Raw genomic sequence first — 115,343 nt, forward strand, 5'->3', positions numbered from 1 at the left:
TTTCGGCGCGAAGGTTGAGGAATTGCCCGAACTGCGGGCCCACTACAACCCGCACGCCCTGTACGAAACGGTGCCGGGCCTCAAGCGCGCCCTCGACGCGTTTGACTCCACCCTCGACGACAACCACAGTGGCCTGTTCCACGACCTGCGGTCGTCCCTGCTCGACGGTGGCGGTTGGGAAACCCCTGACCTCTACTACGTCTTGGGTGACTTCGATGATTACCGCACCACCAAAGACAAGATGGCGCAGGACTACTTCAACGATCGTCTCCACTGGGCACGCATGTGCTGGGTGAACATCTGCGAATCCGGCCGGTTCTCCTCGGACCGCACCATCTCCGACTACGCGCGTGAGGTATGGAAGCTGGACCCCACCAAGATCTAACACCTTGGCCTTATAACCCGCGCTGTTGCTGCATAACCGCACGCAACGGCGCGGGTTTTGCCATACGGACACAGAACGCAACAAGCGCGCCCGGCGAGGAATGATCCCCGCTAAGCGCGCGCGTCCTTGGGCCACGAGGCCAGCAAGCTACGTTGCCGTGGGCTTCTTCGTGGTCTTCGTCGTAGACTTCTTCGTGGGCTTTGTCGCAGCGGTGGCAGGGGTTTCCGCCGCCGTTGGCCGCTTGTTCAGGTGTGCATCTTCGCCCAGGAGGTGCACGTGAATCATGTTGGTGTTGCCAGACACTCCGGGCGGAGTACCTGCAACCACCACCATCATGTCGTCGCGGTGGTATTCGTCCATGTTGAGCAGGGCTTTATCCACCTCGCGCATCATCGAGTCAGTGTTGTCCACCTGGGGGCACAGGAAGGTTTCCGCACCCCAGGACAGTGCCAGCTGCGAGCGCACCGCCGGGTTCGGGGTGAACACCAACAACGGTAGGTAGGAGTGCAGGCGCGCCAAACGGCGTGCGGTATCGCCAGAGGTGGTGAATGCCACGAGGGCACGCGCATGCAGGCGTTCCGCGATGTCGCGCGCGGAGTAGGAGATCACACCACGCTTGGTGCGGGGGATGTGATTCAGCGGCGGTACTTCGCCTTGGGTTTCGGCGAATTGGACGATGCGGGACATGGTGCGCACCACGTTGATGGGGTCGCGCCCCACGGAGGTTTCACCGGAAAGCATGACGGCATCCGCGCCGTCGAGAACCGCGTTGGCAACGTCGGAGGCCTCGGCGCGCGTAGGCCGAGAATTTTCGATCATGGAGTCCAGCATCTGCGTGGCCACAATCACGGGCTTGGCGTTTTCGCGCGCAATCTGGATGGCCCGCTTTTGCACAAGCGGCACCTCCTCGAGCGGCACCTCAACGCCCAAGTCGCCGCGGGCGATCATCACGGCATCGAAGGCCAAGATGATGGCCTCGAGCGCTTCCACTGCCTCTGGTTTTTCCAGTTTGGCAATGACGGGTACGCGGCGACCCTCCTCGTCCATAATTTTGTGGACGAGCTCAATGTCCGACGCCGCGCGCACGAAAGAAAGTGCGATGAAATCAACGCCGAGTTTCAGGGCGAAGCGCAAGTCACGAATGTCTTTTTCAGACAACGCGGGCACGGAAATATCCATGCCCGGCAACGACACGCCCTTGTTGTTGGACACGGGGCCGCCTTCGACGACCTCACAGATCACGTCGTTGCCTTCCACACCGACGCAGACGAGGCCGACCTTGCCATCATCGACCAACAGCCGGTCGCCGGGTTTGGCGTCCTTGGCTAGGTTTTTGTAGGTGGTGGACACTCGGTCGTGAGTGCCTTGTACATCGTCAACGGTAATGCGAACAGTTTCGCCGTTCTCCCAGACGGTTGCGCCATTAATAAAGCGCCCTAAGCGAATCTTCGGTCCCTGCAAGTCTGCGAGGACACCCACTGCGCGACCAACTTTGTCTGTCGCTTCGCGAACCCACTTGTAGTTTTGCTCATGGTCGGAGTAGTCGCCATGCGAGAAATTCAATCGGGCCACGTCCATGCCTGCTGCAACGAGGTTCCGAATCCCATCCTCGCTGGCCACGGCCGGCCCCAGAGTACACACAATCTTGGTTCTTCTTTCCACGACCCCCACCCTAGTCCTTTCTCAGCTGGTAAAGCCACACGGACATACGAAACCACCGGGCACAACGATGTTGGTGACTCCAACCACAACACCCGTTATGCAGGCAGATTCAAAAACAACCGGGCAAAACGCGCTGTTGTACTCGGCGCCCGATGTATCTGGTCACACCTTGGTTTCCCGCGGGCCTTTCATCAGGAAAAACGCCACAAACCCGCCGATCAACAACACCGCCGACGAGATGGTATTGATGCGCAAACCGAGGACCATGGTCGCGGCGTCGGTACGCATAAACTCAATGAAGAAGCGCCCCAAGGCATAGCTAGCAACATACAAGGCGAACACACGTCCGCGCCCGAGTTTGAACTGCCGATCCGCCCACACCAAAAACAGGCACACCGCGACATTCCACAGCAGCTCGTACAAAAAGGTCGGGTGCACCGTCGCCATGACCTCACCGGTGGAAACCCCCGTGAGTGGCGCGAAGTTACCGCTTTGATCAACGCGGTAATAAATTTCCAGCGCCCACGGGACGTCCGTTTCGCGCCCATAGAGCTCCTGATTGAACCAGTTCCCCAGGCGACCGATACCTTGTGCGAGGACGATGCCGGGGGCGGCGGCGTCTGCGAGCGGGGCGAGTTTCAGGCCTTTGCGCCGCATGAGCACGGCAACGGCGGCCACCCCGAGCGCCACCGCACCCATGATGCCCAACCCACCGTTCGTAATCTTGAGCGCATCTACGGGGTTGCAGGTGGAGCAAAAGTACTTGTCGTAGTCCGTGGCCACGTGGTACAGCCGCCCGCCGATAATACCCGCAGGCACGGCGACCATCGCCGCATCCAACACCACGTCTGCGTCCCCGCCGCGCGCCACGTATCGACGCCGCGTCAACCACACCGCCACAAAAATCCCCGCGATAATGCATAGCGCATACGCTCGAATCGGTATGGGTCCCAGGTACCAAACCCCTTGCGGCGGCGAAGGAATTGCGGCCAATAGATCAACCATCATTGTTGAAAGTCTACTAGCGTGACGCCGGACACGATGGATGCTGCCCCGCTGCCACAAGCTTGCGACACACATCCACCGGATCCGAAGAGGTGACAAGATTCTCCCCGATCACCACCGCGTCCGCCCCAACCCCCGCATAACTCATCAAATCCAACGGTGTGCGCACCCCAGACAACGCCACGCGCACAATCCCGCGCGGCAGCCCGGGCGCGATCTCCGCGAACGCCTGTCGATTCACCTTGAGCGTTGTAATATCACGCGCATTTACCCCGATGACCCGCCCGCCGGCAGCCAAGGCGCGGGTAGCCTCCTCCGGGGTGCGCACCTCCAGCAACGCCACCATCCCGAGGGATTCCACCCGGTCCAGCAGCGCCTCTAAGCGGGACTGCTCCAACGCCATCACCAATAGCGGCACCATATCAGCGCCGTAAACGCGAGCCTCGTGGATTTGGTAGGGGTCCACGATGAAATCGCGGCACATCACGGGCACGCTCACCGCGGCGCGAACTTTACGCAAATCCTCGAGCGAACCGTGAAATCTTCGCCGCTCTGTTTGGCAGCCGATCATCCGCGCACCACCCGATTCGAACTTTTGCGCGAGTACTTCAGGGGCGTCAATTTCGGCGATAATGCCCTTCGGCGGCATGGCGCGTTTAATCTCGGCGATCACGCCACAGCCAGTTGCGTGCAGCGCCGCCAGCGCATCCCGCGGCGGCTCCGCATCAAAGGAACGCGCCTTAATATCAGAGAACGGGACGCGAAGTTTGCGGGCCGCTACATCCTCGGCTACGCCCGCAATGATCCGGTCAAATACCGACGTCATGGCGATCCCTTTCTTCCTGCATCCCAGGCTAGTGGGGCAACCTATCACACCGGAAATCACGCAGCTAAACGCTAAAACTTACACGCTAGGTTTTTTCGAATCCGCGGCCGGGCCATCCGGATCCGTAGGATCAATATCCGCGTCGAGGGCATCCCACAGCACGCGGCCGGAATCGGGCGCTTCGGCCATATCTTGAGCCAGGGTTTCCTGCCGGCTACTTGCGCGTTCGTAGGCGCGGGAACGCACGGTGTCCGCCCCGGGGCGCATGGCCAGCAGCACCCCACCGAACAATGCGACAGCGCACGCGCAAAACGCCAATGCGGGCCCGAGCGTGTGCACTTCCGCGCCGCTGACATCCGCCCACGAAGCGATCAGCACCGGGGATTGCGCGCGCTCGGTGGCCGCGCCGGAGGTGAGTATGTTTTTCGCGCGCGCAAGGTCCGGTTCACCCGCGAGCAACGCCAATGGCTGCCAGCTCGCCGCGATTGCAGCTGCCGCGCCGACGATGCCGATGATTCGGCGCGCGGTGCGGCGCAGCACGAGGCCAGCCACCATGGCGGCGAGCAACACAAGCGCCAACGCGGTAAGTTCCGTGGACCAGACTGCGCCGACGAGTTCGTGGGTACTCTCACCAGACTTATCATCGAACACATTGACGGTTAGCCACGGGAGTCTGGACACGCCCCACAGGGCGGCCCCACCCACACCGAGCAACACGGCGGCGATTCGCATTACGCAAGCTCCAATTGCCTGTCGTCGAAACAACTACGGGTTCCAGTGTGGCATGCCGCACCCGTTTGCTGAACCTCGAGCAACACCGTGTCCCCGTCGCAATCCAAGCTTGCCGCAACCACGTGTTGCACATGCCCAGAGGTCAGGCCCTTAATCCAATACTCGGCCCGGGAGCGTGAATAATACGTGCCGCGGCGAGTGGCCAAGGTGAACGCCAGGGCGTGGGCGTCCATCCACGCCATCATCAGCACCTCTCGGCTTTCGGCGGCCTGCACGATGGCGGGCACCAAGCCAGCATCGTTAAAACGCACTTTCGCCGCAACCTCGGGGGCGAGTTCGTAGTCGGCGGGATTGTCACTCACCGGTCCGCACCTCAAACCCAGCCGCAGCAAGCGCCTGCTTGCATTCCGCAATAGTCACTTCCTGAAAGTGGAATATCGACGCCGCGAGCACCGCATCCGCACCCGCTGCCACAGCCGGTGGGAAATGCTCAGCGTTCCCCGCCCCGCCGGAAGCAATGATCGGAATGTTCACCGCAGCTCGGACCTTTTCCACCAGCTCGATATCAAATCCCTGTTTGGTTCCATCCCCATCCATGGAATTGAGCAAAATCTCGCCCACGCCAAGCTCTTCGCCGCGGCGCGCCCAAGCCACGGCGTCGACACCCGCGCCGCGGGAACCACCATGCGTGGTCACCTCGAAACCGCTCGGCATCCCCGGCGCGCGGCGGGCATCCACGCTCAACACCACGCACTGCGCGCCAAAGCGCTGCGAAAGCTCACCCAACAATTCAGGCCGAGCCAACGCGGAGGTGTTCACGCTGATCTTATCCGCGCCGGCGCGCAGCAACTCGTCCGCGTCCTCCACGCTACGCACGCCGCCGCCCACGGTGAGCGGGATAAACACCGCCTCCGCAGTACGCCGCACCACCTCCAGCATGGTGCCCCGTCCGGCTTTGGAGGCACTCACATCGAGGAACGTCAGCTCATCGGCGCCCTCGGCGTCATAGCGCGCAGCGAGTTCCACCGGGTCGCCGGCGTCGCGCAGGTTTTCAAAATTCACGCCTTTGACCACACGGCCATTGTCCACGTCCAGGCACGGGATCACACGCACTGCCACAGCCACGGCCAACACGCTCCTTACACTTCGCTAGGTTTCCAACGCTCTGATCGTACCCAGGATGGATTCATGCACCGCACGCGTACCCGCCACCAGCCCCAAGGACCCAGGTTGCCACCGGTTGCCCTGCAAATCGGTCACGCACCCGCCGGCCGCCTCAATGGCCAACACCCCCGCCGCGTTATCCCACACAAACGGGCTAAACGTCACAGCGCCTGCGAAGATACCCAATGCGGTAAACGCCAAATCCACGCCCACCGAGCCGGTCACCCGCAGCCGCGGATAGCATTCCGCAACCTTGGCCAACAGGTCGTGGCGTAGCAACGTCGGAAACGCCGAATTCACCGGGGAAACGATGGAACCGAAGGCGATGGGCGCCACCAACGGGCGCTGTTCCGCAAGCTGCGGCTGCGGGCGCCCATTGAGCATCAACGGCGACCCCTCAAACGCACACAAGCGTTTGCCCAGCAGCGGCATCGAAATCACCGACACCACCGGCCTGCCCGCCAACAACAGCGCCACCAAAATGGCGCACATCGGGCTACCCGCGGAATAGTTCGACGTCCCATCGATCGGGTCCACCACCCACACCGCGTCCGCATAAAGGTCCCCGCCGGCCTCTTCCCCGAACACGGGAATCCCGGTGTGCAGGGTGAGCAATTGGCGCAAGAGTTGTTCGATCTCAATGTCGGCCAGGGTGGCAAAATCGCCGCCGGGTTTTGTCACCTCCGGCGCGGCCCCGATCCGCGCCACGAAAACACGTTCGGCCTCGTCGACGACGGCCTCCGCAATAGCAAGTAGTTCGCGCGCGTCCATATGCCTACTGGCCTACTGCGGCGAGCGCTTCCGCCAGCGTAAACCGACCCTCATACAACGCCTTGCCAATGATGACGGAATCAATGCCCTCATCAACGTAGTGCGACAAGTCCACCACATCCTGCAACGTGGCGATGCCGCCGGACGCCACGATCGGCGCGTCCGTCGCCGCCGCCACGTCCCGCAACAAATCGATGTTCGGCCCGGCAAGGGTGCCGTCCTTGGACACATCGGTCACTACAAACCTTGAACAGCCTTGCGCATCGAGCCGTTCCAATACTTCCCACAGGTCACCGCCATCGGAAACCCAACCGTTGCCGCGGGTGCGCCACTGCCCATCAATGAGCCGAACGTCCAACCCCACTGCCACGCGATCGCCATAACGTTCAATGGCGCTTCGGCACCACTCGGGGTGCTCGAGCGCGGCGGTGCCGATATTGACGCGACGCGCGCCAGTGGCCAGTGCCCGTGCCAAGGACGCGTCATCCCGGATGCCGCCGGTGAGTTCCACATTGATGTCCAACCGGCCGATCACCTCCGCCATAAGCTCGTGATTAGACCCGCGGTTAAACGCGGCGTCCAAGTCCACGAAGTGTAACCATTCGGCGCCTTGCTCCTGCCAATTCAACGCCGCCTGCACCGGCGTACCGTACACGGTTTCGCTTCCGGCTTCGCCTTGGTGAAGGCGAACCGCCTGACCATCAACAACATCAACGGCGGGGAGAAGTGTGAGACTCATGGCGCTCAAGTGTAGTCGCTAAAAGCTCGCCAACCAGTTCCGCAGCAGCTTTTGCCCCGTTTCGGAGGACTTTTCCGGGTGAAACTGCGTAGCCCACAGCGGCCCGTTTTCCACAGCAGCCACAAAGTCACACCCGTGCGTAGCCCACGTCACCAACGGTGGGGTGGTCAGGCCATCGTCATCGAACTCCCAATCGCGCACCCCGTAGGAATGCACGAAATAGAACCGTTCCGCCGGGCTGATGCCCGCGAACATTTGCGAGCCCTCGGGCGCGCGAACCGTATTCCAACCCATGTGCGGCAGCACCGGCGCACTCAAACGCGTGACCACTCCCGGCCATTCGCCACAGCCGGCGGTATCGTGACCGTGCTCCACGCCATGCTCGAACAAAATTTGCATACCCACACAAATGCCAAGGACGGGCCGACCGCCGGCGAGCCGCTCCCCGATCATGCGGGCGCCTTGCACGCGCTCGAGGCCCGCCATGCATGCGGCAAACGCACCCACGCCGGGCACCAGCAAACCGTCGGCTGCGAGAACTTCGCGGGGATCGTGCGTCACCTTCACCCGCGCGCCTGCATGTTCTACCGCACGGGCGGCTGAGCGGATGTTACCGGAACCGTAATCAAGCACGGCGACTCTTGTTGGCATGGTGAAGATTCTAGCGCGTCCTAGCCCCGCATACCCCTTCGAAGAAGCGCAAACCCAAACTCGGCCACGGCCGCCACACACGCGCACGCCACGATCATCGCACCGGCAGCGAACGCACCGGTGTAGGCCAGCCGGGCCGCCACCATCCCCAGCACCAGTGAGCCAGCCCCTGTGCCCGCATCAAAAGACATGTTCCACAGCGCACTCGCCTCGGAAATGCGCTCTTGCGGCAAGCGGGCGAACATCATCAACAGTGCCTCGTTTTGCACAACCCCGAAACCGGCGCCGAAGCAGCCCACGGCAACCACCACCAACCAGCCTGGCCCTGCGGCATTGAGCGCCACGCACAACAATGCGAGGCCCACGCAGCTGGCAAGCAACCCAACAAGCAACAGCGAACCGGTGCGGTTGCGCCGGTCTGCGATCACGCCCGCAGCAAACCGCGACACCATTTGCGCGCCACCAAGCACCGCGAACGTGACGCCGGTGAGCACGGGCGCGGGACCTCCAAGATCACCGGTGATAGCGGCGGGTAGGAACGCGGAAATCACGCCGAAGCCCATGGCGGTCGCGCCGATTGCGGCCGCCGGAACCACCACGACAACCGAATACACCTTCGTCGCTGTGTTTGTGTGGGACGGGACGACGGCCGCGCGGCGGCGCGGGATGGCAAGGCACATCACGGCTGCGATCAGCGCCACCGCCGCGCCCAGCACGTACACCAACGTCGCGCCGAAATGCTCAAAAAGGAACAGGCCCGCGGGCAGTCCGATGAGGTTGGCAAAGCCGATAACCAATCCCAGCGACCCGCTTGCCCGCCCCAGCTGGTGGCGCGGCACCAGCTCCGCCACCAGCGCCGATTCCGCGACGGTGAGCGCGCCGAAGCCAATGCCACGCAGTGCGCAGAGCGCCAGCACGGCCACCGCGGCGTCGGTAATCGCGTACCCTACGGCAGGCAACCCGAGCATCATCGCGGCGAACACCATCACCGGGGTGTAGCCGAAGCGCCGTAATGCCCACGGGGTAACAATCTGGGTGGCCACGGTCACCGCCATAAACACGCCCGTCGTCGCGCCCGCCAACGTATTCGAACCCCCGGCGGTCAGGATGGCCAGCGGCACCACAGGCAGCAGCAACCCCCAACTGCCAAACGCGGCGGCCACCGCGACGAGCGTGGGCACAAACCCCGGCGCCCGCCACAGGCTCGGCGCGGGCACATTCGCAACGGTCAAGCTACATCGCGCCCAACAACCACAACAGCGCCGTCGCAGCGGCAAGGGCAGCCAACAAGGCCAGGATAAAAGTGAGCACACGCTGCCCGGCCTGGTAGGCGGACCAGGTGCCGCCGACCAACAGCCCGGCAACCGCAAACAGCAGGTAAATCAGCCAGGAATATTCCATCTAGAGCGTTCCCTTGGTCGATGGCACACCCGTGGCGCGCGGGTCCGGCTCGGTAGCGGCGCGCAGTGCCCGCGCCACCGCTTTAAACTCCGCCTCGGTGATGTGGTGCGGGTCGCGACCGTAGTGGCAGCGCACGTGCAACGCGATGCGCGCATTCGCCGCCAGCGTTTCAAAAAAGTGTTCGTTAATCACGGTGGCGTAGTGTCCGCCAATGACCGCGCTCAACATCTGCGGCGGCTCCCCGGTCACCACAAAGTAGGGCCGCCCGGAGACGTCCACGATGGCCTCGCACAGCGCCTCGTCCATAGGCAGCTGGCAGGAACCGAAGCGCCGAATGCCACGCTTGTCTGCCAGCGCCTGGTAGATCGCCTGCCCCAGCACGATCGCGGTGTCTTCCACGGTGTGGTGCGCATCGATGTGAGTATCTCCCGTGGCATGCACCGTCAGGTCGAAGGACCCGTGCGCGCCAAAGGCGGTGAGCATGTGATCAAAAAACGGTACCCCGGTGTCGATGTCCGTCACCCCGGTGCCGTCGAGGTTGATTTCCACGGTGATGTCGGACTCGCTAGTTTTGCGGCTGCTGCGCCCCACGCGGTTCATCGGACTTCCTTTGCTGCGTTGAGAAACGCGTCGTTTTCCTCGGGTGTGCCTATAGTAACCCGCAGGTAGCCTGGGACGCCGACGTCGCGCACCAACACCCCGTGATCGAGGAACCGCTGCCAAGCTGCGGCCGCGGCGTCAAAGTGCCCAAACATGACGAAGTTAGCCTCGCTATCGGCCACGTGATAGCCCAACGCCTCCAGCGCTGACACCACTCGACGGCGCTCCGCAACCAGCGTGGCAACGGTGGCCAAGGTGTCCTTTCGATGCCGCAGCGCCACAATGGCCGCCGCCTGCGACAGTGTTGAAAGGTGGTACGGCAGACGCACCAGCAGCACCGCTTCGACGAACGCGGGATCTGCCACAAAGTAGCCCAACCGCCCGCCGGCGAAATCGAACGCTTTGCTCATGGTGCGCGACACCACCAGCTTGGTGGGGTATTCGGCAAGCAGGGTAGTTGCGGAAGGCGCGGCGGAAAACTCCGCGTAGGCCTCGTCGACGATGACAATGCCGGGCGCGGCGTCGAGAATCTGGCGCAGTTCGGACGTCGAGGTGACCGTGCCGGTGGGGTTGTTCGGCGTGGTCACGAACACCACGTCCGGCGTGCGTTCGGCAATGGTTTCGAGCGCGGCGTCCATGGGAATGGTGAAATCCGGGCGGCGGTCGCACGAGAAAAATTCGGTGTGGGTACCGGAGCACAGAATTGGATGCATGGAATAGCTTGGTTGGAACCCAAGCGCCGTGCGGCCCGGCCCGCCGAATGCCTGCAACAATTGCTGCAAAATTTCGTTCGAACCGTTGGCGGCCCAAACGTGGTCCTTGGTCACGGCCACGCCGGTCTGGTCGGTCACATAGTCCGCCAGCGCCTCGCGCAACGCTACCGCGTCCCGCTCCGGATAGCGGTTCAATCCGGCGGCAACGCCCGCGATCTCATCGACCAAATCTGCGATCAACGCCGGGGATGGCGAATACGGATTCTCGTTGGTGTTCAGCCGCACCGACACGTCCAATTGGGGCGCGCCGTAGGCTTGTTTGGCGCGCAGCTCAGCGCGCAACGGTAGGTCTGCCAAAGTGATGCTCATGGTATTCGGTTACGCCTCCAGAGTTTCGAACCGCGCGCGGATCGCCTCGCCGTGGGCGGGCAAATCCTCGGCGTCGGCGAGGGTGACTACGGTCGCGGCCAGCTCTTTCAGCGCGGCTTCGTCGTACTCGATCAGGTGCACGCTGCGGACAAACGTGTGGGTGGAAAGCCCCGAACTGTAGCGCGCGGAACCCGAGGTGGGCAGCACGTGATTCGACCCTGCCGAATAGTCCCCCAACGGCACCGGCGCGAACGTTCCTACGAAAATGGCGCCGGCGTTGCGGATGCGCTCCGCAACCTCCCGCGGATTGTGCGTATGAATTTCCAAATGCTCCGCGGCGTATTCGTCCACGACGCGGATTCCGGCGTCCATACCATCGACGAGCACGATGCCGGACTGCGGGCCGTTGAGCGCCTGCTTCACCCGCTCCGCATTGCGCGTAACCCCATACCGCGCCGCCACTTCCCGCTCCACGGCTTCCGCCAATTCGGGCGAATCCGTCACCAGCACGCTGGCCGCCATCACGTCGTGTTCCGCCTGGCTGATCAGGTCATAGGCGATGTGGATGGGGTTTGCACTGTCGTCGGCGAGGATGGCGATCTCGGTGGGGCCCGCCTCGGCGTCGATACCCACCACGCTCCGGCAAATCCGCTTCGCGGCGGTCACGTAAATATTGCCGGGGCCGGTAATCATGTCCACCGGCGCGAGCTGCTCGGCGTGCGCCTCGTCCCCGTAGGCGAGCAGCGCAACGGCCTGGGCCCCACCGACCGCCCACACTTCCGTCACGCCCAACAACGCGCACGCCGCAAGAATCGTCGGATGCGGCCAGCCGCCGAAATCGGCCTGCGGAGGCGAGGCAACCACGAGACTTTCCACGCCTGCTTCCTGGGCGGGCACCACATTCATAATCACACTCGAGGGGTACACGGCGTTACCGCCAGGCACGTACAACCCCACTCGCTGCACCGGCAGAAACTTCTCCGTCACGTATCCCCCGGGCGCGAGTTCCGTGGTGTGGGTATGCGGCCGCTGTGCCGCGTGCACGATCCGCACGCGGCGAATGCTCTCTTCAAGGGCTGCCCGTACGTTCGAATCCAGGTTTGTCAGCGCGGCGGCGAGCACCTCGGCGGGCACGCGCACGGACGCGGGCCGCACGTGATCGAATTGCTCCCCGTATTCGAGCGCGGCCTCCGCGCCATTGGCCACCACGGCCTGCACCACGGGTTGGACTATCGGAACAACCGCATCAACATCGGTGCCGCCGCGCGGGAGGGCGCGGCGCAACTCACCAACGGATGGGGTTCGACCACGTAGGTCAACAACGCTCAACATTTTCGACATGGGCTTGACGCTCCCTACCACTCACGCATGCTTTCCGGGCTGAAGTTAGCCACCAGGTTCCTCATTGTAGGCAGTGCGGATGCGCAAACAACAGTTGCATCCTCCAGCGACCGAACGGAAACCGCCGGGCGCGACGGTAGCAGTGTTGCGAACACGCCGGGCGGGGTGGGATCCCCCCAGTCCCCCGCCGGTTTGAGCCTAGAATAAGCGCATGAAAATACCCACGCTGTTCGATGTCACGCTCGTCGCCCGCAGCAACGATGTAGACCCGATTCGGGGCAAAGACTACATCGCGTTCGCGTGGGAGGACTTCTTTACCGTCTTCTATTTTTCGGAGGAAACGGTCGGCCATTTGCTCATCCAGTCGGTGATGTACAACCGGCTGGATTTTTCGCAATTGCACGCCGCGACGCAGGCGGCCTCCACATGGAACCTCGCGCACGTGGACCTCACCGCCACCGCGAAGATTCACGACGCCGCTGCCTCCACCGAACTCGGGTTCCGCACCGCATTCCCCGTGGCTACGGGCACTACGCAACATCAGCTGACGGCCACGATTGGGCATGCCTGCGACATCGCGCACGAGGCGTCAACATTCTTTATCGAGCAATTCCCTAGCCTGAAATGCCAGCTGACTCTGAGCGAAAAAACGGCCCTAGCGCAGCAATACGCGGCGAAACTCGCGGCCAAGGCACCCACATTGCCGGAACACCCGCGGCGGCTGGCGGAAGAGGCGCGCTTTATGCAACGGCTGATGAGCACGGACGATGAACTCCTAGAGGGCATTTCTATGGTGACGCTGCCCCGGATTCGTACGATGCTCACGGAGTTGGGTTCCACAGAATTGGATATCGCCGTGGATGCCAACAATCTGATGATGAGCTTTTGCAACGTCATGTTTAACGTTTCCGTCGCCCCCGGGCCGGCGCTGATCCTGCGCGGGCATTGGGTGCCCACCTCGGAAGTCGGCCAAGATTTCGCCCGGGTGTTTACGCTCTGCAACGAGTGGAACCAGTCTTCCCGCACGACCACCGCGTATTGTTCGGAAACAAACTCGACCTTGCCGTTGGTCAACGTCGAATACACGGTTGCCATGACGCGGGGGCTTTCGGAGGCACAACTGGCCCAAGCGCTGCGCGTGGGGCTGAGCAATATTCTCACCGCCGTGGAGCATCTCAGCACGACCGGGGACGGCGCCAGCGTTGTTACCTGGGCGAATTGATCCACCGCCCGCGCACACGTTTCCGTAAAAGTTTCCTAAAGCTTCGTGAGGACACCCATGCACATTCCATCCATCACCGATATCGCGGACTATATTTACGCCACGGACACCCTGCCGCGCGTGGAAGAAGACCACATTGTGATCTCCAACCAACACTATTGCACCGTGATTTTCTTCGCCCACGAAACGGTGGATCACTTGGTGGTGCATTCAGTGCTGCGCAACCACCTGCCCGCCGCGGATTTTGCGGTGGTGGCACAGGCGGTGAGCTGGTCGAACTCGAAGTTTGTGGGGCTGACCACGCTGCTGGAACCGCAGGATGATTCCTCGCTGGCCATCGCGTTTCGTACCTCCATGCCGATTGCCGCGGGTGTGGCAACACAGCAGCTGGATACGTTTTTGGAAACCTCGCTGCACACCACGCATTCGGCGGTGGAGCATTGCATGTTTCAATTCCCCACCCTGGGCCGCGCGCACGAAGACGAAACCGCACTCGAACAGGACGCCGAATACGCGCAGGGCATTGGGGAGAAAATCACCCCAAACCCGTACGCTTTGACCACCTGGGAGACCGAGTCACGGCAGCTGGAATACCTGCTGGTCCTGGACCCGGAGCTTTCGCAAGTAACCCCGCGCCGCATCGAGGCGATTTTGCGGCGCTATGGGCCATGCGATTTGCACTATCAACTGCACGAGTCGCATCTGCTTGCCAAGATTGGCGGGCTGTATATGTCGTTTCGTATCACCCGCGACCAAGATCCGGAGCCGAACCCGCAGGCGCTGGTGATTGAAGCGAAGTGGATTCCGGACCTGCACCCGGATGAGCATTTCATCCCGATTGTGGCGTTGTGCAGTGTGTGGAACCAGTCCGCCTCCACGACGAAGGCGTCGTGCACGATCGAAGCCGAGGAGCGCATCCACATCAACGCGTACTACAGCATTGCGTTGCGCTATGGCTTGGGTGAGGCGCAGCTCATGAACACCCTGCGCGTGGGCATTAGCAACACGCTCGCGGCTATCGAACACATCAGCACTGAGGCGACGGGGAGTTCGGCGGTGCACTGGCCGCTGTGAGGTCGCCGCATCGGCGCGGTTGGCTCTCTAGAATACGGGTATGGAGATTCCATCACTTGTCGACGTCGCGATGGCCACCGCCGAGCTTGGGCTCGGCCACTCCGTCCACGACGACCGCATCACGTTCCCGTGGCCGGATCATCGCAGCATCGCTTACATCGGTGTGGAAAGCGCGGAGCATCTGGTGGTGCTGTCGATCATGCGCAACCGCTTGGAATTTTCGCAGATCAAGGAGGCCGCCCGGCTGATCACCATGTGGAACGAAAAGCGCATCGGCCCAGCCGCCTTTCTGGAAATTACCGACGATGCGGCCGTGGTACTCAAGTTCCGCAGCTCCCTCCCCATTGAGGCAGGAGTCACGCCGGAGCAGCTGAAGGCGTTTATCACCACGGCGTCGGAAACCGCGGTGTTGGCGGTGCAGTATTTCCTTACGGCGTTCCCCGCGCTTGCCTACACCGGTTCCGAAGTGGAACTGGTACGCGAAGACGAGCGCGCACGGGCGGAGAAACTTCCCGGCAAGGATTCGCCCAAGCCGGACAAAGCCACCGGATTCACCAAACAACACATCACCCCTCAGGACGTTATGGATGCGGACAACCAAACCCCCTACCCCGTCACCCTCGAACGCATCCGCGACGCATTGGAGCATCTGGGCACGCCACGCAACGACCTCGACGAACAACGCCTCATTACCGCGTTCAACGATGTGATCTGCACCTTTTTCATCGACAATGGGCCGACGCTGTTGGTGCGGGCGTATTGGCTGCCCGGGATGGACCCCGAAAAAGACTTCATGCGCCTATTTTTGGTGTGCAATGAGTGGAACGAACGCGGGATCGCATCCAAAGCCTTTTGCCACACCGACGACGACGGCCTGCAAGTACATGTGGAATACACCACCACCATCGCGCGCGGCCTGACGGACGCGCAGTTGATTCACACCGTGGCGGTGTCTGTGCAATCATTGCTCAGCGCGGTGGACATTATCAGTACGAACGCCACCGGAACCTCCGCGGTGGACTGGCCGGAATAACCAACCCCGCCGGTGGGCGCGGTGCGTCACGCTTCGGCGGCAGCGCGCTCCGTGTGTGCGCTGACCATGGCGGACCAATAGGCCATCGCCGCCATGACCGGCCCCAGTGCGAGTGCTGCGGCCCCCGGGTTGTGTCCCACCCCGGCGACCAGGGCACACGCCCCTCCGATCGCACACACAATCGCCGCCGTGGCGCCCGCCGCCCCGATGCCTAACCGGCGGGCAGCCTGCGCACCCAGGGTGGTACCCATGATTGCGTTCGCGGCGACAATCAGGGCGAACGCGGCGAATTCTGGGCTAGCGCCCAATGGTGGGAGTATGCGCACCACCACGCCAGTGATCACTCCGGCGAGCAAGGTGATCAGGAGCATTCCGGCGGCGGTTCCAACTGGTCTTGCAATCATCGTTGACCAAGATACGCCGAATCGACGGTGCCGTGTCGGGAGCAACGCGCATCCCAGCCGTCGGGACGCACCTGCACCACCATGCGGCGGCCGCAGAGCTGGCAGTACCTTGGGGCTTCCAGGCCGGCGCGGGCAGAGGGCGAGAGTTTTATTTCCGCGCCGTCCGCAATGCGTTGGCCGGTGTTGGGGTGGTATACGGGCGGCTCGTCTGTGAGCAACGCCACCAAAAGTTCGTCGCTTTCCATTACACCGTTGCGTTGAGTGCTTTGATGGGCAGGCGCAGCTTGCCGATCATGTCCAAATCTTGTTCCTGCGGGCGGCCCAGCGTGGTCAGGTAGTTGCCCACGATGATGGCGTTGATGCCACCGAGCAGGCCTTGCTCCGAACCCAGATCGCCGAGGGTGAGTTCGCGGCCGCCGGCGAAGCGAAGGATGGTTTTCGGAAGCGCGAGGCGGAACGCGCCGATGGCGCGCAGGGCGTCGGCAGTGTCCATGACTTCATAGTCGGCGAACGGGGTGCCGGGGCGCGGGTCGAGGAAGTTCATGGGCACTTCGTCCGGCTCCAGCGCCGCCAAATCCGCCGCAAATTCGGCCCGCTGTTCGAGAGTTTCGCCCATGCCCAGGATGCCGCCGGAGCACACTTCCATCCCGGCTTCCTTCACCATGCGCAACGTTTCCCTGCGGGTGTCCCACGTGTGGGTGGTTACCACGTTTGGGAAGAATGAACGTGCGGTTTCCAGGTTGTGGTTATAGCGGTGGATACCGGCCTTGGCCAGCCTGTCCACCTGCTCCTGCGTCAAAATGCCTATCGACGCCGCGACCTGAATATCCACCTCAGCCTGAATCGCCGCGACGGCTTTCTCCATCTGCGACATCAGGTTCTCATCAGGGCCTTTCACGGCTGCCACGATGCAGAACTCGGTGGCGCCGGACTTCGCGGTTTGCTTCGCGGCTTCGACGAGGCCGGGGATGTCCAGCCAGGCGGCGCGAACCGGGGATTCAAACAGGCCGGATTGGGAGCAGAAGTGACAGTCTTCGGGGCAGCCACCCGTCTTTAAGGAAATAATGCCTTCAACTTCTACTTCCTCGCCGCACCACTTCAGGCGGACTTCGTGGGCGAGCGTAAGCAGTTCTTGCAGGCGGTCGTCCCCAAGTTGCAGCACCTGGAGCGTTTCCTGCTGATCTAGGCCGATGCCCTTGCCCAGTACCTTTTCGCGGGCAATCTCAAGAATGTCTGTAGCCTCGGGGCGAGTCATGTGCGCGCGGCCTCCTTCGAATGGGGATTGTGGTGTGAGCCACGCATGACGATACCCCGCACTGTGAACATCGTTCAAGTCGCGGGGTAGGCCAAAACCCTAGTTACACATCTTCCACGTACCATCTTCGCGCAGCATACGCATGGTGAAGGTCTCTTGCTTGCCTTCGGCGGTAGACGTCACCGTCGCCGAGGCGGTATCACCATCAACCTTAATGTCCGACACGGAGTTCACCGTAGGACGCTGGTGCGGCGGAATCTCCGCATCCGGAATTTGGTTGAGGTCCTGCGGCCCCAATCCGCCCTGCGCTTCCAACGCACGCCGACACGTATTATCAATCATGTAACCGAAGAATTGGCGGGTAGTCGAAGGGTTCGCCATTCCGTTCACCATCGCCTGAATAGCCGCCGCATCCTCCGGGCTCGCGGGCGAACCGCCTTCAATCGGAGCGTGCTGCGGGATCTCCACATTCGTCGGGGGCGCCTCCGCTGGCTTGTCTTCTGGTTTCGGTTCCTCGCTCGGGGAATTCGAAGACTCCTCCGATGAAGTTTCAGACTTACTCACGGACGATGAAGACTTCGCAGCGGTCGAACTCTTCGAGCTCGACGCAGTGGTACTGGGGTTTTCTTCGCCGCCAAACAAACCACATCCCGTCAGCACTAATGGCAGCACCAGCGCTGAGGCCGCAACCGCCTGCCGGGTTCGAGTGAAAGATTGAACGGACAATTGGACTCCTGACTACGGGTTTTCCGGTTCAAGTACGACTAGCCTACCAAACGCGCGGCCAGCCACAATGCTGGCAACGCGGCGATTCTGGCAGTCTTCCCCCATAAAACTTGGGATATGACTACGATTAAAGCTTGTGCAGTTGACAAAAGACTCGATCATTAACGCCTCCATCGAAATTTTGGATGAATACGGCCTCGCCGACATGACCATGCGTCGAGTTGCCAAGCGTTTATCAGTCGCACCTGGCGCATTATATTGGCATATTCCGAACAAGCAAGCGCTAATCGCGGCGATTGCGAATCGAATTATTGAGCCCGCCGCGTTTCACAGCACCGACGATGGTACCCACGATTGGCGCACCGCGGTGGCCACCACGTGCCGCTCGCTGCGGGGCGCCATGCAAGCGCACCGCGACGGCGCGGAGGTTGTGATCGCCGCGCTCAGCAGCGACTCCGCCCTCCGCCTGCAACTCGAACAATTGATTGGCCAGGCGTTGGGGACGGCCCCGCTGGCGGACCAGGAACGTCATGACGGTGCACTTACCCTGTTGTATTTTGTCACCGGCGCCACGCTCAGCGAACAAACTGCCACGCAATTAGCGGAGGCCACGGGCACGGCTGTCGATGCCCCCGCGGACCGCACCCGGGTGTTTAATTGCGGCATCGACCTGATCTTGGCAGGGCTTGAGGCAAAAGGCAGTTAAGATATGGGACCATGAGTCCCTCATCCAACGAAACGACCTATCAAGTCTGGCCGGGTAACGCCTACCCGTTGGGCTCCACCTATGACGGTGCGGGCACCAACTTTGCCCTGTTCTCCGATATCGCTGAAAAGGTAGAACTGTGCCTGATCGATGAAGAGGACAATGAGACCCGCATCCCGTTAGAGGAAGTTGATGCGCACATTTGGCACTGTTATTTGCCGGGTGTGCAGCCGGGCCAGCGGTACGGCTACCGCGTGTATGGCCCCTACGACCCCGCTAACGGGCACCGCTGCGACCCAAACAAGTTGTTGGTTGACCCGTATGCGAAGGCCTTCGACGGCAGTTTCGACGGCCACCGCTCGCTGTTTAGCTACGATATTTCGGACCCCAGCGACTTAAGCAAGCGCAATACCGAGGATAGCTTGCACCACACCATGAAATCCGTGGTGATTAACCCATTTTTTGATTGGGCTTCCGACCGCGCGCCGAAGATCCCCTACCACGAAACGGTGATCTATGAGGCCCACGTCAAAGGCATGACCATGACGCATCCGGATGTGCCCGAGAAGTTGCGAGGCACCTATGCCGGATTGGCGCACCCTTCGATCATTGCCTATTTGAAGGATTTGGGCATTACCGCCATCGAGCTGATGCCGGTGCACCAGTTTTTGCAGGATGATCGCCTGCGCGAGCTCGGGTTGCGCAATTATTGGGGCTACAACACGTTTGGGTTTTTTGCGCCGCACCAGGATTACGCTTCCTCCACCAAGCCGGGCGGCGCGGTGTCGGAGTTTAAGGGCATGGTGCGCGCCTTCCACGAGGCGGGCATTGAGGTGATCCTGGACGTGGTGTACAACCACACCGCCGAGGGCAACCATATGGGCCCCACTATCGCGTTCCGCGGTATTGATAACGCCGCCTACTACCGCCTCGTTGACGGCGACAAGCGGCACTACATGGATTACACGGGCACCGGCAACTCCCTCAATGTGCGCCACCCGCACTCGCTGCAATTGATTTTGGATTCCCTGCGCTATTGGGTCACCGAAATGCACGTCGATGGTTTCCGCTTCGACCTGGCCTCCACCTTGGCGCGTGAGCTGCACGACGTCGACCGCCTGTCCGCATTTTTCGACCTTGTTCAACAAGACCCCGTCGTCAGCCAGGTCAAGCTCATCGCTGAGCCTTGGGACATCGGCGAGGGCGGCTACCAGGTGGGCAATTTCCCACCGCAGTGGACGGAGTGGAACGGCAAATACCGTGATACGGTGCGCGACTTCTGGCGCGGCGAGCACTCCACCCTGGGGGAATTTGCCTCCCGGTTGACGGGTTCTTCGGACCTGTACGCCAACAACGGGCGACGGCCCACGGCGTCGATTAACTTCGTTACCGCGCACGACGGCTTCACCCTCAACGACCTCGTGAGCTACAACCACAAGCACAACATGGCCAACGGCGAGGACAATCGGGACGGGGAAAGCCACAACCGGTCGTGGAACTGCGGCGTGGAGGGCGTCACCACCGACCCCGCAATCCTGCAATTGCGCGCGCAGCAACGCCGAAACTTCCTCACCACGCTGCTCCTTTCGCAGGGCACGCCAATGATCGCCCATGGGGACGAGATGGGCCGCACCCAGGGCGGGAATAATAACGTCTATTGCCAGGATTCGGAACTGAGCTGGATCGACTGGGCGCAGGTGAAAGATAACGCCACGCTGCACGGGTTTACAAAGCGCCTGCTGCGAATTCGCGCAAACCACCCGGTGTTCCGTCGGCGCCGGTTCTTCTCCGGCGGCCCGCTCGGCGACGACGACCTCACCCAGCGTGACATTGCCTGGTTGGTGCCGTCGGGCAAGATGATGACCCAAGGTGACTGGGATTTCCGCTTCGGCAAATCATTGATGGTGTACATCAACGGTAACGCCATCACCGAGCCAGACGAGCGCGGGCAGCGCATTACCGATGATTCGTTCATTATGTGCTTCAACGCCTACCACGAGAGCATTGAATTTACCCTCCCCGATGCCCGGTTTGGCCGCCGCTGGAAACTCATCGTGGACACCACGGAAGAAACCGGCTACCCCCTCGCCGAGGAAATCATCGCCGCAGGTGGCACCCTGGAGGTGCCGGCCCGTTCGACGATGCTGCTCAAGCAGCTGGAGCCCCCCGCTCAGGACGAGAAAACCGCGGCGATCAAAGCAAGCAAGGACGAATACAACGACCCTGCTGACCGCTATAAGTAATCCCGCAGCACGTCGCCGAACGCGTCGCGTACGCGGCGCACGGCGGGGTCAATGGGGTTCGGCGCCTCGCTCGGGCGCAGCGGGCGGCGTTCCGCACGGACCTCGCGCTTGCCGCTGACGTCCACCACAAGCTCCTCGTCCGCCACGGCAACGGGCGTGGTATCAGGCAGGCCGATGGCATCCACGGCGTCAATAAGCTTGCGCAATTCGCCGATGGTCAATTCGTTGGCTGAAAATGAAATCTTCATAATCACCACTATAAGGAAAGGACCGCTGGTGATCCTCGCTCACGGCGCCACCATTACTGTTTCCCCAGCTGAGGTGTACATTAGCCACACGCCACTGCACGCCGCTTTGTACGGGCCGGGGGCGCGGATACCGCTTGCGCACGTCACGGGAATCACCGTTGTTGCAGAACCCACCGACACTGAATGCGGCCGCGTGCTTCTCGACGGCGCGAACGTCCATGTCACCTTCTCCCCCAACCACCAGCAACACCAGCAGCACTTCCTCAACGCGCTGGCTTCCGCACAACAGGGCGACGCCCCACCCGTCATACCCGCGTTTGATTTCGTCGCCCTCGACGTGGAAACCGCAAATGAAGATTGGGGCTCCATCTGCCAAGTAGGCCTCGTGCGCGTCACCGACGGCAACGTGCACGAATCCCGTTCGTGGTTGTGCCAGCCGCCCGCCGGGATACACCACTTCGACCAATTCAACATTGACATCCACGGCATTACTGCCGACGACGTGGCAACCGCGCCGAGCTTTGGCGAACTCCTCCCCGAAATCACCAAGTTTATTGGCGAACTCCCGGTGCTTGCCCACAACGCACAATTTGACATCTCCGCTCTCCAGCGCGCCTGCACCGCCAGCGAAATCGACGCACCGGAGCTCCACTTCGGCTGCACATTATCACTGGCTAGGCACAGTTCCATCCATTTCCCCGGCCACCGGCTGCCGGTGGTTGCGGAAACGCTCGGCGTGCCGCAAAACCACCACCACGACGCCGAAGACGATGCCCTCACCTGCGCTGGCATCGCCATCGAATTGGCCAAACGTGGGGGCTTCCAGGGCGGCGTGGCGGATTTCTTCACCCAACAAGGATTCACCACCGGCCGACTCCACGACGGGCGAGTGTACCCCGTCCTGCGAACGATCTCCGCCGCGGCAGCCAAGCCCAAAGCGAAACCCCGCAACCGTGGGGCTGCATGGTCGAAAGCAGCCACCCCGGAAGTGATCCCCACCCCAAACACGGACGCCGATCCCAGTGGCGTGCTGTACGGCCAAAACGTCACACTCTCCGGGGATTTCGAACCCTATGACAAAGGAATGCTCTGGGAACGCATGGCCGAACTGGGTGCAACCATCGGGAAAAACGTGACGAAGAAAACCACCGTCCTCGTGTGCGGCCCGTGGGCGACAGTCACCTCGAAGCAAAAACGCGCCGAAGAGCTCATCAGCAAAGGCCAAGACATTCAAATGTGGACAGCCGAGCAACTCTACACCGCACTCGGCCTCGACGAACAACCCCCGTTTTAGGGCGCTGCTGCGGTGACGTTGGGAACCCCGCTGGACGTCCGCGGCGTCGAAAAGGAAAAAGGGGTTCCCGAATGCACAGTACGCACCACGTTCGGCTCCAAGTCCGGCGGGCCGAGCCAGCGCTCACGGTGGACAGCATGGCGTTTCCCACCAGCCACGCCTCCGTCGCGCTTTCCAACGACCTCCGCGCCGTGTTCTGCGCGGGCGGCAGATTACTCAGTTACGCCGAGGTCCATGAGCTTGGGCTGTCCAGCACTGAGCTGTGGGATCTCGCCGCGGAACATACCATCCAAGCGCAAGTCCAGATTCGAACGCATCCGCTAGGTGGCATTGAGGTGGCGGCCGCGCCTGGCTCAGCCGTGGATTGGTTAGCGCACCCCCACTCCTATTGGCTACTGCACCACCACCTCACCCGCATCCTCGGCGGCGTCATCGTCTATTTCGCACCCACCCAAAGCACGCTGCTGGCGGCGCCGTGGATGCCCGCCCAGCTGCCGAAAATACAAGCCTGGGCGGCGCAAGCCTACGCCGCGGCAGGCGCAGACGCACTCCTGAAACGCGCGGTGATGTATCAACGCGGCTACCCTGCGTCACTGACCAAACAGTTCGCTACCGCTCACTAATGTGGAGGGCATGAACACCTTCGACCAGGCTATCGCCCGGCTGGATGCGCGCTACCACGAATTCGTAGCCAAACACCCGGCAGCCGCAGCGGATTTCCGCGAGGCAGTGGAAGATCTCCTCGTAGACTCCGGCGTCACCTACGATCGCGTGACCACGCGCGTCAAAGAGTGGCGCTCGTTGCACGCGAAAGCGCAAAAACGAAGCCCCGAGGGCACCCCCTCCTACCCCGACCCGTGGCATGATATTCACGACATTATCGGGGTGCGTGTGACCACCTACCATTCCACCGAAATTCCGGCGGTGGTTTCAGTGCTGCAGGACAGCTTTCACGTCATCAGATCGGTAGATAAGGCGGCGGAAACCCGCATCTCGGGTGGGTTCGGATACGGTTCCCATCATGTGGTGATCAAAGTTCCGGAAAACCACCAAGAGCTTGCCGACTATCGCGGAATGGTGTTCGAAGTGCAGGTGCGCACAGTATTGCAACATGCCTGGGCGGAGTTTGAGCACGATATCCGGTACAAGAACCCCGGTGGATCGATGGATCCCAGAATCGACCGTGCGTTCACCCTGGCGGCCGGACTTATCGAACTCGCCGATCAACAGTTCGACCAAATTGCGGCGATTCAAGGGGCCCCGCCAACCGCCCAAGCCGACGATGTTGCCCTCTCCGCGGAAACCCTCCCTGGGGTGCTCTCGGTACTCATTGGCAACCGCTTCGCTCGGTCCAAATCAGAGTCCTACCGCTGGCTCGAAGAAATCTTAGCCGCCAACGGGATTACCACCGTGGCGCAGCTCAAACAGCTCTTAAACGACGTTGATGTCAGCAAAATTGAACACGCCATGCGCTACCGCTTTAAGCCTGGTCACGTGCGAATTATCGATGACGCCCTGCTCCGGAAATTTGGTAACGAACACATTAAAAGAACCACCAAAGGACGGCGCGGTGCGGCGCGAGCCACGAGGCTTCGAGATAGGCTGCAAACTATGCACCTAAACGAGCGGTAGCAGTATACTTAACAACGTTCCCGGTTCTTTCATTGAGGAGTCCATTGATGGGTTTAACCCCGCTTTCACTCGATTTCATCCACGTATGGGCGCTCAGCAGCGCAGACTTTTTCCGATCCTTCGGAATCAACTTCCCGCCACCCCACTGGGGAACGTTCGGATCTCGCTAATTCAACCCCGATCCCACCGGCCTTGTTGCGAAGCACTTAGCGCTTCCGCAGGCCGGTTTTCTTTCCCCCGCTACCCCCGCCCCGCAACCTCCCACACGCAGCTGCCTATTCCCTCCCGCGAAGGCGGTCGATGGCACGCCGATCTCGTTTGGTTGGCCTCCCGGCTCCGCGGTCGCGGCGCGGCATGGAGGCTAGGATTTCTTTCGGCGGTGGCGGCGGCGAATGGTCCACGTAACATGTGCGCGCAACAGCCGCACCGACGCGTTTTCGAATTGGTTCGACTACTTCTACGTCGTATTGCCGGTGGTTGACCCAAATCTGTATACGATCGCCGGGTACTACGGGCTGGGCGGGTTTCACGGACGCACCGCGCAATTTGATGTGCCCGGCTTTACACGCGTCCGCCGCCTGGGTGCGGGTTTTGGCAAACCGGACGGCCCAAACCCATGCGTCGATACGAACGCTACTCACGAGCTACCTTCCGTTGCGGCCTAGTCCTTGTAGTTGATGATTCGCTGTACCCGCTGGTAGGAGACAAACCCACCGGCGGCTGCAATGATCAACCCGAGGATGAGAAAGAACGAAGTTTGGAATAGCACGGTCAGGGCTAGGCCGCCAACAACTCCGCCTGCTACGGCTACCACGCCGTTGCGGGCGTGGCGTCGAACCGCCTGCTTCCGCATTTCGATTGGGTTTTGGGGATAGCGCTGCATTGTCATAGCAACTCATTCTAGTCAGCTTTTTCTACCCACCGTTGGCCGGCCTTGGCTACCGGCACACTGCGCTGCATAAGCGAGGAAACGGTGGCGGCCACCGCGTCGTAATCGCCTGGATTTGCGGCGATGGTGACGGTAACGCGGGCGCCATAGGTGACTTCCGCGACGTCGAAACCTCGGTTGCGGAGTTCGGCTTCCAGCCGCCCAGCGACGTCGTGATCAAACTCGATGCTGTAGAGTTCGCGGAGTTCACGGCGCACGGAAACCACTTCGTCGAGGCAACCACTCACCGCATCCGAGTAGGCGCGAACCAAACCGCCGGTGCCGAGTTTTACGCCGCCAAAATAGCGCACGACCACCGCAGCGATGTCCAGCATGCCGCAGCCGCGCAGCACGTCGAGCATGGGTTGCCCGGCAGTGCCGGAGGGCTCCCCATCGTCACTCGAGCGTTCGACAGGATTGGCGCCGTCGACGTGGTAGATAAACGCGCTGCAATGATGCCGCGCGTCGGGGAACTGGCTTTTGATTTCGGCGATAAAAGCCCGCGCTTCTTCGGCGTTTTGTACGCGCCGAATATAGGTCAGGAACCGCGAGCGTTTGACCTCGAATTCGTGGGAAAACGTGCGTGCTGGAGCGGGCAGGCGGTACATAACCTTTAGCTTATGCTAGAGCGCATGCAAAACTTTTCTGTGTGGGCCCCGAACGCGTCCACCGTTGAGCTTGTTGTCGATGACATTACGCACCCGATGACCCCTGGCGAGGTGTGGACCAGCGACGTTACCCCTCTCCCCGGCATGCGCTACGGTTTTCGGGTGGACGGGCAAGTGGTGCCGGATCCGCGCGCTACCAGCCAGCCGGACGGGGTACACGGGTTAAGCGAGGTCACCGACGCCTCCTTTGATTGGCAGCACCCCTGGACGGGCCAGCAACGCAGCCTGATATACGAGTTGCATGTGGGAAGCTTTGGCGGTGACTTCTACGGGGTTATCGAAAAACTGCCTTATTTGCAGGAACTTGGCGTGGGTGCGATCGAACTTATGCCCGTGCAGCCCTTTGCCGGTACGCGGAACTGGGGTTACGACGGTGTGTTCTGGCACGCCGTCCACGCCCACTACGGCGGCCCCCGCGGACTCAAAACGCTTATCGACGCCGCACACGGCCACGGCATCGCCGTCTACCTCGACGTGGTATACAACCACTTCGGCCCCGAAGGCAACTATCTGAACCTGTTCGGCCCGTACACGGTGGCCAGCCCAACCGGTTGGGGCGACGCGGTAAACATGACCAACCCGCACGTGCGTGCGTACATCTTGGATGCGGTACGCCGTTGGTTCACCGAATTTCGGGTCGATGGCCTGCGGTTGGACGCCACCCACGCGTACACCGACGAATCCTTGCTCGACGACATCGCTGCAATAGCACGGGAAGTCAGCGCAGACACCGGGGTGAAACGTACGCTCATCGCCGAAGATTTGCGCGACGACCCCACCATCACCACCTCCCGCGGCATGGATTTGCAGTGGAACGATAGTATCCATCACAGCCTGCACGCAATAGTCAGCGGGGAACGCCACGCCTACTACCGGGACTTTGGCACGATTGCGCACCTTGTGGATGCGATTAATCATCGTTACCCCAGCGTGGTGTACACCACCACGCACGATCAGGTGGGCAATCGGCCGCGCGGGGACCGCCCCAGCCAAAACCTCAGCGCCGCGCAACAGCTGCTCAAAGCGGCCATTATTGCCGCAATCCCAGAACCCACCATGCTGTTTATGGGCGAGGAGTATGGCGCCCAAACGCCCTTCCCGTTTTTCTGCTCCCACTCCGACGCGGCATTGGTACGGGGCACGATCAACGGCCGGCGGGAGCAATTCAGACGCATGGGCTTGGACGATTCCCCACTGGACCCCAGCCTGCCGGAAACCTTTGACCGCGCACGCCTGGATTTCGTGGGCGACGAGGACATTAGCGCAGGTTATAGGGAGATATTAGCGCTCGGTGCGCACGCCACCGCGCCTATCGACGCCGTGGGCGGACCCGGATGGCTGGCCATCCAAGGCGCCCTGCCGCTGGTGGCAAACCTGTCTGAGCGTCCGGTGACTGTCCCATACACCGGCGACGTACGATATAGCCCCGGCACCCCGGTGGTAGGCGCTCACGGGATCACCCTCGAGCCATGGGGATTCGCCTTTTTGAACGAAATGACTCGGGCCGCCGGTTAGGCACGCACCTCGGCGATATCGCGCGGTAACACCCGCGCAACGAGCAGCGCCACACCGATCGCAGTCACGGTGGCCACGGCGGAGGATGCGGTGACACCGGAACGGAACGCGGCGTCGGCAAGCACGATGATGTCGGCGTCCCCAGTGGCGTGGGCCACCGCCAGAGAATCGGCAACCTCTTCGGGCACGCCCGCGCCGTACACCGCCATCACGATCGCCCCGAGAATCGCCGTGCCGAATGCGCCGCCCAGCTCGTAACCCGTCTCCGAAATCGACGCCGCCGCACCCACGCGGTCCGGTGGCGCCGCGGCAAGGATGTAATCGTTGGTCACGGGATCGATCATGCCCGTGCCGAAACAAAACACCGCAAACCCGAGCGTCAACCAGGCGCCGGAATATTCGAACGCTCCGTACGCGTCCAAGCCGAGCACGCAACTTGCGGCAGCGGCAATACAAAACGCCACAATGAGCAAACCCCGCGCGGAATATCGCGCCATGAACCGGCCGGTGACCAACGCCGCAATCATGGACGCCAACAACCCCGGCACCATGAGCAAACCCGCCGTAATCGGCGAATACCCCAGCACTACCTGCAGGTACTGGCTCAAATAGAACAGCACGCCAATGTAGAGGAACATGGCAATGCCATTGACCACCACCACGGTGGCGTAGGTGGGACGCGACAACAACTCGACATCAATCACTGGGTGCGGGCAGCGGCGCAAATGCCGCCACCACAAGGCGCCGACCACCACCGCCAACACTGCAATGGCAACCGCACCAACGCTCACCCCCTCCACGGGTATCACCTTCACCGCATACACCAGCGAAAACAGCGCCACGATGCTGAGCACGGCGCCGCGGATATCAAAGGGTTTCGGGTTGGCTGCGCGGGACGGCGGCAATACCCGCGAGCCGGCAATCACAATGATGGCCACCAAGGGAACGTTGATGAAAAATACGGAGCCCCAGGTGAAAAACCGCAGCAACAACCCGCCAATCAGTGGACCCGCGGCGGCGGCCATAGAGTACACGGCAACCCAAATGGAGATCGCCCGCGCCCGTTCCGCGGGATTCTGAAACATCGCACTAATCAACGAAAGCGTGGACGGCATCAGGGTGGCGCCGGCCGCGCCCTGTAACGCGCGCCCCGCAATCAACATTTCTGGGCTCGTGGCGCAGCCAGCGGCCACCGACGCAACGCCGAAGCACACGGCACCCACCAGCAACACCTTGCGGCGACCGACGCGGTCCCCAAGTGTTCCCATGGTGATCAGCAACGCGGCCAGTACGAACGCATATACGTCCACAATCCACAGGGTTTGCGTGGCGGATGGCTGCAGCGCAGCAGTGATCGACGGAATGGCGAAATTCAGCACGGTCGTATCTACCGCAAGCACCGCGATCGTCACGCACAGAACCGACAGCCCCCACCAGCGATTCGGATATGATTCCATTACACCAAAAACTCGTATTCTGGGGTCCCGGGTTTCAGCTGCTGCGTATGAATCCGGGATTCCCTCATGCGTTCCAACAATGGTTCAAGGTCGCTCGCGGTACGCAGCTGCAAGCCCACCAACGCGGTACCGGTCTCCCGGTTATTGCGCTTTAAATACTCGAACCGGGTGATGTCATCGTGTGGGCCCAGCACCTCCGACACAAAGGCCTTCAGTTGACCAGGCTCCTGCGGAAAATCCACGAGGAAATAATGCTTCAGGCCGCGGTGCACCAGCGAACGCTCCACGATTTCGGCGTAGCGGAGCACGTCATTGTTCCCGCCGGAAATAATGCACACCACAACCTCATCCGACCGCAATTTCAAATCTTTGAGCGCGGCCACGGACAACGCGCCGGCTGGTTCCGCAACAATGCCTTCCGATTGGTACAAGCCGAGCATTTCAGTGCACACCGCGCCCTCGCTCACATTCAGCATGTGCAAGCGGGAACGGTTTGCGTCCACGATGCGATAGTTCACTTCGCCGATGCGTTTCACGGCGGCGCCGTCGATAAACGGATCGATGCTGTCCAAGGTTACCGGGCCATCGTTATCCAACGCTGCCTGCATCGAGGCCGCCGAGGTCGGCTCCACACCCACCACCGCGGTGTGCGGTGCCATGTCCGCGAGGTAGCTCAACACACCCGCGATCAGGCCCCCGCCGCCGACTGGAACTACCACCACATCGGCGTTTTTGCCCAAAGTAGACAATTGCGCCAAAATCTCAGCGGCAACGGTTCCCTGGCCCACGACGGTGTCGCGGGCGTCGAACGGTTCCACCACGGTTGCGCCAGTGCGCGCGGCGTCCACACGGGCGGCGGCGGACGCCTCATCAAAGCTGTTACCGGTAACCACAACATCCACAAATTCGCGCCCATGCACGCGGATGCGATCGAGCTTTTGTTTCGGCGTCTGATTCGGAACGTAGATTCGCCCCTTGATGCCGAGCGCGCGGCACACGTACGCAACGCCCTGGGCGTGATTGCCGGCGGAAGCCGCAACGATGCCCGCCGCCCGCTGCTCATCGGTCAATTGGGCAACATTATTGTAGGCGCCCCGGATCTTATACGAACGTACGTCCTGCAAATCCTCGCGCTTGAGGTATACCTGTGCGCCCGTCTCCTCAGACAAGCGCGGGCAATATTGCAGCGGGGTTGGTGCGATCACGGAGGAAATTCGCGCCTGGGCCATCTGAATGTCTGCAGCACGTACTGGCTCCAGATCGTTCGACAAGGCGGGAACGGCAACAGCGTGATCAGTCATGAAAGCACATTGTAGCCTCCGATGGATCGGCAAGCATATCGCGGGGACGCCGCGCCCCGCACCCCATTCGCACAAACAAACAATCGCGCATGGGGCATTTTTTGGGTCCCCACACCCGAAGGTGGGTAAGGATTTCCAAACCAAGAACCTTAAAGGAAATACTTAGTGTTAACTTACGTTTCTGGAAGGTTTTCTCGTGACCGCATCGTACGAATACAACAGCGACGGCATCCCCGACGACAACTCCAACAAATCACTCAAAATCGTCGGCTTCGGCTGCGGCGCACTCACCTTGGTGCTGTTACTCGCGGCGGGATGCATCGCCGTCGCAGGCGGATCCTCACAGGACACCATTCGCACCACCACCCACACCGTGATGAGCACGGTGACCAAAGCGACGACTCGCACTGTGACAAGTACGGTGACCACCACCCCGCCGGAACCGACCAGCTCGGAACCCAGCTCACTGAGCGACACGACCGGCAGCGCAACCTACACCGACGGGCCGGCCAGCGTAGACAACAACACCGACGTCTCCGGGGACAACGACACCCAAATGCGCGGGTTTCTCGCACCGGCACCCGCCCCGGTGGTAGCGCCGGAACCCGCACCAGCCCCCAGCGCGTACTACCAAAATTGCAGCGACGCGAAAGCTGCCGGCGCCGCACCTCTGTACCGCGGCAGCCCCGGCTACCGACCTGGCCTTGATGGGGACAACGACGGCGTAGCCTGCGAACGCTAAAGCTCCGGCAGTGGATCGTTCGCCGCTGGGTACGACGACTGCGCACCATACCCGGTGACCGTGTAGGCGGCGACGCGGCAGGCATGGAACGCCGCATCCCGCAACGAGCTCCCCTCCGCAAGCCGCGCCACGAGCGCCCCGGTAAACGCATCGCCCGCGCCCGTGGTATCCACTGGGGTCACCGGCGGCGTGGGCACATGCTCCACCCCATCCTCCGTTGCCACCATTGCCCCCTGTGGCCCAAGGGTGATGACTACGCTGCGGAACCCGGCGTCGAGAAGCTCTTGCGCCATTCGCTCCGGCTGCGACACAATATCCGGCACACCTGCGGAAGGGCAGCCCAAATACTCCAGTAGCCGCGCGGCCTCATGCTCGTTCGCAAGCAGAGGATCCGCGCGAAACAGCAATTCCCGCGCCACCGGAATCACCGGCGCCAAATTCACCACCACCCGGCCCACCGAGTGCCGCACGGCCGCCTCGAACCCCGACGCCGGAATCTCGCCCTGCAACAATACGATCTCCGCATTCCGCACAATGTCCGCATGGAGGTTGACGTAACTCTCCGTCACCCAACTATTCGCACCCGGCAACACCACCGTCGTGTTTTCCCCGTCCTCGGCCACCGTAATCACCGCCAGCCCAGTCGCATCCCCCCGTTTTTCGACGCCCGTCATCACCACGCCCGCATCCACCATCAGCGCCGTAGCATTAAAGGCATACGCATCATTGCCAATGGCACCAACAAATGCCACGCCAGCACCCTGCAACGCGGCGGCCACCGCTTGATTCGCCCCCTTACCCCCAGGGGAAATCGTGCCACCCGTGCCTAGCACAGTTTCGCCTGGGTGCGGATGCCGTTTCACCCACATGCTTAAATCGGCGCGAATCGAACCAACAACAGTAATGCGCGGAATCATGTCAACCCTTAAACGCTTCGAATGGAACGCAGAGTGCGTTAATGGACCTTGAAAACAAAACTTGGTTACCTTCCACAGGTACATTGTTTTCGCAAACTTTGCTGACATAACAATGTTTGCAGACCTTATAATTATTTGCTGTTTCGCGATTGTGTACGATTTTTCAGTCAACGCTTTTGTGGCGATATTTTTGGCCGATATTCAGTGCGAACGCTGGGGAATAATGCGTGTTGGCCCGCCCCCGCAGCTTCGAACAAATTTGCGCCTCCGGGGTTGGGGGTGCGACGAAACACCACCCGCAAAACCCCGCGGAAAACGCCCCCACACACCCAAGCGTGTCGCCACACGACTATCGCTATCAGCGTTGCGGCTCTGCACGTGGGACACCCCAGGGGCCGCACCGCGATTCACACGGTAAATATTGTATTGGTGATTCGAGAGCACTTCAAGCTGCACCAACGCGTTGCGGACGACAAGTTTTACCCCCCGGAAAGGAGACCACAACATTAAGAAAAAGGGCCACGCATGATACGCGGCCCTCCATCCCCCAAATCCTGGCACCTTCCTAAAAGGATCGCCGTTCAGCGGCTATTTAAAGTCGACTTTCACCACATACATTCCCTGGATCAATTCGAAGAAGTTAAACCCGGCGCGATAGCCAAATGGCAAGAATTCCCGCTTATCAGGATCAAGGTAGTTGGTGAAGTTGAATTCGATGTCTACATCGGCGACGCGGTCGCTCCAGAATCGAATTTCATAGGGATCGTCAACTTTGAAGGGCATGGGTTCATCTTTGAGCGCGCGGCGTTGGACCTGCCCACCCGCTTGAACCTGGGGAGATTCGCTGTCGTAGCACAATCGGGAGCCGGGGAAGCGTTTCCCCATCTCATCAATAAGCTTTTCGACATCGCTCACCTCAAGGTAGTGGAATTTACCCGACGCCACTGCGATGAGGCCCTTGGATGCATCAACATGATCCATCCAGGCGTGGTCTGTGATGGCGTACGGAAGATCCACCCCGTCATCCGAACACCAGTTCTTTCGGAGCTCTAATACGTCGGCGTCGTCGAGGTTGTAAACGGTGCAATCGTAACCCTGCAGATCTCGACCAAGTTGGCTAAAACCACTGCCCATGTTCACCACCGCAGCGCCGGGATACTCCGCCAAATATCGCTTGGCTTCCACCACCGCCATGAGGTGACGCAGCCCCAACACCATGGCCGGAAACCCATCCATCTCCGCTACGGCAACCCCGCCTTGTTCGGCCGCTTCAGTGACTTCAACTGCCCACGGGTCGGAGAAACATTCAGGCCATTTCTGTGCCGCCGCTGCGCGGCCAAACAGCGGGAAAAACAAGGTCTGCTGGACTTCGGTTACGCTCATGCAGACTAGTTTATCCTCGCCCTAGCACCCACGCTGCAAGTGGTACAGATGTGACGCAAGCTAACCTAAGATGGCTGCCCCCATGGTGGCTTTCAGGTCGCCCATCAGGTTCGGCCCACGCGAAACGCGCAGGTGTTCGCCCAGGATCATCACCGTAGAATTCTCACCATCCACGAGGTTCAAATACACATCCGATTCGCCAGGATTCGCCTGTAAGACGCCCTTGAGCTTGGAAATGTTGGCCATGGAACATTGATCGGTGCGCAGTGTGAGCCGGACGGGAAGACCAGAACCCCCACCAATCCCTAATTCAGGGGCTTTAAGATCATCACAAAAGACGCTCATGCGGTCTTCTCGGATGGAAATATGCGCCTTGGCCAAGATGATGTTGTCCTCCACAATGAGGCTGGACACCATGGCGTACACCTTGTTAAACACGAGCAATTCCACACTCGCGCCGTTGTGATCCTCGACAGTAACAATCGCCCACGGCGAGCCGTCCTTTTTGGAAAAGCGGCGATCCACCGCAGAGATAATCCCACCGATGACTACTTCAGCGCCGTGCTTGAGTTCGCCGGAGAGGATTGTGGTCAGTTCGGTATCGGTTTGGGCTTCAAGCGCTTCACCGTAGCCATCCAACGGATGGCCGGACACGTACAAGCCCAGCATCTCGCGCTCCAGTGCGAGTTCGTGCTTGCGCTCCCATTGCTCATCCGGCACCTGAACCGCAAAAATATTCGAAACGCCGCTGGCTTCGCCGCCGAACCCGGCAAACAGGTCAAACTGCCCTTTATCTGCGGCTTTCTTGGTCGCGGTGATGGAGTCGACGGCGTCTTCATGAATAAGCATTAACCCCCGCCGCGGGTGCCCTAACGAGTCAAACGCGCCCGCCTTAATCAAAGACTCGGTGACGCGCTTGTTGCATGGAAGGGTGTCGATCTTGTCCAAATAATCCGAGAAATCTTCAAACGGCCCCTTGCGCTGACGGGTCTGCACGATGGACTCCACCACGTCTTCACCCACGTTGCGAACCGCACCCAAACCAAAGCGAATATCCTCCCCCACAGACTGGAAGTTTAAGGCGGATTCGTTCACATCCGGCGACAACACTTTAATGCCAAGGTGCCGGCAATCCGCCAGGTAGATCGCGGATTTGTCTTTCCTATCGGCTACCGAGGTGAGCAGGGCGGCCATATATTCCGCGGTGTAATTTGCCTTCAAGTAGCCAGTCCAGAATGACACCAGCCCATAGCCCGCCGCATGCGACTTGTTGAACGCGTAAGACGCGAACGGCTCGATGGTGTCCCACAGCGCGCGGATCGCGGCGTCGGAAAACCCGTTTTCCTTCATGCCAGCCTCGAAGGTGACGAACTCTTTTGCCAACACCTCGGGCTTCTTTTTGCCCATGGCTTTCCGGAATCCATCGGCCTGACCAGCGGTGTAGTTAGCAACCTTTTGCGAGATACGCATGATCTGCTCTTGGTACACAATCAACCCGTAGGTATCCGCCAGAATCTCCTGCAGCGGCTCCTCCAACTCCGGGTGAATCGGCGTGATCGGCTCCCGGCCGTTTTTCCGGTCCGCGTACGCCCAGTGCGCACCCATGCCCATCGGCCCAGGACGGTACAGCGCGAGCGCGGCCACGATGTCGTCGAACCCGGTCGGTTCCATACGTTTGAGCAACTCGCGCATGCCGCCGGAGTCGAGCTGGAACACGCCTAGGGTGTCGCCGCGCGCCAACAGCTTATAGGTGGCCTCGTCCTCGGTGGTGAGGGTGTCTAGGTCGATGGTCTCACCACGGTTGCTTTGAATGTTGCGGATACAATCCCCAATAACGGTGAGGTTGCGCAACCCCAAAAAGTCCATTTTCAGCAGGCCGATAGCCTCGCACGCGGGGTACGGCCAGCCGGTAATCAGCGCCCCGTCCGCCGCGCGCTTCCACATGGGAATGCAATCCAGGAGCGGCACGCTCGACATAATCACCGCACAGGCGTGCACGCCTGCCTGCCGCACCACACCCTCGAGGCCGCGCGCGGTCTCGTAAATTTTCTTCACATCCGGGTCGGACTCAATGAGCCCCCGCACTTCGCCAGCCTCGCCATAGCGTTCGTGCTTCGGGTCCATGATGCCCGCAAGCGGGATGTCTTTCGCCATGATCGCGGGCGGCAGCGCCTTGGTGATGCGATCGGCAATCTGGTAGCCGGGTTGCCCGAACAGGGCGCGGGCGGAGTCCTTCAACGCCTGCTTCGTTTTCACCGTGCCGAAGGTAATTACCTGGGCGACCTTATCCTCGCCCCACTTGTCGGCGGCGTAGCGGATCATTTCGCCACGGCGCCGATCGTCGAAGTCAATATCAATATCTGGTGCGCTGGGGCGCTCCGGGTTCAAAAACCTCTCAAACAGCAGGTCGTGCTGAATGGGATCAATATTGGTAATGGTCAGCGCGTACGCCACCAGCGCGCCCGCCGCCGAACCACGACCCGGCCCCACGAGTATGCCCACAGACCGAGCGTATTTGATCAGATCCGCAACGATGAGGAAGTAGGAGGGGTAGCCTTTCATCGCAATGACTTCGATCTCGTAATTCGCGCGGTCGATATACGCCTGCGGCACCTGCGCACCCTGGAAACGCTCCTTGAGCCCCTCCATCACCTGGTGTTTCAACCAGGACTCCGGGGTGTGCCCGCTCGGCACGCTGGCAATGGGCATGCGGTCGTGCGGATGCGGCTCCCACAGCCGGGAATAATCCTCCACGCGCTCCGCGATCAACAGGGTGTTATCGCACGCGCCTGGCACCATGTTGTCCCAGGTTGAGCGCATTTCCGCCGCCGTTTTAATAAAGTATCCGTCGCCGTCGAATTTGAACCGATCCGGGTCCTGCATCGTCTTGCCGGTTTGCACGCACAACATCACCTCATGGGCGTGGGCCTGGTCTTGCAACACGTAGTGGCAGTCGTTGGTCACCAGCGGCGGCAAACCCAACTTGCGGCCGATTTCCAGCAACTCGGTGCGCACCCGGTTTTCAATATCCAAACCGTGGTCCATTAACTCAAGGAAGTAGTTTTCCTTGCCGTAAATGTCCTGCCACATCGCCGCGGCCTCCAGCGCTTCATTGAACTGGCCCAACCGCAGACGGGTTTGCACGTCCCCTGACGGGCACCCGGTGGTGGCGATGATGCCGGTGGCGTTTTCGGCGATGAGTTCCGCGTCCATGCGCGGCCACTTGCCCAGCTGCCCCTCATAGGAAGCCATCGAAGACAAATAGAACAAATTTTGTAATCCGGTCGCCGTTTCGGCGATCATCGTTTGGTGCAGGTAGGCGCCGGAAGCCGAGACGTCGTCACCCTTTTGGTGCGGTTCCCCCCAGCGCACGCGGTTTTTGTTAAACCGGGACTCGGGTGCCAGGTACGCCTCGATGCCGATGATCGGTTTAATGCCCTCGTCCACCATCTTGCGGTAGAAAGCGTCAGCGCCGAACATATTGCCGTGATCGGTGATGCCTACCGCTGGCATCCCCTGGCGTTTCACTTCGGCCGCGAGCATGTCCACCTTCGCCATGCCGTCGAGCATTGAGTATTCGGTGTGATTGTGGAGGTGCACGAAGGAGGAATTACTCATAGGTACGCATTGTACGGCACCCGTAAACCCGGCTATTGGAAAACATTTTCACCAGCGGTTGGGCAGCCGGTTCAGCCGCCGGCACGCGAACCCCGCCCCCGGCGCGTGCGGTGCGACTACGGTGGCAGGTACGCAACCCCACACGGAGGAAGGTAACTCCCATGACCGCACCGACTTCACTCAACGGCCGCACCGCGCTTGTCACCGGCGGTTCCAGCGGCATCGGCCTCGGTATTGCGCGCGCCTTAGCCACTGCTGGCGCCAATGTCGTTGTCGCCGCGCTTGACGACGCCCACCTCGCCGCCCTCACCGAGTTCGTCACCGTCCCCTGCGACGTCACCAAGCTGGAGGATTGCCGCAACGCCGTCGCCCGCGCAGTCGACGCCTTCGGCAACGTGGACATTGTTGCCGCCAACGCCGGCGCGTACCCGCGCGCCAACATCGAGGATATCGACGCCGCGACCCTCGGCGAACTCACCGAACTCAACGTCGGCGGCACCGCCAACATCGTGGTCGCCGCACTGCCGTACCTGAAGCGCTCCCGCGCGGGCCGCATCGTGGTGACCAGCTCCATCACCGGCAATATCACTGGGTTCCCACAGTGGGCACACTATGGCGCCACCAAGGCCGCCCAAATGGGATACGTCCGCACCGCCGCAATCGAACTCGCACGCGACGGCATTACGTGTAACGCCGTGCTGCCCGGCAATATCCTCACCCCGTCCCTGCTTGCGCTCGGCGAAGACTACGTCAACCAAATGGCACAATCCATCCCCGGCGGCAAACTTGGCACCACCGAAGACGTGGGCAATGTGGTGGCATTCCTGGCGAGCGACGCCGCGCGCTACATTTCCGGCCAGGGCATCGTCGTCGACGGCGGGCAAGTCCTCCCCGAATCCCCACCCGCACTGATGAACTAGGTACTTGCCCTGCTCGGCGAGTACTGTACATGCCCATGGCATACGCAGTACTCGCCTACGTGTTCTGGGGATTTTTTGCGGCGTTCTTTCCCCTGCTGCGCCCGGCAACTCCACTGGAAATCTTGTCGCACCGCATCCTGTGGACCGCCGTCATCATGGTCATAGTCCTCTACGCCACCGGCACACTGCGCGAACTACGGTCCGCCACTCGGCGCACGTGGCTCACCATCTTCATGGCCGCGACCGTCATTGCCATCAACTGGCTCACCTACGTGGTGGCCGTCAACGGCGGCAATGTCGCGGAGGCCGCCCTCGGGTACTTCATCAACCCGCTCGTCAACGTAGTCATGGGCATGGTGTTCCTCGGCGAACGCCTGCGCCCGCTGCAAAAACTCTCCGTCGGAATCGCGGCAAGCGCCGTCGCCTTACTCACCTTCGCCGGCGGGCAACCGCCGATACTCGGCTTGATCCTCGCGTTCAGCTTCGCCTCCTACGGGCTGATCAAAAAGCGCGTCACTATGAGCGCCACCGCCTCCCTCACCGCAGAAACCCTCGTCCTATTGCCCATCGCCGCTGGCTTTCTCGGCTGGTTGGAACTCCGCGGCGACGCCAGCTTCACGGAACACGGCTGGCCCCACGCGGCACTCCTCATATCCTGCGGCATCGTCACCGCCATCCCCCTGCTGTGCTTTGGCAAAGGTGCGAAACTCGTTCCCCTCTCCACCCTCGGCATGCTGCAATACATGACGCCGACGGTGCAGATGCTCTGGGCGGTGTTCATCGTCCACGAGCACCTCACGCCGATCCGTTGGGGCGGGTTCGTAATCATCTGGATCTCCGTGAGCATCTACCTCATCGACCTCGTACTCCACCGCACCGGTAGCCGCGCCCGCCGGGCTAAAACCGCGCCCTGAAACCAACGTTAGGAACCAGCAGGTTATCCCACCCGCACTGGGCGGATGCCGAACCTGCCCCAAGCGGCGTCAGGCGGCAATACTTCAATAGCGAAAACGCGTTTGTCGGCGGCGACCTTGCGGAGGACGTCCCCAGGAGCGTAGACGATCACACCAGGGATCGGGTCGTGCCCAAGGATGTCAGCGCGGCTCACACCAGCCACCGGCTCTGGCAGTGGCACCACCACGGTTTCGGTCATGCGCGCATTCACTCGCGGAATTGGTTCAAGCACTACTGAGGCCTCCCCCGCGTTTAACGGCTCCACGAAGGTAATGAGCGCGAACGCAGGCTCATTGGCCTCCTCAAGGGTGATGCGGGCGCGCGCTTGGTAGTCTTGCGGTGTTTCGGACTCCATGCCAACAACATCGCCGTTGATGTTGGTGGGTTTGGAAACCCGATCGGAGTGCCCCAACACGAAGACCAGGACAATCAGCACGGCGGTGGACACGCCGGCAAGAAGAACTCGGGGTTGCATTTAGCCCTCGCGCACCACATCAAGAGCGTGCTGCAAATCCGCCGGATACGGGGAAGTTATTTCCATATACCGGCCGTCTGCGGGGTGGTGGAATCCGAGCGTGACGGCGTGCAACCATTGCCGCACCAAGCCGAGGCGTTCGGAAAGCTGCGGGTCCGCCCCGTACATGGGATCGCCACAACACGGGTGGTGCAGGGCCGAAAAGTGCACACGGATTTGGTGGGTACGACCCGTTTCCAAATGCACCTCCAACAGCGAAGCTTCGCGGAACGCTTCCAAGGTTTCGTAATGGGTGACGGAGTGTTTGCCGTCGCTGGTCACGGCGAACCGCCACCCCGCCGACGGGTGCCGGCCAATCGGCGCCTCAATGGTTCCGGTAAACGGATCCAAGTGCCCCTGCACCAATGCGTGGTACGTCTTTTTCACGGTGCGGTCCCGGAACGCGCGTTTCAGCACGGTGTAGGCACGCTCCGAAGCAGCCACAACCATGACACCGGAGGTTCCCACGTCGAGGCGCTGCACAATGCCTTTGCGCTCGGGCGGGCCCGAGGTAGAAATGCGGAAACCGGCAGCAGCCAACCCGCCAACCACGGTTGGCCCCTCCCACCCCACCGTGGGGTGAGCCGCCACCCCAACCGGCTTGTCCACCACGATGACATCATCATCGGAGTAGAGAATGTCCATGCCCTCCACCAATTCCGCTTTGGGCAGGAGCGGTTCTTTCGGAGCAGGCAGGGTGACGTCGAGCCACGTGCCCGCCGCCAATCGCGCGGATTTTCCAACGACGGCGCCGTCGATCTCCACATCTCCGGCGGCGGCGAGTTCCGCGGCGGCGGTGCGGGAAATGCCCAAGAGTTTGGAAAGCGCGGCGTCGACACGCATGCCGTCGAGTCCCTCCGGCACCGGCATCTGCCGGGACTCCCGCATCACACACGCACCTTTCGTTCTTCCATCATCACACCAATAAGGTAAACCACAACGCCGACCGTAATCGCGCTATCCGCAACATTAAATACCGCAAAACTGCCCACGGAAACAAAATCCACCACGTGGCCAACGAACACCCCGGGTTCGCGAAACAAACGGTCGATAAGGTTGCCCAGCGCGCCGCCCGCGAGCATGCCCAACCCCACCGCCTGCACCGGATGAAACACCCGCCGCGCGTACACGCTCACGCCCACCACAAACGCGGCTTGGATCAGGGTAAACAACCAAGGCACACTCTGCCCCATGGAAAACGCCGCGCCGGGGTTGAACACCAACAAAAAGCGAAACCAATCCCCAATGAGCGGTTTTGCCACGCCGGGAGTCAGCGTCGAAAGCACCCAAACCTTCGACAACTGATCAAGCGCGGCAACCAGCGGAATGATAGCGAAAACAAGCCTTGCTTTGTGCGTCACGAAATCCATCATTCCTTATCCGACGAGTGTTTTCCCATTCCGAGCTTCGGTAGGTTAGATCACGTGCAAGCTCGAACTCGTATCCTCGCCGCAATCAGCACGGCGCTGCTGCTCGCCTCCTGCAGCCAAGAGGCGCCCAGCGACCAACCCGTCGCCGTCCAAGCAGACGCCGTGAAAGTATCCCTCCTCGATGCTGGCGATGGGAACAAACAAGCACTACGGTTCAAACCGACCACAACGCCGCAGCAAACCACCCTGCTCATCGACGACGGCTTCCACCAAACCACCTCCACCGGGGACGACACCCCCGAAGAAACCCACACCATGAAACTCCCCGTCACCGCCGAAGCAAGCGCCGGAAACGACGCGGACGGCGACTCCGGGGATTCAGAAACAGCAGACGATACTGCGGCGAACCGAAGCGTCAAGGTCACCGTAGGCACCCCCACCTACTCCGACACCACCCTCAATAAGGAACTCGCCACCGCCAAAGGATTCGCCGTGAGTTGGGCCGGCGACGACACCGGCCGCATCAACTCGCTGACATTTTCCGCGCCTGACAACGCCACGGACACTGCGCGCGCCGCCACCGAGCGATTCCTCCAGCACGTGATTAACCTGCCCATCGTGTTCCCGGGCGACGACGTAGGTAAAGGCGCGAAGTGGAAGGTGGAAAGCCGCGTAAGCGGGGCATCAACGCTGCTGCAAACCACGACCTACACCGCAAAAAGCATCACTCACGACGCCGTTGAACTCGACGTCCAAGTAGAACAACGGCCGGCCGTAAGCAAACTCTCAATCACCGGCCCCGATGGGCAGCCCACCGGGGACCTTCAAGTGCTGAACTCCACCACAAACTCCAAAGGAACCATTCGGGTGGACCTGAACAAACCGTTGCCGGAGGGAGACATACAATTCACCACCACCGTCCACTACGGCGGGGACAGCGATGTCACGGTCACCCAAATGGCAACAACCCGAATCCAATTCCAGTAACGGGCGTTGCACGGTGAAGGGTGGTGCGCTGCGAGTTGCCACAACCCAACACGGCACCGAACAGCTGTCCCATGAGGGGCCTACGGAACCGGCGGAACCTTACAGGTAGAGATACCGAAAATCCGATACAGGGGGCACCATCCCGTCAGGCCCGTGACCGCCATGATCCCAGATAGACCCCACATCGCCTTGGATAGGGTGCCTGTGGTTTCGCGGGCGACGGCGCCGGCGATTGCGGAAAGGGCTAACCGAAGGACACGGTCTAACGCACGCTCGTTTTTTCTCATGCGCACAAGCCTAGAAAGGCCCGCCACAGCGCAGCTCATAACGTGACTGAGCTAACACTCCAACGGGCCTATTGCGCAGCTTCTACGCTGACTCAGCGAAGCGTCAGCGTAATCACCTGCGTTACGGGTTTGGCGCCGGCGGCGCAGGTTCAGCCGGCGGTGCCGGTGCGGGCGCCTCAACCGGAGGTGCTTCGCCAGGAGGCGGTGCCGGAGCTGCCGGCGGCTCGCCAGCTGGCGGCGGCACGGGCGCGGGTACGTCACCCTGACACATTTGCGGCACTTGTTCCGGCGGAACTGTGTTGGTGATCAGGGTACAAGCCCAAGTCTTGGACAACTTCCACGTGTTTTCCTCGTAGATAAACTCCACATTGTCCGCAACCTGAGGTTCGCGGTCTGGGAGGGTGAAATTCACGGTGGCAAGTACGGAGTTCGGGGTGTAACCCGGCAATACTGGGGGTACAACCTGGAAATCTGCGCCAGATTCCTGCTTGGAACGCGTCATGGTTTCAAACAGTTCGGGCGCGGTTTCACCGCCTTCAACGGTTTTGATTTTTTCTTCCACGGAAGCGTTGGGGTCGGTGGCTACGGCGAGGACGGCGTTCAGATCTTCGGCCGTGGGTTGCGGCGCGCTCGCGGATGTTGCGGCGCTAGATGCCTGCGAGCTCGACGTTGCTGCCGAGGACGAACTGGAGGAATCACCCCCAAGGAAGGGTATGTTTCCGGGCAGTGACCCACATGCAGTGAGCATGAATGCAGCAGCGCCGACTGTCACGGCGGTGTAGATTTTCTTCACTGATTATTCTCCTCTTTGGTGTCGTTGGTTGGGCGGACACCACAATGCGAAACCATGGTACACGGGATGCGAATACCTTCACAGTAAGCTGTGCCTATGAGCAAAATCGTTGTCATTACTACAGGGGGAACTATTGCCTGCACCACAGGTGCTGATGGCGCGCTTATCCCTACTGTAAGCGGGGACACCCTCGTGCAACCACTTGTACCCCGCTTCCCAGGGGTACACATTGAAACTCGCGAGCTGACGCGCTTGGATTCCTCCAACATGACGTTCGCGGACATTGACGATATCGTCGTCGCCGTTCACGATGCGCTTGCAGATCCGGAAGTCACCGGCGTGGTAATCACCCACGGCACCGATTCCATGGAGGAAACCGCCATTGCGCTCGATTGCTTCCATACGGACCCTCGCCCGGTGGTGCTTACTGGCGCGCAACGTCCGTATGATCATCCGCTAAGTGACGGCGGTGAGAATCTCTTGCAGGCGCTAATCATTGCTAGCGACCCACTCGCGCGCGACATGGGTGTGTTGGTGGTGTTTGCGCACGCCGTGATCCCCGCCCGCGGTTGCGTGAAATGGCACACCACGGACACCTTGGCGTTTGCAACGAACGGGCCAGAGGAGCCTACTCGCCCGGAGCCCATGCTGCCGCACCCTTTGGCGGAGGTACGGGTGGACATTATTCACGCTTACCCTGGTGCCCCCCGCGCGCTTGTCGACGCCGCACTAGCCAACGGCGCCCAAGGGCTCGTCGTCGAGGGCATGGGCGCCGGCAATGTGGGCCGTGAGATAGCCGTGGCACTTGGGGAAGCTATGGAGCAAGGTATCCCGGTGGTGATTTCCACGCGGGTGCCCCGAGGCGATGTTCACGGCAGCTATGGTGGCACCGGTGGCGGCGCGACGCTCGCCGCTAAGGGCGCGGTCGGTTCCACATACCATCGTGCTGGTCAGGCGCGCGTACTGCTCGCCGTGGCCATTGCCACCGGCGCGCATCCGGCCACATTGTTCTGATCAGCCACCAGCCCGCGCGCCGCTGAACTCAGCAGCCGAGGGCACGGTTACTCAATGTTCTCAGCGAGCCAGTCGGCCCATTCCAAACTGTCCAACGGGTCGGCGGGCTGCAGCCTGGGATCATCAATGGCGAAGCTACGGGTGGTGCCAGTTTTCGTCGTGCGGGTTTCGAACCGGACGGATACCACGCCGTGCCCCGCGCCCTGCACCCAACCGTGGCCGAAGTCGGGGTGGTAGACGTCCTGGGTGGCAAACCACGTGGATGGCTCCTCCACCTCCACGTCAACCACGGGGGAAGCTTCGCTGCGGACGCCAACTTCCCAATCGTTGTCAACGTTGAGCACTGGCGCGAGATCTGGGAACAACAGGTCTTGGTACACCGGTTCCAGGTTTGAAAAGGAAACGCCGACCAACCGAATCGGACCGACTTCATCGGGGGAACGCAAGAGGGTTTTCGCGGCGTTGCGCAATACTGCGGCGTCGTCAGACGCGTACGGTAGCGACGTCGAACGGCTTTCCGTATGGAAGTCGGCCATCCGGAGTTTGACGGTGACGGTGCGTGCCCCGCGACCGTCGTGAGCCAGCCTGCGCAGCGCCCCATCTGCGGCGCGATCGATGGCACGTTCCACGGCGATTCGGGTGGTGAGGTCCGCAGGATACGTGTGCTCACTGGATACCTGCTTTGCCTCCGCACGCGGCGCCAGCGGGCGATCGTCACGACCCCGCGCCAACTCCCATAATGAGCGCCCGATCGAACCAAGCAGAAGTTCAACATCCTTGCTTGGGAGCGCCGCAAACTCGCGAATGGTTCGCACGCCTATTCGCTGGAGTTTTGCCTCAGCAACCGGGCCGATGCCCCACAACTTTCGCACTGGCAACGGCCCTAAGATGCGCTCCTGTTCAGCGGTCGGAATCACGCACACCCCATCGGGCTTGGCCATGCCCGAACCTATTTTCGCGTACTGTTTCCCCGAACCCGCGCCGATGGAACTGGGCAGCCCGGTGACTTCGCGGATCTCCGCCCGCAGCTCATTCGCCCACACTTTCACCTCGTCGGGTGAGGCGCCGATTAGCGCTGGCGGCTCTAAAAATGCTTCGTCGATGCCCAGCTGTTCCATATTCGTGGCACGGTCCCGCACGAGATCAAACACGCGCTTGGATGCGGCGCTGTACACCGCGAAGCGTGGCAGGACCACCACCGCACGAAAACCCACCATCATGCGCGCCCGCTGCATGGGCATGGCCGACTTCGCGCCAAACGCCCGCGCCTCATACGATGCGCCGGCCACCACGCCCCTGCCGGAAAAGCCGCCGACCAGCACTGGGCGCCCCCGCAGCGTCGGCCGGGTGAGCTGCTCCACGGAAGCGAAAAACGCATCCATGTCGATGTGGAGTACCCAACGCTGCATGCCCCTAGGATAATTCACCTCCTTGGGGCGGACCGCCGTTGCTGTGTTTCTTCACAAACGCTGATAACAATAATTTAACCCAATAGACACTTTTCTGCGAGAGTGTAACGCAACAGGAACGAGCCTGTACAGAAGCGAAAAAACGGTTTCGTTCAACCCCCTACGGAAGGGGGGTTAGGGGGTAGAAATGCTGAAATTACATAGTGTAAAACTTTAGCGAACCTGAGAGCTATCTTATAATCTAATGTGAGTTATAGCGAAACGTAATAAAATGCTTGACGCTTGGGAAAAGTTGCTTTCTACTAATCATATTCAGAGTACTTCCCTGTAATTTTCCTGAAGCCCGCTAGCTCGAGGTCAATATAACCTCCCTAACCAATCGTCGAAAGCTATGACCCTTACCGATTACAAAATAAAAAAGACGAGATCCGAATCCGGATCAGTCGCCGAGAGTCACGCAAAACCACGATGCATCATGGTCGGCATCGACATCGCCGCCGTTAGCTTATCCATTGCCATAAGCATCGCGTTAGGCAATTGGCACACACCGGCCAATCCAATAACTAGCTTTGGCATACAGGAGATAACCATTACCAGCCTTGTTGCCGGCACATGGATAACGGCGATTTGGTTGCGTGGAGGATATAGAACCTACGCCCAACAGCAATGTGCCGCGGGGTTCAAGATTGTGATTACGTCATCATTGTTCGTTGCGGGCGGATTTGCAATTGTAAGTGCTTTGTTCGGTATCGGATTTATCCACAATTACCTGCTTATATCGCTCAGCATTGGCATGAGTTTTATGGTCTGTGCTCGCGTGTTTGCGTCCGTGTATTTGCGGCGCTCCTGGCGCGAACAACCCTCCCGCGTCCTCTTCGTGGGCCGCACCCAAGACATCCTTGACGTGCTCGGAACCGACTTTAAGGTGCGCTTTCCTTACCACCAGGTGGCGGCAGTGTCCCTCATGGATCCCGAAAACGAGCGCCTACTTCACCACATTGAGGAATGCCACGTAGTGTCCTACGTGTCCAACGTGGACATTGCCCAGACGGCGAAACAATTTCAATGCAACACCGTTTGGGTGGCTTCCGTATCAGACTTTGGGCATAAAAAGCTTCGCCGCCTCGCGTGGAATCTCCGCTCCCTAAACACGCAACTGTACGTGGAGCCGATGATTGAAGATGTGGCGGAAACGCGACTGCACCCCATTCATATTGGCCCACGGACCGTATTGTCCATTGATCAACCACGTATCTACGCTGCCAACGGCTGGCCAAAGCGGGCATTTGACATCGTATGTTCGGTAGCCTGCTTATTACTTGCTTCCCCCGTGATGATAGTGACTGCCTTGGCAATTAAGCTCGAGGATGGCGGCCCGATCCTGTATAAAAGTGAACGCATCGGACGCAAAGGCCAACCCTACTACGTGTGGAAATTCCGCAGCATGTGTTTACACGCGGAAGATAAAATTCAGGAACTGATTGCACAGACTGGTGGTTCCTCGCTGCTCTTTAAAATGAAAGACGATCCGCGGGTCACCAAGGTGGGTAGATTTATTCGCAAATATAGTATCGATGAGCTGCCACAATTGTTCAACAGCCTGAACGGCACGATGAGCCTCGTCGGCCCTCGGCCACAGGTACAGCGCGAAGTCGACGAATACGACGCAGACATGTTTATGCGCCTCGAAGTACCTCCAGGCATTACCGGGCTATGGCAAGTCAGCGGGCGGAGTAACCTCAGCCCGCAACTCGCCCAAGCACTCGATTTGTATTACGTAGACAATTGGTCATTCGGACTGGACATGCGCATCCTGTTCGCCACCGTCAAGGCCGTACTGAAGCCGGAGGGCGCCTACTAATAGGCCACGCACAGAGAGAACGCCGGTGGGCGGGCAACCCCCGCCCACCGATGGTTATGGATTAGGTCGAACCCCAGGTACGTCCGAGGATTCCTTCAACTCTTCCAATGAAGATGTTGAGGTGAAGCTTCGTGTTATACCACTTACCTTGCACCAAGTATTTCGCTGCCCTCGCAAGCGGCCCGATCAGGGCCTGCACTTGCTGGGGCACGGGACACCATCGCCGCAACACACGACCGGTGCCGCGGGCATAGCGGCGATGCTTGGAAATAGGGAAGGATGAAAAATCACTCACCGCCGGAGCGACCACATACTCTGGGTCGTAGATGGCGGGCCCAATGGTCATGCAGCGAAAGATAAGGTCGGTGCCCTCGCCGGCCTGCCACGGGGTATACCCACCTGTGCCTAAGGTTTCGTCGAACAACCCTACTTGGCGCAGGGCGTCCGCGCGGTACATAGTGGCGGACTCCACGGTATGTGTCCAGGCGGTACGGTAGCCAATGGTGAAGCGCATTGGCGCGTGGTCGACGATCCGGGTGCTCCGGTAGCTTCCCGCAATCACGCTGGCGTCCCCAAATTCCTCGATCCGCCCAATTGGGGGGTCGACGATCACGGAGTCATCGTCCAGGGTGGCTATCCAATCCACCTCATCCAGGATCGCCTCGATTGCCCCGTTGCGGGCTGCGGAAACTCCTCGCGGCTCGCGGCGCTGCGTGCGCCGCAGGATCGGAAAGCGACCTTGGAATTGTTCGCACACTCGTGCAACTTCATCGTCGGTGGATTGGTCGTTGACGGCCACCGCGTGTGGCGGAAACTCCAACGACGCCAACGACTCCAAAATAATTGGCAAATTTTTGCGGATTCCTAGTGTGGCTATCACCACGCCATAGGTTTGCATCAACGGTTCCTTCCCTGCTTGCGCGCCGTGCCCCACACGAGCACACTGAGCCCAATAAACAGCAGCATGTAAGTGATGGTTTCCCCGACCAATGCACCCCACGCACCAAACAAGTATGCGCCGAGCGGGCCGATGATTATGCCCAGCACCACTACGATGATGCGCAGCCGCGTGGCCGCCCAGGTCACCCCCTGCGCCCGCAGGAAAATGGTGGGGATGGTGGAGCAGCTACCCGCTACTCGATGCGCAATCGTCGGCACGAGCACCGGGAGAATTGCGAGGAAATTTGCGCCGAATACCGCCACAGTGAGCCATGTCGGAGCGACCCAAATGCACACGCCGAACGCGATCACCACGAGGGACACAGTTGCAACCATCAGTACGAATACCCGCATGAGCGTTCGCCGATTTCCGAGGAGCTCTGGGGAGAGCTCCCGCAGCATGGTGCTTCGCATAAAGTTATTTATCAGCGCTGTAATGCCCATGATGGTCAGCGCTGTACGGAAGATGGAAATTTGTTCGCTATCGGTGACCAACGCCATCACCGCCAGCACGGACACGCCCGCGACCGCACCCAACGCCGCTTCCGCCACAAACGCCGAGCTGCGGGAGAAGTTTGCGCGCAACCACGACCACGTTTCCCGCATGTCGACGCCGCGGATACCCAACCGCAACACCAACACCCCGGCGCAGATCCCGCAGGCCAACCCCCATGCCAGCAAGAACACCACCGGCGAATTCGTGTACCTGCCGCAGACTATGAAGCTGAGGATGGTGAGGATAAACACGGTCGCATCGTTGCCAAGCAGCAACGAGCTGCGTTTCATGGAAATGACGCAATAGCGCAGCACGTCAAGCACGCACACAGGCAGGCAGACTGCCGCGGTGGCCAGCAGGATGCTGCGATATTCCGACCACGCTACGGCGGTGAGCAAACAGGCGACCGCGCCGAGCGCAGTGGCTAAGACCGCGGCACTCACAGTGGCATCAAACATCTTTTTGCTCACCTCACCGCGGGTGGAAAGCACCACGATGGTCTCGCCGCACAATGCGCGCACCAGACTGAGCACGATCTGACATAATGCCACACCAAACACAAAGTGGCCGTGCACGCTAAGCTCGAGGTACCGCGCGGTAAGGATCACAACAGCGAAGGTGGTGAGGCTGCTGAACACCTGCGCTGCGAGCCCTGCCGCCGCGTTACCCACAGAAAACACCCGGGTGATTCGATGCTTGATGCGGCGCGGGCGCGCGGCGGCGGGCGGCATGGTGGACTTGCGCATCAATGGTTCGCGCTTGCCCGTAGGATTTCGATCATGTCCTGCCACTTAGCGTCCAGCCGCGCGCAGCTGGCACGCACGTTGCTGCGGTACTCGGCGCGGGCTTGTTCATCATGCAGCAATGTCTCCACCTGGGCGAGCACCTGCTCGGGGTCGAACGAGTTGACGTTGTGCACCCAGGGGGACAATCCCACGTCCTCGAAGGCGGAAAAGCCTTTCCGCTCGTACGCCAGGTGAATCACATAGTGGCCAGCTTGCAGCGCCATCAATGCGGCGTGGAGGCGAACCGCAACCACCACACGTGCGGGGTATCGATCCCCCACCCGCAAATATTCTTCGGAGGTTATTTCCGCCCCGCGAGTCAGGGAGCGTTGCACCGCCACATCGTTGTTGCCGCCAACTGCGCTTTGGATGAAACCGACCACTGGGATGTTGCGCTGCTGCAACCGCGCATACAATTCGCGAACCCCGTGCGGCAGGGTTCCACGGACGGCTCGGGCAGTCAACACCACGGTATCGTCAACATCGTTGTCCAGGTACTTTGTGACGGCGCGGGTGAACTCCGGGGAGCTTAACGCAAGGTCTGGGAAGCGTATGCAGTTAGGAAGTTTGGTTTCCGCCATCGAACGGTCGTCGCGAAGCATGTAGCGGGTGATGCGGCGCACCAGGAAACGGAACAGCGGTAACGAGCCGCACCGGAACGGGCCGATACTCTGCGGCAGATACACACTCGGGGTGCGTGACAGCCCAGCCGCCAGGATCTGCGGGCCCATCACCAATAACGTCTTGGCCATCTCCACGGGGTGTCCAGCGCGCAAGCAACCCCCGCCGACGCCCACAATGAGGTCATAGGAGTTAGCGTTACGCAACACCCGCAAGTATTCGCGGGACCAGCCGCGCTTGCTGGGTTTGGCACAGTAGGTAGGTATGCCGAGGTAAGCGAAGCTTTCGGGATACGATGCCACCAATTCCAGCTGCACATCCTCGCCGAACGCTTCGCGCAACAACGCCACCGAACGGTCGACAAGTAGGCCGTCGCCGCGGTTTTCGGCGCTATAGGCGTGCAGCACCAACACTTTCATAGTCACGGCTTAGATCAACTCCTCGTATAAACGGTGATGTGCCGCCACGCTGTTCTCCCAGCTAAATTGCGCGGCCCATTGCATGCCTTGGGGTACGACGTCGCGCAACCACGCGTCGTCGAAAAACCATCGTTGGAGGGCATCCTCGATCGCGGCGGAATCCACGTCCATAATTTCGGCGGCAGGTCCAGCAACATCCCGCAACGACCCGCGTCGCGTGGCCAGCACCGGCGCACCCGCGGCCATGGCCTCCAGCACTGGGAAGCCGAATCCTTCATAGAGGCTGGGGAAGATAAACGCTCGACAATGCTGCAACAAATAGACGCGATCGCTGTCGGAGACGAAGCCGAGGCGGATCGTATTGGGGCTCGCTGCGATGCGTTGCTCGATGGGTTCCGCGTTCCAAGCAGCACGGCCGGCCACCACCAGTGGAATGCCGAGCCTGTCGACGGCTTCGACAAGCTCGCTGAGGTTTTTGCGGGGCTCCACGTTGCCCAAATACAACAGGTATTCGTCAGGCAATTTCGCCAACAATTCGTCACTGCCGGTCGCGGGTGAGGAAAACAGTTCGACGTCGATGCCGTGCGGAATCACGTGGATATCCGCCGGCGACAAACCGAACACCTCTTGGAGGGTTTCGCCACTGGATTCGGAGACGGTAATGAGCGCATCTGTGCAGCGGATCGCGGCGCGTACTCGAGTCCGCCAGGTCGCCTCCTGCACTGGGTTACGTACCCCTTGCGCCACCGCGCTCGCTACCCCATGAACCGTCACCAGCGACGGCCGCCGCACCGGAAGCAGCGGACCCGTGTCCGCACTATAGTGCACCAACTCCCCCGGCTTCCGGCGCGCAATCGCCGAACGCTGCTCCAGCAGCGCGGTGATTCCCGCGTTCGAATGGTACGGCAAGGTTTCCACCTGCCAACCGTAATCTTGCACGCCCTTGGCAATGGCGCGCGTGTAGGTCGTATTGCCACCAACGTTGCGCGTGAGAATGCGCCCTGGGTAAAAGACTTTTTTCATTGGTTCCTAGGTAAGTTCGTAATACTGTTTCATTGCGACGTGGTACCGGTGTCCCTGCGGAAGCTGATGATGGCGCTCCTGCTCCGCAGCCTCACGAGGCGAATCCTGCGGCGCACTCGCGTCACTGAGTTCGGTCGCCTGACCGGTCTGGAGGGTCCATGCGCGCCAGAGGTCGTATGCGAACCAGATCGCCAACAATCCCAAGGCCATCGGCACGACGCGACCCAAGGTGAGGTACGAAATTCGCGGCAATTCCAAAAACGCAAAACACAAAATCGGCACCGTGAGCAACGAAAGCAGGTGCCCGCGCCGCGCCTGGCGAAACAGCAGCGTGGTAATAAACGCCACCACGAAAAACACCAGCAACATCGTCACCAGGGAAAGCTCCCCGACCAGTGGAAACACGGTGCCGATATTGGTCAGCGATGGGTTCGCGGAGGTTTCCAGCTGCATCGCCCACCACTGGTCAAACGGGGTGCCATCCACGGTGTCCACGCCGAACGGTTCGCCCGGGAAATTGTAAAAGGAATAGAACGCCGTGTGCTGAATGTTTTTCTCATTTGCAATGCGCCCGTATAGGGCACCGTTATTGGTGGCGGTGGCGTAGTAGGACAGAAACCGGCTAAAAATATAGCCGAAGAATGTTTGATCGGTATCTTGGCGGACGAAGGCCCAAGAGCGGAAGTATTCGCCAAGCGCAAACAACCCGAAAATAAGCACCACCGACACCACGGGAAACAGGCGGATGGCGGCAGTTCGGGCGCGAGGCCACCGCACCCGCGCCGGCACCAGCGCGACCATGAGGATCACCGCTGGCACCACCACCTCCAAAAAGGCAATGCGTTCGGCATAGAACAAAAACCGCAGCAAGGACAGGGCAATCACCACGCCGACCAACAGCCGGGCGGGGCGACCGGCGAGCCGGGAACGGGCCACGCCCAGCACCGCGACAATGGTGCCGCACTGGGTAAACGTGGTGAGTCCGGCGGTGGGCTGCGCCTGCCGTTTCAGCTCACTGATCGCCCCAGGGTCGCCCTGCAACACATTCAGCACGGTGTCAAAGGAAAGGCCGTTGCGCGCCGCGAAGAAGATCCACAAGGCGTAGCCCACGACAGTAAGGGCAAAGAATCCGTACAGGAACATCGCCGCCAGACGGGTCTGCAAAAACCGCTGCGTGTACTCCAAAAAGTTGGTCTCCGCCACGGGCCGCATGCGCACCCGCCAAGCTATCAGCACACCGCACAGTGCGGCGACGATAATGCCCAGCACGATCGGCCCATCGGCGGGCATAACATGCTGGGCTGTTTTCCACCGCTCGTATTGGCGCGGGCCAACAAACATCACCACATACGCCACCACGCTCAAGCTCAGCAGCATCAGCACCGTGGGGTTTGCCCACCATGGGAACTGGATACGCGGCGGGGCCGGGTTCGCGCTTGCGGCAGGGGCGGGCGTCGATACGCGGGCTGCGTGGAACGGGTTGATCAAGGCGCAACCTTTCGACGCCGCGGCAAGCGAGCCGTAAGCACCACCACGGTAAAGCCCGCCATCATGCCAAGAATGGTGCCGGCAACCGGCCAGTCCGCGCCCACCCCGGCGTAGTAGGCGCTAATGCCCTCCGGTTGGGTCGACTGCACCGCTGTATCCAGGTACACGGAACCACGGTGCTGATCAAGGTATTGCTGCAACGCCCCAAAAGAATGCACCGCTACCAGGGACGTAACCTTTGGGTCACTGGAGGTCACCCGCACGTTGATGGTGCGGGCGGCGCGGGTGGCATTGCCGGTAATCTCGAACGAGTCGTCAGCAACACCGGAGACACCCACTAACAGACGGTGGAAATCCTCCGTGCGCATCGCGGCGCCCAAAAACACGGTATCGTCGCGGGTTTTACCCAGCGCAATGAGGCGCTGATGCTCATCCGGATCCTCGATGCGCGGGTTTGTGACCAGGATTTTCGTATCCACCACATAGGTGAGGTCGCGGGTGCTGGTGTACGCTTGGCCGGCCTCCCAGCCGGTCAGCGCGAACACGGGGATGCACATCCAGGCCACCAGCCGAAGCACGATCCGCTCCCGCCGCGAACCTCGAAAATTTTCGCGATACCATTGCTGGAATGCGGCGCCACGGGCGCGCGCCGCAACCAACCAAGGCCGGACCTTCGCGGGATCCAAAGCGCGACCCAACTGGCGGCGCAGGGTCTGCACGCGCTGCTTCGCTTCGGGCTTCGGCGACACCGGCGGCCCGGGCACCACCTCCGGCCCGGGCACAATGTGCGGCTCGCGCGACGGCTCGGTGTCGTTGGGGGCGTCGGAGTCTCGTTGCTGTTGCGCTACTGATTCGGTGGTATTCATGAGGCCATCGCAAGGTCGTAGGCGCGCAGCAGCGCCTGCTGCTGCTGCTCAAATGAGTGTGCTTCGATCACGGGGTCCCAGTACCAGGCCAATGGCTCGTTCGCATCCAGCTGGTCGAGCGCTTTCGCGGCGGCTTGGTCCGCGTCGTCGAAACGCGCGGGCAATGGGCACTCCCGCAGGGGGCCAATGTCGGCGACGATGGTGGGAACGCGGGCGGTAATCGCCTCCAGGATCACCATGGGGAACCCATCCCACAGTGAGGTGTACACCAGTACGGAAAGCTCGGAGATGCGCCGCTGCAATTCCTCCGCGCTTAACCACCCGGTGACATGCACGTTTGCCGCGCGCAATCGCTCCACCCAATGCGTGTCGCCATCGCCAATCCACTCGAATTCAACGTCGGCGCGCTGGCGTCGGATGCGACCCACAATGTTTAAAAACCGCTCGGGGTCCCGATAATCGTTGATGCGGCCGACCATTCCCACAACCTTGCGCGCGGACCCCTGCCACTGCCACGTTCGTGCCACATGGTCCGGCGGCAACGCGTTCGGCACGGTGACGTTTGGCACGCGGGCGTTCAGCTGCGCCAACAGTTCGGATTCGTGCACGGAGCACGCCGCAAACACCGACGTGCGTGCGGATAACAGCCGTTCCGCGGCGTGCAGAACAGTGCGTTTGGGCCGGGAAAAATCCGGCCTGCAATAGGAAATCGCGTGTGGGGTGTACACCACGGGCGTCTGCGAGCCGAGCAACCCGAGGCGGGCATACATCCCAGCAAACGAGGAGTGCGCGTGCACCACATCAGGCCGCAGCTGCCGCACGTGGCGGGCTATTGCGGCGACCGCGCCGGCGTGCCGGGTAGGCATTTCGATAAATTGCGCACACCCTGTGACGCCGCGGACGGCGAGCTTGGGTTCGCGCCTGGCGTTGCCTAACACGATATGCTCAAGCTGGGGCGTCGCCTTCACGTAGCCTTCCAGGGCGGTGAGAACGCCTCCGGTGAGGCATTCCGCCACGTGTAAAACCCGCATAGTTTCCTTTCACCTCACCGCCACGTGCAACGTTGCGGGCAATAGTACATAGCAGAACTAAATGAGGACATAAAGAAAATCTAATAGATGCTTATCCGAATGTGAAAACGCCACACGCGTAAATGCGCCACCAACCAATAATTGTGCAGCAGACAACTGATAGATTCACACCCGCGAACTTCCCCCGCGTGCGAGTTTCGACGCCCCGCCAAGCCCTAGCGACGCTGTTGCCGCAGCACCACCGCAGCAACCACCGCAGTAATGCCCAGCATTTCGGCGAAACTCAGCACCTGGCCAAGCACCACAGCACCAAGCAACGCCGCCGTGAGGGGCAGCAGGGCCAACAGCACCGCAAAATAGTCTGGGCTGGTGATGCGCAGGATCACTTGGTCGAGGCTGTACGGGATTACCGCACTGAGCAACCCGAGTCCGGCGGCGAGGGCGAGCAGCTGCCAGGTGGGCATACCTACCCCACCGTCCGCACCTGCGGGCCACAACAGGATCGCAAGAGGGATGGCAAGGACGGCAGCCCAACAAAAGCTCACCGCCAAACTATTCTTAGAACGAGTTTTTGCCACCCGCGCGCCCACGACAATATAAAGGGCCCACAGCGCGGCGGCTAACAATGCGAACACGACCCCTGCCGCACTGGCTGACCACTGTACCCCCGACAGCACCGACACGCCCCCGCCAGCGAGCAAGAGCGCACACCAATCCCGAATGCTGCGGCTCCCCCAAGCGGCGACAGCGATGGGCCCCAAAAACTCAATTGCCACCGCGGTGCCCAACGGCAGCGTGGCGATGGCTTGATAAAAGGACATGTTCATACCCAGCGTCACCACCCCGAACACGGCGGCGATTGCGCCGGGGCGGCCGAGAAATTCACCAGGGCGGGGGCGGCGCAACACGAGCAGCAACACACCGGCGGCGGCGATACGCAACCACGCCACCAGCGTCGGCGGAAGCACATCGAACAAACCGACGGCTAGTGCGGCGCCCGCATACATCGACAGCCCAGCGGCCACCATGAGCGCTGGTGCTGCACATCGTTCCCACATAGCACCCCAGTGTAAGGCCGCACCTGATGGCACCCCAAGCGGCCAACGCCACTAGGGCACTTCGAGATCGCCAACAAACAGCGTGACGAATTTTTTATCAAACACCACCGGGTAGCCCAAAAACCCGGCGGCGTGCGTGTGGCGCGCCAGCACGGCGGCCTTGAGTTGGCGCGGAGAGCCCGTGAAGTACATTTCTGTACCGGGTTCAGGCTCCACCTCGCGGCCCTCACAATAGCGCAACACCTCGCGATACGTGTTGGGACCGACGTGATCAAAATAGAACGTCGACTCGAACCCGCCAACGAAGCACTGCCGAGCCGAGTCAAAGACGAACACACCATCGGTAAACTCCTGGCCGGCGCGGGCGTCCAACTCCTCGATGGTGAGCGCATCGGGAATATCCAAGTCGAAATCCTCCCCCACGCGGGCCGTGCCACTCTGCCTGCCGTCGCACACATGCGCCTTGCCCAACAGCTGCGCATAGCCAAACACTTGGGCATCGCCCTCCACGGCGGCGAGACCGGACACCCAAGCGTGGCCGTACACGCGCGCCCGCCCGAGCACCTGGGCCTGACCAAACACGCGGGAGTTTTCAAAAACCTGCCCGTCTTCATGCACCCAACATTGACCGGCGAGCTGCGCATTGCCGAACACTTGGGATTGGCCAGACACCCAAGCCTGATCGGCAACCGTGGCGTTTTCAAAAACGCCTGCCATCCCGCCGACGCGCGCCTTGGCCTGCACGGAGGCACACCCGAACAAACGAGCGTGGTCGCCCACCCAGCTTTGCCCGAACACGCGGGCGTTTTCGAACACGCGGGCGTCGCCGGCGATCAGGCACGGCCCCGGCCCGGCACGCCACACCGTGGCATTGCCAAACACCTGAGCATTGTCGGTGACATCCCCGGACACCATGGCATTGCCGTAAATCTTGGCCTGCCCGGAAACTTTCGAGCGGTTGCGCACTTGAGCGTGTTCGTACACTTCGGCAGTGCCACACACCACGGCTTCGTCAGTGATCGAGGCCTCCCCGTACACCTTGGCGTCGTCGGCAACCCACGCGTCGTCGGCAAGGTTTTCGTGTTGCTCCACCCAGCCGCCAAGCACGCCCGGCAACACGCCGCAATGCCGCAGAAACTTCAGTGCGCGAATGCGGCGCAGCGTCCGCCCACGGTATTCACAAGTTTCGCCCGTCAATTCAAAGTGCGCCATGCAAGCTCCCCTTTTATCTGTCCGTGCCGTCCCCCAAACTACCCGCCCACGGCGGAACTGTGGCGCAACCGCTACCCCCAGCAACGCAAACACCCCGCCGCGCCTCACAACGCCTGCGGGGTGTAACGCCACGTACCGCTGGTGTTAGGTGAGCTTCTCCAGCGTCGCGGTAACCCCTTCAACGATATCGAAGCCACCGGCGGGCACATCGCTAATGCTTAGCGACGTCGCGAGCACCTCGCCAGCAATAAACTCCCGGTGCCGCTGCGCCCACTCGACCTTATCCGCGGGAACGGCGAGGGCGAGTTTGATCCGGTCAGAAACCTCAAAGCCGGACTGCTTGCGGGCGTCCTGCACGCCGCGGATCACGTCCGCCGCCCAACCTTCCGCCTCCAGCTGTTCGGTGACATTCCGGTCGAGCAACACGAGCCCGTCCACACCTTCGATCTGCGCGGTGCATTCCGGGTCCGCCACGACGAGGCGCTCCGTGAACTCCCCTTCGCGCAATTCGATTCCATCAGCGATGACGGTGTCGCCCACACGCTGATACTCACCGGCTTTCACCGCACGAATAACCCGCTGGACGTCCTTGCCCAAGCGCGGTCCGGCGGCGCGGGCGTTGACCACCACTTCAAAGTGGCCGATCGCATCCACATCGTCAGTGAGAACCACTTGTTTGACGTTCACCTCGTCTTGGATGATGCCCACAAACGGCTCCAGTCGCGCGGACGACGGCAGCGCCACCGTCAACTTCAGCAACGGCAGCCGATTGCGCAATTTGTTCGCCTTGCGTATCGACGACGCTGCGGAACAAACGCTGCGGACCTCATCCATCGTGCGCACTAGGTCATCATCGGCTGGGAAATCCTCCGCCTTGGGGAAATCCACCAGGTGAACCGAACGCCCGCCGGTAAGGCCACGCCAAATCACTTCGCTGACCATAGGCAATAGCGGCGCGGACACGCGCGTGAGGGTCTCCAGCACCGTGTACAAGGTGTCAAACGCCTCGGGGTGCTCCTCATCGCCAGCCCAGAACCGATCGCGGGAGCGGCGCACAAACCAATTGGTTAGCGCGTCGCAGAACCACCGCACCTCGTCGCACGCGCGGGCGATATCGGCGGCGTCGAGAGCCTGCTGGCAGGCGGCAACAAGGTTGTGCACCTTGGCCAGAATGTACCGGTCGAGCACGTTGGTGGATTCCGTGGACCAGGTCGCCGGGCGGGAGGAATACAGCTGCAGGAACGTGTAGGCGTTCCACATCGGCAGCAGCGCCTGACGCACACCTTCCCGAATGCCCTGCTCGGTGACGATGAGGTTGCCGCCACGCAAAATCGGGCTGGACATGAGGAACCAACGCATCGCATCCGAACCGTCGCGTTCGAACACATCATTGACATTCGGGTAGTTGCCCTTCGACTTGGACATCTTGAGCCCGTCGTCGCCGAGGACGATACCGTGTGCGACAACCTTCTTATAGGAAGGACAATCGAACAGCGCGGTGGCCAGCACGTGCATGGTGTAGAACCAGCCGCGGGATTGACCGGAGTACTCCACGATGAAGTCCGCCTGGTTGTGAGTGTCAAACCAGTCCTTGTTTGCAAACGGATAGTGCTTTTGCGCAAACGGCATAGAGCCCGATTCGAACCAGCAGTCCAGCACCTCCGGCACGCGCCGCATCATGGAATTGCCGGTCGGGTCGTCCGGATTGGGGCGCACCAGCTCATCAATGTACGGGCGATGCAAGGACGTCGGCCGCACACCGAAATCCCGCTCCAGCTCGTCGAGCGAGCCGTACACATCCACGCGCGGATACTCCTCCGAATCAGACACCCACACCGGAATCGGAGAACCCCAGTAGCGATTGCGGGAAATGTTCCAGTCGCGAGCACCTTCCAGCCACTTGCCAAACTGCCCGTCGCGCATATGCGCCGGCATCCACTCGATCTGCTCATGGTTGAGCTTCACCATGCGATCCCGGAACTTAGTCACGGCGACAAACCACGACGGCAACGCCATGTAGATCAGCGGCTCGCCGGAACGCCACGAGTGCGGGTAGGAGTGCTCAATGGTTTCATGGCGCAGCACCCGACCAGCCGCTTTGAGGTCACGGATGATGTGCTTGTTGGCGTCGAAGACGAGCATGCCTTCATAATCCGGCACCAAGGAGGTGAACTTCCCGTCCATGTCGACGGGGATGACCAGCTCGATGCCCTCGATCAGGCAGGTATTCATATCGTCTTCACCAAAGGCGGGAGCTTGATGGACGATACCGGTGCCGTCTTCGGTGGTGACGTAGTCGGCGGCGATGATCCGGAATGCATTCGCATGATCACGGAAGTAACCAAACACAGGTTCGTATTCGAGGCCGACCAGTTCGGCGCCGGTGTGCGTAGACAGCACCGTATACTCCCCGAGCTCCTTGGCGTAACCGCCGACGAGATTCTCGGCAAGCAGGAAGCGTTCGCCAACAAATTCGGATACGGCGCCGACGCCCGCCTCGACGAGAACGTACGAAACCTCAGGGTTGACGGCCAGCGCCAAGTTCGACGGCAGCGTCCACGGCGTGGTCGTCCACGCCAGTGCGTTGGCGCCCACAAACTCAGCCTTTCCGGCAATGATCGGCATGGTGACCGTCAACGCCGGATCTTGGCGCATCTTATAAGAATCATCGAGTCGGGTTTCCTGGTTCGACAGCGGCGTGTGCTCCGCCCACGAGTACGGCAACACCCGAAATCCCTGGTAAATCAGGCCTTTATTGTAGAGGGTTTGAAACGCCCACATGACAGATTCCATGAAACCCAAGTCCATGGTTTTGTAGCCGTTGTCGAAGTCGACCCAACGGGCTTGGCGGGTGACGTAGTTCTTCCACTCCTCGGTGTATTCGAGAACGGACTTGGCGCAGAACTCGTTGAACTTTTCCAAGCCCATGGCTTGGATTTGCCCTTTATCGGTGATGCCGAGCTGTTTTTCAGCTTCGAGTTCGGCGGGCAAACCGTGACAATCCCAACCGAACACACGAGCGACTTTCTTGCCGCGCATGGTCTGGTAACGGGGGATGATGTCTTTCACATAACCGGTAAGCAGATGGCCATAATGCGGCAGGCCGTTCGCGAACGGCGGACCGTCATAGAACACAAATTCTTCGGCACCATCGCGTGCATCAATGGACGCCTGGAAGGTTTTATCTTCCTCCCAGTACTCGAGGACACGCTGTTCCATGTCCGGAAAACGAGTGGAATTCCCCGTGAGATCGACGCGGGGATACACGCCGCCAACTGCCATTTGACTGTCTCCTTGCACAAAGTTTTCATAACTTGATGCTGGGACGCACCAACAGGGCGCGCGGTACCACCCGGCTTGAATGCATGACGCATTCCTCTTCGTTGAAGGGTCTGTCACGGTCCCACCCGTTCGGTTCTACTGAGCACACGCGCTAAACACATGCACCGTTCTTCCGAAAGCTCCCCGGTGATTGCCGGATCGTTGCGGTTGTGGTCTCTAGCTTAACGCCTCGAGCGAATGACATCCCAAACCCACAGGACAAGACCTATTCCTGCGACCACAATCAGGAGGTACGACCAGATGTCAGACTCGGCTTGGACTGCGATAACCAGCAGAACCAGCGCCACCAGTGCAACTAGCACTGCTGCTATAAGCACTCCGTTTTCCTTTCGCACGAAAAGGCCCCACAGCAATTGCTGGAGGGCCCAATCACTTCAGGCTAATTGTCGTCAGCACCGTGCGGGGCTGCGGTGCCTCGCGTGGACAACTCTTCAAGTTGGCTTTCAAGGTACGTCTTCAGGCGAGTACGGTACTCGCGTTCGAAGGTACGAAGTTCCGCGATGCGGCCTTCCAATGCGGACTGCTGCTTCTTCACGGTGGCCATAATCTCAGTGTGTTTACGCTCAGCATCTGCCTGCAAGGCATTTGCCTTATCCTCAGCCTGGCGAATCTGAAGTTCAGCTCGCTCAGTAGCCTCAAGGATCATTGCCGTAGAGTCTTGCTTTGCCTTCGCAAGCATCGCCTCGGACTTCTCAGTGGCCTCAGTGACCTTTGTTGAAGCTTCACTATTCGCGCGCGCGATCGTACGCTCAGAGGCAACATTGGCCTGCGCAACGGTACGCTCAGCTTCTGCACGTGCAGTCTCCAACATATTGTGGGATTCTGCTCGCGCGTCACTGGTAAGACGATCTGCCATTTCCTGCGCCAAGCCCAGGACGCGGGCGGCCTGCAGGTTGGTATCCGCAGAAGTCTCTTGAGGCTTGTGTTCCTCGACCCATTTCGCCTGTTTAGCTTCGTATTCGGCACGCAGTTCAGACTCGAGGTCGGCGCGAATGCGCTGGCGGATCGCGGCTTCGTCCACTTGGGGAACGGCGGCAATAGGGGCGGGGCCACCTCCCTGGGCGAGCTCTGCGCGGAGTTCGTCGACCTGCTGGCGCAGATCTTGGTTCTCTTCGTGAAGCTGGCCGAGGGTGTCTTCCACCAGATCGAGGAACTGGTCGACCTCGTCCTCGTTATAGCCACGCTTTCCAATCGGCGGCTTGCTGAAAGCCACGTTGTGCACTTCAGCTGGAGTCAGCAGCATGGACGGTTCCCTTCGCGTGTCGATTCAAAGCCCCGAAATAAGGGCCCTTTAGCTTCAGGGGGGACCCTAAAGCGCCTTGTTCAGATAGTCGCAAGTGTAACCCAATTGAAACCCTTGCGCACTGCATTACATAGCTCATTGTTCCCTGAATGCACGCGATTGACAACTGAAACCCGCAAAGATGGTGCACAAGATAGTGGCTGACACGCACGCTACTGACGTGATTTACCCCCAAAAAATCCCCCCGAATAATTTTAATAAGCGCTGCTCAGGAGGAGCTGAATCATTTGAAGGCCAAAAAACAGCACCAATACCGAAACGTCTAATGCGACGGAACCCATACGTACGGGTGGAATCACTCGGCGCAAGGCCTTCACCGGAGGGTCCGTAATCACGAAAATTGGTTCCGCTATCATCACAAACCAGCGCGGCGGCCGGAAGTTACGCGAGAAGGATTGGATCATCTCGATCAAAATGCGCGCTATCAGCAGGAAAATGAAGATCTCAATGATCAGCGACAGCGTTAAAACAAGGTAGTTCACGACACCGAGCCTAATGCAAAAAGAGGATCACCACGAACAGTGAGCTACGTGGTGACCCTGACGGAAAAAGGTACGAAAATTCTACCGGATTGCTCGTTCCAACTCGATGGTGCTTACCGAAGCACCCTCGGGGATAATCGCAAACACTCGACCATCCAACTGACGCATGGTGCCACGCAGCGCGAAACACAAACCGGAAGCAAAATCGACGATTCGGCGGGGAATGCCACTGGCAGCGCCGCTCATATCGAACACAACCGCGTCCCCATCACGGAACGGTTCGGCCACAGCAGTGCAATCATCAAACGTCTGTGTACGCACATACACGACATTCGGGGAGTAGGAGCGCGATACAGTTTCGCGGTAAGAGTAGGTTTCCGCAGGTTTGTACGCGGCGCCGCTGCGCGGATCCACCGCGTAATCATCCTCGTAATAAGTGTCCTCCGGCGGGGCATCGAGGCCGAAAAACTCCTTGAACTTCTGAAACTGCGACATAGCGTCGTTATCCTTTTCCGTTGTGCAACATTACGTTGTGCGACATTTGCTTGTCCTACGGTAAATCGCGCGACCCCAAGATGCCGGTTCCGACACGCACGATTGTCGAACCCGCGCAAACTGCTTGTTCTAAGTCTTGAGACATTCCGGCACTAAAATCCAGAGAATCTCCATAACAAGCACGTAATTTGCCTACCATGCGTTGTGCACATTCAAACGTTTGATCGCCTACCGGCAAAACGCACATAAGTCCGACTAGTTCCAAATATTCAGCCTCGGAAATCCATTCTGCAAGCGGCTCAACATCCGCCTCTACCGCCCCACCACGCTCGGGATTACCATCCATACTCATTTGCACCATGCACCTCAGCAGCCCCTCGCGTTTACCGGTTTCAAGCGCGAGACCAGCGCCTTTATTGAGCGCTTGGGCAAGCTTGAGCGAATCCACCGATTGCACAGTATGCGCCCAGCGCGCCACCGAGTTCGCCTTCTTGGTTTGCACTTGGCCGATCATATGAAAACTCATATCGGTGAGCAAGTTTGCTTTTTGCCGGGCCTCTTGATCCCGATTCTCCCCCACCTCCCGAATACCCAACTCGAACAACAGCTCGATATCTTCGATTGGGTGATACTTAGTTACGGGCAGCAGTTGAATGTCGCTCGCGTCCCTTCCCGCCGCCTTCGCCGCACGTGAAATTCGTCCCCAAATTTGTTGCAGATTCGCATGTAATTCGGCGCGGCGCGTATCGCGCAGCGTCATTGGAGCCACACCAAACCGGCCTGACGGCCCGTAACACCATCACGACGATACGAAAACATTGATTCCTCTTCTATTGTGCACCTTGGATCCGCGTCGATTGCGCGAACCCCCAAGCTAAGTAGCTGGCGCACAATCCCCGCTCGAACATCCAAGCCACACGTCCCGCGCTCGGTGACGGTGCGGGACCCGGGAAGCTTCGATTCCACATCATCGGCCATTGCTTGCGGCACTTCGTAATGGCGACCAGACGCGGCCGCTCCCAACAGCGCGTGAATATGGTGCGGGTTGGCACCCAACTCAGCCATCTGGGATATCGTTTTTGGCACGATCCCGTTACGCGCTCCGATTCTGCCAGCGTGCACGGCTGCAACCACACCAGCTTCAGTATCGGACAGCAGCACCGGCACACAATCCGCAGTGAGCACCGCGAGCGCCAAACCACGCTGCGTGGTCACCAGCGCATCGGTGGCCTCCACAGGGTGATCGACGGGACCAGTCACCACGCGGACGTTATTAGTATGCAGCTGTTCCATCCACACAATGTTTTCCTCCGGCAATCCCACCGCCCGAGCGAGCCGCGAGCGATTGGCGGCCACAGCTTGCGGGTCATCGCCCACGTGGTCGCCCAGATTGAAGGAATGGTATGGCGCACGGGAAACCCCGCCAGCTCGGGTGGTAAACACCTTGCGGACGGGGCGATGCTCTAAACGTTCCATTTACCGCAGGAAACTCGGGACGCCAAGGTCATCTTCATCGTTGTTGCGGGAATCATTACCGCCGGTAAACATGCCGCCGTGCTGCAGCCTGTTACGGGCCTCCCCAGCACGCGCCTCGTACGTACGCGGCGCCGGCGTGGGTTGGTGGCGCTCCTCCTCCACATCAGCGAACAGCGATTCCCGGGGCGCAGGCGTCGGGCTTTCCGGCTCGCGCTCCTTGGCCTTTTCGGCGCGCTTATTCAGGTGAGTCACGGTACCAGCATTCGTCGCCGGATCGAACCCAGCTGCGATCACGGTCACGCGGACTTCATCACCCAAGTTGTCGTCGATAATAGTGCCGAAAATCAGGTTAACGTCGTCGTCTGCCAATTCCTTCACGCAATGCGCAGCGTCATTGACTTCTTGCAGGCCCAGATCCGAACCGCCCGCAAAGGAAAGCAGCACGCCTTTCGCGCCGGCCATCGTGGATTCCAGCAGCGGGGAGTTCACGGCTTGCTCGGCGGCGTTGCGGGCGCGGTCGTCGCCACGTGCCGAACCGATGCCCATCAGCGCGGAACCCGCATCCTGCATCACGGAGCGCACGTCGGCGAAGTCTACGTTAATCACACCAGGGGTGGTGATCAGGTTGGTAATGCCTTGCACACCATCGTGGAGCACTTGGTCCGCGTTGCGGAACGCATCTACGAGCGACATATTCGGCTCGCCGAGCTGCATCAGCCGGTCATTGGGAATCACGATGAGCGTGTCACACACTTCGCGCAACGCTTCGATTCCCTCCTCGGCCTGCCGGGCGCGCCGATTGCCCTCAAAGCTAAACGGGCGGGTCACCACGCCCACGGTCAGGGCACCAAGCTTCTTGGCAATGTTTGCCACCACGGGAGCGGCGCCGGTGCCGGTGCCGCCGCCCTCACCTGCGGTAACGAACACCATGTCAGCACCGCGGAGCGTTTCTTCGATTTCACTCTTATGGTCTTCGGCGGACGCCCGGCCGACTTCCGGATTGGCGCCCGCGCCTAGCCCGCGAGTTGCCTCGCGTCCGATATCCAGTTTGACCTCGGCATCAGAAAACATCAGCGCTTGGGAGTCCGTATTGACGGCGATAAATTCGACGCCCTTCAACCCCTCTTCGATCATGCGGTTTACAGCGTTTGCGCCGCCACCGCCGACACCGACAACCTTAATCACGGCGAGGTAATTGTTCGGAGAGGTCATATGAGGTTGACTCGCCTTTCTTGTACGTTGATGAATGCTAGACATTCCTACAACCATGTAGGGACCTACTTATCATGAGTGAAAATAGCCAAAAATTGGCGGACATTTCGGGGCGTGTCGGTACATTAAACCTCTACTTTAAGGTTTCTGAACTGCGGAAACGCTACTTCATTGTCACTTGAATAGGGTCACTGACGTTCCAGCGTTGCCCTTCGCGCTGCAATGCAATGCGGGTGGCCACGGCCTTATCGCCATTGTTTTCGGGCGCGCCCCACTCCACCACACGGCCATCGTCGAACAAAACCACGACGTCATAGGGGTCTTTCACCTCAATCGCCTCGACTTGGCCGCGCACCTCCCCCAAGTTTTCCAAAATATCGCTCAGTTTTCCGAAGAGCTCCGGATCATCCTCATCCGTGCCCCGAATCTCCACGGAGCCGTCTGGCGGCGTATCGATCAAAAATGCGGTCCCACTGGTATCCACCAAGTGATCCCCGTCTTTGCGGTGCACGTACAACACGGCCTGACGTTCGGAGACATCCACCACGATGGTATCCGGCCACGACCGCGATACGGTCGCCTTGGCCACCCACGGCAGTTGAGCCACGTCGTTGGCAGCGCGGTGGGCATCCACGCTCGCTAGAATGTCGCCTTCACGAATGTTTGTGGCTTCTACAACCTCATCGACGCTCACTTTTGATTGCCCCTGCACCTGAAAATTCTGGACGGTAAACAATGGGGTAAAAAACACAGCAACAACCGCAGCGACAATTACAATCACTGCGGTCAGCGCGTAGATGAGTTTGCGGTTCACTGGAGTTGGTTCAAAATTTCTGTTCCGAGCTTGGTCACGCTTCCGGCCCCCATTGTAAGCACAAGGTCGCCAGGCTGAGCGATCTCCGCCACGCGCCCAGGCACGTCGGAAAACTCAGAAACATAGTGCGCTCCGATCACATCGGCGATGAGTCGGCCGTCCACCCCGGCCACGGGTTGCTCGCGGGCACCGTAAATGTCCATGACGATCACCTCGTCCGCCAGCGACAATGCCTCGGCGAACTCCTTGTGAAACTCTATCGTGCGGGAATACAGGTGCGGCTGGAAGATGGCGAGCACTCGGCCGCGCTGGGCGCCAGGCGCGGCGTCGGCAAGCTCCGAATCGAGTTTTTCGCACGCGGCTTTCAATACGGCCGCAACCTCGGTGGGGTGGTGCGCATAATCATCGAACACACGCACAGCGGCAAAGGCACCGGAGTCCACGCGGCCGAGGTACTCGAAGCGGCGACGCACCCCACCAAACTCGCGCAAGCCCGCGGCCAAATGCTCCAGGTTCGCGCCCATCAACCAACCAGCGAGCAGCGCGCCGGTAGCGTTCCGTGCCATGTGCTCACCAGGGATTTGAACGTCTACATCCACGCTGGTCTCGCCTACTTCAATGCGGAAGGAAGAGCCGCTGCTGGTGGCGCGGAGGTCGGTGATCTGGGCGTCGCACCCCGGGGTGGTGCCGTAGCTGCGCACCCGCAGCCCACGCTCGCGAGCACGCCGACCAAGCGCGGCGGCGTGCGGGTCATCCTCGCACACCACGAGGGTGCCACCGGGCACAATGCGGTCGGCGAAATCGTCGAATACCTGAAAGTACGCGTCCGCGGTACCGAAGAAATCCAGGTGATCCGGCTCGATGTTGGTCACCACAGCCACGCTCGGCTGGTACCGCAGCAGCGAGGCATCGGATTCGTCGGCCTCCGCGACGAAACACGCACCCGAACCATGGTGGGCGTTAGTGCCCGCGGTGGTCAATTCGCCACCAATGGCGAAGCTAGGATCCATCCCCGCCGCCTGCAGCGCTACCACCGCCATCGACGTGGTAGAGGTTTTGCCGTGGGTACCTGCGATCAGTACCTGCTGGTAGCCATCCATCAATTCTGCAAGCAGATCACTACGCCGCAGCAGCGGAATGCCGGCCTCGGCCGCACCCACGAGCTCGGGGTTGTCTTTCGGAATCGCCGCAAAGGAGGTGACCACGGCGGTCGGCTGCCCGCCCGCGATACGCAGGTTTTCCGCGCGGTGCCCCACCGCCACGTGCGCGCCAAGTTCCCGCAGTTCCGCCACCGCATGCGAGTCGGCGACATCGGAGCCGCTGACCGTGGCTCCCCGGGCGAGCAAGATGCGGGCCAACCCGGACATGCCGGCACCGCCAATACCAATAAGGTGGACTCGAGACAGATCAGTCATATTTCTTTAGCTTTTCTTCACGGTATGCAACATACGTTGCGCGATTTCTTCGGCGGCGTGGCCGAGGCCGCTGCGACGAGCAGCCTCGATCATGCTGTCATGAATTTCCTTATCCGCCAGGATGGCCTTCACCTGGGTGGCCAGCGTCTCCGGCGTGAGGTCGGAATCGTAGATCAAGGCCGCGCCACCAGCGGAAATCACCGGTGTAGCGTTCAGTGCCTGCTCCCCGTTGCCGTGCGGCAGCGGCACGTAAATGGCGGGAATGCCGGCGGCGGTCACCTCCGCCACGGTCATGGCGCCCGCCCGGCACACCACCAAATCGGCCACGGCGTACGCCAAGTCCATGGTGTCAATGTAGGGCACCGCAACATAACCCTCGCGGGCGGGCGGCGCCTCGTTTTTGCGCCCGTAGGCGTGCAAGACTTGGATGCCTGCGGCAGTGATGGCGTCCACGGCGCCGGCAAGCGCAATGTTCAGCGAACGCGCACCTTGGGAACCGCCAGTGACCAGCAAGGTTTGCTTGCTCGGGTCCAGCCCCCACTTGGCGTATCCCGCGGCCTTGGTTTCGTCGCTTTGTTCGCCCGACAGGCTGGCCCGGATTGGCACTCCGACGACGTCGCCGCGCATCCCGGAACCCTTGACCGCGTTGAGCCCAGTGCCGCCCAGCCACACGCCGAGCTTATTGGCCAGGCCCGCACGCGCGTTCGCCTCGTGGACGAAGTATGGGATGCCCAAGCTGCGGGCGGCAAGGTACGCCGGGGCAGAAACATACCCACCGAACCCGATGAGCGCGTCCGCCTGCTGCTTGCGCAAGATCGTGCGAGTCTGGCGCACGGCTTTGATCACCCGAAAAGGCAGCAGAAACAGGTCGAGGTTCAGGCTGCGGGGTACCGGCACCGGATCGATGAGGTTGAGTGTGTAGCCACGGTTGGGCACAAGGTCGGTTTCCAAGCCGCGCTCGGTGCCAAGCGCCGTCACGTCTGCCCCCTGTGCGCGTAGCGCATCCGCCACGGCAAGTGCCGGTTCGATGTGCCCTGCGGTACCGCCACCTGCCACAACGATGTTCACCACGGTTATTTTCTCCTTCGTCGGTTCGCTGGAATTCGCGGATTTGCTGGTTTCCTTGCAACGACGCTACCACCACGCGAAGTCACCGGACGGCCTAGTCGCGGGCGCTCCTGCGGCTTCGGGCGACGTGCATTTGGCACCATTGGTTCGGGCAAATGCAACAATCGATCCCAGAAAGATCGCCCGTAATTTTGCATGTTGGAAATCGCCTCGGGCTCGTGCCGCGCGCAATTCGCAAGCAGCCCCATTGCAAACAACGTAATAATTGCGGAGGTGCCGCCCGCGGAAATCATCGGCAATTGAATACCAGTCACCGGCACCACGCCAATAACGTATCCGATATTGATAAACGCCTGCGCAACCACGCCCGCGGTTAACGACGCCGCGAGTAACCGCTGAAACCTACTCCGGCTACGCTGTGCGGTGCGCAACCCAAACCATGCGAGAATGCCAAACAGGCAGATGACCATCGCCCCGCCCCACAGGCCGAGCTCTTCGCCGATAATGGCGAAGATAAAGTCGTTTTTAGCTTCCGGTAAGTAGAACCATTTGGCGCGCGACTGCCCCAACCCCACGCCGGTGAGACTGCCATCAGCCAACGACAAGAATCCTTGATACGACTGGAAAGCTTTGCCCTGGGTGTCTTGGAAAGACCCAAACAGCGCGTCAAAATACACGGTGAACCTGTCGGAACGGAACCCGCCGCGCATGCTCAGTAGGAGCAAGCCCATGCCCACCACTCCGACCGCGGCGACAATAAAGCGCGGGTGCACGCCGGCGAAAAACAGCACGAAACCCACCACGATAATGAACGCCAGCGCCATGCCCACGTCACCTTGGAGGAAGATCAGAAACACCATGCACAGCGCCACCATGAGGAACCGGGTATTGGGGGTGTCCCAGCCGCGTCCGGTTTTGACCCGGTCCGCCAGGTAGGCGGAACCCCACACCGCGATGGCCACCTTGGCAATCTCCGAGGGCTGGATACGCAACGGACCCAACGCAATCCAGGATTGGGAACCCACGGATTCCCGGCCCGTCCCAATGCCCGGGATCAACACGAGGATGAGCAGCAGAAACGCCAGTACCAGCAGTGCCCCCGCCCAGCGTTTCATGGCGGCAGGACGCATGCGCAACGCCGACCAATAGGCGAACACGCCTACCACCACCATGGCGGCTTGCTTGCCAGCGGCACCCCACGCGGTATCACCGTCGAGCACGGACCACGTCATAGAGCTCGAGGTGACCATGATCAACCCTAGGCCAGTGAGCGCCCCCACCACGATGGTGATTACAACATAGTCGGTGAGTGGGCGGGCGTTGACGTCGCGGGATATTTCTTGCACTCGTTCGGCAAGTTTGCTCATGTACCACTCCCAGCGGCAGCTTGGGCGAAGATGGTTCCGCGCTGGCTCATACCTGAGTACATGTCCAGCGATGCCGCAGCCGGGGCCAGCAGCACTACATCGCCCGGGGCGGCAATGCTCCGAGCAGCTGCCACGAGCTCTTCCATCGCCTGCACCGGGTCCGTCGAATCCGTGATAACCACCGGAATCTCCGGATTGATTGTACTCAATGTATCGGCGAGGATGCCGCGATCCACGCCGAGCAACAGCGCCGCTTTCAACCGGTGGGCGTGCTTACGCACCAGAGGCGCCACCTCCGCGCCCTTCAGCTGGCCGCCGGCAATCCAAATCACCGACTCATGCCCATCCAAGGCAGCATCCGCTGCGTGTGGATTCGTCGCCTTGGAATTATCTATATACGTCACCCCGCCGGAGCTAAACACCACCTGACCGCGGTGACCGGACACCTGGAACCCGGCTAACGCCGCAGCGATGGATTCCGGCGGGATGCCCTGGGATCGGGCCATCGCCGCCGCGGCCAGCGCGTCCAACACGCCCGCCGGGCCGGGCGGGGAAATACCCTCCACCGGCGCTAACAGGCCGCCGCCGAACGCGCGGTCCACCAGGTAGCCATCCACCACGCCGACCTGACCATCCGTAGGCTCACCAAGCGTGAACCCGATCATGCCCGCACCCGCGCGGGCGATCACTTCCGGATCATCCACGCCGACGATGCCGGTGCCGCCGCGCAAGGCTTTCATCTTCGCCTCCGCGTACGCGTCAAAACTGCCGTGCCAGTCAATATGGTCGTGCGCTAGGTTGAGTACGCACCCCACATCGGGGCGCAAGTGCTCCGACCAGTGCAATTGGAAGCTGGACAGCTCCGCCACCAGCACATCGATGCGCGGGGTGGCGGTCAGCGCATCCCCGATGGCAACGCCGATATTGCCTACCGCGGCAACCCGCTGCGGGCCGCGGCGCATCATTTCCGCCAGCATGGCCGTGGTGGTGGTTTTACCATTCGTTCCGGTAACCACCATCCAGGTCCGCGGCGGGCCAAACACGCCGTCTCGGTCCAACCGCCACGCCAGCTCCACGTCGCCGATGACCGGGATGTTGTGGCCCGCGGCGTCGAGAAGCAACGGGGTATCGGGGCGCCAACCTGGGGAAGTCACCACGCACGTGTAGTCCTCCCAGCGAACCTCAGCAGTGGAAACGTTGCCCGCGCCGGTGGCTTCGCTCACCCGAAAACGCGCGGTTTCATCATCGTCGACGACGGTAACCTGCACGCCCAAATCCACCAGCATGCGCGCAACCCCCGCACCCGACACACCAGCACCGGCAACAAGGACGTGGCCGTTGATAATCATTTACACTCCCGCAACATTGAGCCACTCGGTATAGAACAACGCCATGCCGCCGATGCACGCCATGGCCGTCATGAGCCAGAACCTAATCACCACAGTGGTTTCCGCCCAACCACCGTTTTCAAAGTGGTGGTGGAACGGCGCCATGCGGAAGAACCGAACCCCCCTCGTGCGGAACACCGCCACTTGGATCACCACTGACGCCGCCTCAATCACAAATAGCGCGCCGATGACCACCATGAGCAGCTCCGTGCGGGAAGCCACCGACAACCCCGCAACCAAACCGCCCAACGCCAGGGAACCGGTATCCCCCATGAAAATCTTCGCGGGCGCCGCGTTCCACCACAAAAAGCCCAGGCAACCGCCCAACCCTGCAGCCGCCAAAATAGCCACATCCAGCGGGTCGCGCACCGAATAACAACCCGCTTTCACCGCCAACTCACAGGAATTGCGGAACTGCCAAAACGTCACCATGGTGTAGGCACCCATCACCATCGCGGTCGCACCAGCGGCGAGCCCGTCCAGGCCATCGGTGAGGTTCACGGCATTCGACCAGGCACTGATCAAAAAGTAAATAAACAACAAGAACAACAGCATGCCGATAATGCTGCCGCCAAAGCTAATATCCAAAATATCTATGTCACGGATAAATGACAGGTGCGTGGAACCCGGGGTTAAGCCCTGCTCGTTGGCAAACCGCGTAATCATAAAACCAAACACCAGCGACACCGCCGCCTGCCCAATCAGTTTGGCCTTCTTATTCAGCCCCAGGTTGCGGCCCATGGCGAGCTTAATGTAGTCGTCGGCGAAGCCAAGCCCGCCGAGCACCAGCGTCAACCCCAGCACCAGCAACCCGGAAACGGTAAAACCGCCGTAGCCCATGAGCAGGCCCATCACCCCGGACACCAGGTACGCGACAAGGATGCCGGCCAGGATGGCGATACCGCCCATGGTGGGGGTGCCGCGTTTCCGCAGATGCGACTTCGGGCCGTCTTCCCGGATCTCCTGGCCAATCCCTTCCGAGCTAAACCACCGGATCAGCACCGGGGTGAAAAAGATTGCCACGAGGAAACTAATCGCGGCGCTAATGAGGATCTGAGTCACTGTTTGCTCACTTTTCGTTTGGGCATGCGTCGATCAGGCCTGCAGCTACCGTCCACAGGCGTTCAGCGTAGGATGCTTTGACGAGCACCGCATCCCCAGGCTGAAGTTCTACCGCAATTAAGTTAATAGCTGCATCTGAACTATCCGCCATCAGGGTGGGTACTCCGCGTTCTTCGGCGGCTTCCGCCAGCGCCCGCGCATTCACGCTCGTGCCAACGACCACCAGGGTGGAAATACCCAACTCCGCCACCACATCTGCGAGCCGGCGGTGCTCCTCCGCGGCGTCGTCACCCAACTCGCCCATTTGGCCGAGCACTGCGAAGCTACGTCCGCGCGCCGTGTGCGCCAGCGCCCGCAATCCGGCCTGCATGGAATCGGGGTTTGCGTTATATGAATCATTGATAATCACCACTCCGTCAGCGCGGGTTCGCACGTCCATACGATGCTCCGACGCCGCGCGATGTGCGCACAGCTTTTCGACGACCGCGTCTAGCTCAACGCCCGCTTCCAACGCCGCCGCCGCAGCCGCCAACGCGTTGGAAACCTGATGCAGCCCAAACACCCCCAAGGCGACCTCCCGCGCACCGGCGGGGGTATGCAGCACGAACGAAGCCCGCGTGAGTTCATCAACTCGGATATCCGTGGCGTAATACTCCACCTCGCGCTCGGTGGAAAACCGCACCACGCGGGCGCGGGTACGCTCCGCCATTGCCGCCACGGCTGGGTCGTCAGCATTGAGCACAGCCACGCCCGAGTTCGGCAATGCCGCCGGCAACTCGCCCTTCGCCTGGGCGATCACCTCGCGGGAGCCGAACTCACCAAGGTGAGCGGTGCCAACGTTGAGCACCACCCCGATGTGCGGCGGGGTGATCTCGGTGAGCTGCTGAATATGCCCCAGGCCGCGGGCGGACATTTCCGCGACCAAATACTCCGTCTCCGGGGTGCACCGCAGCGCCGTGTACGGCAGGCCTATCTCATTGTTAAAACTCCCGGGCGGGGCCACCGTGTGGGGCAGCAACGACGCCAAAAAATCCTTGGTGGAAGTCTTCCCAGCGGAACCCGTCACCCCCACCACCTGCACGTTGGTGCGCTCCACCACGTGGCGGGCAAGCAACGACAACGCCCGCAACAACGAGGCGGTGTCCCCCGTGGGGTCGTGGGCAAACGCCTCCGCGTTGGTCTCCGGGCGATCCACCTGGGGCACATAAATCGCAGGCGCATCAACTTCCCGTACCGCCAACACCACCACCGCGCCCTGGGCTACCGCCTGCGCGGCGAAATCGTGGCCGTCTACGCGCGCACCCGGCAGCGCCAAAAATACCGAGCCGGGGGTGATCTTGCGGGAATCGAATTCCACGCTGCCGGTAATCAGCGTCTCCGGGTCCACGTTGCGGCAGGTACCGCCCACCACTTCCGCAACTTCCCGCACCGTCATCGGGATCATCGACGCACCTCGCGCAACGCCTCGGCCAACGCAATGCGATCATCAAACGGGTGTGTCACGCCGTTGATAAGCTGCCCCGTTTCGTGCCCCTTGCCCGCGATCACGATCGCGTCACCGGGTTGCGCCCACGCCACGGCCGCGCGAATCGCCGCGGCTCTGTCCCCTATTTCCACAACCTCCGCGTCCGCCCCTCGCGTGCCTTCCAACACCGCGGCGCGAATGGCGGCCGGGTCCTCCGAACGCGGGTTATCGTCCGTGACCACCACAAACGCCGCGCCTTCCGCAGCGGCCTTCCCCATGAGTGGACGCTTACTGGCGTCTCGGTCCCCGCCCGCGCCGAGCACAATGCCCACCCGGTAGTCGGCGCGCAGGGTTTCCAAGATTGCCGCCACTGCCGCGGGTTTATGCGCATAGTCAACCACCGCGAGAAAGTCCTGCCCTTCGTCGATGACCTCCATGCGCCCCGGCACCCCAACGTCCACCAGGGTGTTCGCAAACTCCTGCGCGTCAATGCCCACCGTGTCCACGCATGTTACCGCCAGGGCCGCATTGAGCACATTAAACCGCCCGGGCAGCGACAACCGGATCTCGACGTCGCGTTGCCCCACCCGCACCGCGTATCGTTGCGGGCCCAGCACAGAAATCTTGCCAACCTCGATCCCCCCATAGGTGTCCAACAGCCGGCTACCCCACTCATCTTCCACCACCAGCACGTTGTGCGCCGCCATACCTGCGAAGAACTCCGCCTTGGCGGCAAAATACTCCGCCATGGTGTGGTGGAAATCAAGGTGGTCTTGAGAAAGATTTGTAAACGCCGCGACGTCGAACTTGGTCCCCTGAATCCGCCCCAGCGAAATCGCGTGGCTGGACACCTCCATCACCACGTGCGTGACGCCCTGCTGCTTCATTTCAGCAAACAATTCCTGCAGCTTCGGCGCCTCCGGGGTGGTCAACGAGGTTGGAACCCAGCGGCCGGCGATCCGTGTTCCTGTGGTTCCGATAAGGCCAACCGTGTACCCCATTGCCCGCAACCCGTGCTCCAGCATATGGGTGGTCGTCGTTTTACCTGAGGTGCCGGTCACCCCGATCACCACCATGTCATCGCTGGGGTGGCCGTACACCTCGGCGGCAAGCTTCCCCAGAATCGCACGCACATTCTCAACCACGAGGATGGGGCGGGTCTCATCTGCCAAGAGCTCCAACCCAGCCTCGTCCGTAAGAATCGCCGCCGCTTTCGAATCAGCGGCGAACGTCGCGCCATGGACTCTACTTCCTGGCACCGCAGCAAACATGCCTCCCGGTTCCAGCGTTTGGGCATTCAACCCGATCGCATCGATTGGTATCGTTGCGGGGTTTACCAGCCTCCCACCTGCGATCTCCGCAAGCGTAGTCAAGTCCATTTGGGGTATCTCCTTGGTCGCGAGTCTCGGCCGAACTATTCCAGACTACGGGGTTTGGAGGACGAACGGACCTTCCACAGGGGCAGAAAGGGGGATGTTGTCGCGGTTCAACAACCACGAAGCAATATCATGGAACAAAGGTGCGGCTGACTGACCACCTTCGCCGTGCACACCACGCTTCGGCTCATCCAGCATCAATGCAATAACATAGCGGGGATCATCCGCCGGAGCAATGCCCGCAAACGTGATCCAATACTTAGAATTGGAATAACAATTACATGCGGGATCAACTTTTTGTGCAGTACCGGTTTTACCCGATATTTGATACCCCTCGACGGCTGCGGCCGCGCCAGTTCCGAGTTGCACGCCCGCCGGATCATGCTGGGTGACCGAACGGAACATCTCCCGAACCGTCACCGCCGTCTGCGGGCTCATCACCCGCACCCGATCCGGCTCAGGTTGATCCACCGCGGAACCATCCGCATTGGTTACTTTCTTAATGATGCGCGGTTCAACCCGCTCCCCGTCGTTGGCCACCGCCTGATACACACCGGCCATTTGCAGCAACGTTAAGGACATTCCTTGCCCAATCGGCAGGTTGGCAAAGGTGCCGCCGGACCATTGGGAACGCGCCGGTAAGAGGCCCTCAGATTCGCTCGGCAATTCGATCCCGGTGCTTTGGCCGATGCCGTACTTGTCCAGCATTTCCGCGAACCGATCTTCGCCAACACGTTCCGCCATCATGAGTGTGCCCACGTTGGACGACTTCCCGAAAATGCCGGTGGTGGTGTAGCCATCGGTGCCGTGCTCCCACGCATCTTTCACGGTCACGCCGGACATATTGATGCTGCCAGGAACCTGCCACACCTCATCGGGCGTGGTCACCCCGTCTTCAATGGCCGCCGAGGCAGTAATCACCTTGGCCACCGACCCCGGCTCGAACGGGTGGGTTACTGCCGGATTATCAAAATTCTTGCCTTTTTCCAGCTGTCTGCTGATGTCCCCGGTGGGATCAATCGTGTTGTCATTGGCCATGGCCAACACCTCACCAGTAGTGGCGTCCAACACCACCGCCGACGCACCTTGCGCCAAGGAGTTCGATTGAGCTTGTTCTACTTGCTGCTGAACATAAGTTTGCAGGTCAAGATCTAGAGTCAGTTGCACATCCGCGCCATTCACCACCGACACTTGATCCCGCAGGGTTCCCGGAATCACCTGCCCATCCGTAGAAACATCCTCGGTGGAGCGGCCATCAATCCCGGCGAGAAGGTTATCGGAAGAGGCCTCGAAGCCGAACTGCCCCACCCCATCCATACTGATCTTTCCGATCACATTTTCGGCAATCGCACCGTTTGGATACTGCCGAATATCCTGGTGGTCCGCCGCCACGCCCGGCATTTCCGAGGCAATCTCGGCGGCCACATCTGGGTCCACGTTGCGCACCAACACCTCATAATTGGTGTCCGCCTTGAGCTTTTCCATAATCTCTTTCGCGGAAACTTTCTCTGAGGACGCCCCCGCCTTTTCAATCATCTCCGGAATGCGCTTGGAAATGTCTTTCAGCGTATCGTCCAACGGAGCGTAATCGTCGGGAAAGTTTTTGTGGCGTTCCTCAATCTCCTGACGCAATCGCTTCGGCGAAATTGTGAGCGACCGGGCTTGCATGGTGTAGGCCAAACGCTTACCGTCGCGGTCGGTGATCGTGCCGCGGCGCGCCGGGTCCTTATAGGTGCGGGCGCGCTGCTGCTCGGCAACTGCCGCCAACGCTGGCCCCCACACGAGTTGGACCCAAGCGAGGCGTCCGACCAGCAGCGTAACTGTCACCACCGCAATGATCTTCATCAACCGCAGCCGCCGCTGCCCGAGCTTTACGGGGTCGAGTTGACGGGTCACTGGGCGCCACCATCGTTACGTGGCGCGTATGGAGTCACCCCTGGAACCGTCGAAGGCCGCTGCTGATTGCTCTGCGGAATTGGGTTAAGGCTATCGCTCACGTCGCGGGTTTCATCCGGGTTCGAAGATGCGCGCGAAGGATTCACGCGCTTGCCGTTGACGTCGATAATTGGCTGCGTCTTGCTGGGGTCTGCGGGCCGCAGCTCCAATATGGTGCCATCTTGAGCCACTTCGAGCACGCCCGGCTGATCCGGCACGACCATGCCGAGATCAGCGGCGCGCCGCGCGATTTCTGCAGACGATCGGGCCGTTTCCACGTCGCGGTGCAGGGTCTCCAGCTCATTGTTCAGCTGGGTTTCCTGCGCGTGCAACTCCTGCAATCGGAACGTCTGTTCGGTGGAAACGCCGGATAGGCCGATGGTGGTGACAATGCCCCCACACAGGACCCCGGTAACCAGGACTAAGAACTTCACCACCTTCGGATCAGCTTTGTGCGTCGCTGGGACGCGACGGCCGCGCACCGAAACAACTTGCCGCGAGCCGGGAGTGTGCTGGAAGCGCCTCCGGGTGGGCGTGGTGGTACGTGGAAGTGCGGTGGGCTGAGGACGCACTGTGGTTAATTGAGTCATCGCTGCCTCCTTCTATTGCACTTCGAGTCGTTCAATTGCGCGCACCCGCACGGGTGCCGCCCTGGGGTTTTCTTCAACTTCCTGCGGTGAAGCCTGCTCTGCACCGCGCGTAAGAAGCCGAAACTTTGCGGCCGTGCCGGGAAGATCCACGGGCAGGCCCGGCGGCGTTTTGGAAGTAGTCAACTCCGCGAACTGCTTTTTCACGATCTTGTCCTCGAGCGACTGGTAGCTCATGAACACCGCTCGACCGCCCACGTTGAGCATGTCCGCGATCACGGGGATTACCGCGCTGACGGAATCCAACTCTTGATTCACTTCCACACGCAACGCTTGAAACGTACGTTTGGCCGGATGGCCACCGGTGCGGCGGGTGGCCGCCGGGATCGTGGCGTATAACAGCTCCACCAAGCGAGCCGAACTGGTAAACGGTTCTTTTTCGCGCTCTCGGAGCACCGCCGAGGCTATCTTCCCGGCAAACCGTTCCTCGCCATAGGTTTTCAGCACGCGCGCCAACTCCCCATGCGAATAGGTGTTCAGCACATCCGCGGCCGTGATGCCGCGGCTGCGATCCATGCGCATATCCAGCGGAGCGTCCACCTTGTACGCGAACCCGCGATCGATCTGATCCAATTGCATCGACGACACGCCAAGATCGAACAACGCGCCATCAATACCTTCGCGCGCGCATTCAAACGCCGCACCGGACCCGTGTGCGACGGCATCGGCCACGCCGTCGAAACGCGTGTGCACGCCAACGAAACGTTCGCCGAAACGAGCGAGGCGTTCGCGGGCGCCGGCCAACGCGTTCGCGTCGCGGTCCAAGCCAATCACAAACGCACCTGGGAAGACGTTGAGAAAATGCTCGCTGTGTCCGCCGGCGCCGAGCGTGCCGTCAATAATGACGGAGCCTTCGCCAATGCTCGGCGCGAGCAGCTCCGTCACACGGTCGCGGAGCACGGGAATGTGCCCGTAGTTATTTTCAACTGTTTCCATGAGGCTCATCCCCCTCTCGCGGTGCCGGAAATTACAGGAAAAGCAGGGCACGTATAGGGCCCTGTCCGCGGGATCTGGTATCGGGGAAGTACACCAGATCCCGCGGGCAGAGTCCATACACGCACTCTGCGGTGACCTACAATAAGCCACCCAAAACGTCGTCCTCAGCATCGGAGAAGGAATCTTCCGTCTCCGCCTGATATGCGGCCCAGGACTCGGCGTCCCAGATTTCCAGGAAATCCACTGAACCGATGACCACGCACTCTTTGGTGAGCCCAGCGTATGCGCGATGTGCGGCAGACAAGGTGATGCGACCATGACCATCCGGCCGTTGCTCATCCGCACTTGCCGCCAAGTTTCGAATAAACGCACGAGCCTTCGGGTTGGTACGCGAGACAGCCGCCGCCTTACGTGCACGCGCCGCGAACTCCTCGCGGGGATACACAGCAAGGGAGTGGTCCTGCCCCTTAGTCACCATCAGGCCGCCCGCAAGTTCCTCACGAAATTTCGCGGGGAGTGTAAGACGACCCTTATCGTCAAGCTTCGGAGTGTAGGTACCAAGGAACATCCGTGGCCTACCTTCCTCAACTCCAGTTGATACAACCTCACGGAGAGAATCTCCGTTGTGCCCCACACTACCCCACTTTGCCCCACTTTTGTCACCTCAAAACCCCCACCGCGCGCGGACAAAATCCATTGCCGCAGGTAAATAGGGGTGAATCAAAGTGGGGCGCCGGTGAAAATTATGGCGAAATTACCCCTCACATACGTCACACCAACCCCTTTAGACACTTTGTGCACCGCTTATTTATGTGGTGCGTAACCATATGTGGGGCAATGTGGGAGGATTGTGGTGGGGCAAAGTGGGGCACACAAATGGTCGATACGCGACCCGCACGCGATCAGTGAATGCGCCCCCGAAACGCAAGCATGCCAACAACCCCCGAATATTCAGCGCACCGCTCCCCCAGTTCGGCGCGCCAGCCAATTAGTTTCTAGGATCCTCGAAGCGGCGCCGGAAGTTTTCCTCCATGCGGGAACCCAACGCACCGGATTGCAATTTCACCGGTCGCGCCGCAACCTTCGGCCCGCCGCCCCCGCCGCGTAGCATCCACACGCCGGCACCAAACATGACAAGGAATCCAACCACGCTAAGCGCGGTGAACCATAGGTTTTGCTGGCTGAGCGCAACGCCGCCAACCAGCATGACCAAACCCACCACAGTGATGGCCAACCCGCGCAGCGTGAGCCCGGACTGTCCGCTTGGGCTGTGCCCGGCGACGACAGCGCCGAAGGCGGGATCTTCGGCGAGCAGGGATTGCTCTATTTCTCGAAGCATCCTCTGTTCCTGTTCAGAAAGGGACACGATTCCTCCACACGGTGTGCTGGGCTGCTTTACTCTAGGTTTAACGCCAAGCGTAGTCGTAAAGTTCCCGTGTTGTTGGCTTTGCTACGCTACCAGCGGCAACCCGCCTTCTATTTCTTCTATAAAGTACGATACTCGCCCGAGGAAATTCGCTACTTCGGCGGGGGTTTTGGTGATCGCTAGGCCGGCGGCGGCGCGGGCGCGAACGGGCGCCCAGGGGCGGAATTGGGCGGCTTGGGCGGCCCCTGCAGCGTCGATACGCTGGAGTTTGTCCCACGCTTTGCCGCGGCCGCGCGTGTCGACGCCGCGCGCCCCGGCCGCGCGCAAACACGCTTGGTATCCGTAATCGACCGCGAGCAATACATCCCCCGCACGGAGGTGATTGTGCGCCTGCTGGAGTAAGCCGTGGGCGCGGGACAAAAAATCCTCGGCCCGGCCCGGTGCGCGATGAAACGTAGCGGAAACTACGGTTGACATGGCGTTACTCCCTTCCATTCGAACAGGTATATGGGAGCGTAATAACCACATCGAACAACGTGGGAACAAATGTTCGACCCGCTTCGTCCTATGCTGGGTTGTGTGAGTGTTTCTTTGCGTCACTTGAGCACCCCCGAATTCGCCCGCCACGCGCCAGCGTTTGTGGACATCTACATTCAAGCCATGGGTTACCACCCCGGCATCCGCCACACGCGCATCAACGCTTGGCAGCACCTCACCCGCAACGCGGGCTTTACCGCCATTTGCGCCCTCGATGGCACGCGTCCAGTGGGCATCGCCTTCGGATACCTCGGCATGCAACACCACTGGTGGTACCAGCAAATCCAGCACGGGCTCATCCGCGCCGGCAAGTACGGCCCAGAATCGCAAAAAATCCTGCGCCACTATTTCGAAATCGCCGAGATCCACGTGCTGCCCAACAGGCAGGGGGAAGGCACCGGTCGAGCGCTCATCACCGCGCTAGCCCGGCACGCGGAATCCAACTACGCCTTGCTATCCACCCCCGAGGTGGAAAATGAAAACAATGCCGCCTTCCGCCTGTACCGCAGCCTGGGTTTTCGCGACGTTTTGCGAAACTTCCATTTCTCTGGCGACGACCGCCCCTTTGCGGTGCTGTGGGCGCCCCTACCGCTCGTCGACGAAACCACCCACAGAGAGGATTAACCTCCGGCTCAGCGGATCATATCCATATCCGCAGCGGGCGCCATGCCCAAATTGTGCAGGACCTCTTGGGTGGCGCGCACGAGATTCAGCGTCATGAAATGCAGATCGGGGGCGCCCTCCGCGATGAGCCGTTCCGCCATTTCGGTGGTCACCTCGATGCCCACCTCGCGGATTGCTTCCCGATTTGCTTCCTCGTCACCCGCAGCGGCGCGCTCAAAGCGACGTTCTAGTGCGGCCGGCAGCGCCGCGCCACTAAGCTCCATCTGCCTTCGCACAGACCGCAGGCTCGTGATGGGCATCAAACCAGGGATGATCGGCTTGCAGCCGTGCTCTGGATCCACCGCCAGCCGATCCCGCAAGCGCAGGTAGTGCTCGACGTCGAAAAACATTTGCGTGATGGAGTAATTCGCCCCGGCGCGAAGCTTTTCCAACGTGTAGTGGGTATCCTCCTCCAAGGATGCGGCGCGGTAGTGGCCCTCCGGAAACGACGCGATACCGATTTCGAAATGCTCACACTCCGGCAGGGATTGCACCAATTCGATGAGTTCACTGGCGTAGGTGAGCCCGCCCTTCGTAGGTACCCATTCGCCCAACGGGTCGCCGGGTGGGTCGCCGCGCAACGCCAGCAGATTCGAAAGCCCAAGTTGCGCGTATTCCCGCAGAATATCCACCAACTCCTCGCGTGTGTGCTCCACCAGCGTAAGGTGCACCAAGGTGGTCAACGGCTGGGTAGCCAACCGGCGGGCCACCCGCGCGGTGCGTTCCCGGGTGCTTCCGCCCGCGCCGTAGGTGACGGACACAAAGGAAGCGCCGAGGTCATGGAATGTTTTTGCGGCGTGCTTCAGGCGGGTTTCCGCGGCGTCGTCACGCGGGGGCATGAATTCAACGGAGAAGGGTACGCGGCCCGGGGTTGGGCGTTTCAGCGTGTCGGAAATGGCGAGCTGGTAGTTGGTTGCGGTCATGCCTGGGTATCTTATTCTCATATCATCCTTCCCCCAACGATGAGGACACAGCACAGTGATTGCACTCAGCGACATTCCAAGCCGAGTCGACGCAATGATCGAAGACTACCTCGCGGCAAGGAGCGCAGAAGTTTGCGAAATCAGCCCCGCCACACAGCAGGCGTTTGAGCTGCTCCAGCAATCGCTGCGCGGGGGCAAACGCATCCGCCCCATGTTCGCCTGGGTGGGGTTTACCAGCGCGCCCAGCGACGAAGACCCCGAGGCGGTATTGCGCGCGATAACCGCGCTGGAATTTATTCAGTCCTGCGCGATAATCCACGATGACATCATTGATTCTTCCGCCACGCGTCGCGGATACCCCACCGTGCACCGCGCCATCGCCGCACACCACCAAACGAACAATTGGTCGGGAAATTCGGAACACTTTGGAATCGCGGTTGCGATCCTTATCGGCGACCTCGCACTCAGCTGGGCGGACGATCTACTCAACGCTTCTGGGCTTTCCGCGGCGGCGCTGGCACGGGCGTGGGAACCGTGGCGAGCCATGCGCACCGAGGTGATAGCTGGGCAAATCCTCGATGTGAGCGCGGAAGCACGCGGCTCTGAATCCGTGGCGGAGGCGGAAAACATCAACCTATACAAGACGGCCGCCTACACCATCGCGAGGCCCCTCCACCTCGGCGCAGCCATTGCGAACGCACCTGCGAACTCTTTATTGCGCTACGGGCGGGATATTGGCGTAGCCTACCAGCTGCGCGACGATCTATTGGGCGTGTTCGGCGACCCCGCGGTGACCGGCAAACCCGCAGGAGATGACCTCCGGGAAGGCAAACGCACCGTGCTGCTCGCCACCGCGCTACAGCTTCTCGACGCCTCCGACCCGCCCGCCGCGGCCGAGTTGCGCGCCGGTATGGGCACCCCGAACGCGGCGGAGTTAGCGGGGTTGATCCGCCGCAGTGGGGCCGTCGAGGTGATGGAACAAAGAATCGCGGAGCTCACCGCTTCAGGGCTCGCACATTTGGACGACTCCTTGCCCGAAGACGTCACCCGCGCCCTGCACAGCATGGCGCAGAAAGCGACCTCACGCCATGCGTAACCCCATCTACCTCGGCACGGCGGCTTCGGTCGTGTTAGCGCTCGCATCCTACGGCGGCGGTGCGACCCGAAACCGCGGCGGAATCTTAGACGCGCTGGGATTGTCGTTTTTGTCCTTTGGCCACGGCGCGGGATTTTCCAACGTGACGTTTTGGTGTTCGATCATGCTGGTGGTGTTGGCGTGGGTGATGCTCGGCCGCCAGCAGCACCTCACCCGCACCGCGTTAATGTGGTGGATCCCGCCGCTCGTGTTTGCGGGCCCTATTCTGTCACGCGATGTGTATTCATACCTCATGCAGGGCGCGATGATGCGCGACGGTTTTGACCCCTACACCCAGGGCGCCGCCGTGAACCCGGGCCCCTATCTGCTAGAGGTCAGCCACGATTGGCGCAACACCACCACCCCCTATGGGCCACTGCACCTGTGGCTTGGGGAAGGTATCACCCGCCTGGTTGGGGAAAACGTCACGGCGGGGGTGTTTATGTACAAGCTGGTCTCGTTGGCGGGCTTCGCCATGATCGTGTGGGCGGTGCCTCGCATTGCGAAGTCACTCGGCGGCGACCCGGATTTGGCGCTCTGGCTGGGGGTGGCGAACCCGGTGATGACGCTGCACCTGATCGGCGGCATGCACAACGAATCCATCATGGTGGGCCTCGTATCCGTAGGCCTCGTGTGCGCGCTGCACAAGCGATTCGCCCTCGGCGTAATCCTGGTGTCGTTGTCGGTGTCGCTGAAGGCGACAGCGGTGTTCGCCCTGCCGTTTATGGTGTGGCTTGCTACTCGCTCGCTGCAACGGCCCGGACATACTCGGCCGCGACGCATGGTGAATTTCCTCGTCTCCGGCGCCTGGATGGCCACGCTGTCCGTGGCGGTGGTGGCGTTGGTGACCTATGCTTCCGGCTCGTCGTGGGGTTGGGTATCACAAATATCCGGCAATTCGAAGGTGATCAACCCGCTAGCGTTGCCGTCGCTCCTTGCGGGTTTGGTATCCCCCGCCGCTTCCCTGGTGAATGAGGATTTCTCCTACAACGCGTTTTTGTCAGTGGCGCGCAGCGTATCCCAGATCCTCATGTTGGTGGGCTTAGTCACGGTGTGGTGGCTGTTTCGCCGCACAGATCGGGACGCGATCATGGGCACCACCGCCGCGTACGCGGTGGCGGTGGTGTTTAACGCGGTAACCCTCCCCTGGTACTACACCAGCCTGATCAGCCTGCTGGGCACTTTTAGCCCCGACAAGCGTATCGTGCGCTGGGCCACGGGTTTGTCGGTGTTTATTGCGGTGTCGTTTACCGGCAGCGGCAACCATCAGCTGTACAACGTCGTGTGGATGGCGTTGGCGGGCACCGCCGCCTGGTATTCGGTCCGCTGGATCGAATTGGGCACCCTGCGCCGCGTGCCGCCGCAGGATGACAACGCTCAAGAAACCCAAGCTTCCCCGGAAGCCCCCAACGCCGCTACAGCGCCATCGCTTGCGCGCGACGCATAACTTCCCTGGCGAGGTGGCCGTGCAGGGCGTCGATAGGCCTGCCGGGGAGAGAATCGTCGGCGGTAAACAGGTAGCTTAAGATTTCCTCGTCGCTGAAACCCCCGTCTGAGAGCAACGCAATCACGCCGGGCACAAACTTTAACAACTCCCCACGCTGATTGAAATACGCTTGGGGCAACAGCTTAATGCCGTCGCGCAGGACGGGAATAATTTGGTGATCGTTGATCAGGTGGAACACGCGGGTCACCACAACCCCCATCTGCGCGGCAGCGTCAGGAATGGTCACCACGGGTTCGTCTGCGGGCAATACCTTGTGCATCGCGGGAATAGAACTCACACGTTCAATCTAGCCCGCTTGTCCGCCGGTGGCGAACCTGACATCACCTAGCTAGCATTCAGCAAGCGGAATCGGGCAAGATGGTGCGCATGGCAGGATTGCACGCTGGCGACGTCCTTGAGGGACGTTATCGTATTGAAACCCCCATCGCGCGGGGTGGTATGTCTACTGTGTATCGGTGTATTGACCTCCGGTTGGGACGCAGTGTCGCCGCCAAAGTCATGGACGAACGTTTTATCGACGATCCAGTGTTTCGGACCCGATTCCGCCGGGAAGCCCGCACCATGGCGATGCTTTCCCACCCTTGCCTAGTAAATGTATACGACGCCAGCAGCGATGGCGAGCACGTGTACCTGATCATGGAATTAATCACCGGCGGCACCTTGCGCGAACTCCTCGACGAGCAGGGCCCGATGCAACCTCACGCGGCGGCCGCGGTGATGCGCAGTGTTCTTACCGGCCTTTCAGTAGCCCATGAGGCTGGCATGGTGCACCGAGACATCAAGCCTGACAATGTCCTCATCAACGGCAACCATCAAGTGAAACTCGCCGATTTCGGCCTGGTGCGCGCGGGCGCCGCCTCACGGCACTCCACGGATCAGATTGTGGGCACCGTGTCCTACCTGTCGCCCGAACAAGTCACCGGCGGCGACACCGGCCCGCAAAGCGACGTGTACTCCGCCGGGTTGCTCCTGTTTGAACTTCTTACCGGCCGCACCCCGTTTTCTGGAGACACTCCAGTAGCGCACGCGTACCAGCGTTTGAACGAGGACGTACCGCCGCCATCGTCCAAGGTGCCCAGCATCCCGGCCGAGTTCGACGCCCTGCTGGCCCGCGCCACCGCCCGCAACCCGGAGGAACGGTTCGCGGACGCCGGAGAATTCTTGGCGGCAATGGAGCAGACGGTCAAAGCGCTGAACCTGCCCGATTTTGAGGTACCTATCCCCCATAATTCCGCCGCGCACCGGGCGAACGCAAAGGCTTCCCCGCCGACGGACCTGCTCACCTCAGCGATGGTTGCGGCCGGGGTGGGTAACTCCCTGGAAAACGCGGCCACCACCGTGATTCCCGCTGTCACGGGAGAGGAGGCGGAAACCGAGGTGGTGCCCAGTCCCATCCCGGGCCCGCTGCCGGGTACGTTCCCCGGCACGGTGCCGCCGCCGCTCAACGCCACCACCGCCTACGAGCGGGGGCGACCCAACACCCATTCCACGGGGGAAATCCCGGTGGTGCCGGAAAGCCCGCACCAGACCGCACAGGTTCCGGTGCCGTCGGCGCAGCCGGCCCCGCCCCAGAACCTACCGGCCCAGCAAGCACCGCAGCAGCCGGCGAAGCCTACCCCAACGCCGGTGGATAACCGCTCCAAGGTGAAGTTGGGCATCTGGTTGATCGTGATCGGCATCGTCACCGCCGCGGTAGTTGTGGGCGGTTGGTGGCTGGGTTCCGGCCGCTACGGGGAAATCCCGCCGGTCATCGGCATGGAGCGCACCGCCGCAGAAACGGCGTTGAAAGAGGCGGGGTTCACGCCGGTAGCCGAGGACGTGTATTCCGACGAAATCAGCCCCGGGCTCATCGCGGATACGAACCCGAAAACCGGCGAGCTTGCCAGCCGCGGCGGCAATGTTGCCTTGCTGGTTTCCTTGGGCCAGCCAAGTGTGCCGGGTTTACCGGAATCCTACAATGCCAGCGAGTACCGCAAATTGCTCGAGGAGCGCACGTTGGTGTGGAGCCAAGGGGAGGACGCGTATTCGGATGAGGTCCCAAAAGGCGGGGTGGTGAGCACGGATCCCGGGATTGGTACCACGGTGCCTACAGGTACCACCGTGACCGTGGCATTAAGTAAGGGGCCAGCACCCGTGCACGTGCCGGATGTGCGCGGCAAATCCCGCCAGGAGGCGATTCAAACGTTGGAGGGTGCGGGGTTGAAGGTTTCCGGCATTGAGGAAACGTACGACGCTGAGATCGGCCGCGGCAAGGTGGTATCCACCGCCCCGGAGGCCAACGCCCAGGTGGATCGCAATACCGAAGTGAAGTTGGTGTTATCCAACGCCATCGAGGTGCCGGACGTGACCGGTTTGACGGAAGCCGAGGCCCGCAAGAAGCTATCTGAGGTGGGTATTTCGGTGCGTTCTGTCACGGATGATTCCTCCGGCGGTGATAAGGGCACCAAGGTGGTGACCGGCACGGTGCCGGTGGCTGGGCGGTTCCTCGACCCGGAAAGCGCCGAGGTGGATCTCACCGTCACGCACCAGGTGCGGGTGCCGGTGGTGCTGGGCCGCACGGTCAAGGACGCGGTGTCGGCGCTGACCCGGGAGGGGTTTAAGGTCTCGGGTGTGTCGGACGCCGAGGATAATGACCGTGTGATTTCGCAATCCCCGTCCCCCAAGGCGCTCGCTGAGTATGGTGCAACGGTTACTCTCACCGCGTTTTAGTTGGTTGTTGCTGCTTGCCGCCGTGGTGGCGGTGAGTGTCAACGGGTCCGGCTGGCGGTATTTGGTGGATGTGGAGGTCTACCGCCAGGGCGCACGCGCGTTCTGGTCTTCCCCCGGCGGACTATACGAACATGGTTTCCCCACGGCTGTTGCGGAATTGCCGTTTACCTACCCGCCATTCGGCGCCTTGGTGTTGTTCCCGCTGGCGGTGCTGCCGCAGCGCACCGCGGAGGTTGCGATGACGGCAACCAGCGTGGCGTGCCTGTGGATATCGTTGCGCTTGGTGCTGCCGCGACGGCTTCCGCGCCACCTGATCCTCGCCGCCACCGCAATAGCGCTGCTGGCCGAACCCGTGACCAGCACCATTTCCTTCGGGCAGATTAACCTGCTGCTGATGTCGCTGGTGCTCGCGGATTTCGCGGGTCCGCGCCGCCTGCCCCGCGGTGTGCTCACGGGCATCGCTGCCGCCATCAAGCTCACACCCGCAGTGTTCGTGGTGTATTTTTTGGCGCGCCGCGATTACCGAGCCGCCGCCGCGCTTACCGCCACGTTTGGTGGCGCGACGGCGTTGGCGTGGGCCATGCGGCCTGCGGATTCCACGCAATATTTCACTGCCGCGCTGTGGAATACACACCGCATTGGCGAGCTCGGGCACGCAACGAACGTGTCGTTGATGGCGGTGCTGACGCGGGCGGGTTTGGAGACGTACTGGCCGTGGGTTGTTGCCGCCCTCGGCTGCGTCGTCTGTGTGTTCGCCTGGCGGACGCGTATCGACGCCGCGGCTTTCCTCGCCGTAGCCCTGTTCGGCGTGCTCGCCTCCCCCGTCAGTTGGTCCCACCACTGGGTGTGGTTGGTGCCCGCAGTGGCGCTCACCTGGCGGCTCGGGTGCAGGTGGTGGCCCTGCTGGGCGGTGGCCGCGATGACGGTGGGCCAGTTCCACAAATGGTTACCGTTTGGCGAGTGGTCGCAAATTGAAAGCCTCCTCGCCGCCCACTATGTGTTCGTGGGGGCGGGAGGCATGATCGCACTGTGGCGCCGCGGCCTAGTTGCGCAGCATTTCCGCCACCAGGAAGGCCAACTCTAGGGACTGTTGGGTGTTCAACCGCGGATCGCACGCGGATTCGTACCGGCCGGGCAGGTCAAGGTCGGTGATGTCCTCGGCGCCGCCGAGGCACTCCGTCACATCCTCGCCGGTCAATTCGATGTGAATGCCGCCCGGGTGGGTGCCCAGCTGGCGGTGCACCTCGAAAAAGCCCTGCACCTCATCGATCACCTTGTCAAAGTGTCGGGTCTTGTAGCCGTTGGATGCGGTGGTGGTGTTTCCGTGCATGGGGTCGCACTGCCAAATCACCTTGTGTCCGGATTCCTCCACGGCCTGCACAATGCCCGGCAGCACGCTGCGCACCTTATCGTGCCCCATGCGCGCCACCAGCGTCAGGCGGCCCGGCTCGAAATTCGGGTCGAGGCGGTTGGCGTACTCCACCGCCTCCTCTGGGGTCACGCTCGGGCCGATCTTCAACCCGATCGGGTTGGCGATCAGCGCCGCGAAATTCACGTGGAAATCCTCCATGCCGCGGGTGCGCTCGCCGACCCACACCTGGTGCGCCGAGAGGTTGTAGAGCTCGGTGTTGCCTTCATCATCATCCGCGAGGCGCAGCATGGCGCGCTCGTAATCCACCAGCAGCGCCTCATGCGAGCAGAAAATATCAGCGTGCCGCAGGTTGTGGTCCGCCACGCCGCAGGCCTGCATGAACGCCATGCCGCGCTCGATCTCCTGCGCCAACGCCTCATAACGAGCGCCGGCGCGAGACTTCGCCACAAACTCCCGGTTCCACTCATTCAATCGGTGCAGGTCCGCGGTCCCCGATGTGGTCAGGGCGCGCACCAAGTTCATCGCCGCGGAAGAGTTTGCGTAGGCGCGGATCATGCGCGCCGGATCGTGCCGGCGGGACTCTGCGGTAGCCTCCACGGCGTTGACAATATCGCCGCGGTAGTTCGGCAACCCGTGCTCATCCAAATCCTGCGAACGTGGTTTCGCATACTGGCCGGCGATGCGGGCCATCTTGACCACCGGGGTGGAGGCGCCATAGGTAAGCACCACCGCCATCTGCAACAACGTTTTAATGTTTGCGCGGATGTGCGGTTCCGTGTTGGACTCGAAGGTTTCCGCACAGTCACCGCCCTGCAACAAAAACGCACGGCCTAACGCTACCTCGGCGAGCTGCTTGCGCAACGCACGAATCTCGGGGGCCACAACGATTGGCGGCACCGACTCCAAAATCTTGCGGACGGTATTCGCCTGCTGCTGATCCCAGCTGGGTTGCTGGTGTGCGGGGCGCGAAATAACGTCATCGAAGCGCTCCTGAATGCCACCCGGCAACGGGGGCAGATCGGGGAGCTCAGCCACGGGAATATCTACAGTCCAACTCACGCACACCATTTAACCACGCGCATCACATCATTCCTAAACTGTGAGACGTGGCCATTTCATATGGTGGGAAAGCCCACGACAGCCGCTACTTGCGCGTAATGGCAACATTGCTGGGCGTCAACGGCAACGCCCGATAGCACACCTTAAACTTGGCTAAATTGTGCCGCGCATCCACCAACGCGTCGTGGTTATTCGAGGGCAACCGGGGCAACCGCGGCCTACCGGCAAGCTCCCAATACTGCTTAAGCTCCCGCGTAAACCGGGGGATTTTCCGAGGCAGCGCCACCATATCGCCCCACAATTGGGCAAGCACCACGTGGTCGTAAGCGCCGACCCACGCCCATAATTCCGGATCACCCGGGGCATCAAGCAAAAAGGCTAACACTTCCTCACGGATGGTCCGCGGGCTACGCCACGCCTTGTCCCGCGGCTCAGGCAGCTGATTAAGTACGTGCTCCCGCACCCACGGGTTCGCCTTCTCGGGATCAAACGCGTTGGATACGGCGTAATATTCTCGGCCGTCTTCACCAACAATGCCGATAGAAATAAGGTCGATCGTGGTGCCGTCTTCAATAAATTCTGTGTCATAAAAGAAGCGCATACTGCGAGTTCCTGTGCTTTTTCGTGCTAACAATGCCGCACTCAGCATAGTCGTTTCTGGGTATCGGCATTACACTTTCTAGGCGTGAACACACTGACAAGCGAACAGCGCTCCGAATTCGGGGACCACCGCGAACTCATCACCCGAGTGTTGGGGCACCCAGCGATCGTCGCCAGCGCGCTCTTGCTGGCCCTGTACGCGTTTTCGCTTCGGGTAGTGGATTTCGATGCAGTTGGTAGCGCGGATTTTTGGCGTTACCACATCGATATTGATGTCTATCGCGAAGGGGGAAAGGCATTCCTGCGGGGCGAAAACCTCTACACCCAGGACTACGCAGTGGGTGGGATCACCCTACCGTTTACCTACCCGCCGCTGTCCGCCATTTTGTTCGCCCCCTTGGCTGCCCTCCCCCTTTCTGCGGGGGCGGTGCTGTTTGACCTTGCCTCAGTGGTGACACTGTGGTGGTGCATCGCCATCGTGTTGCGCCACGCCGCGCCGAGCCTGCCCAGCCGTCTTGTTGCCCTCTTGCTCTTGCCGGGCGCACTGTTGCTGGAACCGATTACCGAGACCCTCGATTTCGTGCAGGTCAATATTTTCCTTATGGCGCTCGTCCTGGTGGACACGCTTACCAAAGAGCCTTGGTTGCCGCGCGGGGTGTGGATCGGTTTCGCCGCCGCCATTAAGCTCACGCCCGCCGTCTTTGGCCTGTATTTTCTGCTGCGGCGGGATTGGAAATCTGCCGGGGTGTGCGCGGCGTCGGGAATCGGTTTTACGGCGATCGCGTGGCTGGTCAGCCCCAGCAACTCCAGCCAGTATTGGTTTCACACGTTGAGCGACCCATCACGCATCGGCGGGTTGGGGTACGCCGGTAACCAGTCGCTGCGGGGGCTCTTGTTCCGCCTGTTTGGTGAACACACCGCCGAAAGCTTGTGGAAATTCGGCGTCGTTGCCATCCTCGCCCTGATCGCCTGGTCGATGTACCGTTCGCAGCCGGTGGTTGCCGTCACCCTCAACTCTCTCGTTGCGCTGTTGTGTTCGCCGGTATCGTGGTCGCACCACTGGGTGTGGATCGTGCCGGCGCTCATTCTGCTGGGCGTGGCCATGCGCCGCCATGTGCTCGCTGGCGTCGCATTCGTCCTGCTCGCAACCGCAGGTTTGTTCCCCCCGCATTGGATGTTGCCCCGCGACCACGACGTAGAGCAGGCGTGGAACCTCGCCCAACAACTGGTGGGCAGCTCCTACGTCCTGCTCTCGTTCGCCGTGGTGCTGGGGGTCATCGCCGCCAATTATCGACGCCGCCCCCAATCAGCACCGCCGTCCCCTACGCGGGACAGGTAACATTCACCTTCACCTTGACAACCTTGCCCTGGTTGGACTCCGGCGCCTCGGGGCCTTCCGTGTGGAAGGCGTCGGTTTCCACCATCCACTTGTTGCCGTCACGGGTGACGGTTGCACCCATTTCTTGCTGGTCCTCGGTTTCTAGGCGGGTTTGATCGACCACGATATCCAGGTTGTCCAGCACGGGGTTATCATCCGGATTGTTAATGTCGATGTCCAGCTCGTGCGGTTCACCCTTTTGCGACTCAATGTTGAGCTCTGGGCCTTCGTTCATATCATCCGCATCGGTTTCATCATCGTTGGAGTCACCGGGCGTACAGGTGATGTTCATGAAGTTCCCGGCCAGCGGGGAACCATCAACCTCCACGGTGACTTCACTGTCACCGGGTTGCGCCATCGCAGACGTAGCCGAGGACATTGCCGACGACGCGCCAGACGCCGCCTCAGAAGCAGCACTGCCGGCGGCACTCGTGGCGGACGACATGGACGCATTGGTGTCTCCGCCTGTGTTACACGCCGCCAACGCGAGCGTGGCCGCGGACAGTAGTACAGCAAATCGGACTGGTTTCATGGGGAGTCACTCCTTCGAGCAAGGGGTGTAGGTTGAAATCGAACAAATTACCGACGCCGCGTGGCAGTGCTCGTTACGAATGCACACGTGCAGTTTCGTAACCGCGCACTGCCCCACACCCTACACGGATCGCCCACCCCCAAGGCATGCTCTAAGGCTATTTTCAAAGAGCAAACACGTTGGAGTTTCCCCGTTATCCACGCCCCCACGCAACGGCGCGACAACCAGATAGGCAGTGCCAAACCCATCTCCCCTGGCGTGCACCAACCCCGGAAAAACCCCAAATTTTAACACCCCCTTCTTGGGGGATCTATGGAACGGATTCTTGCACGGTTCTCAGCGTTGTTGGTGGTCAACAGTGCGGCCGGGAGCCACCAATTCAGCGAACCGTGTGCGGCGCGGCTGGAACCACCGCACGCCGGCCAGCGTCGGCGGCACCACGCTCCACTTCGCCACCGGCAATTGACGCAACGCCTCAAACACCATTCCGCCAATCAAGGCAAACACCAAACACACACCAATCCACGTGGTGGGCGAATCCCACAGGTTGCCGGTGTCCTCAGCAAAAGCAATGTCCTCGTAGCGGTACTGGAAGTTAAACAACACCGTCAGGGCCAACGGATGCCCCAGATACAGCACGAGGGTGTGGCGGCCGAAAAACGCCAAGATGGAATTGATCACTGGCACCCGCGATAACACCACCGCCAGCGCAATCGCCGCGGGCAGCATGAGCAACCGAACCGTTAAACGCACCAAGATATCAATATCATTGGCGTCCAACAGGATCCCGCCGGGCAAGTTCCAACCCTCTACCGGGTATTCCAACCGCAACATCCACAGCGTGTTGAGCACGTGGCCCGCAGCATAGCTCAGCGCCGCAACGCCCAGCCCCCACAGGTACAGTGTGTGCTCCGCAAACCAGGCGATCAGGCTGCGCCCATGTGCACCAATGAAAAACACTGGGATAAACATGATCGCATTGGCCACGATCGGATCCCACTCCTCGGTAGCCACCAACAACACCACTGGGCTCAGCGACAACAACAGCGCCAACCACGGGCGCAACTTCCGCGTCGCCCACAATGCAAGGTTGCACAAAATCAGGCAGTACAAAAACCAATACGTATTGTTGCCGCCGGTGACAGCCTCCCAATAAAACCAACCATCGGGCATGGGTTTGTCCTGGTAGGCCGCGAACTCAGAGGCCTTCAGCCACTGCTCCACCGGTACCCAACATACGTACGGCACGATGAAATACCACAAGCGCCGGGTGCACAAATCCCGAAGCGTGGAGTGCAGCACCTTGGTGGAAAAGAACCCACTGACCAGAAAAAACAGCGGCAGGCGCAACGGCGCAAGCAATTCGTTGTATTGGGCGGGCAGCGTTTCCATCCCGTAGGGCACCGTCAAGCACGCGTGCAACAACATCACACCGAGGATGGACAACCCGCGGGCAGCATCAGGCCACGCAAGGCGTTCCGCCTTGCGCGAAGTGGAAGTTATAGGGGTGGCCGCTTGACCGCTCACGCCTTACCTCTCCTTGGGCACACAGGAAGCCCAAGTGAAGTTTGGGCCTTGAACAACCTTACTGGACGGTGAATAAGTTTGGTAGCCCCAGCAGCGTTGACGGCAGCGCACACGTCCCCCCACCTGGGGGTTAATGATGGCTTGGGGCCGTGCCCTCCGGATATCCATCACCAGCCGCCAACGACGCCTTCACATCCGCCGCATACGCGTCAACATAGGTCTGGCCCGACAGTTCAGCCAACGTGGCCACCACATGATCCGTGAGGGCGCGAGCCGCCTCGTAGGATTCCGGGTCGAGGCCCTGCGACGTTACGTACGCCAGGGCGTCGATAGGCGCGCCGACGCGAATCCGCACCTTGGCGGGACGCAGAATCCACGAACCAATCGGGTTCGCCTCCCGGCTACCAATCATGGCCACCGGCACCACGTTCACGCCCGCGCCAAGCGCCATCTGCGCCATGCCCGTCTTGCCTTTGAAAATCCGGCCATCCGGGGAACGCGTCCCCTCGGGGTAAATACCCAGCAAATCGCCGCGGCGCAGCACATTCATACCGGACTCGATCGCGGCGCGGGCGGCGTCCGCAGAACTACGATCAATGGGCACTTGCCCCACGCTGGTGAAAAACCACTTCTGGAACTTGCCCACCAAGGTGGTCCCGGTGAAGTACTCCTGCTTGGCCAGGAAGGTGATCTGGCGCGGGCACAGCAACGGCAAGTAAAACGAATCCATCACAGACTGATGGTTGGACGCCAAAATAGCGGGTCCGGTTTCGGGTATGTTTTCGAGCCCGTCGATTTCGGGTCGGTTATACACCCGGATAACTGGCCCTAGAAGAATGTTTTTAAAAGCCCAGTACCACTTGTTGTGCATTGTGTTTCACTTCCATTGAGCTGCCGTGCAGTTTGGTCAGGTGCAGTCACGTTAGCTGGCGGGCCAAGTCTGCTACGCCAATCATACCTGCGTCACTGCCTAGCTCCGCTGTACGCAGTCGCGCCAACGGCCGATGCCCCGAGCCCACGATACGCTGGCCGTACTGTTTGCGGGCAGCATCCAAATAGAGCACCGATTCGCACGCAACGCCGCCGCCAATCACAATCAACTCTGGATCCAAAATATCCGCCACGATGGCCAAGCCCTCCCCCAACCAGTGGGCGAAATCATCCACCGCCGCGAGCGCAGCGGCATCCCCGCGACGCGCCGCTTCCATAACCACATGCCCCGTCAACGCCTCTGGGCGGGCATGATAATCAATGCTCAGCCGGGAATCGTCGAACTTACCGCCGGCGATAATTTCGCGAGCGGTTGCCACCAGCGCCGTACCGGAGCAATATCGTTCCAGGCAGCCGCGCTTGCCACACGGGCAGGTCCGCCCCTCTGGCACTACCGTCAGGTGCCCAAACTCAGGTGCGGTGCCAAACGCGCCGCGATACAGCTTGCCGTCAATCATCAACGCCCCGCCGATGCCGGTCCCGATGGCAAACAACGCCCAAATATTTGCATTCCGGGCGGCGCCGAACCGGTATTCGCCCCACGCGGCGGCGTTTGCGTCGTGTTCAAGACGTACCGGCAACTGCAATTGGTGCTGCAAGCGCTGTTGCACCGGAGTATCGCGCCACGGTAAGTGCGGTGCGAATCTCACGGTCGTGCAATCAGGGTCAAGGAACGCGGCCACCGCCACACCGACCGCGGCGATATCGTGGCGAGTGGCCAGCTTTTCCACAATGTGTTTGATGCCGCGTTCGAGCGCATCGGTACTGCTTGGTGTGGGCACTTGTTCGAAATCGAGTACCGTCCCGCAGGCGTCCACCACCGCCCCGCGAAGGTTGGTGCCACCAATATCAAAGCCAACCGTCACCGGAGTGCACACTCGGGCCATGGGGCATGTTCACCTGCCGCTCATCTCAAAAATGCAAAAGACTATTCACGTATGAAACACGCCGCGTACAACTATTATTCCGCCGCGGGGGCAAGCACCTCGCGCAGCCGCTCCCCCAGCCGCTCCCACGACCAAAGATCCAGCACATGGGCGCGCCCCGCCCGACCCATGGCGGCGCGCCGTGATGGGTCGCGGAGCAACGCGATAATTTCGCGGGCCAACGCCGCCGAATCCCTGCCGGACACCACCACACCGGTGTCTGCGGTGACGGTCTCCGGCGCACCCCCAGAATCCCCCGCAATGACCGGGATTTCGCACCCCTGCGCCTCCAAGTACACGATGCCCAGGCCTTCCACGTCGAGCCCGCCGAATCTTGTGCGCGCTGGCATGGCGAACACGTCGGCGGATGCTAGGAGGTCGGTGCGGGCGGCGTCGGCAAGCATGCCGGTAAACAATACGTTCGGACCGGCCATGCGGCGTAGCGCGCGTTCATAGCGGCCGCCGCCAACAATGACGAGCTTGGCGTCGGGAACCTCCGCAAGCACGCGGGGCCAACAGCGAATCAGCGCGTCCTGCCCCTTGCGCGGCACCAACCGGGAGATGCAACACACCATGGGCTGCTCCGGCGCCACCCCCCACTGCTTTCGAATCTCCGCTCGGCGCAGCGTCGGTTGAAACACGTTTGCGTCCACGCCGGAGGGCAAATGCACCCATTCCACATCCCCGAACGCGGTTTCAATACGGCGGCGCGTGTAGTCCGAAATATAGGTCACCGCATCAGCGGAATTGCCAATACGCCGCAACGCCTGGCGTGCCCCCGGCAGCATCGCCCACCCCACCTCGTGCCCGTGTGTACTCGCCACTACGCGCCGCGCCCCCGCACGCTTCGCCGCCGCCCCCAGCAGCCCCAGCGGCGCGGCCGCCCCGAACCACACGGTTTCAACATTATGTTCGGCGATGAGTTCACACATGCGTCTCGACGTCGCGGGCGTTGGCAGCATCACCGCGTGCGGCCACCGCACCACCCGGTACGGCAACTGCGCATCGTAATCACGGGCGGCGTCGGCATCCTGGGTCGACGCAAACACCACCAAATCCTGTGGCGGCAATTGCGCCGCAAAATCACGCACATACGATTGAATCCCGCCTACGGTCGGCGGGAAATCGTTGGTCACCAGCAGCGTAGTAGCCACACTAGTAACGGCGCGCACCGTAGAACGGCATTGAATCCATGGGCACCACCTGCACCGGAATACCGTAATCAGACGCGTGCAACAGCATCCCATTCCCGGCGTAGATTCCCACATGCGTGGCGCCTGGGTAATAGCCAATCACGTCGCCCGGCTGCAGTTCCTCCCGGCTCACTGGCGTACCCCCAGCCATCTGCGCCTGAGACGTGCGCGGGACGGTCTTCCCCTGCTGCTGGTACGCCCAATAAATCAAACCGGAACAGTCAAACGCGTCTGGGCCAATCGCACCCCAACCATACGGGGAACCCACCTTCGTCATGGCGGCTTCCAGCGCACTCATGCCGGAAGGGTTCGAACCCTGAATACCCAACAGCGAATGCTCCACCGGACCGTTCTTAGAATTCCAGCGTTCCCGGTCCGCGGGGCTCAAAGCCTCCACGCGGCGCCGAATATCCGCCGTGCGATCATCCAAATCCTTGCGTTCCTGCTCGGCGCGACCCCGCTCCACCGCCAGCTGGCCCGCCTGGAACTCCGCCTGCGCCTCCGCCCGGGCCGCACGATCGTGCGATGCGGCAGCCGCGTCAGCCGCCGCCAACAGCCCCTCCAGCACCTGCTCCTGGTGGCGGGTCAGCGACGTCATATAGGCGGTGCGGTCAATCGCGCTCTGCGGATTCTGCGCCGAAATAACGCTCGTCACGGGGTCAATGTTGGCCCCGCGGTACTTCGACAGCGCCAGCCGATTCACCTCAACCTGGTTCGCATCCACCGCGGCGCGGGCGGACTCAGCCTCCCCGGAAGTGACGCGGACCTGCTCCCGAATCCCATCGATTTCCTGCTGCTTGGCCTCAATATCCAACTCCAGCTGCTTCACAGACTCATTCTTCGCCTCAATTTCGTGCGAAACCTTATCTAAGTCTTCGATGAGTCGATCCACCTCTGCCGGGTCCGCGGCCGCCACGGGCGCGAGCGGCGCACCGGCAATCGGCGCTACAGCGACGCCGAACACAGTGGCGCCAACCAACAGTGTGGACGTAATAACTCGGCGCAACTGAGAGTCAGACACGGAAATCTCAAACCAACTTTCCACATTTGGCACATGTACTACGGAGCCGAAGCGGCAACACTACGACTATAAACGCTGCGTAACACAAGTGAAAATAACCTACAAGAAATCTGAAACAAAAGTGAACAATGTGAATGTTGTGAGAAATGCAAAAACCCGCAGGAGCAACGTCGCTGCGGGATGCGGGAAACGCTAGTCGCTCTTAGTAGCGAACAGCGGAGTGGAACGGCATTTGATCCATGGGAACCTCAGAAAGCGGAACACCTTCAGTGGAGGCGTGGATCACGGTGCCGTGGCCGGTGTAGATGCCCACGTGCGAAGCGCCAGAGTAGAACGCAACGATGTCGCCGGGCTGCAGCTGGTCATAGGAGACCTGGTGGCCGCTCGCGGCCTGATCGTAGGAGGTGCGCGGAATCTGCTTACCCACCTGCTGGTAGGCCCACGAGGTCAGGCCGGAGCAGTCGAAAGCGTTCGGGCCCGCGGCACCCCATACGTACGGAGCGCCAATCTTGGAGGCTGCGGCGTCCACGATCGCCTGGCCGTTGTTCGCGGCGGGCAGACCCGGCAGAGCAAAGCCTGCGGGGGGTGCGGACTGGCCGTCCAGCGCGGGCACCCAGTCCTGGGCGCCGGGAACGTTTTGAACGCCAGGGATGTTCTCAATACCTGGGACATTGAAGGTGATTCCGGTGTTCGGGATGACAACGTCTGCAGCCTGTGCAGGTCCCGCGAAGGCTACGGTGGCGCCGACGGCGACAGCGGAGGCGGTTGCTGCGTTGCGAACAGTGTTCGAGTTACGGCGGCTGTGCTTACCCACGATAGAAAACTCCAAATTCTTCCTTTGTTGGCCGACCGGGTTAGCTGACGGGTTCGGAAGCGGAAGGCTCCCTATCCGGCTCCACGTCTCCGAATTGCGGAAACGCTCTTACACGGAACTCACCCCAGAAAAGGTGTTTGGTTCCCCGGCTCACATTCACCACCTCCACTTGCCGGAGGCTTTAAAGCAAATGCGATTAGGCATTGTTCGGTTATCCGTCGCTTACCCTTCGAGACCCGTCTGATCTCTCCCGGTTCGCAATGTCTCATTTAGGTTACGAAAGGGGGTTTGGTTTGTCCAACGTTCGCAAGTAAATCGCCCACTTCCCGTGTTCGTTACCGTCCCGTTATCAAATCCTGCGCCGCGCCTACCGCAACCCAGCAACGAGAATTACTGCCACTGAGCGTACACCACATCTGCGACACAGAAATAGGTTGTACGCTGCGAATTCATTCTCGATACCGTTACGGATACCGAGCCTAAAGCAATTCAGCTACCAATGCGTGGCGCGACACCCGATTGCTTGTTACAAATTAATTTTGTGACTTCGCTCACACCGCGCTTGCGCGCTACCAAAAGCTCCCCATTCGGCGATATACCAGTCGGCAAAATGTGCCCATCATGCAATTCACAACAGTAACATAAATAACTCAATTAACTGTGACACCTTACGCCACAGCATTTCGTAAGGGCGAAACTACAAACCACCTATCGACGCCGCGCGCCACACGTTCGTCGAGATGAGCACCGAGGCGCGTTGCCGAAACCCAAGGCCCATACTGGCCAGCGCGCAATCTAAGCGCGCACTCCTTATATATAAGGGATGCTCTTAGGAAAATTTCACTCTATGCATCAGGGGCGCCGTGCCCACAGGGGTAGCTCACACGCACCCCACACCGTCCGCCAAGCGTGGCGAAATAGCCCCACCTAAAACGCGCTCATCCGCGTCCGTCACCGCAGATACAGTATCCGATGCACAAAATAGCCCGCCCCACGGGTTTGGTCCGTGGGGCGGGCTGTAGAGCGCGTTGGAGATACTAGCTAGGCGCGGCCGTCTGCCTCATCTTTGGCACGGTTTGCAGCCTGCAGTTCTTCGAACATTTCCACTTCTTCCGCGTGGTTACGATGCTCGATATCGGCTGCCTTGGCGGCGATATCAGCATTGTCCGGCTTGAAGTAGGAGCCGCGACCGGGGGCACCGGCGAAACCAAGCTGGTTCATCTGCTTTGGCACGGGGGCGCCAGCGTATTCCAGCGGGATCGGGTGGCCGTGGTCGTCGACCGGACCCAGCGGCTGGTGCACTTCGATAAAGGCACCGTTCGGGAGCTGGTTGATCACACCGGTTTCGATACCGTGTTCCAGAACCTCGCGGTCGGAACGCTGGAGGCCGATGCAAATGCGGTAGGTGACAAAGTACGCCAGCGCGGGCAGCACGATCAAACCGATGCGGCCAATCCAGGTCATCGCGTTCAGCGAGATCTGGAAGTGGTAAGCAACGAGGTCGTTACCACCAGAGATGGTCAGCAGCGCGTAGAACACCAGCGCCATTACGCCGAGGGAAGTACGCACAGGGACGTCGCGCGGACGCTGCAACAGGTTGTGGTGGGCGTCGTCACCCGTCATCTTCGCTTCGATGAATGGGTACGCAAACAGCAGGCCCACAAGCACGCCGAGCATAATCGCAACCCAGAACACCGCGGGAATGGTGTAGTTGCCAAAATACAGCTCCCACGCAGGCATCACACGAGCGGCACCGTCCGTCCACAGCATGTAAATGTCGGGCTGCGAACCAGCGGAAACCTGTGCCGGGTTATACGGGCCGAGGTTCCAAATCGCGTTGATCTGGGTGGCGCCGGCCATCAGCGCGAGCAGGCCGAAGGTGATCAGACCGAACGCGACGGACTTCACGGCAAACACCGGCAGAATGCGCACGCCAACCACGTTGTTTTCCGTGCGGCCGGGGCCGGGGAATTGCGTGTGCTTCTGGTACCACACCAGCGCCAGGTGAGCGGCGATCAATGCGAGCAGAATACCCGGGATCAGCAGCACGTGGGCGATGTAGAAACGATCGAGCATGATTTCGGACGGGAAGTCGCCGCCGAAGATCAGCCAGTGCAGCCAGGTGCCAATGACCGGCAGGGAAATGACGATCGCGGACATGATGCGCAGGCCCACGCCGGAGAGCAGGTCGTCGGGCAGGGAGTAGCCCATGAAGCCTTCAGCAACGGAGAGCAGCAAGAGCACGCAGCCGATGATCCAGTTCGCCTCACGCGGGCGACGGAAGGCGCCGGTGAAGAAGATGCGCATCATGTGCACCATGATCGACACCGCAAACATCAGCGCCGCCCAGTGGTGCAGCTGGCGGATAAACAAGCCGCCGCGAACTTCGAAGGAGAGGTTCAGCGCCGTCTCATATGCACGGGACATTTCTACGCCGCGCAGGGGGCCGTAAGCGCCGTCATAAATGACCTTCGTGATGGAAGGGTCGAAAAACAGCGTGAGGTAAATGCCGGACAACAGCAGCACAATAAAGCTGTACAGTGCGATTTCGCCCAGCAGGAACGACCAGTGGGTCGGGAAGACCTTGTTGATCTGTTGGCGAACCATCGCGGACATGGTGTACCGCGAGTCCATATTGGTGCCCATTTGGGCTAGTTTGTTATTGCTCATGACTTACGCTCCCAGAAAGCCGGGCCGACAGGCTCGATGAAGTTGCCGGCTGCGACGAAGTAACCCTCGTCATCAACAGTAATAGGCAGCTGAGGAAGTGCACGGGCGGCGGGCCCGAACAGGGGCTTGCCGTAGTGCAGGGCATCGAACTGCGACTGGTGACACGGGCACAGGATGCGGTTCGTCTGAGCCTCGTACAGCGAGGTCGGGCAACCGATGTGGGTACAAATCTTCGAATACGCGTAGTAGTCACCGTAGTGGAAGTCTTCCTGGCCAGCACGCTCAACAGCGCGCTTCGCATCCTCGTGACGGAGACGAATCAGCATCACGGAGTTACGCGAACCGTGAATCGAGTGCATGTGCATCTCGTACACCTCGCGAGTCGGATCGTAGAGATCGCCGTCGTTGACGTCTTCCTCCGGCAGCGGGAACACAGTTTCCATGCCGCCAGCGGCGAGATCCTCGGGGCGCATACGCACCAGGCGGGTCACGCCCTGGGTGGTGTAGTGGCCATTGTGCTCCTCGGCGATCGCACCGGTATCACGGCCCAAGTACACCTTGGTGCCTTCCTCGGTGAGAGTCCAGCCGGTGGTCCACAAGGTGCCGTCACCCTGCACGTCAACACCGCCAGCCTTCGGACGCCACGGGTTTTTCACCATGCCGCCCAACGGGGCGATGATGGCCAAGCCAGCCAGCACGGCACCGGTGCCCATGAGGCCCTTGAGCAGGCCGCGGCGACCCAACGTGGAGGTTTCCCAAGAATCGTTGAGCAATGCCACCAGGGTGCGCTGGTCAACTTCCTCGGAGGGGCCATCGTGGCGGGTCTGCACCGAGATTTCCTCGGGGATGAACTTCTTCACATACAGCACCGCACCAAAGCCCATGCACAGGATGGACAAGCCCATCGTGATGCCGAGCAGCGGAGTGTAGAGGGTGTAGAACCACAGGCCTTCTTCGCCGAGGCCCTTGTACTCCCACGGCCAGAACAAGTACACGCCGAGGAAAGCCACGGCGAACACAATGCCCAGCAGGAAGCAAAGCACAACGCTGCGCTCCGCGCGCTTCTCGGCTGGATCGTTCGGGATTGGGAAGCGTTCTTTACGGTACGCGACCGTCACTTCATCGAGCTCGGTACCCAGGCGGGCCAGCTCTTCGTTGCTCATGGCGTTGAGCTCTTGAGACGTGTACTTCTTCATTTCGTTGTTACTCATGAGCGAGATCCAATCCACAATGCAGCGGCAACCAGCACGGAAATGCCGACGAGCCACATCAACAAGCCCTCAGTGACGGGGCCGATACCGCCAAGCCCGTAGCCACCCGGATTCGGGGTTTCCTTGGCGGACTTGATGTAGGCGATGATGTCCTTCTTTTCGTCAGCGGACAGCTGACGGTCAGAGAACTTCGGCATGTTCTGGGGGCCGGTGAGCATAGCCTGGTAGATCTCCTGCTCGTTTGCAGGGTCTAGGTAGGGGGCGTACTTACCGGAGGACAGTGCACCACCACGGCCGGTGAAGTTGTGGCAGGATGCACAGTTCAAACGGAACAGGTCAGCGCCGCGGGCAACGTCGGCAGGGTCGATGTTGCCGTTATAGTTCTGACCACGAAGCGATTCCATGGCAATGGAGCCGTCTTCGTTTTTCACAATGCCCGGGCCACCACCGTTGGCGTTGACGTACGCGGCAAGCGCGAGCGTCTGGTGCTCGGAGTAGCGCGGGGTTTTACGTGCAGCTTGGGCTTCGTTGCGAAGCATCGGCATACGACCAGAGTGGACCTGGAAGTACACTGCACCTTCACCGACACCAATCAGGGACGGGCCGCGGCCCTTAACGCCCTGCAGGTTCACGCCGTGGCAGGTGATGCACGCGACGTCGTAAAGGTCTTTGCCTTCTTGAATCAGCGCCTGGGTATCGGAGTTCGCAGTGGCCACCTGGGCGTCAGGCGTCAACGCGTCAGCCAGAAGGCCAGCACTGGTAAGACCGATAGTCAATGCCACTGCACCGGCGACGGTCCGGCGCACCTTACGGCGGCTCTTGACCTTCTTCGCCGATCTGACCGCAGCGGCGGCCATATCGGGTTTCTGGAGGTTGGTATCCATCATTTCCCTTATAACTCGTGTTCGGAAAGTGAAGGGCTATAGGCCGAGCCCTTGGATCTCATCGTTTCGGTGAGTCCGAGGTCCGTCGGCTGCTACGGCCTACTGAATGAAGTAAATGGTGATAAACAAACCGATCCAAACCACGTCGACGAAGTGCCAGTAGTACGACACCACCATCGCTGCGGTTGCTTGGGCCGGGGTGAACTTCGACTTGGCCACGCGCAACAAAACCACCACGAAACCAAGAACACCAGCCAGAACGTGAGCAGCGTGGAAGCCGGTGGTGATGTAGAAAACCGACCCGTAGATGCTGTTCTGGATGGTCAGGCCGTGCTGCACCAACTGGAAGTACTCCCACGCTTGACCCACGAGGAACACGAGACCCATAACGGTAGAAAGTGCATACCAGCGACGAAGTGCGAAGACGTCACCTCGTTCTGCGGCGAAAACGCCCCACTGCGCGGTAAACGACGATGAAACCAGAATCGCCGTAATCGCGAAGGCGTACGGAACATTCAGGTGGCCTGTACCTGCGTCCCACGACTCTCCCTGACCATTCGCACGTGACACGAAGTACATTGCGAACAGGCCAGCGAAGAACATCAATTCCTGCGACAAAAACACAATCGTGCCGACACTGACCATATTGGGTCGGTTCAGTGCCGCAACACGCTGCGTTGCCGCCGTATCTGTATTTCCAACTGCGCTCGTCACGTTAACTAGTATGACGCTTTCTTAGAGTTAAGTCACCTCATGCCCCCGAATTTCCGTGCGGGAAATTCGCTTATGCAGGCGATTTTCCTTGCCCACTAAGAATTTCCAAAAATTTTCTAACGGGCGGGAACTTTTTCCTAGCGCATCCGACGCACCGTTTACGCTGGTCAACCCCCCATGGTGCGGCGCTGGTGGGCCGCTTGATGTTTTCGCCATTAAAGCCTAAAACATTCCCCTGATTCGAGGGCCGCAATTCCTCAGGCGACAGGTGAGATGTATATCACAAATCTTGGAGGGAACTTTTCGTCCGCTACAACTTTCGGTTGACCCCCTACGGCCTGCGGAAACGCAACCGACGGAAAAGTTTGCCGAGTAACCGCCCCCACATGTGCCCTCACAAGGCAAGAAGCGCGAAACGACGACCGCGCAACGAGGCGCTCCGAATAGCTCCGCGCCGCGCCTCCCCCTTGGCCGCCAAGGGCTCAACCTTGCTATCGAAGAGCTCACACGCCCGGCCGATTTGTTCCAAATTTAACGATTTGACAAAAAGTGTGTCACGCCAATTAATCGCCAAAAAACCCTGCGGATGTATTCCGCAGGGTTTCTCAAATTGCGTTACAGGTAGCTAGTCAGGCAGCACCACGTAATAGCAGACAGGAGTTTAGTGCTTTTCCTTCGGCAAACCGTATTGCAGATTGAGCATCGTGCCCGACCAAATCAGAATGACAGCACCGAGAAGCAACAACCAATAGGACATAAAGGCGATCGCAAACCCCATCACCAAAATGGCCATGGACATCACGAACGGCCAAATGGAACTCGGGCTGAAGAAGCCCAGCATGCCAGCGCCGTCCTCAATCTCCGCTTCTTCCCAGTCGTGCGGCAGGATATCCATGCGGCGTTCGGTGAAGTGGAAATACCCGCCGAGCATCAACGTCAGGCCGGTGGCCAACACCAAACCGGTAGCGCCAGCCCACTCTAGGCCTTGGATGCTGCCGGAGTCGGCGATCTGCTTGGTTGCCAGGATGTACAGCACGGCCATCACGCCCAAGAACGCGGTCAAACCGTAGAAGATCTTTGCAGATGACTTCATTGTTTACGTCACTCCTCCTTTAAAAGCCCTCGTTGAGGTTCACGGTGTTTTCGTTGGCACCGCGGGTGTCGGTACGGCCGGGCAAGAAGGGGCTGGTGGAGGTAGCGTACGGCTTCTCACCAATGGCCTCCAGCGCCTCAGAGTTCTGCGCGTCTGGGTTCTTCATCCGGAAGTCCATGTACTCCTTGAACTTCTCCGGGGAAACCACACGCACCTCGAAGTTCATCATTGCGTGGTAGGTGCCGCACATTTCGGCGCAGCGCCCCACGAACGCACCCTCCTTCTCGATCTTTTCAATCTGGAACACGCGCTGCGACTTGTTCGCCTCCGGGTGCGGGAACGCGTCGCGCTTGAACAGGAACTCCGGCACCCAGAAGGAGTGCACCACGTCAGCCGCAGCAAGGTCGAACTCGATCGCAGTCTGCGACGGCAGCACCAGCACCGGAACCTCGTCCGTGGTACCTACGGTTTCGATCTTGTTGAAGTGCAAGAAGGAAACATCGGAGGTGGACTTGCCGTGAATCGGTCCAGCCGCAGCAGCGTGCCCGCCTTCCCCGTGGGAAGCGGTGCCTTCAGCGCCGCGAGTGGTGTCCGAGAATTCGGACGAAGCTTCAGCAGCCTTCTGGCGCTCTGCGTCCGTGCCCACATAGTCCGAGCCCGTCGGTGAAAGCTCCGACGAAACATTTGCATAACCGAACTTCCAGTTCCACTGGAATGCAGTGACGTCAACCTTGACCTTCGGATCCTTGTCCAAAGCGGTGACCTTGTCCTGGGTCTGCACAGTGAAGAAGAACAAGCCCATGACGATGATGATCGGAATGATCGTCAGCACAAGTTCCAACGGCACGTTGTACCCGGTCTGGCGGGGGAACTCATCCTTGCCTTCACGCTCCGCCTTCTTCGCCGAATAGGCGAAGAGCGACCAGAACATCAAGCCCCACATAATGATGCCGATGATCCATGCCGCAACCCAGGTCCAAACCCAGAAGTTGCCCATAGCAGTAGCCTCCGGCGTAATGCCTTCGGGCCAGCCCATGCGCAAGAAATGGCCTAACGAGCCGCCTGGTGCGGCGACATCGCAGCCAGTCAGCGTCAAGCTGCCTGCACCGATAACACCGGCAAGCAGGGCCTTTCGCCGAAAACCACGCTTGTTTCGCTGTTCCACGTGTGTCTGCCTTCCTGTCCACACAATCGCTTCAGAACGCAACGCGTCCTTTCCTAAACATTGAGGTTATCGCATAGAGGGCGGGTTTCCACTTCGATTCACCCATGAAAAAGGGCAGGCTAGGTGCGTTCCTGATAAAACAGTGAGGATTCTACTGCATGAAAGCCGCGCAAACCGAACATACGCCCTCAGTATGTAATCCAACTCACATTCGGTATCAAACGTTTGGGTACCCCCCAATGGGCGGGGCAAGGGGCCATTTAGCAGTGTTTTTAGCTCATCGGGCCACTTTCGGAACAACCTCACTCAACGATTACCCACCCGATCAGGGTTGTTCACTAGTTCCAATACGATCACGATTCACTAGCACGTTCGCACAGACCACGGCGTGACGTCTGCCGCTTCCCGTTTGCCTGAAGCGCCGCACCCCCGCATCCCACTGTGGTGTGACAAACCCGCTAGCGGTTAAGCTGTGTTGATGCGTGGCGGGTTTCGCGCCGGTTTCGCGCTTGTTTGTTGTTGGTTATTGAAGTCTCTTTAAAAGGAATTGTTGTATGTGCGGCCTCCTTGGCATGCTGACCAGTGAACAGAATGCTGCTGACTTTGTCCCGGCTATTGAGCGCGCGTTGCCGTGCATGCGGCACCGTGGCCCGGACGAGGACGGCACGTGGTCTGATGCTGATGTGGTGTTTGGTTTTAACCGGCTTTCCATTATCGATATTGCGCATTCGCACCAGCCGCTGCAATGGGGCCCCGCCGACGCTCCCGACCGTTACGCAATGACGTTTAACGGCGAGATTTACAACTACGTGGAATTGCGGGAAGAGCTGCAAGCACTCGGCTACACCTTCAATACGTCTGGCGACGGCGAACCAATCGTCGTGGGCTTCCATCACTGGGGCAAGGACGTGGTGAAGCATTTGCGCGGCATGTTTGCGTTCGCGATTTGGGATTCGCACGCTCGCGAGCTGTTTTTGGCCCGCGACCCCTTTGGCATTAAGCCGTTGTATTACGCGACGACCGCGGCAGGCACAGTGTTCGCTTCGGAGAAAAAGTCCATCTTGGAAATGGCTCCGGACATCAACTTGCCCCTCGACCTCGACTTCCGCGCCATCGAACATTACGTCGACCTTCAGTATGTGCCGGAGCCGGAATCGCTGCACAGCGCCATCCGTCGGCTGGAGTCGGGATGCTACGCCACGGTTGCGCCGGGCGGCGACCTGACCGCCGAACGCTACTTCAAACCCCAGTTCCCCGCCCAGCACGTACCTAAGGACAAGGAACAGGATCTTTTCGACCGGATCGCTCGCGCCCTCGAAGATTCCGTCGAAAAGCACATGCGCGCTGACGTGACCGTGGGCTCGTTCCTTTCCGGCGGCATTGACTCCACTGCGATCGCGGCCTTGGCCAAGCGCCACAACCCAAAGTTGCTTACCTTCACCACCGGATTCGAACGCGAAGGCTACTCCGAGGTTGACGTCGCCGCAGAATCCGCCGCCGCTATCGACGCCGAGCACATCGTCAAGGTGGTCTCCCCCGAGGAGTACGCCAACGCCATCCCGAAGATTATGTGGTACCTGGACGATCCAGTTGCGGATCCCTCCTTGGTCCCCTTGTACTTTGTGGCCGCAGAGGCCCGCAAGCACGTCAAGGTTGTACTTTCCGGCGAGGGCGCTGACGAGTTGTTCGGCGGCTACACCATCTATAAGGAGCCGTTGTCGTTGGCGCCGTTTGAAAAGGTTCCCTCCCCGTTGCGGAAGGGCATGCACCACTTGAGCCGCGTCCTCCCCGATGGCATGAAAGGTAAGTCGTTACTGGAACGCGGCTCGATGAGCATGGAGGAACGCTACTACGGCAACGCGCGCTCCTTTAACTGGGCGCAGCTCAAGCGCGTGCTTCCCGACGCCCGCCCGGAATGGGATCACAAGGACGTTACCGCCCCTATTTACGCGCAGTCCCGCCACATGGATCCGGTTGCCCGCATGCAACACCTCGACCTATTCACATGGATGCGCGGCGACATCCTGGTCAAGGCCGACAAGATCACCATGGCCAATTCTCTTGAGCTGCGTGTTCCATTCCTGGACCGCGAGGTGTTCGCTGTCGCCGAAACGATTCCTTACGATCTCAAAATCGCGCAAGGCACGACCAAGTACGCGCTCCGCCGCGCAATGGAGCAGATTGTTCCGGCCCATGTGCTCAACCGCCGCAAGTTGGGCTTCCCGGTGCCGATGCGACACTGGTTAGCCGGCGACGAGTTGTACGGCTGGGCCCAAGACACGATCAATGCGTCGCAGGCCGGCCACATCATTGACAAGCAGGCCGTCCTCGCCATGCTCAAAGAGCACCGCGACGGCGTGTCGGATCACTCGCGCCGCCTCTGGACCGTCCTCGCCTTCATGGTATGGCACGGTATTTTCGTCGAGCACCTCATCGAGCCCGACATCGAGGAACGGGACTACCCCGTCCACCTCTAATGCTCCCCCGGACCATCCGACGGGCCGAAGCAGCGGGAACCCGCCTTCGGCCCGCGGGGTCTAATTGAAGGAGTCGCCGCAGGCGCAGGATCCGCTGGCGTTGGGGTTGTCGATGGTAAAGCCTTGGGATTCGATGGTGTCCGCGAAATCAATGCGGGCACCGAGCAGGTAAGGCGCGCTCATTTTGTCTACCACCAAGCGCACGCCACCAATGGAATCTACTTTGTCGCCGTCGAGCTGGCGATCGTCGAAATACAGTTGGTAGCGCAGGCCGGCGCACCCACCGGGCTGCACGGCGATGCGCAGCGCAAGGTCGTCGCGGCCTTCTTGGTCAAGGAGAGCCTTGGCCTTTGCGGCGGCCGCGTCAGTAAGGATGACACCAGTGTTGGTTTCGGGGGCAGTCATGGATTGAAGTCTCCTTGTGTGTAATTCTATGCCGGCCCCCTAGGGTACTAGCATTAGCTGCTCATCGCACACCCGCCCAAGCTGCTCGTCGCACACCTGGCTCACTGCCCCGCATTCACGTGTTCGCCCAAAACCCTTGTAGCCTTAGAGGCGTTCGTTTTTGTTTTCCTCCCAAGGAGTGTTTCGTGGCTTCTGACACTCAGTCCGCAGATCAGCACCGTAAGGGTTATACGCCGAAAAAGGGACGTCCTACGCCGAAGCGGAATGAGGTTGAACGTGCGCGTGGCGTTCGCCGTACGCCCACGGCGCCGCCGGAGACGGCGAAGGAGGCGCGCGCGCGTCGAAAGGCATTGAAGCAGTCAATGTCCAAGGAGGAGTATAAGGCGCTCAAAAAGAAGGAGCGGGAGGAGCGTGCCGCCCGCAGCCGTGCGGTGCAGCAGGGCATTGACCGCGGCGATGAGCGTTACTTATTGGACCGGGATAAGGGCGAGGTGCGCGCGTTTGCTCGCGATTGGGTGGATGCCCGCCGGTTCTTGTCCAACGCGGTGATGCCAATGTCGTTGGTGTTGCTAGTTGGGTTGTTTATTGCCCAGTCGTACCCGGAGTCCAATACTGCGGTGTCGATGGTCGCAATGCTGGTGATGGGCACGTTTTTCATCGAGGGTTATATTCTCGGTTCGCGCGTAACCAAGGCCGCCAAGCAGCGTTTCCCGGATGCTGCGGATACTGGTTTTGCGTTGGGCTTTTACGCGTATTCGCGGGCGTCGCAGCCACGGAAGTTGCGGAGCCCGAAGCCGCGCGTGGAGATCGGCGCGGACGTTTAAGTGCGCACGCTGGTACTGGGTGGGGCCCGTTCTGGGAAGTCAGCGTTCGCGGAGTCGCTCATGCCTACGGGCGCGGTGACCTATGTGGCTACGGCGCGCCCGTGGCCCGGCGATGCGGATTTTGCGGCGCGGATTGCGGACCATGTGCGCCGCCGCCCCCCGGAATGGCGAACGGAGGATTACCGGGACGTAGTGGACGTGTTGGCGGATCCTCCGGCGGGCGCCGTGCTCGTGGATGACCTCGGCACGTGGCTCACACATGTTATCGATTCCGCAGACGCTTGGGAGCTTCCCCGTGGCACCTGCGGCCCACGTATCGACGCCCTGGTACGCGGCGTCGATACGTACACTGGCGGCGAGCTCGTGCTGGTCACCCCCGAAGTAGGTATGGGAGTTATCCCCGAACACCCCGCGGGGCGACTATTCCGTGATGAAATTGGCACATTGAATGAGCGGCTTGCCCATGTGTGCGACAAGGTGGTGCTTGTGATCGCAGGCATACCGCTCGTTGTAAAACCTCAACCCTAACAAGGAGTCATCCATGGTTCCCGCAGAACTTTTTGCCAAGGTCGACGCACCGAACTACGAAGTGCGCGAGCAAGCGGAGGCGCATCAGCTCACGCTGACCAAGCCCGCCGGCTCCCTTGGGCGTCTTGAACAGCTTGGGGTGTGGGTGAGCTCCTGCCAAGGCGTATGCCCGCCGCGAGCTATCCGCGACCCCCGCATCATTGTCTTCGCCGGCGACCACGGGGTGGCTGAGCGCGGTGTGTCCGCCTACCCCGCGGAAGTGTCCCTGCAGATGGCCGCCAACATCGACGCCGGCGGCGCGGCCATTAACGTGCTTGGTCGTGCGGCGGGGGCGTCGGTACGCGTGGTGGACATTTCGCTGAACCACGACGCGGACGGCGAATACCGGGTGCGTCGCGCCTCCGGCTGCATTGACCGTGAAGACGCCATGACCGAGGAAGAAGTCATCAAGGCAATCCAGGTCGGGCAGCGTATCGCCGATGAGGAGGTTGACGCTGGTGCGGACCTACTCATCGCCGGAGACCTCGGCATCGGAAACACCACCCCAGCCGCCGCCCTCATTGGCGCCATGACGAACTCCGAGCCCGTGGTGGTGGTTGGCCGCGGCACCGGCATCGACGACGAAGGTTGGAAGCGCAAGGTTGCCGTAGTGCGTGACGCGATGTTCCGGGTGCGCACCATGCACCACGATCCCATCGGTGTGCTGCGCAGCATTGCCTCCCCCGACCTTGCCGCAATGGCCGGTTTCCTCGCGCAGGCGGCCGTGCGCCGCACCCCCGTGATTCTCGACGGCGTAGTAGTAAGCTCCGCAGCGATCCTTGCCAATAAGCTCGCTCCCGGCGCCCGACAATGGTGGGTGGCAGGCCACCGCGGCGCAGAACCCGCCCACAAACTCGCCCTGCGCGCCCTGAAACTCGAACCGATCATCGACTTCAAGATGCGCCTCGGGGAAGGTTCCGGTGCGGCCGTGGCATTGCCCATCGTGAAAGCTGCGGTGGACATCATGATCGATATGGCCACCTTCGCTTCCGCCGGTGTCTCAGAAAAAACCGACGAGGAAGCCGCCGCAGCCGACGACGGTGACGGCACGGGCACCGCGGGTGCGGGCGCCTAGGCAACCACAATGTCCGGGAAAGCGGAGATCGTCTCCGGCGAGCACGGCCCCGCACTGCTGGAAGGTCCCGCAACGGCACTGTCGTGGCTGACGATTCTGCCCGTCGGGGGTGTAGCCACGGCGTTTGACCGCACCACTGGCCGGCGGGTGATGAATTCCCTGCCGATCGTTGGGCTGGTGCTCGCCGTACCGACCATGCTGCTGATTCTGGGACTTTCCGCCATTGGAACCCCCTCGATGTTGGTGGCGGTATTGTGCGTGGCGGGGTGGCAATGGGGAACCCGCATGCTGCACCTCGACGGCCTCGCCGATGTCGGGGACGCACTTGGTTCCCTCGCAGACCCCGCCGCCGCGCGGCTGATACTCGCCGATAAATACACCGGCGCCCTGGGCATGGGGGTCAGCATGCTCACCCTGCTTACGCAAGTCGCCGCGCTCACCGCCATCCTCGAGCGCGTCCCCGCCCCGGCGTCCGCGGCGGCTATTGGAGTGATACTAGTGGTATCCCGGATCGCGGGCATGATTCCCTGCCACCGCAAGTTTCACCCCTTGTCCGCACATGGCTTCGGCGCCATGATCATCGGTACGGTCTCCAGCCGCGCCATCGCAGCCTGGGCGATTCCCCTCGCAGCTGCCGTTGCCGCCCTCGGCGTCAGCTCCCCGACGGGGTGGCTCTTAGCCCTGCCAGCGCTGTGCGCGCTCGGCGCTGCCCTTGCCGCTGGAACCGGGCTGGCACGCCGCTTGCACAGTCGGTTCGAAGGGCTCAACGGCGATTGCGTTGGCGCCACCATCGAACTGACCGCCGCCGGCGCGGCAGTCATGTTCGTGATTGCCTTCCAGGCGACGCACACACTGCTGCTGTAACCCCAGCCGCGAACCGCGCGGCTAGATCAACCGGTGCATCCAGCCGTGGGTGTCCGGCAGCACCCCGCGCTGAATGCCGGTGAGGGTTTCCCGCAGCTGCATGGTGATCGGCCCGGGTTGGCCCCCATGAATGTTGAACTCGCCGTGGCTACTCTTGACTGAACCCACCGGCGTAATCACCGCCGCCGTGCCGCAGGCAAACGTTTCGCTCATAGCTGCTGAGGCGGCGGCTTCCTCCCACTCCGCGGTGGAAACGAGTGTCTCATCGGTGTCGTAACCGAGGTCTGCAGCGACTTGCAAGATGGAGTCGCGGGTGACCCCCGGCAACAGGGAGCCGGACAGCTTCGGGGTGACCACGCGGGCCTGAGCACCCGTGCCGTAGACGAAGAACAGGTTCATGCCGCCCATCTCCTCCACGTACTTGCGTTCGATGGCGTCCAGCCATACCACCTGATCGCACCCCTGTTCCGCCGCCTGCGCCTGCGCGAGTAACGACGCCGCGTAGTTCCCCGCAAACTTCGCTGCACCGGTCCCACCCGGGCACGCGCGCACATAGTCCTCCGACAGCCACACCGACACCGGCCTAATCCCACCGGAGAAGTACGCCCCCGCCGGCCCCGCAATCACCGCAAACACGTACTGGCTTGCAGGCCGCACCCCTAGGCACGACTCCGTAGCGATCATAAACGGGCGCACATACAGCGATTCCTCACCGCCAGCCGCGGGGATCCACTCGTGGTCCACTGCCACCAGTTGGCGGATCGCCTCAATGAAATCCGCCACCGGCAATTGCGGCATGGCCAACCGCTCTGCGGAACGCTGAAACCGCAGTGCGTTCTGCTCCGGCCGGAACGTTTGAATGCTGCCGTCCTCGTGCCGATACGCCTTCAACCCCTCGAACACGGCCTGACCGTAGTGCAGCACCGACGCCGCGGGGTCCAACTCAATCGGCTGGTACGGGACGATGCGGGCATCATGCCAGCCCTTCTCCACATTCCAATCGATGAGCACCATGTGATCGGTGTGGTATTTGCCAAACCCCGGATTGGCTAAAATTTCGGCCTTTCGCTCTGGGGTGGTCGGGTGATCCGTTTCGGAAACAGTAAAGGTCAATGCAGGCATACAGACACACTACACCCACCCGAAAGCAACCACGCGTGCGAAAACCTAGTCGCAATTCTGCGTCGGGTAGCTGGCGCACGAATCATTGTTGCGCGGCTAACTCGTCGTATCGTTAGGGTGGAAATGCCTGCGGCGTCACCAATGCTTGCTTGATCGGCTTTGCTGGCGCGGCGGCACTTTCCACCACAACAGCAACACCACATCGTCTTGGAGGATCCAGTTATCGTGGCCAAAGAGTTTACGCTTCCGGCATTCGGCATCGTTCCGGCCGTGTCCACATCGAAGAAGCTCCCGAAACGCACCGAAGCACTCCTAATTCCCGTGTTCGAGGGCGAAGATGAGGTTGTGCTCGCGGCCAGCGGGCTGTTTGACAAGAAAACCGAGTTGGAAGTTTTCCAAGCGCTCGTGGCGGTTGGAGCCACCGGTGCGGCTGAAGAAATCACCAAAGTCCCCGCCCCGAAGGCGACCGGGGTGGATGTTATCGTCGCGGTCGGTTTGGGGGATGCCGACGAAGTCACCGAAACAGCTGTGCGGCGGGCAGCGGGGGTTGCAGCCCGAAGCCTAACGGGAATCGAACGGGCCGCCACCACGTTGGGCGCATTCGGCGTGCAGGCTGCGGTGGAGGGCTTCGTGTTGGGCGCCTACACCTACCGGGGCTTACGCACCGAAAAGCTCACCCCACGCAAGACTCCGGTGGGCGAAGTTGTCTTTGTGAACGCAGACAAGACTGAGGTTGCGCAGGCGCTGATTTCCGCAGAAGCAGTGGCACTGGCTCGTGACCTTGTCAACACCGCATCCTCACACCTATACCCGGAAACCTACGCGGAGTTTGCGGCGACCTCGGCAAAGCGCGAGGGCATCAATGTCGAGGTGCTTGACCACGCCGCGCTTGCCAAAGCTGGCTTCGGCGGAATCCTCGCCGTGGGGGAAGGTTCGGCTCGGCCACCACGCCTTGTCCGGTTGACGTACCGTGCGAAGAAGGCTTCGAAGCATGTGGCGTTGGTGGGTAAGGGCGTCACCTTTGACACGGGCGGCATTTCCATCAAACCCGCCGCAAACATGGACCACATGATTATGGATATGGGCGGTTCGGCGGCGGTGCTGGCCGCGATCATCGCCGCCGCGCGCCTGAAACTGCCGGTCAATGTGACCGCGACAATCCCGTTAGCGGAGAACATGCCCGGCGGTGGTGCGTACCGGCCGGGTGACGTGATCACGCACTACGGGGGCACCACGTGCGAGATTATGAATACGGATGCGGAGGGCCGCCTTATCCTTGCCGACGCGATCGCACGCGCCTGCGAAGATGACCCGGATTACCTCATTGAGGCCGCTACGCTCACCGGCGCGCAGCTGGTGGCGTTGGGGACCCGCACCACCGGCGTAATGGGCAGCGATGAATTACGCGATCGCATTGCCGCGCTCGGCCGCGAGGTGGACGAGCCCACATGGGCGATGCCGATCC

The 115,343-nt window shown here is 60.8% G+C and carries 110 protein-coding genes and 1 riboswitch (2 of these 111 running past the window's edge); of the genes, 28 read left to right on the forward strand and 82 right to left on the reverse strand.

Annotated elements, in window-relative coordinates; translation table 11 throughout:
• A protein-coding gene (locus tag Q4D83_RS01070) for a glycogen/starch/alpha-glucan phosphorylase (RefSeq protein WP_303172205.1) crosses the window boundary here: on the forward strand, window positions 1-385 show its final stretch. Its footprint begins 1,988 nt before the window's first position; 385 of the gene's 2,373 nt are visible here — the last part of the coding sequence; the start codon falls outside the window, past its left edge; it ends in the stop codon at window positions 383-385.
• A gap of 147 nt (window positions 386-532) precedes the next feature.
• Here the strand turns inward: Q4D83_RS01070 and pyk are convergent, their stop codons facing one another.
• From pyk to hisD, 14 genes are all read right to left on the reverse strand, one after another.
• Entirely contained in the window at window positions 533-2,047 is a 1,515-nt protein-coding gene (gene pyk, locus Q4D83_RS01075) for a pyruvate kinase (protein ID WP_303172207.1), read from the reverse strand.
• Window positions 2,048-2,209: 162 nt separating this feature from the next.
• Complete coding sequence (lgt, locus tag Q4D83_RS01080; protein ID WP_303172210.1) at window positions 2,210-3,055, reverse strand: prolipoprotein diacylglyceryl transferase; 846 nt, start codon at window positions 3,053-3,055, stop codon at window positions 2,210-2,212.
• A 13-nt stretch (window positions 3,056-3,068) separates the two neighbouring features.
• Complete coding sequence (gene trpC / locus Q4D83_RS01085) at window positions 3,069-3,878, reverse strand: indole-3-glycerol phosphate synthase TrpC (protein WP_303172213.1); 810 nt, start codon at window positions 3,876-3,878, stop codon at window positions 3,069-3,071.
• Between the two features lie 78 nt (window positions 3,879-3,956).
• Complete coding sequence (locus Q4D83_RS01090; protein ID WP_303172215.1) at window positions 3,957-4,610, reverse strand: TIGR02234 family membrane protein; 654 nt, start codon at window positions 4,608-4,610, stop codon at window positions 3,957-3,959.
• A complete protein-coding gene (hisI, locus tag Q4D83_RS01095; RefSeq protein WP_303172216.1) occupies window positions 4,610-4,972 on the reverse strand; it encodes a phosphoribosyl-AMP cyclohydrolase in 363 nt (120 codons plus the stop codon). Before hisI ends, Q4D83_RS01090 begins: the two co-directional genes overlap by 1 nt.
• Complete coding sequence (hisF, locus tag Q4D83_RS01100; RefSeq protein WP_303172218.1) at window positions 4,965-5,735, reverse strand: imidazole glycerol phosphate synthase subunit HisF; 771 nt, start codon at window positions 5,733-5,735, stop codon at window positions 4,965-4,967. The genes hisI and hisF overlap by 8 nt, the downstream gene beginning before the upstream one ends.
• A gap of 24 nt (window positions 5,736-5,759) precedes the next feature.
• Window positions 5,760-6,545 (reverse strand): inositol monophosphatase family protein, encoded by a 786-nt coding sequence (locus Q4D83_RS01105; protein WP_303172219.1) that lies wholly within the window; start codon window positions 6,543-6,545, stop codon window positions 5,760-5,762.
• Window positions 6,546-6,549: 4 nt separating this feature from the next.
• Window positions 6,550-7,284, reverse strand: a complete 735-nt coding sequence (priA, locus tag Q4D83_RS01110; protein WP_303172221.1) for a bifunctional 1-(5-phosphoribosyl)-5-((5-phosphoribosylamino)methylideneamino)imidazole-4-carboxamide isomerase/phosphoribosylanthranilate isomerase PriA — start codon at window positions 7,282-7,284, stop codon at window positions 6,550-6,552.
• An 18-nt stretch (window positions 7,285-7,302) separates the two neighbouring features.
• Window positions 7,303-7,935 (reverse strand): imidazole glycerol phosphate synthase subunit HisH, encoded by a 633-nt coding sequence (hisH, locus tag Q4D83_RS01115; RefSeq protein ID WP_303172222.1) that lies wholly within the window; start codon window positions 7,933-7,935, stop codon window positions 7,303-7,305.
• Window positions 7,936-7,955: 20 nt separating this feature from the next.
• Window positions 7,956-9,167: an MFS transporter gene (locus Q4D83_RS01120; RefSeq protein WP_303172224.1), complete on the reverse strand. Its 1,212-nt coding sequence runs from the start codon at window positions 9,165-9,167 to the stop codon at window positions 7,956-7,958.
• Between the two features lies 1 nt (window position 9,168).
• Entirely contained in the window at window positions 9,169-9,336 is a 168-nt protein-coding gene (locus Q4D83_RS01125) for a hypothetical protein (protein ID WP_303172227.1), read from the reverse strand.
• On the reverse strand, window positions 9,337-9,936 hold the full coding sequence (gene hisB, locus Q4D83_RS01130; RefSeq protein WP_303172230.1) for an imidazoleglycerol-phosphate dehydratase HisB: 600 nt from the start codon (window positions 9,934-9,936) through the stop codon (window positions 9,337-9,339).
• Window positions 9,933-11,018, reverse strand: coding sequence for a histidinol-phosphate transaminase (locus Q4D83_RS01135; protein ID WP_303172233.1), 1,086 nt, complete (start codon window positions 11,016-11,018; stop codon window positions 9,933-9,935). Before Q4D83_RS01135 ends, hisB begins: the two co-directional genes overlap by 4 nt.
• Window positions 11,019-11,027: 9 nt before the next feature.
• Window positions 11,028-12,350 carry a histidinol dehydrogenase gene (hisD, locus tag Q4D83_RS01140; RefSeq protein ID WP_303172853.1) on the reverse strand — a complete coding sequence of 441 codons (1,323 nt, stop codon included), beginning with the start codon at window positions 12,348-12,350 and terminating at the stop codon, window positions 11,028-11,030.
• A gap of 220 nt (window positions 12,351-12,570) precedes the next feature.
• Here hisD and Q4D83_RS01145 point away from each other — a divergent pair, with 220 nt between their 5' ends.
• The 3 genes from Q4D83_RS01145 to Q4D83_RS01155 are packed head-to-tail and all read left to right on the forward strand — an operon-like array spanning window position 12,571 to window position 15,688.
• Window positions 12,571-13,581, forward strand: coding sequence for a YbjN domain-containing protein (locus Q4D83_RS01145; protein WP_303172235.1), 1,011 nt, complete (start codon window positions 12,571-12,573; stop codon window positions 13,579-13,581).
• Between the two features lie 57 nt (window positions 13,582-13,638).
• A complete protein-coding gene (locus Q4D83_RS01150; RefSeq protein ID WP_303172237.1) occupies window positions 13,639-14,655 on the forward strand; it encodes a hypothetical protein in 1,017 nt (338 codons plus the stop codon).
• Window positions 14,656-14,695: 40 nt separating this feature from the next.
• Complete coding sequence (locus Q4D83_RS01155) at window positions 14,696-15,688, forward strand: YbjN domain-containing protein (protein ID WP_303172239.1); 993 nt, start codon at window positions 14,696-14,698, stop codon at window positions 15,686-15,688.
• 26 nt (window positions 15,689-15,714) lie between these two features.
• Here the strand turns inward: Q4D83_RS01155 and Q4D83_RS01160 are convergent, their stop codons facing one another.
• The 4 genes from Q4D83_RS01160 to Q4D83_RS01175 all read right to left on the reverse strand — a co-directional run bounded on the left by Q4D83_RS01160 (window position 15,715) and on the right by Q4D83_RS01175 (window position 18,073).
• The gene (locus tag Q4D83_RS01160; RefSeq protein WP_303172240.1) at window positions 15,715-16,092 is read right to left on the reverse strand and encodes a hypothetical protein; all 378 of its coding nucleotides are present in this window, start codon (window positions 16,090-16,092) and stop codon (window positions 15,715-15,717) included.
• Window positions 16,089-16,337, reverse strand: coding sequence for a hypothetical protein (locus tag Q4D83_RS01165; RefSeq protein ID WP_303172242.1), 249 nt, complete (start codon window positions 16,335-16,337; stop codon window positions 16,089-16,091). The genes Q4D83_RS01160 and Q4D83_RS01165 overlap by 4 nt, the downstream gene beginning before the upstream one ends.
• On the reverse strand, window positions 16,337-17,347 hold the full coding sequence (gene bioB / locus Q4D83_RS01170) for a biotin synthase BioB (RefSeq protein ID WP_303172243.1): 1,011 nt from the start codon (window positions 17,345-17,347) through the stop codon (window positions 16,337-16,339). Before bioB ends, Q4D83_RS01165 begins: the two co-directional genes overlap by 1 nt.
• A gap of 99 nt (window positions 17,348-17,446) precedes the next feature.
• Complete coding sequence (locus tag Q4D83_RS01175) at window positions 17,447-18,073, reverse strand: hypothetical protein (protein ID WP_303172244.1); 627 nt, start codon at window positions 18,071-18,073, stop codon at window positions 17,447-17,449.
• 136 nt (window positions 18,074-18,209) lie between these two features.
• On the opposite strand from Q4D83_RS01175, the gene Q4D83_RS01180 reads away from it, so the two are divergent.
• Complete coding sequence (locus Q4D83_RS01180; protein WP_303172245.1) at window positions 18,210-18,779, forward strand: TetR/AcrR family transcriptional regulator C-terminal domain-containing protein; 570 nt, start codon at window positions 18,210-18,212, stop codon at window positions 18,777-18,779.
• A gap of 11 nt (window positions 18,780-18,790) precedes the next feature.
• On the forward strand, window positions 18,791-21,022 hold the full coding sequence (glgX, locus tag Q4D83_RS01185) for a glycogen debranching protein GlgX (RefSeq protein ID WP_303172247.1): 2,232 nt from the start codon (window positions 18,791-18,793) through the stop codon (window positions 21,020-21,022).
• Here the strand turns inward: glgX and Q4D83_RS01190 are convergent.
• A complete protein-coding gene (locus Q4D83_RS01190; protein WP_303172248.1) occupies window positions 21,013-21,270 on the reverse strand; it encodes a hypothetical protein in 258 nt (85 codons plus the stop codon). The genes glgX and Q4D83_RS01190 overlap by 10 nt on opposite strands.
• A 28-nt stretch (window positions 21,271-21,298) precedes the next feature.
• Here Q4D83_RS01190 and Q4D83_RS01195 point away from each other — a divergent pair, with 28 nt between their 5' ends.
• The 3 genes from Q4D83_RS01195 to Q4D83_RS01205 all read left to right on the forward strand — a co-directional run bounded on the left by Q4D83_RS01195 (window position 21,299) and on the right by Q4D83_RS01205 (window position 24,196).
• A complete protein-coding gene (locus tag Q4D83_RS01195) occupies window positions 21,299-22,564 on the forward strand; it encodes an exonuclease domain-containing protein (RefSeq protein WP_303172250.1) in 1,266 nt (421 codons plus the stop codon).
• A gap of 71 nt (window positions 22,565-22,635) precedes the next feature.
• Window positions 22,636-23,187 carry a hypothetical protein gene (locus Q4D83_RS01200; RefSeq protein WP_303172252.1) on the forward strand — a complete coding sequence of 184 codons (552 nt, stop codon included), beginning with the start codon at window positions 22,636-22,638 and terminating at the stop codon, window positions 23,185-23,187.
• Between the two features lie 10 nt (window positions 23,188-23,197).
• Window positions 23,198-24,196, forward strand: coding sequence for a GTP pyrophosphokinase family protein (locus Q4D83_RS01205; RefSeq protein WP_303172254.1), 999 nt, complete (start codon window positions 23,198-23,200; stop codon window positions 24,194-24,196).
• A gap of 275 nt (window positions 24,197-24,471) precedes the next feature.
• Here the strand turns inward: Q4D83_RS01205 and Q4D83_RS01210 are convergent, their stop codons facing one another.
• The 3 genes from Q4D83_RS01210 to Q4D83_RS01220 are packed head-to-tail and all read right to left on the reverse strand — an operon-like array spanning window position 24,472 to window position 25,732.
• Window positions 24,472-24,837, reverse strand: a complete 366-nt coding sequence (locus tag Q4D83_RS01210; RefSeq protein ID WP_303172255.1) for an RNA-binding S4 domain-containing protein — start codon at window positions 24,835-24,837, stop codon at window positions 24,472-24,474.
• Window positions 24,838-24,857: 20 nt separating this feature from the next.
• Window positions 24,858-25,085, reverse strand: a complete 228-nt coding sequence (locus tag Q4D83_RS01215) for a hypothetical protein (RefSeq protein WP_303172257.1) — start codon at window positions 25,083-25,085, stop codon at window positions 24,858-24,860.
• Between the two features lie 11 nt (window positions 25,086-25,096).
• Window positions 25,097-25,732 carry a YigZ family protein gene (locus Q4D83_RS01220; protein ID WP_303172258.1) on the reverse strand — a complete coding sequence of 212 codons (636 nt, stop codon included), beginning with the start codon at window positions 25,730-25,732 and terminating at the stop codon, window positions 25,097-25,099.
• Window positions 25,733-25,756: 24 nt separating this feature from the next.
• Between Q4D83_RS01220 and Q4D83_RS01225 the strand changes: the two genes are divergently transcribed.
• Entirely contained in the window at window positions 25,757-27,307 is a 1,551-nt protein-coding gene (locus tag Q4D83_RS01225; RefSeq protein WP_303172260.1) for an alpha-amylase family glycosyl hydrolase, read from the forward strand.
• On the opposite strand, the gene Q4D83_RS01230 is transcribed toward Q4D83_RS01225, so the two are convergent.
• Complete coding sequence (locus tag Q4D83_RS01230) at window positions 27,304-28,764, reverse strand: MFS transporter (RefSeq protein ID WP_303172261.1); 1,461 nt, start codon at window positions 28,762-28,764, stop codon at window positions 27,304-27,306. The two genes, Q4D83_RS01225 and Q4D83_RS01230, sit on opposite strands and share 4 nt — an antisense overlap.
• On the reverse strand, window positions 28,764-30,065 hold the full coding sequence (gene ilvA, locus Q4D83_RS01235; protein WP_303172263.1) for a threonine ammonia-lyase IlvA: 1,302 nt from the start codon (window positions 30,063-30,065) through the stop codon (window positions 28,764-28,766). The genes Q4D83_RS01230 and ilvA overlap by 1 nt, the downstream gene beginning before the upstream one ends.
• 196 nt (window positions 30,066-30,261) lie before the next feature.
• Between ilvA and Q4D83_RS01240 the strand changes: the two genes are divergently transcribed.
• Window positions 30,262-30,807: an excalibur calcium-binding domain-containing protein gene (locus Q4D83_RS01240; protein ID WP_303172265.1), complete on the forward strand. Its 546-nt coding sequence runs from the start codon at window positions 30,262-30,264 to the stop codon at window positions 30,805-30,807.
• On the opposite strand, the gene Q4D83_RS01245 is transcribed toward Q4D83_RS01240, so the two are convergent.
• The 3 genes from Q4D83_RS01245 to dnaE form a co-directional block, all read right to left on the reverse strand.
• A complete protein-coding gene (locus Q4D83_RS01245) occupies window positions 30,804-31,724 on the reverse strand; it encodes a ribokinase (protein WP_303172266.1) in 921 nt (306 codons plus the stop codon). The two genes, Q4D83_RS01240 and Q4D83_RS01245, sit on opposite strands and share 4 nt — an antisense overlap.
• Window positions 31,725-32,312: 588 nt before the next feature.
• The gene (locus Q4D83_RS01250) at window positions 32,313-33,107 is read right to left on the reverse strand and encodes a methyltransferase (protein WP_303172267.1); all 795 of its coding nucleotides are present in this window, start codon (window positions 33,105-33,107) and stop codon (window positions 32,313-32,315) included.
• 60 nt (window positions 33,108-33,167) lie between these two features.
• Window positions 33,168-36,725: a DNA polymerase III subunit alpha gene (gene dnaE, locus Q4D83_RS01255; RefSeq protein WP_303172269.1), complete on the reverse strand. Its 3,558-nt coding sequence runs from the start codon at window positions 36,723-36,725 to the stop codon at window positions 33,168-33,170.
• 161 nt (window positions 36,726-36,886) lie between these two features.
• Here dnaE and Q4D83_RS01260 point away from each other — a divergent pair, with 161 nt between their 5' ends.
• Window positions 36,887-37,645: an SDR family oxidoreductase gene (locus Q4D83_RS01260; RefSeq protein WP_303172270.1), complete on the forward strand. Its 759-nt coding sequence runs from the start codon at window positions 36,887-36,889 to the stop codon at window positions 37,643-37,645.
• A 35-nt stretch (window positions 37,646-37,680) separates the two neighbouring features.
• Window positions 37,681-38,559: an EamA family transporter RarD gene (gene rarD / locus Q4D83_RS01265; protein WP_303172272.1), complete on the forward strand. Its 879-nt coding sequence runs from the start codon at window positions 37,681-37,683 to the stop codon at window positions 38,557-38,559.
• 23 nt (window positions 38,560-38,582) lie between these two features.
• Here the strand turns inward: rarD and Q4D83_RS01270 are convergent, their stop codons facing one another.
• Genes Q4D83_RS01270 through lspA form a run of 3 tightly spaced genes read right to left on the reverse strand, consistent with a single transcriptional unit; the run spans window position 38,583 to window position 40,474 of the window.
• Window positions 38,583-39,074 carry a hypothetical protein gene (locus tag Q4D83_RS01270; protein WP_303172273.1) on the reverse strand — a complete coding sequence of 164 codons (492 nt, stop codon included), beginning with the start codon at window positions 39,072-39,074 and terminating at the stop codon, window positions 38,583-38,585.
• The gene (locus Q4D83_RS01275) at window positions 39,075-40,001 is read right to left on the reverse strand and encodes an RluA family pseudouridine synthase (RefSeq protein ID WP_303172275.1); all 927 of its coding nucleotides are present in this window, start codon (window positions 39,999-40,001) and stop codon (window positions 39,075-39,077) included.
• A complete protein-coding gene (gene lspA, locus Q4D83_RS01280; protein ID WP_303172277.1) occupies window positions 40,001-40,474 on the reverse strand; it encodes a signal peptidase II in 474 nt (157 codons plus the stop codon). Before lspA ends, Q4D83_RS01275 begins: the two co-directional genes overlap by 1 nt.
• A 63-nt stretch (window positions 40,475-40,537) precedes the next feature.
• Here lspA and Q4D83_RS01285 point away from each other — a divergent pair, with 63 nt between their 5' ends.
• Window positions 40,538-41,470 carry a hypothetical protein gene (locus Q4D83_RS01285; RefSeq protein WP_303172279.1) on the forward strand — a complete coding sequence of 311 codons (933 nt, stop codon included), beginning with the start codon at window positions 40,538-40,540 and terminating at the stop codon, window positions 41,468-41,470.
• Window positions 41,471-41,550: 80 nt separating this feature from the next.
• Here Q4D83_RS01285 and Q4D83_RS01290 read toward each other — a convergent pair whose 3' ends face one another.
• Both Q4D83_RS01290 and Q4D83_RS01295 read right to left on the reverse strand, forming a co-directional pair.
• Window positions 41,551-41,757: a DUF2892 domain-containing protein gene (locus Q4D83_RS01290; protein ID WP_303172281.1), complete on the reverse strand. Its 207-nt coding sequence runs from the start codon at window positions 41,755-41,757 to the stop codon at window positions 41,551-41,553.
• A 121-nt stretch (window positions 41,758-41,878) separates the two neighbouring features.
• On the reverse strand, window positions 41,879-42,505 hold the full coding sequence (locus tag Q4D83_RS01295; RefSeq protein WP_303172855.1) for a hypothetical protein: 627 nt from the start codon (window positions 42,503-42,505) through the stop codon (window positions 41,879-41,881).
• A 141-nt stretch (window positions 42,506-42,646) separates the two neighbouring features.
• On the opposite strand from Q4D83_RS01295, the gene Q4D83_RS01300 reads away from it, so the two are divergent.
• A complete protein-coding gene (locus Q4D83_RS01300) occupies window positions 42,647-43,564 on the forward strand; it encodes an asparaginase (RefSeq protein WP_303172284.1) in 918 nt (305 codons plus the stop codon).
• Window positions 43,565-43,611: 47 nt separating this feature from the next.
• Here Q4D83_RS01300 and Q4D83_RS01305 read toward each other — a convergent pair whose 3' ends face one another.
• Window positions 43,612-44,973, reverse strand: coding sequence for a DNA polymerase IV (locus tag Q4D83_RS01305; RefSeq protein WP_303172285.1), 1,362 nt, complete (start codon window positions 44,971-44,973; stop codon window positions 43,612-43,614).
• 475 nt (window positions 44,974-45,448) lie between these two features.
• Between Q4D83_RS01305 and Q4D83_RS01310 the strand changes: the two genes are divergently transcribed.
• The gene (locus tag Q4D83_RS01310) at window positions 45,449-46,834 is read left to right on the forward strand and encodes a sugar transferase (protein ID WP_303172286.1); all 1,386 of its coding nucleotides are present in this window, start codon (window positions 45,449-45,451) and stop codon (window positions 46,832-46,834) included.
• A 61-nt stretch (window positions 46,835-46,895) separates the two neighbouring features.
• On the opposite strand, the gene Q4D83_RS01315 is transcribed toward Q4D83_RS01310, so the two are convergent.
• The 30 genes from Q4D83_RS01315 to Q4D83_RS01460 all read right to left on the reverse strand — a co-directional run bounded on the left by Q4D83_RS01315 (window position 46,896) and on the right by Q4D83_RS01460 (window position 80,398).
• On the reverse strand, window positions 46,896-47,732 hold the full coding sequence (locus tag Q4D83_RS01315) for a glycosyltransferase family 2 protein (protein ID WP_303172287.1): 837 nt from the start codon (window positions 47,730-47,732) through the stop codon (window positions 46,896-46,898).
• Window positions 47,732-49,060: a hypothetical protein gene (locus Q4D83_RS01320; RefSeq protein ID WP_303172289.1), complete on the reverse strand. Its 1,329-nt coding sequence runs from the start codon at window positions 49,058-49,060 to the stop codon at window positions 47,732-47,734. The genes Q4D83_RS01315 and Q4D83_RS01320 overlap by 1 nt, the downstream gene beginning before the upstream one ends.
• A complete protein-coding gene (locus tag Q4D83_RS01325) occupies window positions 49,015-50,094 on the reverse strand; it encodes a polysaccharide pyruvyl transferase family protein (protein ID WP_303172856.1) in 1,080 nt (359 codons plus the stop codon). Before Q4D83_RS01325 ends, Q4D83_RS01320 begins: the two co-directional genes overlap by 46 nt.
• Before the next feature lie 9 nt (window positions 50,095-50,103).
• Window positions 50,104-51,117 carry a glycosyltransferase family 1 protein gene (locus Q4D83_RS01330; protein ID WP_303172291.1) on the reverse strand — a complete coding sequence of 338 codons (1,014 nt, stop codon included), beginning with the start codon at window positions 51,115-51,117 and terminating at the stop codon, window positions 50,104-50,106.
• Between the two features lie 6 nt (window positions 51,118-51,123).
• The gene (locus Q4D83_RS01335) at window positions 51,124-52,605 is read right to left on the reverse strand and encodes a hypothetical protein (protein WP_303172293.1); all 1,482 of its coding nucleotides are present in this window, start codon (window positions 52,603-52,605) and stop codon (window positions 51,124-51,126) included.
• On the reverse strand, window positions 52,602-53,471 hold the full coding sequence (locus tag Q4D83_RS01340; protein ID WP_303172294.1) for a hypothetical protein: 870 nt from the start codon (window positions 53,469-53,471) through the stop codon (window positions 52,602-52,604). Before Q4D83_RS01340 ends, Q4D83_RS01335 begins: the two co-directional genes overlap by 4 nt.
• Window positions 53,468-54,502: a glycosyltransferase family 4 protein gene (locus Q4D83_RS01345; RefSeq protein WP_303172295.1), complete on the reverse strand. Its 1,035-nt coding sequence runs from the start codon at window positions 54,500-54,502 to the stop codon at window positions 53,468-53,470. The genes Q4D83_RS01340 and Q4D83_RS01345 overlap by 4 nt, the downstream gene beginning before the upstream one ends.
• 215 nt (window positions 54,503-54,717) lie before the next feature.
• Window positions 54,718-55,560: a DMT family transporter gene (locus Q4D83_RS01350; protein WP_303172296.1), complete on the reverse strand. Its 843-nt coding sequence runs from the start codon at window positions 55,558-55,560 to the stop codon at window positions 54,718-54,720.
• 51 nt (window positions 55,561-55,611) lie between these two features.
• Window positions 55,612-56,772, reverse strand: coding sequence for a hypothetical protein (locus tag Q4D83_RS01355; RefSeq protein ID WP_303172298.1), 1,161 nt, complete (start codon window positions 56,770-56,772; stop codon window positions 55,612-55,614).
• A 144-nt stretch (window positions 56,773-56,916) separates the two neighbouring features.
• Window positions 56,917-60,054 carry an isoleucine--tRNA ligase gene (gene ileS, locus Q4D83_RS01360; protein WP_303172299.1) on the reverse strand — a complete coding sequence of 1,046 codons (3,138 nt, stop codon included), beginning with the start codon at window positions 60,052-60,054 and terminating at the stop codon, window positions 56,917-56,919.
• 439 nt (window positions 60,055-60,493) lie between these two features.
• Window positions 60,494-61,357 (reverse strand): DivIVA domain-containing protein, encoded by an 864-nt coding sequence (locus tag Q4D83_RS01365; RefSeq protein WP_303172301.1) that lies wholly within the window; start codon window positions 61,355-61,357, stop codon window positions 60,494-60,496.
• Window positions 61,358-61,611: 254 nt separating this feature from the next.
• Window positions 61,612-61,899, reverse strand: a complete 288-nt coding sequence (locus Q4D83_RS01370) for a YggT family protein (protein WP_303172302.1) — start codon at window positions 61,897-61,899, stop codon at window positions 61,612-61,614.
• A gap of 81 nt (window positions 61,900-61,980) precedes the next feature.
• Complete coding sequence (locus tag Q4D83_RS01375) at window positions 61,981-62,394, reverse strand: cell division protein SepF (protein WP_303172303.1); 414 nt, start codon at window positions 62,392-62,394, stop codon at window positions 61,981-61,983.
• 55 nt (window positions 62,395-62,449) lie between these two features.
• Window positions 62,450-63,154: a YggS family pyridoxal phosphate-dependent enzyme gene (locus Q4D83_RS01380; protein ID WP_303172305.1), complete on the reverse strand. Its 705-nt coding sequence runs from the start codon at window positions 63,152-63,154 to the stop codon at window positions 62,450-62,452.
• The gene (gene pgeF, locus Q4D83_RS01385) at window positions 63,151-63,870 is read right to left on the reverse strand and encodes a peptidoglycan editing factor PgeF (protein ID WP_303172307.1); all 720 of its coding nucleotides are present in this window, start codon (window positions 63,868-63,870) and stop codon (window positions 63,151-63,153) included. The genes Q4D83_RS01380 and pgeF overlap by 4 nt, the downstream gene beginning before the upstream one ends.
• Window positions 63,871-65,082 carry a cell division protein FtsZ gene (gene ftsZ, locus Q4D83_RS01390; protein WP_303172309.1) on the reverse strand — a complete coding sequence of 404 codons (1,212 nt, stop codon included), beginning with the start codon at window positions 65,080-65,082 and terminating at the stop codon, window positions 63,871-63,873.
• Window positions 65,083-65,245: 163 nt separating this feature from the next.
• Window positions 65,246-65,896 (reverse strand): cell division protein FtsQ/DivIB, encoded by a 651-nt coding sequence (locus Q4D83_RS01395; protein ID WP_303172312.1) that lies wholly within the window; start codon window positions 65,894-65,896, stop codon window positions 65,246-65,248.
• A complete protein-coding gene (gene murC / locus Q4D83_RS01400) occupies window positions 65,893-67,311 on the reverse strand; it encodes a UDP-N-acetylmuramate--L-alanine ligase (RefSeq protein ID WP_303172314.1) in 1,419 nt (472 codons plus the stop codon). Before murC ends, Q4D83_RS01395 begins: the two co-directional genes overlap by 4 nt.
• 6 nt (window positions 67,312-67,317) lie before the next feature.
• Window positions 67,318-68,388, reverse strand: a complete 1,071-nt coding sequence (gene murG / locus Q4D83_RS01405) for an undecaprenyldiphospho-muramoylpentapeptide beta-N-acetylglucosaminyltransferase (RefSeq protein WP_303172858.1) — start codon at window positions 68,386-68,388, stop codon at window positions 67,318-67,320.
• Entirely contained in the window at window positions 68,385-69,746 is a 1,362-nt protein-coding gene (locus Q4D83_RS01410; RefSeq protein ID WP_303172315.1) for an FtsW/RodA/SpoVE family cell cycle protein, read from the reverse strand. Before Q4D83_RS01410 ends, murG begins: the two co-directional genes overlap by 4 nt.
• Window positions 69,743-71,095, reverse strand: a complete 1,353-nt coding sequence (gene murD, locus Q4D83_RS01415) for a UDP-N-acetylmuramoyl-L-alanine--D-glutamate ligase (RefSeq protein ID WP_303172317.1) — start codon at window positions 71,093-71,095, stop codon at window positions 69,743-69,745. Before murD ends, Q4D83_RS01410 begins: the two co-directional genes overlap by 4 nt.
• Window positions 71,096-72,196 carry a phospho-N-acetylmuramoyl-pentapeptide-transferase gene (gene mraY / locus Q4D83_RS01420; protein WP_303172319.1) on the reverse strand — a complete coding sequence of 367 codons (1,101 nt, stop codon included), beginning with the start codon at window positions 72,194-72,196 and terminating at the stop codon, window positions 71,096-71,098. It abuts the gene before it with no gap.
• A gap of 7 nt (window positions 72,197-72,203) precedes the next feature.
• Window positions 72,204-73,640 (reverse strand): UDP-N-acetylmuramoyl-tripeptide--D-alanyl-D-alanine ligase, encoded by a 1,437-nt coding sequence (gene murF, locus Q4D83_RS01425; protein ID WP_303172321.1) that lies wholly within the window; start codon window positions 73,638-73,640, stop codon window positions 72,204-72,206.
• On the reverse strand, window positions 73,637-75,040 hold the full coding sequence (locus Q4D83_RS01430) for a UDP-N-acetylmuramoyl-L-alanyl-D-glutamate--2,6-diaminopimelate ligase (RefSeq protein WP_303172323.1): 1,404 nt from the start codon (window positions 75,038-75,040) through the stop codon (window positions 73,637-73,639). The genes murF and Q4D83_RS01430 overlap by 4 nt, the downstream gene beginning before the upstream one ends.
• 45 nt (window positions 75,041-75,085) lie before the next feature.
• On the reverse strand, window positions 75,086-76,882 hold the full coding sequence (locus Q4D83_RS01435) for a penicillin-binding protein 2 (protein WP_303172859.1): 1,797 nt from the start codon (window positions 76,880-76,882) through the stop codon (window positions 75,086-75,088).
• A 47-nt stretch (window positions 76,883-76,929) separates the two neighbouring features.
• Window positions 76,930-77,562: a hypothetical protein gene (locus Q4D83_RS01440; protein WP_303172325.1), complete on the reverse strand. Its 633-nt coding sequence runs from the start codon at window positions 77,560-77,562 to the stop codon at window positions 76,930-76,932.
• 12 nt (window positions 77,563-77,574) lie between these two features.
• Window positions 77,575-78,555 carry a 16S rRNA (cytosine(1402)-N(4))-methyltransferase RsmH gene (gene rsmH, locus Q4D83_RS01445; protein WP_303172327.1) on the reverse strand — a complete coding sequence of 327 codons (981 nt, stop codon included), beginning with the start codon at window positions 78,553-78,555 and terminating at the stop codon, window positions 77,575-77,577.
• A gap of 136 nt (window positions 78,556-78,691) precedes the next feature.
• On the reverse strand, window positions 78,692-79,123 hold the full coding sequence (gene mraZ, locus Q4D83_RS01450; protein ID WP_027011903.1) for a division/cell wall cluster transcriptional repressor MraZ: 432 nt from the start codon (window positions 79,121-79,123) through the stop codon (window positions 78,692-78,694).
• 420 nt (window positions 79,124-79,543) lie between these two features.
• Window positions 79,544-79,921, reverse strand: a complete 378-nt coding sequence (locus Q4D83_RS01455; RefSeq protein ID WP_303172342.1) for a DUF3040 domain-containing protein — start codon at window positions 79,919-79,921, stop codon at window positions 79,544-79,546.
• A gap of 84 nt (window positions 79,922-80,005) precedes the next feature.
• A complete protein-coding gene (locus Q4D83_RS01460) occupies window positions 80,006-80,398 on the reverse strand; it encodes a hypothetical protein (protein ID WP_303172344.1) in 393 nt (130 codons plus the stop codon).
• Between the two features lie 102 nt (window positions 80,399-80,500).
• Here Q4D83_RS01460 and Q4D83_RS01465 point away from each other — a divergent pair, with 102 nt between their 5' ends.
• On the forward strand, window positions 80,501-81,082 hold the full coding sequence (locus tag Q4D83_RS01465; protein WP_303172346.1) for an N-acetyltransferase: 582 nt from the start codon (window positions 80,501-80,503) through the stop codon (window positions 81,080-81,082).
• A gap of 8 nt (window positions 81,083-81,090) precedes the next feature.
• On the opposite strand, the gene metF is transcribed toward Q4D83_RS01465, so the two are convergent.
• Window positions 81,091-82,044, reverse strand: a complete 954-nt coding sequence (metF, locus tag Q4D83_RS01470) for a methylenetetrahydrofolate reductase [NAD(P)H] (protein ID WP_303172348.1) — start codon at window positions 82,042-82,044, stop codon at window positions 81,091-81,093.
• A 55-nt stretch (window positions 82,045-82,099) separates the two neighbouring features.
• Between metF and Q4D83_RS01475 the strand changes: the two genes are divergently transcribed.
• Both Q4D83_RS01475 and Q4D83_RS01480 read left to right on the forward strand, forming a co-directional pair.
• On the forward strand, window positions 82,100-83,140 hold the full coding sequence (locus tag Q4D83_RS01475) for a polyprenyl synthetase family protein (protein WP_303172350.1): 1,041 nt from the start codon (window positions 82,100-82,102) through the stop codon (window positions 83,138-83,140).
• The gene (locus Q4D83_RS01480; RefSeq protein WP_303172351.1) at window positions 83,133-84,626 is read left to right on the forward strand and encodes an alpha-(1->6)-mannopyranosyltransferase A; all 1,494 of its coding nucleotides are present in this window, start codon (window positions 83,133-83,135) and stop codon (window positions 84,624-84,626) included. Before Q4D83_RS01475 ends, Q4D83_RS01480 begins: the two co-directional genes overlap by 8 nt.
• Here the strand turns inward: Q4D83_RS01480 and Q4D83_RS01485 are convergent.
• On the reverse strand, window positions 84,595-84,945 hold the full coding sequence (locus tag Q4D83_RS01485) for an Rv2175c family DNA-binding protein (RefSeq protein ID WP_303172861.1): 351 nt from the start codon (window positions 84,943-84,945) through the stop codon (window positions 84,595-84,597). The two genes, Q4D83_RS01480 and Q4D83_RS01485, sit on opposite strands and share 32 nt — an antisense overlap.
• 107 nt (window positions 84,946-85,052) lie before the next feature.
• On the opposite strand from Q4D83_RS01485, the gene Q4D83_RS01490 reads away from it, so the two are divergent.
• Window positions 85,053-87,395 (forward strand): PASTA domain-containing protein, encoded by a 2,343-nt coding sequence (locus tag Q4D83_RS01490; RefSeq protein WP_303172353.1) that lies wholly within the window; start codon window positions 85,053-85,055, stop codon window positions 87,393-87,395.
• Window positions 87,364-88,479, forward strand: a complete 1,116-nt coding sequence (locus Q4D83_RS01495) for a glycosyltransferase 87 family protein (RefSeq protein WP_303172355.1) — start codon at window positions 87,364-87,366, stop codon at window positions 88,477-88,479. The genes Q4D83_RS01490 and Q4D83_RS01495 overlap by 32 nt, the downstream gene beginning before the upstream one ends.
• Here the strand turns inward: Q4D83_RS01495 and Q4D83_RS01500 are convergent.
• Together Q4D83_RS01500 and Q4D83_RS01505 are read right to left on the reverse strand one after the other, a co-directional pair.
• Window positions 88,438-89,826: a class II 3-deoxy-7-phosphoheptulonate synthase gene (locus Q4D83_RS01500; protein ID WP_303172356.1), complete on the reverse strand. Its 1,389-nt coding sequence runs from the start codon at window positions 89,824-89,826 to the stop codon at window positions 88,438-88,440. The genes Q4D83_RS01495 and Q4D83_RS01500 overlap by 42 nt on opposite strands.
• Window positions 89,827-89,911: 85 nt before the next feature.
• Window positions 89,912-90,427 (reverse strand): polyadenylate-specific 3'-exoribonuclease AS, encoded by a 516-nt coding sequence (locus Q4D83_RS01505; RefSeq protein WP_303172357.1) that lies wholly within the window; start codon window positions 90,425-90,427, stop codon window positions 89,912-89,914.
• Between the two features lie 84 nt (window positions 90,428-90,511).
• Between Q4D83_RS01505 and Q4D83_RS01510 the strand changes: the two genes are divergently transcribed.
• Window positions 90,512-91,765, forward strand: a complete 1,254-nt coding sequence (locus Q4D83_RS01510) for a glycosyltransferase 87 family protein (RefSeq protein WP_303172359.1) — start codon at window positions 90,512-90,514, stop codon at window positions 91,763-91,765.
• On the opposite strand, the gene Q4D83_RS01515 is transcribed toward Q4D83_RS01510, so the two are convergent.
• The 13 genes from Q4D83_RS01515 to Q4D83_RS01575 form a co-directional block, all read right to left on the reverse strand.
• Window positions 91,749-92,336: a lipoprotein LpqH gene (locus Q4D83_RS01515; RefSeq protein ID WP_303172360.1), complete on the reverse strand. Its 588-nt coding sequence runs from the start codon at window positions 92,334-92,336 to the stop codon at window positions 91,749-91,751. The two genes, Q4D83_RS01510 and Q4D83_RS01515, sit on opposite strands and share 17 nt — an antisense overlap.
• 336 nt (window positions 92,337-92,672) lie before the next feature.
• Window positions 92,673-93,863, reverse strand: a complete 1,191-nt coding sequence (locus Q4D83_RS01520; RefSeq protein ID WP_303172361.1) for an acyltransferase family protein — start codon at window positions 93,861-93,863, stop codon at window positions 92,673-92,675.
• A 130-nt stretch (window positions 93,864-93,993) separates the two neighbouring features.
• Entirely contained in the window at window positions 93,994-94,734 is a 741-nt protein-coding gene (locus Q4D83_RS01525; protein ID WP_303172362.1) for a 1-acyl-sn-glycerol-3-phosphate acyltransferase, read from the reverse strand.
• 46 nt (window positions 94,735-94,780) lie between these two features.
• A complete protein-coding gene (locus Q4D83_RS01530) occupies window positions 94,781-95,740 on the reverse strand; it encodes an ROK family protein (RefSeq protein ID WP_303172364.1) in 960 nt (319 codons plus the stop codon).
• Window positions 95,741-95,814: 74 nt separating this feature from the next.
• Window positions 95,815-96,933, reverse strand: a complete 1,119-nt coding sequence (locus Q4D83_RS01535; protein WP_303172366.1) for a glycosyltransferase family 4 protein — start codon at window positions 96,931-96,933, stop codon at window positions 95,815-95,817.
• A gap of 1 nt (window position 96,934) precedes the next feature.
• The gene (locus Q4D83_RS01540) at window positions 96,935-97,966 is read right to left on the reverse strand and encodes an NlpC/P60 family protein (protein ID WP_368502171.1); all 1,032 of its coding nucleotides are present in this window, start codon (window positions 97,964-97,966) and stop codon (window positions 96,935-96,937) included.
• A 229-nt stretch (window positions 97,967-98,195) separates the two neighbouring features.
• Window positions 98,196-98,807, reverse strand: a complete 612-nt coding sequence (locus Q4D83_RS01545) for a C40 family peptidase (protein WP_303172864.1) — start codon at window positions 98,805-98,807, stop codon at window positions 98,196-98,198.
• Between the two features lie 13 nt (window positions 98,808-98,820).
• Window positions 98,821-99,020: riboswitch (cyclic di-AMP (ydaO/yuaA leader) on the reverse strand.
• 828 nt (window positions 99,021-99,848) lie between these two features.
• Entirely contained in the window at window positions 99,849-101,477 is a 1,629-nt protein-coding gene (locus tag Q4D83_RS01550) for a cytochrome bc complex cytochrome b subunit (protein ID WP_303172368.1), read from the reverse strand.
• Window positions 101,474-102,688, reverse strand: a complete 1,215-nt coding sequence (locus Q4D83_RS01555; RefSeq protein WP_303172370.1) for a ubiquinol-cytochrome c reductase iron-sulfur subunit — start codon at window positions 102,686-102,688, stop codon at window positions 101,474-101,476. The genes Q4D83_RS01550 and Q4D83_RS01555 overlap by 4 nt, the downstream gene beginning before the upstream one ends.
• Window positions 102,685-103,575 (reverse strand): c-type cytochrome, encoded by an 891-nt coding sequence (locus Q4D83_RS01560; protein WP_303172371.1) that lies wholly within the window; start codon window positions 103,573-103,575, stop codon window positions 102,685-102,687. The genes Q4D83_RS01555 and Q4D83_RS01560 overlap by 4 nt, the downstream gene beginning before the upstream one ends.
• 96 nt (window positions 103,576-103,671) lie before the next feature.
• Window positions 103,672-104,286 carry a heme-copper oxidase subunit III gene (locus tag Q4D83_RS01565; RefSeq protein ID WP_303172372.1) on the reverse strand — a complete coding sequence of 205 codons (615 nt, stop codon included), beginning with the start codon at window positions 104,284-104,286 and terminating at the stop codon, window positions 103,672-103,674.
• Between the two features lie 661 nt (window positions 104,287-104,947).
• Window positions 104,948-105,379 (reverse strand): cytochrome c oxidase subunit 4, encoded by a 432-nt coding sequence (locus tag Q4D83_RS01570; RefSeq protein ID WP_303172374.1) that lies wholly within the window; start codon window positions 105,377-105,379, stop codon window positions 104,948-104,950.
• Between the two features lie 19 nt (window positions 105,380-105,398).
• The gene (locus tag Q4D83_RS01575) at window positions 105,399-106,544 is read right to left on the reverse strand and encodes a cytochrome c oxidase subunit II (RefSeq protein ID WP_303172376.1); all 1,146 of its coding nucleotides are present in this window, start codon (window positions 106,542-106,544) and stop codon (window positions 105,399-105,401) included.
• A 554-nt stretch (window positions 106,545-107,098) separates the two neighbouring features.
• On the opposite strand from Q4D83_RS01575, the gene asnB reads away from it, so the two are divergent.
• Window positions 107,099-109,021, forward strand: coding sequence for an asparagine synthase (glutamine-hydrolyzing) (gene asnB / locus Q4D83_RS01580; RefSeq protein ID WP_303172378.1), 1,923 nt, complete (start codon window positions 107,099-107,101; stop codon window positions 109,019-109,021).
• Window positions 109,022-109,081: 60 nt separating this feature from the next.
• Here the strand turns inward: asnB and Q4D83_RS01585 are convergent, their stop codons facing one another.
• Window positions 109,082-109,426: an iron-sulfur cluster assembly accessory protein gene (locus Q4D83_RS01585; protein ID WP_303172379.1), complete on the reverse strand. Its 345-nt coding sequence runs from the start codon at window positions 109,424-109,426 to the stop codon at window positions 109,082-109,084.
• 185 nt (window positions 109,427-109,611) lie between these two features.
• Here Q4D83_RS01585 and Q4D83_RS01590 point away from each other — a divergent pair, with 185 nt between their 5' ends.
• From Q4D83_RS01590 to Q4D83_RS01605, 4 genes are read left to right on the forward strand one after another with little or no spacing between them, the layout of a single operon-like run.
• On the forward strand, window positions 109,612-110,250 hold the full coding sequence (locus Q4D83_RS01590; RefSeq protein WP_303172381.1) for a DUF3043 domain-containing protein: 639 nt from the start codon (window positions 109,612-109,614) through the stop codon (window positions 110,248-110,250).
• On the forward strand, window positions 110,251-110,778 hold the full coding sequence (locus Q4D83_RS01595) for a bifunctional adenosylcobinamide kinase/adenosylcobinamide-phosphate guanylyltransferase (RefSeq protein WP_303172383.1): 528 nt from the start codon (window positions 110,251-110,253) through the stop codon (window positions 110,776-110,778).
• Between the two features lie 13 nt (window positions 110,779-110,791).
• Window positions 110,792-111,892 (forward strand): nicotinate-nucleotide--dimethylbenzimidazole phosphoribosyltransferase, encoded by a 1,101-nt coding sequence (gene cobT, locus Q4D83_RS01600; protein ID WP_303172385.1) that lies wholly within the window; start codon window positions 110,792-110,794, stop codon window positions 111,890-111,892.
• Between the two features lie 9 nt (window positions 111,893-111,901).
• Window positions 111,902-112,756, forward strand: coding sequence for an adenosylcobinamide-GDP ribazoletransferase (locus Q4D83_RS01605; protein ID WP_303172386.1), 855 nt, complete (start codon window positions 111,902-111,904; stop codon window positions 112,754-112,756).
• A gap of 21 nt (window positions 112,757-112,777) precedes the next feature.
• On the opposite strand, the gene Q4D83_RS01610 is transcribed toward Q4D83_RS01605, so the two are convergent.
• Window positions 112,778-113,878 carry a branched-chain amino acid aminotransferase gene (locus tag Q4D83_RS01610; protein WP_303172387.1) on the reverse strand — a complete coding sequence of 367 codons (1,101 nt, stop codon included), beginning with the start codon at window positions 113,876-113,878 and terminating at the stop codon, window positions 112,778-112,780.
• A gap of 225 nt (window positions 113,879-114,103) precedes the next feature.
• Between Q4D83_RS01610 and Q4D83_RS01615 the strand changes: the two genes are divergently transcribed.
• Window positions 114,104-115,343: the 5' portion of a leucyl aminopeptidase gene (locus Q4D83_RS01615; protein ID WP_303172389.1), read on the forward strand. The gene runs 257 nt beyond the window's last position; 1,240 of the gene's 1,497 nt are visible here — the first part of the coding sequence; its start codon is at window positions 114,104-114,106; the stop codon falls past the right edge of the window.

This window comes from Corynebacterium sp. (assembly GCF_030532715.1).
GTDB lineage: Bacteria > Actinomycetota > Actinomycetes > Mycobacteriales > Mycobacteriaceae > Corynebacterium.

What these genes read in the sequence shown, in the direction of transcription:
- rsmH (WP_303172327.1), bottom strand. Translation starts at nt 78,555, where the DNA reads ATGGAAACAGTTGAAAATAACTACGGGCACATTCCCGTGCTCCGCGAC.
- ilvA (WP_303172263.1), bottom strand. Translation starts at nt 30,065, where the DNA reads ATGACTGATCACGCTGTTGCCGTTCCCGCCTTGTCGAACGATCTGGAG.
- Q4D83_RS01570 (WP_303172374.1), bottom strand. Translation starts at nt 105,379, where the DNA reads ATGAAGTCATCTGCAAAGATCTTCTACGGTTTGACCGCGTTCTTGGGC.
- Q4D83_RS01190 (WP_303172248.1), bottom strand. Translation starts at nt 21,270, where the DNA reads ATGAAGATTTCATTTTCAGCCAACGAATTGACCATCGGCGAATTGCGC.
- Q4D83_RS01205 (WP_303172254.1), top strand. Translation starts at nt 23,198, where the DNA reads ATGAACACCTTCGACCAGGCTATCGCCCGGCTGGATGCGCGCTACCAC.
- Q4D83_RS01275 (WP_303172275.1), bottom strand. Translation starts at nt 40,001, where the DNA reads ATGCGGGAGTCCCGGCAGATGCCGGTGCCGGAGGGACTCGACGGCATG.
- Q4D83_RS01430 (WP_303172323.1), bottom strand. Translation starts at nt 75,040, where the DNA reads ATGGACTTGACTACGCTTGCGGAGATCGCAGGTGGGAGGCTGGTAAAC.
- Q4D83_RS01330 (WP_303172291.1), bottom strand. Translation starts at nt 51,117, where the DNA reads ATGAAAAAAGTCTTTTACCCAGGGCGCATTCTCACGCGCAACGTTGGT.
- Q4D83_RS01410 (WP_303172315.1), bottom strand. Translation starts at nt 69,746, where the DNA reads ATGAGCAAACTTGCCGAACGAGTGCAAGAAATATCCCGCGACGTCAAC.
- Q4D83_RS01200 (WP_303172252.1), top strand. Translation starts at nt 22,636, where the DNA reads ATGCACAGTACGCACCACGTTCGGCTCCAAGTCCGGCGGGCCGAGCCA.
- Q4D83_RS01515 (WP_303172360.1), bottom strand. Translation starts at nt 92,336, where the DNA reads ATGAAACCAGTCCGATTTGCTGTACTACTGTCCGCGGCCACGCTCGCG.
- Q4D83_RS01225 (WP_303172260.1), top strand. Translation starts at nt 25,757, where the DNA reads ATGCAAAACTTTTCTGTGTGGGCCCCGAACGCGTCCACCGTTGAGCTT.
- Q4D83_RS01165 (WP_303172242.1), bottom strand. Translation starts at nt 16,337, where the DNA reads ATGGAAAGCGACGAACTTTTGGTGGCGTTGCTCACAGACGAGCCGCCC.
- glgX (WP_303172247.1), top strand. Translation starts at nt 18,791, where the DNA reads ATGAGTCCCTCATCCAACGAAACGACCTATCAAGTCTGGCCGGGTAAC.
- Q4D83_RS01245 (WP_303172266.1), bottom strand. Translation starts at nt 31,724, where the DNA reads ATGATTCCGCGCATTACTGTTGTTGGTTCGATTCGCGCCGATTTAAGC.
- hisB (WP_303172230.1), bottom strand. Translation starts at nt 9,936, where the DNA reads ATGAACCGCGTGGGGCGCAGCAGCCGCAAAACTAGCGAGTCCGACATC.
- Q4D83_RS01215 (WP_303172257.1), bottom strand. Translation starts at nt 25,085, where the DNA reads ATGACAATGCAGCGCTATCCCCAAAACCCAATCGAAATGCGGAAGCAG.
- Q4D83_RS01355 (WP_303172298.1), bottom strand. Translation starts at nt 56,772, where the DNA reads ATGGCGCACTTTGAATTGACGGGCGAAACTTGTGAATACCGTGGGCGG.
- metF (WP_303172348.1), bottom strand. Translation starts at nt 82,044, where the DNA reads ATGACCGCAACCAACTACCAGCTCGCCATTTCCGACACGCTGAAACGC.
- Q4D83_RS01260 (WP_303172270.1), top strand. Translation starts at nt 36,887, where the DNA reads ATGACCGCACCGACTTCACTCAACGGCCGCACCGCGCTTGTCACCGGC.
- Q4D83_RS01325 (WP_303172856.1), bottom strand. Translation starts at nt 50,094, where the DNA reads ATGAAAGTGTTGGTGCTGCACGCCTATAGCGCCGAAAACCGCGGCGAC.
- lgt (WP_303172210.1), bottom strand. Translation starts at nt 3,055, where the DNA reads ATGATGGTTGATCTATTGGCCGCAATTCCTTCGCCGCCGCAAGGGGTT.
- Q4D83_RS01550 (WP_303172368.1), bottom strand. Translation starts at nt 101,477, where the DNA reads ATGAGCAATAACAAACTAGCCCAAATGGGCACCAATATGGACTCGCGG.
- Q4D83_RS01605 (WP_303172386.1), top strand. Translation starts at nt 111,902, where the DNA reads ATGTCCGGGAAAGCGGAGATCGTCTCCGGCGAGCACGGCCCCGCACTG.
- Q4D83_RS01505 (WP_303172357.1), bottom strand. Translation starts at nt 90,427, where the DNA reads ATGCGCTTCTTTTATGACACAGAATTTATTGAAGACGGCACCACGATC.
- Q4D83_RS01270 (WP_303172273.1), bottom strand. Translation starts at nt 39,074, where the DNA reads ATGCAACCCCGAGTTCTTCTTGCCGGCGTGTCCACCGCCGTGCTGATT.
- Q4D83_RS01160 (WP_303172240.1), bottom strand. Translation starts at nt 16,092, where the DNA reads ATGATTGCAAGACCAGTTGGAACCGCCGCCGGAATGCTCCTGATCACC.
- murC (WP_303172314.1), bottom strand. Translation starts at nt 67,311, where the DNA reads ATGACTGATCTGTCTCGAGTCCACCTTATTGGTATTGGCGGTGCCGGC.
- Q4D83_RS01380 (WP_303172305.1), bottom strand. Translation starts at nt 63,154, where the DNA reads ATGACGCTGCGCGATACGCGCCGCGCCGAATTACATGCGAATCTGCAA.
- Q4D83_RS01525 (WP_303172362.1), bottom strand. Translation starts at nt 94,734, where the DNA reads ATGCACAACAAGTGGTACTGGGCTTTTAAAAACATTCTTCTAGGGCCA.
- hisH (WP_303172222.1), bottom strand. Translation starts at nt 7,935, where the DNA reads ATGCCAACAAGAGTCGCCGTGCTTGATTACGGTTCCGGTAACATCCGC.
- Q4D83_RS01375 (WP_303172303.1), bottom strand. Translation starts at nt 62,394, where the DNA reads ATGTCGCAGTTTCAGAAGTTCAAGGAGTTTTTCGGCCTCGATGCCCCG.
- Q4D83_RS01145 (WP_303172235.1), top strand. Translation starts at nt 12,571, where the DNA reads ATGAAAATACCCACGCTGTTCGATGTCACGCTCGTCGCCCGCAGCAAC.
- Q4D83_RS01250 (WP_303172267.1), bottom strand. Translation starts at nt 33,107, where the DNA reads ATGAGCGTAACCGAAGTCCAGCAGACCTTGTTTTTCCCGCTGTTTGGC.
- ileS (WP_303172299.1), bottom strand. Translation starts at nt 60,054, where the DNA reads ATGGCAGTTGGCGGCGTGTATCCCCGCGTCGATCTCACGGGGAATTCC.
- Q4D83_RS01220 (WP_303172258.1), bottom strand. Translation starts at nt 25,732, where the DNA reads ATGTACCGCCTGCCCGCTCCAGCACGCACGTTTTCCCACGAATTCGAG.
- Q4D83_RS01435 (WP_303172859.1), bottom strand. Translation starts at nt 76,882, where the DNA reads ATGAAGATCATTGCGGTGGTGACAGTTACGCTGCTGGTCGGACGCCTC.
- Q4D83_RS01480 (WP_303172351.1), top strand. Translation starts at nt 83,133, where the DNA reads ATGCGTAACCCCATCTACCTCGGCACGGCGGCTTCGGTCGTGTTAGCG.
- dnaE (WP_303172269.1), bottom strand. Translation starts at nt 36,725, where the DNA reads ATGAGTAATTCCTCCTTCGTGCACCTCCACAATCACACCGAATACTCA.
- Q4D83_RS01440 (WP_303172325.1), bottom strand. Translation starts at nt 77,562, where the DNA reads ATGACTCAATTAACCACAGTGCGTCCTCAGCCCACCGCACTTCCACGT.
- Q4D83_RS01610 (WP_303172387.1), bottom strand. Translation starts at nt 113,878, where the DNA reads ATGCCTGCATTGACCTTTACTGTTTCCGAAACGGATCACCCGACCACC.
- Q4D83_RS01340 (WP_303172294.1), bottom strand. Translation starts at nt 53,471, where the DNA reads ATGAATACCACCGAATCAGTAGCGCAACAGCAACGAGACTCCGACGCC.
- bioB (WP_303172243.1), bottom strand. Translation starts at nt 17,347, where the DNA reads ATGACTCGCCCCGAGGCTACAGACATTCTTGAGATTGCCCGCGAAAAG.
- Q4D83_RS01460 (WP_303172344.1), bottom strand. Translation starts at nt 80,398, where the DNA reads ATGTCAACCGTAGTTTCCGCTACGTTTCATCGCGCACCGGGCCGGGCC.
- Q4D83_RS01495 (WP_303172355.1), top strand. Translation starts at nt 87,364, where the DNA reads ATGGTGCAACGGTTACTCTCACCGCGTTTTAGTTGGTTGTTGCTGCTT.
- Q4D83_RS01365 (WP_303172301.1), bottom strand. Translation starts at nt 61,357, where the DNA reads ATGCTGCTGACTCCAGCTGAAGTGCACAACGTGGCTTTCAGCAAGCCG.
- asnB (WP_303172378.1), top strand. Translation starts at nt 107,099, where the DNA reads ATGTGCGGCCTCCTTGGCATGCTGACCAGTGAACAGAATGCTGCTGAC.
- Q4D83_RS01560 (WP_303172371.1), bottom strand. Translation starts at nt 103,575, where the DNA reads ATGATGGATACCAACCTCCAGAAACCCGATATGGCCGCCGCTGCGGTC.
- Q4D83_RS01230 (WP_303172261.1), bottom strand. Translation starts at nt 28,764, where the DNA reads ATGGAATCATATCCGAATCGCTGGTGGGGGCTGTCGGTTCTGTGCGTG.
- Q4D83_RS01315 (WP_303172287.1), bottom strand. Translation starts at nt 47,732, where the DNA reads ATGCAAACCTATGGCGTGGTGATAGCCACACTAGGAATCCGCAAAAAT.
- murF (WP_303172321.1), bottom strand. Translation starts at nt 73,640, where the DNA reads ATGATCCCGATGACGGTGCGGGAAGTTGCGGAAGTGGTGGGCGGTACC.
- Q4D83_RS01105 (WP_303172219.1), bottom strand. Translation starts at nt 6,545, where the DNA reads ATGGACGCGCGCGAACTACTTGCTATTGCGGAGGCCGTCGTCGACGAG.
- pgeF (WP_303172307.1), bottom strand. Translation starts at nt 63,870, where the DNA reads ATGGAACGTTTAGAGCATCGCCCCGTCCGCAAGGTGTTTACCACCCGA.
- Q4D83_RS01300 (WP_303172284.1), top strand. Translation starts at nt 42,647, where the DNA reads ATGAGCAAAATCGTTGTCATTACTACAGGGGGAACTATTGCCTGCACC.
- Q4D83_RS01490 (WP_303172353.1), top strand. Translation starts at nt 85,053, where the DNA reads ATGGCAGGATTGCACGCTGGCGACGTCCTTGAGGGACGTTATCGTATT.
- Q4D83_RS01485 (WP_303172861.1), bottom strand. Translation starts at nt 84,945, where the DNA reads ATGCACAAGGTATTGCCCGCAGACGAACCCGTGGTGACCATTCCTGAC.
- murD (WP_303172317.1), bottom strand. Translation starts at nt 71,095, where the DNA reads ATGATTATCAACGGCCACGTCCTTGTTGCCGGTGCTGGTGTGTCGGGT.
- Q4D83_RS01290 (WP_303172281.1), bottom strand. Translation starts at nt 41,757, where the DNA reads ATGAGAAAAAACGAGCGTGCGTTAGACCGTGTCCTTCGGTTAGCCCTT.
- Q4D83_RS01150 (WP_303172237.1), top strand. Translation starts at nt 13,639, where the DNA reads ATGCACATTCCATCCATCACCGATATCGCGGACTATATTTACGCCACG.
- Q4D83_RS01585 (WP_303172379.1), bottom strand. Translation starts at nt 109,426, where the DNA reads ATGACTGCCCCCGAAACCAACACTGGTGTCATCCTTACTGACGCGGCC.
- Q4D83_RS01090 (WP_303172215.1), bottom strand. Translation starts at nt 4,610, where the DNA reads ATGCGAATCGCCGCCGTGTTGCTCGGTGTGGGTGGGGCCGCCCTGTGG.
- Q4D83_RS01350 (WP_303172296.1), bottom strand. Translation starts at nt 55,560, where the DNA reads ATGTGGGAACGATGTGCAGCACCAGCGCTCATGGTGGCCGCTGGGCTG.
- cobT (WP_303172385.1), top strand. Translation starts at nt 110,792, where the DNA reads ATGGTTCCCGCAGAACTTTTTGCCAAGGTCGACGCACCGAACTACGAA.
- Q4D83_RS01135 (WP_303172233.1), bottom strand. Translation starts at nt 11,018, where the DNA reads ATGAGCATCACTTTGGCAGACCTACCGTTGCGCGCTGAGCTGCGCGCC.
- hisD (WP_303172853.1), bottom strand. Translation starts at nt 12,350, where the DNA reads ATGTTGAGCGTTGTTGACCTACGTGGTCGAACCCCATCCGTTGGTGAG.
- Q4D83_RS01310 (WP_303172286.1), top strand. Translation starts at nt 45,449, where the DNA reads ATGGTCGGCATCGACATCGCCGCCGTTAGCTTATCCATTGCCATAAGC.
- mraZ (WP_027011903.1), bottom strand. Translation starts at nt 79,123, where the DNA reads ATGTTCCTTGGTACCTACACTCCGAAGCTTGACGATAAGGGTCGTCTT.
- Q4D83_RS01295 (WP_303172855.1), bottom strand. Translation starts at nt 42,505, where the DNA reads ATGCTCACTGCATGTGGGTCACTGCCCGGAAACATACCCTTCCTTGGG.
- Q4D83_RS01555 (WP_303172370.1), bottom strand. Translation starts at nt 102,688, where the DNA reads ATGAGTAACAACGAAATGAAGAAGTACACGTCTCAAGAGCTCAACGCC.
- Q4D83_RS01345 (WP_303172295.1), bottom strand. Translation starts at nt 54,502, where the DNA reads ATGCGGGTTTTACACGTGGCGGAATGCCTCACCGGAGGCGTTCTCACC.
- Q4D83_RS01305 (WP_303172285.1), bottom strand. Translation starts at nt 44,973, where the DNA reads ATGCAGCGTTGGGTACTCCACATCGACATGGATGCGTTTTTCGCTTCC.
- Q4D83_RS01125 (WP_303172227.1), bottom strand. Translation starts at nt 9,336, where the DNA reads ATGGAATATTCCTGGCTGATTTACCTGCTGTTTGCGGTTGCCGGGCTG.
- Q4D83_RS01530 (WP_303172364.1), bottom strand. Translation starts at nt 95,740, where the DNA reads ATGGCCCGAGTGTGCACTCCGGTGACGGTTGGCTTTGATATTGGTGGC.
- rarD (WP_303172272.1), top strand. Translation starts at nt 37,681, where the DNA reads ATGGCATACGCAGTACTCGCCTACGTGTTCTGGGGATTTTTTGCGGCG.
- Q4D83_RS01155 (WP_303172239.1), top strand. Translation starts at nt 14,696, where the DNA reads ATGGAGATTCCATCACTTGTCGACGTCGCGATGGCCACCGCCGAGCTT.
- priA (WP_303172221.1), bottom strand. Translation starts at nt 7,284, where the DNA reads ATGAGTCTCACACTTCTCCCCGCCGTTGATGTTGTTGATGGTCAGGCG.
- ftsZ (WP_303172309.1), bottom strand. Translation starts at nt 65,082, where the DNA reads ATGACCTCTCCGAACAATTACCTCGCCGTGATTAAGGTTGTCGGTGTC.
- trpC (WP_303172213.1), bottom strand. Translation starts at nt 3,878, where the DNA reads ATGACGTCGGTATTTGACCGGATCATTGCGGGCGTAGCCGAGGATGTA.